The sequence below is a fragment of the Vibrio sp. 2134-1 genome, from assembly GCF_033339495.1.
Map to the genome: position 1 here is coordinate 57672 of NZ_JAWOUS010000009.1, position 115343 is coordinate 173014.

At 44.8% G+C, this 115343-nt stretch carries 104 protein-coding genes, 2 tRNA genes and 1 riboswitch (2 of these 107 cut by a window edge); of the genes, 70 read left to right on the forward strand and 36 right to left on the reverse strand.

Annotated elements, in window-relative coordinates; all coding sequences use genetic code 11:
* On the forward strand, nt 1–181 hold the 3' portion of the coding sequence (gene greA, locus R7R78_RS12040; protein WP_005380065.1) for a transcription elongation factor GreA. It extends 293 nt beyond the left edge of the window; the window shows 181 of its 474 coding nt (coding positions 294–474); the start codon falls outside the window, past its left edge; its stop codon occupies nt 179–181.
* A gap of 84 nt (nt 182–265) precedes the next feature.
* On the opposite strand, the gene yhbY is transcribed toward greA, so the two are convergent.
* Nucleotides 266–562 (reverse strand): ribosome assembly RNA-binding protein YhbY, encoded by a 297-nt coding sequence (gene yhbY, locus R7R78_RS12045; protein ID WP_005380066.1) that lies wholly within the window; start codon nt 560–562, stop codon nt 266–268.
* A gap of 138 nt (nt 563–700) precedes the next feature.
* On the opposite strand from yhbY, the gene rlmE reads away from it, so the two are divergent.
* From rlmE to R7R78_RS12130, 17 genes are all read left to right on the forward strand, one after another.
* Nucleotides 701–1330 carry a 23S rRNA (uridine(2552)-2'-O)-methyltransferase RlmE gene (gene rlmE / locus R7R78_RS12050; protein WP_005388985.1) on the forward strand — a complete coding sequence of 210 codons (630 nt, stop codon included), beginning with the start codon at nt 701–703 and terminating at the stop codon, nt 1328–1330.
* 108 nt (nt 1331–1438) lie between these two features.
* Nucleotides 1439–3412, forward strand: a complete 1974-nt coding sequence (gene ftsH, locus R7R78_RS12055) for an ATP-dependent zinc metalloprotease FtsH (protein WP_017635895.1) — start codon at nt 1439–1441, stop codon at nt 3410–3412.
* A gap of 52 nt (nt 3413–3464) precedes the next feature.
* Nucleotides 3465–4295: a dihydropteroate synthase gene (folP, locus tag R7R78_RS12060; protein ID WP_225473690.1), complete on the forward strand. Its 831-nt coding sequence runs from the start codon at nt 3465–3467 to the stop codon at nt 4293–4295.
* 19 nt (nt 4296–4314) lie between these two features.
* Nucleotides 4315–5655, forward strand: a complete 1341-nt coding sequence (gene glmM, locus R7R78_RS12065) for a phosphoglucosamine mutase (RefSeq protein ID WP_005388992.1) — start codon at nt 4315–4317, stop codon at nt 5653–5655.
* Nucleotides 5656–5875: 220 nt separating this feature from the next.
* On the forward strand, nt 5876–6214 hold the full coding sequence (gene secG / locus R7R78_RS12070; protein WP_005380080.1) for a preprotein translocase subunit SecG: 339 nt from the start codon (nt 5876–5878) through the stop codon (nt 6212–6214).
* A 16-nt stretch (nt 6215–6230) separates the two neighbouring features.
* Nucleotides 6231–6314 (forward strand) — tRNA-Leu (locus R7R78_RS12075).
* A gap of 56 nt (nt 6315–6370) precedes the next feature.
* Nucleotides 6371–6447: transfer RNA gene (locus R7R78_RS12080), tRNA-Met, on the forward strand.
* Between the two features lie 225 nt (nt 6448–6672).
* Nucleotides 6673–7128 carry a ribosome maturation factor RimP gene (gene rimP, locus R7R78_RS12085; RefSeq protein ID WP_005386424.1) on the forward strand — a complete coding sequence of 152 codons (456 nt, stop codon included), beginning with the start codon at nt 6673–6675 and terminating at the stop codon, nt 7126–7128.
* Between the two features lie 36 nt (nt 7129–7164).
* On the forward strand, nt 7165–8652 hold the full coding sequence (nusA, locus tag R7R78_RS12090) for a transcription termination factor NusA (RefSeq protein ID WP_005380084.1): 1488 nt from the start codon (nt 7165–7167) through the stop codon (nt 8650–8652).
* A 22-nt stretch (nt 8653–8674) separates the two neighbouring features.
* Nucleotides 8675–11386, forward strand: coding sequence for a translation initiation factor IF-2 (infB, locus tag R7R78_RS12095; RefSeq protein ID WP_005380086.1), 2712 nt, complete (start codon nt 8675–8677; stop codon nt 11384–11386).
* Between the two features lie 114 nt (nt 11387–11500).
* Nucleotides 11501–11896 (forward strand): 30S ribosome-binding factor RbfA, encoded by a 396-nt coding sequence (gene rbfA, locus R7R78_RS12100; protein WP_005380087.1) that lies wholly within the window; start codon nt 11501–11503, stop codon nt 11894–11896.
* On the forward strand, nt 11896–12849 hold the full coding sequence (gene truB, locus R7R78_RS12105) for a tRNA pseudouridine(55) synthase TruB (RefSeq protein WP_005380088.1): 954 nt from the start codon (nt 11896–11898) through the stop codon (nt 12847–12849). Before rbfA ends, truB begins: the two co-directional genes overlap by 1 nt.
* 141 nt (nt 12850–12990) lie before the next feature.
* Nucleotides 12991–13260 carry a 30S ribosomal protein S15 gene (rpsO, locus tag R7R78_RS12110; protein WP_005380094.1) on the forward strand — a complete coding sequence of 90 codons (270 nt, stop codon included), beginning with the start codon at nt 12991–12993 and terminating at the stop codon, nt 13258–13260.
* Between the two features lie 292 nt (nt 13261–13552).
* Nucleotides 13553–15688: a polyribonucleotide nucleotidyltransferase gene (gene pnp, locus R7R78_RS12115; RefSeq protein ID WP_005380098.1), complete on the forward strand. Its 2136-nt coding sequence runs from the start codon at nt 13553–13555 to the stop codon at nt 15686–15688.
* A 178-nt stretch (nt 15689–15866) separates the two neighbouring features.
* Nucleotides 15867–16787 carry a lipoprotein NlpI gene (gene nlpI / locus R7R78_RS12120; protein ID WP_005380101.1) on the forward strand — a complete coding sequence of 307 codons (921 nt, stop codon included), beginning with the start codon at nt 15867–15869 and terminating at the stop codon, nt 16785–16787.
* A gap of 99 nt (nt 16788–16886) precedes the next feature.
* A complete protein-coding gene (locus R7R78_RS12125; protein WP_005380103.1) occupies nt 16887–17309 on the forward strand; it encodes a MarR family winged helix-turn-helix transcriptional regulator in 423 nt (140 codons plus the stop codon).
* Nucleotides 17310–17432: 123 nt separating this feature from the next.
* Nucleotides 17433–18779 carry an MATE family efflux transporter gene (locus R7R78_RS12130; RefSeq protein WP_225473660.1) on the forward strand — a complete coding sequence of 449 codons (1347 nt, stop codon included), beginning with the start codon at nt 17433–17435 and terminating at the stop codon, nt 18777–18779.
* Between the two features lie 51 nt (nt 18780–18830).
* On the opposite strand, the gene R7R78_RS12135 is transcribed toward R7R78_RS12130, so the two are convergent.
* The 3 genes from R7R78_RS12135 to R7R78_RS12145 form a co-directional block, all read right to left on the reverse strand.
* A complete protein-coding gene (locus R7R78_RS12135; protein ID WP_064354271.1) occupies nt 18831–19709 on the reverse strand; it encodes a U32 family peptidase in 879 nt (292 codons plus the stop codon).
* A gap of 20 nt (nt 19710–19729) precedes the next feature.
* The gene (locus tag R7R78_RS12140) at nt 19730–20743 is read right to left on the reverse strand and encodes a ubiquinone anaerobic biosynthesis protein UbiU (protein ID WP_064376538.1); all 1014 of its coding nucleotides are present in this window, start codon (nt 20741–20743) and stop codon (nt 19730–19732) included.
* Between the two features lie 133 nt (nt 20744–20876).
* Nucleotides 20877–22916 (reverse strand): bifunctional diguanylate cyclase/phosphodiesterase, encoded by a 2040-nt coding sequence (locus R7R78_RS12145; protein WP_065274794.1) that lies wholly within the window; start codon nt 22914–22916, stop codon nt 20877–20879.
* Between the two features lie 363 nt (nt 22917–23279).
* Between R7R78_RS12145 and R7R78_RS12150 the strand changes: the two genes are divergently transcribed.
* Together R7R78_RS12150 and R7R78_RS12155 are read left to right on the forward strand one after the other, a co-directional pair.
* Nucleotides 23280–23807 (forward strand): ubiquinone anaerobic biosynthesis accessory factor UbiT, encoded by a 528-nt coding sequence (locus R7R78_RS12150; protein ID WP_005394645.1) that lies wholly within the window; start codon nt 23280–23282, stop codon nt 23805–23807.
* Nucleotides 23791–24294: a GNAT family N-acetyltransferase gene (locus tag R7R78_RS12155; protein ID WP_005380119.1), complete on the forward strand. Its 504-nt coding sequence runs from the start codon at nt 23791–23793 to the stop codon at nt 24292–24294. The genes R7R78_RS12150 and R7R78_RS12155 overlap by 17 nt, the downstream gene beginning before the upstream one ends.
* A 62-nt stretch (nt 24295–24356) precedes the next feature.
* Here R7R78_RS12155 and R7R78_RS12160 read toward each other — a convergent pair whose 3' ends face one another.
* Nucleotides 24357–24803 (reverse strand): hypothetical protein, encoded by a 447-nt coding sequence (locus R7R78_RS12160; RefSeq protein WP_176311148.1) that lies wholly within the window; start codon nt 24801–24803, stop codon nt 24357–24359.
* Nucleotides 24804–24962: 159 nt separating this feature from the next.
* Here R7R78_RS12160 and R7R78_RS12165 point away from each other — a divergent pair, with 159 nt between their 5' ends.
* From R7R78_RS12165 to R7R78_RS12190, 6 genes are all read left to right on the forward strand, one after another.
* Nucleotides 24963–25361 carry a DNA polymerase III subunit psi gene (locus tag R7R78_RS12165; protein WP_017635885.1) on the forward strand — a complete coding sequence of 133 codons (399 nt, stop codon included), beginning with the start codon at nt 24963–24965 and terminating at the stop codon, nt 25359–25361.
* 12 nt (nt 25362–25373) lie between these two features.
* On the forward strand, nt 25374–25829 hold the full coding sequence (gene rimI / locus R7R78_RS12170) for a ribosomal protein S18-alanine N-acetyltransferase (protein WP_158174144.1): 456 nt from the start codon (nt 25374–25376) through the stop codon (nt 25827–25829).
* A 285-nt stretch (nt 25830–26114) separates the two neighbouring features.
* A complete protein-coding gene (gene prfC / locus R7R78_RS12175; protein ID WP_005380123.1) occupies nt 26115–27704 on the forward strand; it encodes a peptide chain release factor 3 in 1590 nt (529 codons plus the stop codon).
* A 94-nt stretch (nt 27705–27798) separates the two neighbouring features.
* Nucleotides 27799–27996 carry a DUF5363 family protein gene (locus R7R78_RS12180; RefSeq protein ID WP_005380125.1) on the forward strand — a complete coding sequence of 66 codons (198 nt, stop codon included), beginning with the start codon at nt 27799–27801 and terminating at the stop codon, nt 27994–27996.
* Nucleotides 27983–28756, forward strand: coding sequence for a TatD family hydrolase (locus R7R78_RS12185; protein ID WP_005380129.1), 774 nt, complete (start codon nt 27983–27985; stop codon nt 28754–28756). Before R7R78_RS12180 ends, R7R78_RS12185 begins: the two co-directional genes overlap by 14 nt.
* A 204-nt stretch (nt 28757–28960) precedes the next feature.
* Complete coding sequence (locus R7R78_RS12190; protein ID WP_005380131.1) at nt 28961–30244, forward strand: NupC/NupG family nucleoside CNT transporter; 1284 nt, start codon at nt 28961–28963, stop codon at nt 30242–30244.
* 358 nt (nt 30245–30602) lie between these two features.
* Here the strand turns inward: R7R78_RS12190 and R7R78_RS12195 are convergent, their stop codons facing one another.
* On the reverse strand, nt 30603–30737 hold the full coding sequence (locus R7R78_RS12195) for a hypothetical protein (protein WP_005391675.1): 135 nt from the start codon (nt 30735–30737) through the stop codon (nt 30603–30605).
* Nucleotides 30738–30827: 90 nt separating this feature from the next.
* Here R7R78_RS12195 and deoC point away from each other — a divergent pair, with 90 nt between their 5' ends.
* The 4 genes from deoC to deoD all read left to right on the forward strand — a co-directional run bounded on the left by deoC (nt 30828) and on the right by deoD (nt 35182).
* The gene (deoC, locus tag R7R78_RS12200) at nt 30828–31604 is read left to right on the forward strand and encodes a deoxyribose-phosphate aldolase (protein ID WP_005380133.1); all 777 of its coding nucleotides are present in this window, start codon (nt 30828–30830) and stop codon (nt 31602–31604) included.
* Nucleotides 31605–31701: 97 nt separating this feature from the next.
* Nucleotides 31702–33030 carry a thymidine phosphorylase gene (deoA, locus tag R7R78_RS12205; protein WP_005380134.1) on the forward strand — a complete coding sequence of 443 codons (1329 nt, stop codon included), beginning with the start codon at nt 31702–31704 and terminating at the stop codon, nt 33028–33030.
* A gap of 68 nt (nt 33031–33098) precedes the next feature.
* Complete coding sequence (locus R7R78_RS12210) at nt 33099–34319, forward strand: phosphopentomutase (protein WP_005386434.1); 1221 nt, start codon at nt 33099–33101, stop codon at nt 34317–34319.
* A gap of 143 nt (nt 34320–34462) precedes the next feature.
* On the forward strand, nt 34463–35182 hold the full coding sequence (gene deoD, locus R7R78_RS12215; protein ID WP_005380140.1) for a purine-nucleoside phosphorylase: 720 nt from the start codon (nt 34463–34465) through the stop codon (nt 35180–35182).
* 95 nt (nt 35183–35277) lie between these two features.
* Here the strand turns inward: deoD and R7R78_RS12220 are convergent, their stop codons facing one another.
* A complete protein-coding gene (locus R7R78_RS12220; RefSeq protein WP_005391677.1) occupies nt 35278–35883 on the reverse strand; it encodes a YtjB family periplasmic protein in 606 nt (201 codons plus the stop codon).
* Nucleotides 35884–35974: 91 nt separating this feature from the next.
* Between R7R78_RS12220 and serB the strand changes: the two genes are divergently transcribed.
* Nucleotides 35975–36955: a phosphoserine phosphatase gene (gene serB / locus R7R78_RS12225; RefSeq protein WP_005386439.1), complete on the forward strand. Its 981-nt coding sequence runs from the start codon at nt 35975–35977 to the stop codon at nt 36953–36955.
* Between the two features lie 63 nt (nt 36956–37018).
* Here the strand turns inward: serB and R7R78_RS12230 are convergent, their stop codons facing one another.
* Nucleotides 37019–39367: a PilZ domain-containing protein gene (locus R7R78_RS12230; RefSeq protein ID WP_225473661.1), complete on the reverse strand. Its 2349-nt coding sequence runs from the start codon at nt 39365–39367 to the stop codon at nt 37019–37021.
* Between the two features lie 136 nt (nt 39368–39503).
* Here R7R78_RS12230 and radA point away from each other — a divergent pair, with 136 nt between their 5' ends.
* Nucleotides 39504–40883 (forward strand): DNA repair protein RadA, encoded by a 1380-nt coding sequence (radA, locus tag R7R78_RS12235; RefSeq protein ID WP_005386443.1) that lies wholly within the window; start codon nt 39504–39506, stop codon nt 40881–40883.
* Between the two features lie 215 nt (nt 40884–41098).
* The gene (gene fusA, locus R7R78_RS12240) at nt 41099–43189 is read left to right on the forward strand and encodes an elongation factor G (protein ID WP_005386444.1); all 2091 of its coding nucleotides are present in this window, start codon (nt 41099–41101) and stop codon (nt 43187–43189) included.
* A gap of 118 nt (nt 43190–43307) precedes the next feature.
* On the opposite strand, the gene R7R78_RS12245 is transcribed toward fusA, so the two are convergent.
* The gene (locus tag R7R78_RS12245) at nt 43308–44255 is read right to left on the reverse strand and encodes a LysR substrate-binding domain-containing protein (RefSeq protein ID WP_225473663.1); all 948 of its coding nucleotides are present in this window, start codon (nt 44253–44255) and stop codon (nt 43308–43310) included.
* A gap of 106 nt (nt 44256–44361) precedes the next feature.
* Here R7R78_RS12245 and R7R78_RS12250 point away from each other — a divergent pair, with 106 nt between their 5' ends.
* Nucleotides 44362–44562 (forward strand): DUF1127 domain-containing protein, encoded by a 201-nt coding sequence (locus R7R78_RS12250; RefSeq protein ID WP_225473692.1) that lies wholly within the window; start codon nt 44362–44364, stop codon nt 44560–44562.
* A gap of 68 nt (nt 44563–44630) precedes the next feature.
* Here R7R78_RS12250 and R7R78_RS12255 read toward each other — a convergent pair whose 3' ends face one another.
* Nucleotides 44631–46322: an AMP-binding protein gene (locus R7R78_RS12255; protein ID WP_025768211.1), complete on the reverse strand. Its 1692-nt coding sequence runs from the start codon at nt 46320–46322 to the stop codon at nt 44631–44633.
* Between the two features lie 148 nt (nt 46323–46470).
* Complete coding sequence (locus tag R7R78_RS12260; protein WP_151515083.1) at nt 46471–47196, reverse strand: helix-turn-helix domain-containing protein; 726 nt, start codon at nt 47194–47196, stop codon at nt 46471–46473.
* Between the two features lie 336 nt (nt 47197–47532).
* Between R7R78_RS12260 and R7R78_RS12265 the strand changes: the two genes are divergently transcribed.
* From R7R78_RS12265 to R7R78_RS12330, 14 genes are all read left to right on the forward strand, one after another.
* The gene (locus R7R78_RS12265) at nt 47533–47706 is read left to right on the forward strand and encodes a Flp family type IVb pilin (RefSeq protein ID WP_031781043.1); all 174 of its coding nucleotides are present in this window, start codon (nt 47533–47535) and stop codon (nt 47704–47706) included.
* On the forward strand, nt 47706–48194 hold the full coding sequence (locus R7R78_RS12270; RefSeq protein WP_031781044.1) for a prepilin peptidase: 489 nt from the start codon (nt 47706–47708) through the stop codon (nt 48192–48194). Before R7R78_RS12265 ends, R7R78_RS12270 begins: the two co-directional genes overlap by 1 nt.
* A 62-nt stretch (nt 48195–48256) precedes the next feature.
* Entirely contained in the window at nt 48257–49570 is a 1314-nt protein-coding gene (locus R7R78_RS12275; RefSeq protein ID WP_165401630.1) for an AAA family ATPase, read from the forward strand.
* Nucleotides 49571–49583: 13 nt separating this feature from the next.
* Entirely contained in the window at nt 49584–50339 is a 756-nt protein-coding gene (gene cpaB, locus R7R78_RS12280) for a Flp pilus assembly protein CpaB (RefSeq protein WP_005386448.1), read from the forward strand.
* 7 nt (nt 50340–50346) lie between these two features.
* Nucleotides 50347–51810 (forward strand): type II and III secretion system protein family protein, encoded by a 1464-nt coding sequence (locus R7R78_RS12285; protein ID WP_005386449.1) that lies wholly within the window; start codon nt 50347–50349, stop codon nt 51808–51810.
* A 13-nt stretch (nt 51811–51823) separates the two neighbouring features.
* Nucleotides 51824–52048: a hypothetical protein gene (locus R7R78_RS12290; protein ID WP_031781045.1), complete on the forward strand. Its 225-nt coding sequence runs from the start codon at nt 51824–51826 to the stop codon at nt 52046–52048.
* 25 nt (nt 52049–52073) lie between these two features.
* On the forward strand, nt 52074–53393 hold the full coding sequence (locus R7R78_RS12295) for a pilus assembly protein TadG-related protein (protein WP_137282334.1): 1320 nt from the start codon (nt 52074–52076) through the stop codon (nt 53391–53393).
* A gap of 1 nt (nt 53394) precedes the next feature.
* Entirely contained in the window at nt 53395–53859 is a 465-nt protein-coding gene (locus R7R78_RS12300; protein ID WP_031781046.1) for a TadE/TadG family type IV pilus assembly protein, read from the forward strand.
* Nucleotides 53856–54389 (forward strand): TadE/TadG family type IV pilus assembly protein, encoded by a 534-nt coding sequence (locus R7R78_RS12305; protein WP_005386454.1) that lies wholly within the window; start codon nt 53856–53858, stop codon nt 54387–54389. Before R7R78_RS12300 ends, R7R78_RS12305 begins: the two co-directional genes overlap by 4 nt.
* Nucleotides 54390–54393: 4 nt before the next feature.
* Nucleotides 54394–55602 carry an AAA family ATPase gene (locus R7R78_RS12310; protein ID WP_005386455.1) on the forward strand — a complete coding sequence of 403 codons (1209 nt, stop codon included), beginning with the start codon at nt 54394–54396 and terminating at the stop codon, nt 55600–55602.
* A gap of 12 nt (nt 55603–55614) precedes the next feature.
* Nucleotides 55615–57060 (forward strand): CpaF family protein, encoded by a 1446-nt coding sequence (locus R7R78_RS12315; RefSeq protein WP_005386456.1) that lies wholly within the window; start codon nt 55615–55617, stop codon nt 57058–57060.
* A gap of 9 nt (nt 57061–57069) precedes the next feature.
* Complete coding sequence (locus tag R7R78_RS12320; RefSeq protein ID WP_005386459.1) at nt 57070–58038, forward strand: type II secretion system F family protein; 969 nt, start codon at nt 57070–57072, stop codon at nt 58036–58038.
* A 2-nt stretch (nt 58039–58040) separates the two neighbouring features.
* Nucleotides 58041–58982, forward strand: coding sequence for a type II secretion system F family protein (locus R7R78_RS12325; RefSeq protein ID WP_005386462.1), 942 nt, complete (start codon nt 58041–58043; stop codon nt 58980–58982).
* Between the two features lie 20 nt (nt 58983–59002).
* Nucleotides 59003–60016, forward strand: coding sequence for a tetratricopeptide repeat protein (locus tag R7R78_RS12330; protein ID WP_005386465.1), 1014 nt, complete (start codon nt 59003–59005; stop codon nt 60014–60016).
* Nucleotides 60017–60115: 99 nt separating this feature from the next.
* Here R7R78_RS12330 and R7R78_RS12335 read toward each other — a convergent pair whose 3' ends face one another.
* Complete coding sequence (locus R7R78_RS12335) at nt 60116–61231, reverse strand: phosphatase PAP2 family protein (protein WP_213912240.1); 1116 nt, start codon at nt 61229–61231, stop codon at nt 60116–60118.
* Between the two features lie 113 nt (nt 61232–61344).
* Nucleotides 61345–62484 (reverse strand): chromate efflux transporter, encoded by a 1140-nt coding sequence (gene chrA / locus R7R78_RS12340; RefSeq protein ID WP_225473665.1) that lies wholly within the window; start codon nt 62482–62484, stop codon nt 61345–61347.
* 112 nt (nt 62485–62596) lie between these two features.
* Between chrA and R7R78_RS12345 the strand changes: the two genes are divergently transcribed.
* A complete protein-coding gene (locus tag R7R78_RS12345; protein ID WP_406707374.1) occupies nt 62597–63514 on the forward strand; it encodes a LysR family transcriptional regulator in 918 nt (305 codons plus the stop codon).
* Between the two features lie 171 nt (nt 63515–63685).
* Here R7R78_RS12345 and ebgR read toward each other — a convergent pair whose 3' ends face one another.
* Entirely contained in the window at nt 63686–64672 is a 987-nt protein-coding gene (ebgR, locus tag R7R78_RS12350) for a transcriptional regulator EbgR (RefSeq protein WP_149192403.1), read from the reverse strand.
* Between the two features lie 427 nt (nt 64673–65099).
* Here ebgR and R7R78_RS12355 point away from each other — a divergent pair, with 427 nt between their 5' ends.
* The gene (locus R7R78_RS12355) at nt 65100–65687 is read left to right on the forward strand and encodes an outer membrane beta-barrel protein (protein ID WP_005380175.1); all 588 of its coding nucleotides are present in this window, start codon (nt 65100–65102) and stop codon (nt 65685–65687) included.
* Between the two features lie 38 nt (nt 65688–65725).
* On the opposite strand, the gene R7R78_RS12360 is transcribed toward R7R78_RS12355, so the two are convergent.
* Nucleotides 65726–66277, reverse strand: coding sequence for a gamma-glutamylcyclotransferase family protein (locus tag R7R78_RS12360; RefSeq protein ID WP_154205079.1), 552 nt, complete (start codon nt 66275–66277; stop codon nt 65726–65728).
* Nucleotides 66278–66459: 182 nt separating this feature from the next.
* Between R7R78_RS12360 and R7R78_RS12365 the strand changes: the two genes are divergently transcribed.
* A complete protein-coding gene (locus tag R7R78_RS12365) occupies nt 66460–67644 on the forward strand; it encodes an NnrS family protein (RefSeq protein WP_104979655.1) in 1185 nt (394 codons plus the stop codon).
* 73 nt (nt 67645–67717) lie between these two features.
* Here R7R78_RS12365 and R7R78_RS12370 read toward each other — a convergent pair whose 3' ends face one another.
* The 5 genes from R7R78_RS12370 to R7R78_RS12390 form a co-directional block, all read right to left on the reverse strand.
* On the reverse strand, nt 67718–68671 hold the full coding sequence (locus R7R78_RS12370) for a CorA family divalent cation transporter (RefSeq protein WP_005380188.1): 954 nt from the start codon (nt 68669–68671) through the stop codon (nt 67718–67720).
* Nucleotides 68672–68946: 275 nt separating this feature from the next.
* Complete coding sequence (glpD, locus tag R7R78_RS12375; protein ID WP_017636005.1) at nt 68947–70506, reverse strand: glycerol-3-phosphate dehydrogenase; 1560 nt, start codon at nt 70504–70506, stop codon at nt 68947–68949.
* 176 nt (nt 70507–70682) lie between these two features.
* Nucleotides 70683–71474: a DeoR/GlpR family transcriptional regulator gene (locus tag R7R78_RS12380; RefSeq protein ID WP_005380192.1), complete on the reverse strand. Its 792-nt coding sequence runs from the start codon at nt 71472–71474 to the stop codon at nt 70683–70685.
* Between the two features lie 159 nt (nt 71475–71633).
* On the reverse strand, nt 71634–73151 hold the full coding sequence (gene glpK / locus R7R78_RS12385) for a glycerol kinase GlpK (protein ID WP_005380193.1): 1518 nt from the start codon (nt 73149–73151) through the stop codon (nt 71634–71636).
* A 58-nt stretch (nt 73152–73209) separates the two neighbouring features.
* Nucleotides 73210–74064: an MIP/aquaporin family protein gene (locus R7R78_RS12390; protein WP_005380195.1), complete on the reverse strand. Its 855-nt coding sequence runs from the start codon at nt 74062–74064 to the stop codon at nt 73210–73212.
* An 896-nt stretch (nt 74065–74960) separates the two neighbouring features.
* Between R7R78_RS12390 and glpT the strand changes: the two genes are divergently transcribed.
* Together glpT and glpQ are read left to right on the forward strand one after the other, a co-directional pair.
* Nucleotides 74961–76325, forward strand: a complete 1365-nt coding sequence (glpT, locus tag R7R78_RS12395) for a glycerol-3-phosphate transporter (RefSeq protein WP_005380199.1) — start codon at nt 74961–74963, stop codon at nt 76323–76325.
* A 56-nt stretch (nt 76326–76381) separates the two neighbouring features.
* Nucleotides 76382–77437: a glycerophosphodiester phosphodiesterase gene (gene glpQ, locus R7R78_RS12400; RefSeq protein ID WP_005380201.1), complete on the forward strand. Its 1056-nt coding sequence runs from the start codon at nt 76382–76384 to the stop codon at nt 77435–77437.
* A gap of 70 nt (nt 77438–77507) precedes the next feature.
* On the opposite strand, the gene dapD is transcribed toward glpQ, so the two are convergent.
* The 5 genes from dapD to R7R78_RS12425 all read right to left on the reverse strand — a co-directional run bounded on the left by dapD (nt 77508) and on the right by R7R78_RS12425 (nt 82409).
* Nucleotides 77508–78539, reverse strand: coding sequence for a 2,3,4,5-tetrahydropyridine-2,6-dicarboxylate N-succinyltransferase (gene dapD / locus R7R78_RS12405; RefSeq protein WP_149192400.1), 1032 nt, complete (start codon nt 78537–78539; stop codon nt 77508–77510).
* A gap of 324 nt (nt 78540–78863) precedes the next feature.
* Complete coding sequence (locus R7R78_RS12410) at nt 78864–79847, reverse strand: GGGtGRT protein (protein WP_038866039.1); 984 nt, start codon at nt 79845–79847, stop codon at nt 78864–78866.
* 23 nt (nt 79848–79870) lie between these two features.
* Nucleotides 79871–80563: an iron-sulfur cluster assembly scaffold protein gene (locus R7R78_RS12415; protein ID WP_005386501.1), complete on the reverse strand. Its 693-nt coding sequence runs from the start codon at nt 80561–80563 to the stop codon at nt 79871–79873.
* Between the two features lie 259 nt (nt 80564–80822).
* Nucleotides 80823–80898: riboswitch (Fluoride riboswitch) on the reverse strand.
* Between the two features lie 156 nt (nt 80899–81054).
* On the reverse strand, nt 81055–81354 hold the full coding sequence (locus tag R7R78_RS12420) for a YebG family protein (RefSeq protein WP_005386503.1): 300 nt from the start codon (nt 81352–81354) through the stop codon (nt 81055–81057).
* A gap of 128 nt (nt 81355–81482) precedes the next feature.
* On the reverse strand, nt 81483–82409 hold the full coding sequence (locus R7R78_RS12425) for a LysR substrate-binding domain-containing protein (protein ID WP_005386506.1): 927 nt from the start codon (nt 82407–82409) through the stop codon (nt 81483–81485).
* Between the two features lie 109 nt (nt 82410–82518).
* Between R7R78_RS12425 and R7R78_RS12430 the strand changes: the two genes are divergently transcribed.
* Nucleotides 82519–83493, forward strand: a complete 975-nt coding sequence (locus R7R78_RS12430) for a TDT family transporter (RefSeq protein WP_017636010.1) — start codon at nt 82519–82521, stop codon at nt 83491–83493.
* Nucleotides 83494–83568: 75 nt separating this feature from the next.
* On the opposite strand, the gene R7R78_RS12435 is transcribed toward R7R78_RS12430, so the two are convergent.
* Nucleotides 83569–85392 carry a DUF3413 domain-containing protein gene (locus R7R78_RS12435; RefSeq protein WP_137282329.1) on the reverse strand — a complete coding sequence of 608 codons (1824 nt, stop codon included), beginning with the start codon at nt 85390–85392 and terminating at the stop codon, nt 83569–83571.
* Nucleotides 85393–85644: 252 nt separating this feature from the next.
* Between R7R78_RS12435 and recC the strand changes: the two genes are divergently transcribed.
* The 5 genes from recC (at nt 85645) to R7R78_RS12460 (ending at nt 96214) form a co-directional block, all read left to right on the forward strand.
* Complete coding sequence (gene recC / locus R7R78_RS12440; RefSeq protein ID WP_225473667.1) at nt 85645–89136, forward strand: exodeoxyribonuclease V subunit gamma; 3492 nt, start codon at nt 85645–85647, stop codon at nt 89134–89136.
* A gap of 327 nt (nt 89137–89463) precedes the next feature.
* Nucleotides 89464–93138, forward strand: a complete 3675-nt coding sequence (gene recB / locus R7R78_RS12445; RefSeq protein WP_225473694.1) for an exodeoxyribonuclease V subunit beta — start codon at nt 89464–89466, stop codon at nt 93136–93138.
* Nucleotides 93138–95285: an exodeoxyribonuclease V subunit alpha gene (gene recD / locus R7R78_RS12450; RefSeq protein ID WP_225473668.1), complete on the forward strand. Its 2148-nt coding sequence runs from the start codon at nt 93138–93140 to the stop codon at nt 95283–95285. Before recB ends, recD begins: the two co-directional genes overlap by 1 nt.
* Before the next feature lie 156 nt (nt 95286–95441).
* A complete protein-coding gene (locus R7R78_RS12455; protein WP_225473672.1) occupies nt 95442–95816 on the forward strand; it encodes a hypothetical protein in 375 nt (124 codons plus the stop codon).
* Nucleotides 95817–95842: 26 nt separating this feature from the next.
* Entirely contained in the window at nt 95843–96214 is a 372-nt protein-coding gene (locus tag R7R78_RS12460) for a hypothetical protein (RefSeq protein WP_031780957.1), read from the forward strand.
* 48 nt (nt 96215–96262) lie between these two features.
* On the opposite strand, the gene R7R78_RS12465 is transcribed toward R7R78_RS12460, so the two are convergent.
* Nucleotides 96263–96451: a hypothetical protein gene (locus R7R78_RS12465; RefSeq protein ID WP_005380230.1), complete on the reverse strand. Its 189-nt coding sequence runs from the start codon at nt 96449–96451 to the stop codon at nt 96263–96265.
* A gap of 417 nt (nt 96452–96868) precedes the next feature.
* Nucleotides 96869–98206, reverse strand: a complete 1338-nt coding sequence (gene argA, locus R7R78_RS12470) for an amino-acid N-acetyltransferase (RefSeq protein ID WP_225473675.1) — start codon at nt 98204–98206, stop codon at nt 96869–96871.
* Between the two features lie 162 nt (nt 98207–98368).
* Here argA and R7R78_RS12475 point away from each other — a divergent pair, with 162 nt between their 5' ends.
* The 5 genes from R7R78_RS12475 (at nt 98369) to R7R78_RS12495 (ending at nt 102788) form a co-directional block, all read left to right on the forward strand.
* Nucleotides 98369–98824 carry a DUF2850 domain-containing protein gene (locus R7R78_RS12475; RefSeq protein ID WP_005380234.1) on the forward strand — a complete coding sequence of 152 codons (456 nt, stop codon included), beginning with the start codon at nt 98369–98371 and terminating at the stop codon, nt 98822–98824.
* Between the two features lie 273 nt (nt 98825–99097).
* On the forward strand, nt 99098–100201 hold the full coding sequence (gene mltA / locus R7R78_RS12480) for a murein transglycosylase A (RefSeq protein ID WP_225473676.1): 1104 nt from the start codon (nt 99098–99100) through the stop codon (nt 100199–100201).
* Between the two features lie 99 nt (nt 100202–100300).
* Nucleotides 100301–101110 carry a tRNA cyclic N6-threonylcarbamoyladenosine(37) synthase TcdA gene (gene tcdA / locus R7R78_RS12485; protein WP_005380241.1) on the forward strand — a complete coding sequence of 270 codons (810 nt, stop codon included), beginning with the start codon at nt 100301–100303 and terminating at the stop codon, nt 101108–101110.
* A 19-nt stretch (nt 101111–101129) separates the two neighbouring features.
* Nucleotides 101130–101558, forward strand: a complete 429-nt coding sequence (gene csdE, locus R7R78_RS12490; protein WP_225473677.1) for a cysteine desulfurase sulfur acceptor subunit CsdE — start codon at nt 101130–101132, stop codon at nt 101556–101558.
* Nucleotides 101559–101867: 309 nt separating this feature from the next.
* Complete coding sequence (locus tag R7R78_RS12495) at nt 101868–102788, forward strand: sensor domain-containing diguanylate cyclase (RefSeq protein ID WP_104975544.1); 921 nt, start codon at nt 101868–101870, stop codon at nt 102786–102788.
* 33 nt (nt 102789–102821) lie between these two features.
* Here the strand turns inward: R7R78_RS12495 and csdA are convergent, their stop codons facing one another.
* The 4 genes from csdA to R7R78_RS12515 form a co-directional block, all read right to left on the reverse strand.
* The gene (csdA, locus tag R7R78_RS12500) at nt 102822–104033 is read right to left on the reverse strand and encodes a cysteine desulfurase CsdA (protein ID WP_225473679.1); all 1212 of its coding nucleotides are present in this window, start codon (nt 104031–104033) and stop codon (nt 102822–102824) included.
* Complete coding sequence (locus tag R7R78_RS12505; protein ID WP_213968931.1) at nt 104033–104632, reverse strand: DJ-1 family glyoxalase III; 600 nt, start codon at nt 104630–104632, stop codon at nt 104033–104035. Before R7R78_RS12505 ends, csdA begins: the two co-directional genes overlap by 1 nt.
* Nucleotides 104629–105519: a 2-dehydropantoate 2-reductase gene (gene panE, locus R7R78_RS12510; protein ID WP_213968932.1), complete on the reverse strand. Its 891-nt coding sequence runs from the start codon at nt 105517–105519 to the stop codon at nt 104629–104631. The genes R7R78_RS12505 and panE overlap by 4 nt, the downstream gene beginning before the upstream one ends.
* Before the next feature lie 108 nt (nt 105520–105627).
* Nucleotides 105628–106425 carry an outer membrane protein OmpK gene (locus R7R78_RS12515; RefSeq protein ID WP_005385292.1) on the reverse strand — a complete coding sequence of 266 codons (798 nt, stop codon included), beginning with the start codon at nt 106423–106425 and terminating at the stop codon, nt 105628–105630.
* A 323-nt stretch (nt 106426–106748) separates the two neighbouring features.
* Here R7R78_RS12515 and R7R78_RS12520 point away from each other — a divergent pair, with 323 nt between their 5' ends.
* The 4 genes from R7R78_RS12520 to R7R78_RS12535 are packed head-to-tail and all read left to right on the forward strand — an operon-like array spanning nt 106749 to nt 109985.
* On the forward strand, nt 106749–107345 hold the full coding sequence (locus R7R78_RS12520) for an LON peptidase substrate-binding domain-containing protein (protein ID WP_225473681.1): 597 nt from the start codon (nt 106749–106751) through the stop codon (nt 107343–107345).
* On the forward strand, nt 107342–108700 hold the full coding sequence (locus R7R78_RS12525) for a DUF4397 domain-containing protein (RefSeq protein WP_225473683.1): 1359 nt from the start codon (nt 107342–107344) through the stop codon (nt 108698–108700). The genes R7R78_RS12520 and R7R78_RS12525 overlap by 4 nt, the downstream gene beginning before the upstream one ends.
* 44 nt (nt 108701–108744) lie before the next feature.
* Entirely contained in the window at nt 108745–109329 is a 585-nt protein-coding gene (locus R7R78_RS12530) for an RNA polymerase sigma factor (protein WP_017636022.1), read from the forward strand.
* Nucleotides 109326–109985 (forward strand): ChrR family anti-sigma-E factor, encoded by a 660-nt coding sequence (locus R7R78_RS12535; protein WP_213916421.1) that lies wholly within the window; start codon nt 109326–109328, stop codon nt 109983–109985. The genes R7R78_RS12530 and R7R78_RS12535 overlap by 4 nt, the downstream gene beginning before the upstream one ends.
* A gap of 63 nt (nt 109986–110048) precedes the next feature.
* Here the strand turns inward: R7R78_RS12535 and R7R78_RS12540 are convergent, their stop codons facing one another.
* The 4 genes from R7R78_RS12540 to R7R78_RS12555 form a co-directional block, all read right to left on the reverse strand.
* Nucleotides 110049–111401 (reverse strand): AmpG family muropeptide MFS transporter, encoded by a 1353-nt coding sequence (locus R7R78_RS12540; RefSeq protein WP_005380257.1) that lies wholly within the window; start codon nt 111399–111401, stop codon nt 110049–110051.
* A 71-nt stretch (nt 111402–111472) separates the two neighbouring features.
* The gene (locus tag R7R78_RS12545; RefSeq protein ID WP_225473685.1) at nt 111473–112018 is read right to left on the reverse strand and encodes a peptidylprolyl isomerase; all 546 of its coding nucleotides are present in this window, start codon (nt 112016–112018) and stop codon (nt 111473–111475) included.
* A complete protein-coding gene (locus R7R78_RS12550) occupies nt 112018–112587 on the reverse strand; it encodes a YajG family lipoprotein (protein ID WP_225473686.1) in 570 nt (189 codons plus the stop codon). Before R7R78_RS12550 ends, R7R78_RS12545 begins: the two co-directional genes overlap by 1 nt.
* Nucleotides 112588–112619: 32 nt before the next feature.
* Complete coding sequence (locus R7R78_RS12555) at nt 112620–113774, reverse strand: methyltransferase (RefSeq protein ID WP_047102624.1); 1155 nt, start codon at nt 113772–113774, stop codon at nt 112620–112622.
* Nucleotides 113775–114017: 243 nt separating this feature from the next.
* Between R7R78_RS12555 and bolA the strand changes: the two genes are divergently transcribed.
* On the forward strand, nt 114018–114326 hold the full coding sequence (gene bolA, locus R7R78_RS12560; RefSeq protein WP_005380262.1) for a transcriptional regulator BolA: 309 nt from the start codon (nt 114018–114020) through the stop codon (nt 114324–114326).
* A 473-nt stretch (nt 114327–114799) separates the two neighbouring features.
* Nucleotides 114800–115343: the 5' end (the start) of a Na(+)-translocating NADH-quinone reductase subunit A gene (locus R7R78_RS12565; protein WP_225473687.1), read on the forward strand. 797 nt of this gene lie beyond the right edge of the window; 544 of the gene's 1341 nt are visible here — the first part of the coding sequence; it begins with the start codon at nt 114800–114802; the stop codon falls past the right edge of the window.

The following is a 115343-nucleotide window of genomic DNA, read 5'->3' on the forward strand; positions in this document are numbered from 1 at the left end:
CGAAGAAGAAAAAACGTACCAAATCGTTGGTGATGACGAAGCCGATATCAAAGCAGGTCGCATTTCAGTGAGCTCACCTATTGCTCGTGGCCTGATTGGCAAGATGGAAGGCGATGAAGTTGCTATTCAAACTCCGGGTGGCGCGAAAGACTTCGAAATTGACCGAGTAGAATATATCTAGGTCGTTTGGAGTAGCATTACTGCCCTGATAAAACGCAAAAAGGTCGCCTCAGGCGACCTTTTTTCTTCAGCAACGTAAGTAGAGTTACTTACGAGGGATTTCGATTTTACGCTCTTCAGACTGGCGGTATAGCACTAGCACTTTACCAATAGTCTGAACTTTTTCAGCGCCCGTCTCACGTACGATAGCGTCGATGATTAGCTGTTTTGTTTCACGATCTTCCGAAGCAACTTTTACTTTGATAAGTTCGTGATGGTTAAGAGCGATTTCAATTTCTGCTAGCACGGCTTCTGTAAGTCCATTTGCGCCCATTAGCACAACAGGTTTTAAACTGTGAGCTAGGCCTTTAAGGTGCTGCTTTTGTTTGGTGCTTAGGTTCATTACGCGGCCAATTTTCTTTAAAATAAGGGTTGAAAAAAGCTATTTTAACGCCATCTATTGCTGAAGACTATAATTTATTGAGTAATAGGTAGCGCCTATTAAAACAATAGCTCCAATTTGTGCCTTGTTGGGATTAAAATGAGTAAACAAAAACATTCGGCTAGTTCTGGTCGTTGGTTGAAAGAACACTTTGATGATAAATACGCGAATGAAGCCCGAAAAAAAGGCTACCGCTCACGTGCTTATTTCAAGATCGATGAGATTCAAACGAAAGATAAATTGTTAAAGCCTGGAATGACAGTCGTCGACTTGGGGGCTGCGCCGGGCGGATGGTCTCAATATGCTGCTAAGATAGTAGGGGACAGTGGTCAGATCATCGCGTGTGACTTGCTTCCTATGGACCCGATTGCTGGCGTTAGCTTTTTACAAGGCGACTTTCGTGATGATGCAGTATTGGAGGCTTTGCTAGAAAGGATCCAACCTTCCATGGTAGACGTAGTAATGTCTGATATGGCGCCTAACATCGCGGGAAACAATTCTGTTGATCAACCTCGCGCTATGTATTTAGTTGAATTAGCTTTAGATATGTGTCGACAAGTTCTAGCGCCTAATGGTAGCTTTGTCGTAAAGGTTTTCCAAGGGGAAGGCTTCGATCAGTATGTGAAAGAAGTCCGAGACATGTTTAAAGCCGTAAAAATTAGAAAACCAGACTCATCGCGAGCTCGCTCTCGAGAGGTCTTCGTCGTAGCCACTGGTTACAAAGGTTAACCATTTTGCTCTCTTGAGAGCGTGTTAACACTATAGCTACAGTTAATGAACTGTAGTACCCTACCTTTAATTACAATTAGTTATCGAGAGGCTTACACCTTGAGTGACATGGCAAAAAATTTAATTCTGTGGCTTGTTATCGCCGTCGTATTGATGTCGGTATTCCAGAGCTTTGGCCCTGGAGAAAGCAATGGCAGAACCGTGGATTACACCACGTTTGTACAGGAAGTTGGCCAAGGCCAGATTCAAGAAGCAACTTTTAAAGACGGTGAAATTAGCTTTGTTCGTCGTGGCGGCGGTGCCAAAATGGTCACTTACATGCCAGTGTATGACCAAAAGCTTCTAGATGACCTAATTAACCAAAACGTGAAAGTACAAGGCACGCCTCCAGAAGAGCAAAGCTTGCTTGGTACTATCTTCATCTCTTGGTTCCCAATGATCTTACTAATTGGTGTATGGATTTTCTTCATGCGTCAAATGCAAGGCGGCGGTGGTAAAGGCGCCATGTCTTTTGGTAAGAGCAAAGCTCGAATGATGAGCGAAGAACAAATCAAGACAACTTTTGCTGACGTTGCAGGTTGTGACGAAGCAAAAGAAGACGTGAAAGAGCTGGTGGACTACCTACGCGATCCAAGCCGCTTCCAAAAGCTGGGCGGTAAGATTCCAACGGGTGTTCTAATGGTTGGTCCTCCTGGTACGGGTAAAACGCTTCTAGCGAAAGCCATTGCCGGTGAGGCGAAAGTACCATTCTTTACTATCTCTGGTTCTGATTTCGTAGAAATGTTCGTTGGTGTTGGTGCATCTCGTGTGCGTGACATGTTTGAACAAGCAAAGAAAGCCGCACCTTGTATCATCTTTATCGATGAGATCGATGCGGTAGGTCGTCAACGTGGCGCAGGTGTTGGTGGTGGTCATGATGAACGTGAACAAACACTAAACCAAATGCTCGTTGAGATGGATGGTTTCGAAGGTAACGAAGGTATTATCGTTATCGCTGCGACTAACCGTCCGGATGTGCTGGACCCTGCGTTACTGCGTCCTGGTCGTTTTGACCGCCAAGTGGTAGTTGGTCTTCCAGATGTACGTGGCCGTGAACAGATCCTAAAAGTTCACATGCGTAAGGTCCCTCTAGCGGGTGATGTAGAGCCTTCTCTCATCGCACGTGGTACTCCAGGCTTCTCTGGTGCTGACCTAGCAAACTTAGTTAACGAAGCAGCCCTGTTTGCTGCGCGCGGTAACAAGCGCAACGTTTCTATGGTTGAGTTTGAACTGGCGAAAGACAAAATCATGATGGGTGCTGAGCGCCGTTCAATGGTGATGTCTGAGGAAGTGAAAGAGTCAACCGCATACCACGAAGCGGGTCACGCGATTGTTGGTCGCTTGGTTCCTGAACACGATCCAGTGTACAAAGTGTCTATCATTCCACGTGGTCGTGCGTTGGGTGTAACAATGTACCTTCCAGAGCAGGACCGCGTGAGTATGTCTCGCCAACACCTAGAATCAATGATTTCTAGCTTGTACGGTGGTCGTTTAGCAGAAGAACTTATCTACGGTGCTGACAAAGTATCAACCGGTGCTTCTAATGATATCGAGCGCGCAACAGATATTGCTCGTAAGATGGTTACTCAATGGGGTTTCTCTGAAAAGCTTGGCCCTCTGCTGTATGCAGAAGATGAAGGCGAAGTGTTCTTAGGGCGTAGTGTAACTCAGACTAAACATGTGTCTGACGATACAGCGAAGTTGATTGATGACGAAGTTCGTCAGATCATTGACCGCAACTACGATCGTGCGAAGAAGATTCTTCAAGAGAACATGGATATCATGCATGCGATGAAAGATGCGCTGATGAAGTATGAAACCATTGATGCTCGCCAGATTGATGACTTAATGGAGCGCAAAGCTGAAATTCGTGAGCCTGCGGGCTGGAGTGATAACTCAGCAAGCAAACCAGAAGACAGCGACAAGCCTCAAGCAAAGCAAGAAGTTAAAGAAGAAGCAACGGAGACTGCGAAAGATGCAGAACAGCCTAGCTCTTCTGAAACAACTTCTAACGAAGCGCCTGAAAAGAAAGACTCTGAATAAAGAGTATCGATAATATTAAACCCCGAGTTATCTCGGGGTTTTTGTGTTTATGATGATGATTACAGCAAATAACAAATCTTTGGACCTTTCGCGTCCACATGTCATGGCCATTCTAAATGTGACACCGGATTCCTTTTCGGATGGCGGTAAATACAACTCAATTGAACTTGCTCTTGCTCAAGTTGATAAAATGATAAAGGCTGGTGTAAGTATTGTTGATGTTGGTGGTGAATCGACAAGACCTGGTGCACCGGATGTGTCTTTGGAAGAAGAGCTTAGGCGTGTTGTCCCAGTAATCAAAGCCATTCGTGAAAAGTATGATGTGTGGATTTCCGTTGACACCAGTAAAGCAGAAGTGATGCGTCAAGCAATTGATGCTGGGGCTGATTTGATCAATGACATCCGCTCGCTGCAAGAGCCTGGTGCTCTGGAAGTCGCAGCAGAAGCAAACCTTCCAATTTGTCTGATGCATATGAACGGTCAACCTAGGACCATGCAAGTTGACCCTCATTATGATGATTTAATGGGGGACGTGTCGGCTTTTCTAGAAGAACGTATCGCGGCGTGTGAAGCTGCAGGGATTGATAAATCTCAACTGATTCTCGATCCTGGGTTTGGCTTTGGCAAAACAATCGAACACAATTATCATATGCTTGCTCATCTTGAAAAGTTTCATGAATTCGGCCTGCCTATTTTGGCTGGCATGTCTCGTAAATCCATGATCTTCAAACTGTTAGACAAGCCAGCGGCAGAGTGTACGAACGCAAGTGTTGTTTGTGCTACGATTGCCGCGATGAAAGGCGCGCAGATCATTCGCGTGCATGACTTTGAAGAGACAATCGAAGCAATGAAAGTTGTTGAGATGACGAAAAACAATATTTAAAAATAATAAAGGAAAGTTTATGTCGAATGAAAGACGTTACTTTGGTACTGACGGTGTGCGCGGTAAAGTAGGACAATACCCAATCACTCCAGACTTCGTACTTAAGCTTGGCTGGGCTGCTGGTCGTGTACTAGCGAAACAAGGCACAAAGAAAGTTATCATAGGTAAAGATACACGTATTTCAGGTTATATGCTTGAATCTGCACTAGAGGCAGGCCTTGCAGCTGCGGGACTTAAAGCAACATTTACTGGTCCCATGCCAACTCCAGCTGTGGCCTATTTAACTCAGACTTTCCGTGCCGAGGCTGGTATTGTGATTTCTGCATCACATAACCCATATTACGACAACGGCATTAAATTCTTTTCTTCTGAGGGTACTAAGCTACCTGACGATATTGAATTGGCGATTGAAGCAGAGTTAGATAAAGAAATTGAATGTGTGGAGTCTGCTGAGCTTGGTAAAGCAACCCGCCTAAATGATGCAGCTGGTCGTTACATCGAATTCTGTAAGAGTACTTTCCCATCTGAGTTGAGCCTTGCGAACTTTAAGATCGTAGTAGACTGTGCGCACGGTGCAACGTACCACATCGCTCCAAATGTCTTCAAAGAACTTGGGGCAGAAGTTATCGCTATGGGCGTAGAGCCTAACGGCATCAACATTAATGAAAAAGTGGGCGCAACAGACGTACGAGCTCTTCAACAGCGTGTTGTTGAAGAGCAAGCGCATCTTGGTCTCGCGTTTGATGGTGATGGTGACCGTATCATTATGGTCGATCACTTGGGTAACAAAGTTGATGGTGACCAAATTGCTTATATCATCGCTCGTGATGCACTTCGTCGTGGTGAGCTAAAGGGTGGTGTTGTTGGTACACTAATGACTAACTTGGGTATGGAAAATGGTTTAAAGCAGCTAGGCATTCCGTTTGTACGTGCTGCTGTTGGTGACCGTTATGTCATGGAGCAACTGCTAGAAAAAGGTTGGAAAATTGGTGCTGAAAACTCAGGCCATGTGATCTTATTAGATAAAGTCACAACCGGCGATGCGATTGTTGCTGCACTTCAAGTACTTGCTTCTGTAATTGGCAGCGATATGTCTTTATATGAACTATCGCAAGGAATGACACTATATCCTCAGGTTTTAGAAAATGTCCGTTTCTCAGGAGAAAGTAACCCTCTTGAAGCTACAGCTGTATTAAATGCTGTCGCTGAAGTAGAGGCGACACTTGGTGATAAAGGGCGTGTATTGCTGCGTAAGTCTGGCACTGAGCCTTTGATCCGCGTTATGGTGGAAGGAGAAGATGGTGAACTAGTTCAACACTCAGCATTGAAAATCGCTGAGGCTGTTAAAGCAAGTTGTTAATCATTGCGTTAAAGCATGTCTTGAATGAAAAGGGCGTCTTTTGCCCTTTTTTTGAGCGCTTAACGCATTGGCATTGATTTTTTACTAATTTTCCCTTGTCAGCGTTACTGGCTTTCGCTAGTATTGCTCCGCCTCCCGTTAGGAGGTCGCTAGCCTTGTTCGTTATGATTTATTCTTTTGAACGGCGCTGGCTCAACAATTTGGAACATAGGTGGAAAAAATGTTTTCAGTTCTACTTGTGATTTACCTGTTGGCAGCGCTTGGTGTGATTGGCCTTGTGTTGATTCAACAAGGTAAAGGCGCAGATATGGGAGCCTCGTTCGGTGCTGGTGCTTCAAACACAGTGTTTGGTGCTGGCGGCTCAGGTAATTTCTTAACCCGAACAACTGCTATTTTAGCAACCGTATTCTTTATCGTTAGCTTGTTACTTGGTCGTATGTCTACGCACCAGACTGAATCACAATGGGTAGACCCAACGTTAGGTCAACCAGTTGTTGAACAAGTTAAGGATGCAGCGAGTGAAGTTCCTGCCCCTGCGGGTGATGAAATTCCTCAATAAGCTGTAAGGTTTTGATGCCGAGATGGTGAAATTGGTAGACACGCTAGCATGAGGTGCTAGTGCCTTAGGTGTGAGGGTTCGAGTCCCTCTCTCGGCACCATGTATTTACAAACTTGTAAATCACTTGTTTGCGAGTATAATGCTCAGCAAGTCGGACGCGGGGTGGAGCAGCTTGGTAGCTCGTCGGGCTCATAACCCGAAGGTCGTCGGTTCAAATCCGGCCCCCGCAACCAATCTCTTTCTTTAAAAGGAAATCGTAGATTGGCAAGTTTGCGTAGTGCTAACCACACTACGAGTTAAGAAAAGCAATTGTTGGCTATTCTTAACGTATCAGGGTCCAGCAGCATAAAACCCCGACTATCGGGGTTTTTTGTTATCTGAGCTTTTTGAAATAGCTCAGATACTGCTTGGTTTTTTGATTGGGCTCTGAGCCCTTTTTTTGTTTCTGGAGTGGTTAAATGACTGGTTTAGAAAGACAACTTACTGAAATGCTTGACGCGCCAGTAGCGGCATCAGGTTATGAGTTAGTTGGATTAGAATTCATTCGTGCAGGCGCGCACTCAACGTTACGTATCTACATTGACCATGAAAATGGTATTAACGTAGACGACTGTGCAGAAGTTAGCCACCAAGTTAGTGCAGTTTTAGACGTTGAAGATCCAATTTCTGTTGCTTACAGCCTAGAAGTGTCTTCTCCAGGTTTAGAAAGACCACTTTTTAAAGCAGCACATTACGAGCAATTTATTGGTCACGAGGTCAGCATCGTATTGAAAATGGCTGTAGCAAACCGTCGTAAGTGGAAAGGTATTATCCACGGTGTTGATGGCGAAACAGTGACAATTACTGTAGACGGTCAGCAAGAAGAGTTTGCTCTAAGTAACATTTCCAAAGCTAACCTGATCCCTAAATTTTAGTTCCCTAAAAAAGTTTAAGCTTAGAGGCTAAATACAATGAGTAAAGAAATTTTAGCGGTAGCAGAAGCGGTATCGAACGAAAAAGCGGTACCTCGTGAGCGTATCTTTGAGGCTCTTGAGATTGCTCTAGCAACTTCTACAAAGAAAAAATACGAAATCGAAATCGACGTACGTGTTGCCATTGACCGTAAAACCGGTGAATTTGTAACTTACCGCCGTTGGTTAGTTGTTGATGACGTTGAGAACCCTACAAAAGAGATCTCACTAGAAGCAGCGCAATACGAAGATGACTCAATCGAGCTTGGCGACTACGTAGAAGACGAAATCGAATCAGTAACGTTTGACCGTATTACGACTCAAACTGCTAAGCAAGTTATCGTTCAAAAAGTTCGTGAAGCTGAGCGCGCACAAATCGTTGAACAGTTCATCGACAATGAGGGTGATCTAATCACTGGTGTCGTGAAAAAAGTAAACCGTGACACAATCGTGCTTGATCTTGGTAATAACGCTGAAGCGGTAATCCTGCGTGATGACCAACTTCCTCGTGAAAACTTCCGTCCAGGCGACCGCGTACGTGGCCTTCTTTACAAAGTCGCGCCTGAAGCACGTGGTTTCCAATTGTTCATCACTCGTTCTAAGCCAGAAATGTTGGCAGAACTGTTCCGTGTTGAAGTGCCTGAAATCGCAGAAGATATTATCGAGCTGAAAGGCGCAGCACGTGATCCTGGTTCTCGTGCTAAGATCGCTGTCAAAACAAATGACAAACGTATCGACCCTGTAGGTGCGTGTGTTGGTATGCGTGGTGCACGTGTACAGGCTGTTTCTGGCGAACTTGGTGGTGAGCGTATCGATATCGTTCTTTGGGATGATAACCCAGCTCAATTCGTTATCAACGCAATGGCGCCAGCTGATGTTGCTTCTATCATCGTTGATGAGGATGCACACTCAATGGACATCGCAGTTGAAGCTGACAACCTAGCGCAAGCTATTGGTCGTAACGGTCAAAACGTGCGTCTAGCATCTCAACTAACCGGTTGGGAACTGAATGTTATGACAGTTGCTGATCTTCAGAAGAAACACGCTGAAGAATCACAAGCATCTATTGAAAACTTCATGAAGTACCTAGATATTGAAGAAGACTTCGCTCAACTTCTTGTTGAAGAAGGTTTCTCAACGCTAGAAGAAATCGCATACGTGCCAGTTAACGAGCTACTAGAAATCGATGGTTTGAATGAAGAACTAATCGAAGAGCTTCGTGGACGTGCAAAAGATGCACTAACGACGATCGCACTAGCACAAGAAGAGTCTTTTGAAGGTCTAGAACCAGCTGAGGACCTACTTGCACTTGAAGGTCTTGAGCGTGAGATGGCATTTAAATTGGCAGCGAAAGGTGTAGCGACACTGGAAGATCTTGCTGACCAAGGTATTGACGATTTAGAAGGTATCGAAGGCCTGACCGAAGAACGTGCAGGTGAGCTAATTATGGCCGCACGTAACATCTGTTGGTTCGGCGAAGAAGCATAATTTTCGGCAAGGAGGAAGCGGCATGACACAATTAACAGTTAAAGCACTGAGTGATGAGATTGGTACGCCAGTCGACCGCTTGATTGAACAACTTGCTGACGCTGGCATTAAAAAGGCGAGCTCTGACAATGTTACTGATGAAGAGAAGCAGAAGCTTCTCTCTCATTTAAAGAAAGAACACGGTGATAAATCAGGTGATTCAGAGCCGACTCGCCTTACGCTTCAGCGTAAAACTCGTAGTACACTTAGTGTGAACGCGGGTGGTGGTAAGAGTAAGAATGTTCAGGTTGAGGTGCGCAAAAAACGTACATACGTGAAGCGCAGCACAATTGAAGATGAAGCGAAACGTGAAGCTGAAGAAGCAGCACAACGTGAAGCAGAAGAAGCAGCAAAACGTGCAGCAGAAGAAGCTGCAAAACGTGAAGCTGAAGAAGCTGCAAAACGTGAAGCTGAAGAAGCTGCAAAACGTGAAGCGGAAGAAAAAGCGAAACGTGAAGCTGAAGAAAAAGCGAAGCGAGACGTAGATACGAATGCACAACGTAATGCTGAAGAAAAAGCAAAGCGTGATGCTGAAGAGAAAATTAAGCAAGAAGCAGCGCGAAAAGAGGCCGACGAGCTTAAACGTCGTCAGGAAGAAGAAGCTAAGCGTAAGGCTGAAGAGGAAAGTCAGCGCAAGCTTGAAGAAGCTCGCGAATTGGCTGAAAAGAATAAAGAGCGTTGGTCTGCTGCAGAAGAGAAAAAGGGTGATATGGAAGATACAGATTACCATGTAACGACTTCACAATACGCACGTGAAGCCGAAGATGAAGCAGATCGCAAAGTAGAAGGCGGTCGTCGTAAGAAGAAAAAAGCAGCTTCGGGTAAAGACGACCAAGCTCGCGGTGGCCGTAACAACCAACGTGGCGGTAGAGGTCGTAAGGGCAAACTTGCTAAGCCGACTTCAATGCAGCACGGGTTTGATAAGTCAGCAACGGTTGCTAAGCAAGACGTTGTAATTGGCGAAACGATCGTTCTATCAGAACTTGCTAACAAGATGTCGGTTAAAGCGACAGAAGTTATCAAAGTAATGATGAAGATGGGCGCTATGGCGACTATCAACCAAGTGATCGACCAAGAAACAGCACAACTTGTTGCTGAAGAAATGGGCCATAAAGTAGTTCTTCGTAAAGAGAACGAACTGGAAGAAGCGGTACTATCTGACCGTGACACTAACGCGGAAGCAGTTCCACGTGCTCCAGTTGTTACTATCATGGGTCACGTTGACCACGGTAAAACGTCAACACTTGACTACATCCGTCGCACACACGTTGCTTCTGGCGAAGCGGGTGGTATTACTCAGCACATTGGTGCGTACCACGTTGAAACAGACAACGGCATGATCACGTTCCTTGATACTCCTGGACACGCAGCGTTTACTGCAATGCGTGCTCGTGGTGCTCAAGCGACAGATATCGTTGTTCTTGTAGTTGCAGCAGACGATGGCGTAATGCCACAAACAGTAGAAGCGATTCAGCACGCGAAAGCGGCAGGCGTTCCTCTAATTGTTGCTGTGAACAAGATCGATAAAGAAGACGCGAACCCAGATAACGTTAAGAACGAGCTTGCTCAATACGACGTTATTCCTGAAGAGTGGGGCGGTGAGAACATGTTCGTTCACATCTCTGCTAAACAGGGTACAAACATCGATGGTCTTCTAGAAGCAATCCTTCTTCAGTCTGAAGTTCTTGAACTTACAGCTGTAGCTGAAGGCATGGCATCTGGTGTTGTTGTTGAATCTCGCCTAGATAAAGGTCGTGGTCCAGTTGCAACAGTACTTGTTCAATCAGGTACACTAAACAAAGGCGACATCGTTCTTTGTGGTCAAGAATACGGCCGTGTTCGTGCAATGCGTGATGAGCTAGGTAAAGAAATTACTTCGGCTGGCCCATCTATCCCTGTAGAGATCCTAGGTCTTTCAGGTGTACCATCTTCAGGTGATGAAGCAACAGTAGTTCGTGACGAGCGTAAAGCGCGTGAAGTAGCTAACTACCGTGCTGGTAAGTTCCGTGAAGTGAAACTTGCTCGTCAGCAGAAATCTAAACTAGAGAACATGTTCTCTAACATGACTGCAGGTGAAGTTGCTGAACTTAACGTTGTACTTAAAGCAGACGTTCAAGGTTCTGTAGAAGCAATCGCAGACTCACTAGTTAAGCTATCTACAGACGAAGTTAAAGTGAACATCGTTGGTTCTGGTGTTGGTGGTATTACGGAAACTGACGTAGTACTAGCGGAAGCTTCAAACGCAATCATCCTTGGCTTTAACGTTCGTGCAGATGCTTCTGCTCGTCGTGCTGTTGAAGCCGCAGCTGTTGACTTACGTTACTACTCAATCATTTACCAATTGATTGACGAAGTGAAACAAGCAATGGGCGGTATGCTTGCTCCAGAATTCAAGCAAGAGATCATTGGTCTTGCTGAAGTTCGTGACGTGTTTAAGTCACCGAAACTGGGCGCTATCGCTGGTTGTATGGTTACAGAAGGTGTGATCAAGCGTAACAACCCAATCCGTGTACTACGTGATAACGTTGTTATTTACGAAGGTGAACTAGAGTCACTACGTCGTTTCAAAGATGACGTTCAAGAAGTTAAGAATGGCTACGAATGTGGTATCGGCGTTAAGAACTACAATGATGTTCGCGTTGGTGACCAAATCGAAGTCTTCGAAATCGTTGAAATTAAACGTACTCTAGACTAATTGACTAAAATTACTAATATTGTCTTTGAAAGATAAGTAGTAATTGGTTGTTGAATACACCATGGGGGGCTGGCTTTGACCAACCCCCCATTCTTTCTATATAAGAGTAAAGATATGTCAAAAGAATTTAGCCGCACGCAGCGCGTTGCACAGCAGCTGCAAAAAGAACTAGCGATGATCCTTCAACGTGAAGTTCGTGACTCTCGCCTTGGCATGGTGACGATCTCAGACGTAGAAGTCTCTCGTGACCTAGCTTACGCAAAAGTATTTGTGACCTTCCTGTGTGTGGGTGAGCAAACACCTGAATCATGTCTAGCAGCGCTACGTGAGCACGAAGTGCACATTCGCATGATGTTAGGTAAGCGTATTCGTCTACGTTTAACGCCAGAAATCCGCTTCCACTATGACAATACGCTTGTTGAAGGTATGCGTATGTCTAACCTAGTGTCTGAAGTCGTTAGTTCAGACAAACAAAAGCAAAAAGATTCTGGTCGTGAGGACGAAGAATAATGGCTCGTCGTCGTAAAGGTCGTCCAATTAATGGCGTTATACTGTTGGACAAACCAACAGGTATCTCTTCCAATGATGCACTGCAAAAAGTAAAGCGAATCTACTTTGCTGAGAAAGCAGGCCACACTGGAGCCTTGGACCCATTAGCGACAGGCATGCTGCCAATTTGCTTGGGTGAAGCGACAAAATTTTCTCAGTTTCTTCTTGATTCTGATAAACGCTACCGTGTGATCGCAAAGCTGGGTGAACGTACCAATACGTCTGACTCGGATGGTGAAGTTGTAGAGACGCGTCCAGTCGATGTTACGTTAGACAAGCTAGAAGCGTGCATCGATCAGTTCCGTGGTGAATCTGATCAAGTGCCTTCCATGTTCTCTGCGTTGAAGTATCAAGGTAAACCCTTGTATGAATACGCTCGTAAAGGCATCGAAGTTCCGCGTGAATCTCGTAAGATCACGGTATATGAGATTGTTCTTCACCGTTTTGAAGGCGATGAAGTAGAGATGGAAGTGCACTGCTCTAAAGGTACCTATATTCGTACTATCGTTGATGATCTGGGCGAAATGTTAGGTTGTGGTGCGCACGTAACTATGCTTCGTCGTACTGGTGTTGCTAAATACCCTTACGAGAATATGGTAACACTTGAGCAACTAAATGAGTTGCTAGAGCAAGCTCACCGCGAGGAACGAGCGCCTCGAGAGCTACTGGACCCACTGCTTTTGCCAATGGATACAGCGGTAGAAGACTTACCAGAAGTCAACTTGGTGCCTGAACTGGCGAATATGGTCCAACATGGGCAGCCCGTTCAAGTATTTGGTGCTCCGACTGAGGGCTCACTTCGCCTTACTATGGGTGAAGAACGCTTGTTTATTGGCGTTGGCGAAATGAACGAAGATGGCAAAATCGCTCCTAAGCGATTGGTCGTGTTCCGAGATGACGTTGCATCCAAGTAAATGATTGAAAATACCGACCTGAGTGTCGGTATTTTTATATTGCACGAGATAGGAAATTTCCCTATAATCCGCGCTTCGCGTAGCGGCTGAATCAGAGATTGGCTGCTACAACTTTAAACCTACTCTTATTAGGAGAGAATTATGTCTCTGAATGCAGAAACTAAAGCAGCAATCGTTGCAGAATACGCACAAGGCGAAGGCGACACTGGTTCACCAGAAGTTCAAGTAGCTCTACTTACAGCTTCTATCAACCACCTACAAGGTCACTTCAAAGCGCACAAAGGCGATCACCACAGCCGTCGTGGTCTTCTACGCATGGTTTCTCGTCGTCGTAAGCTTCTAGATTACCTAAAAGGTAAAAACCTAGCTCGCTACCAAGACCTAATCAAACGTCTAGGCCTACGTCGCTAATCAGCGACTGCATAGCAGTTTGTCTAAAAAGGGGCTTTATGCCCCTTTTTTGTTGCCTAAATTTAGCCAAATTAGACTTATGCCGTTATAATACTGGCGGCTAAACCTTGTAAGAGGTTTTCTCAAAAGCTCATAGCATTACAGTCAACCACGTCGACCAAAAGGTCGCGACTATTCAAAAGGAATTTCCGAGTTTCTTTTTACTAGTCGCGATTCGTAATGCCTTGAGTGTCAATTAACACATCTAAGATTTCTTTAAGCACTAAAGGAAGATTAGAAACAAGGAATAACAATGTTCGAAAAACCAGTTGTTAAAACGTTCCAGTACGGCAACCACACAGTTACTTTAGAAACTGGCGTTATTGCACGTCAAGCTACAGCAGCAGTTATGGTCACAATGGATGATACGTCTGTATTCGTATCTGTTGTAGGTAAAAAAGAAGCCGTTGCAGGTCAAGACTTCTTCCCACTAACGGTTAACTACCAAGAGCGTACTTACGCTGCGGGTAAAATCCCAGGCGGCTTCTTCAAACGTGAAGGTCGTCCTTCTGAAGGCGAAACGCTAACAGCTCGTCTAATCGACCGTCCAATCCGTCCGCTATTCCCAGACGCGTTTAAAAACGAAGTTCAGGTTATCGCGACAGTAATGTCTGTAAACCCAGATGTTCAGCCAGATATCGTTACAATGATCGGTACTTCTGCTGCTCTTGCTATCTCTGGCATTCCATTCAACGGCCCTATCGGTGCGGCGCGTGTTGGTCATATCGATGGTCAGCTTGTACTTAACCCTAGCCAAACTGAACTAGAAACTTCTAAGCTTGACCTTGTTGTTGCAGGTACAGAGTCAGCAGTACTGATGGTTGAGTCAGAAGCGGACAACCTAACTGAAGAAGAAATGCTAGCGGCGGTTGTTTATGGTCATGACCAACAACAAGTTGCTATTCAAGCTATCAACGAATTCAAAGCAGAAGTTGCAACTCCTGCTTGGGATTGGGTTGCTCCTGAAGAGAACACAGCGCTTAAAAATAAGATTGCTGATCTAGCAGAAGCTAAACTTGTTGAAGCTTACCAAATTACTGAGAAAATGGCTCGTTACGACCGCATCCATGAGATCGCTGCGGAAGTAAATGAAGTTCTTCTTGCTGAAGATCCTGAAGCAGATACAAAAGAAATCCACACTATCTTCCATGATCTAGAGAAGACAGTAGTACGTAGCCGTATTATTGCAGGTAACCCTCGTATCGATGGCCGTGAAAAAGACATGGTTCGTGCACTAGATGTACGTACTGGTGTTCTTCCTCGTACTCACGGTAGCGCGCTATTCACTCGTGGTGAAACTCAGGCGATCGTTACGGCAACGCTAGGTACTCAGCGTGATGCTCAAATCATCGATGAGCTAACTGGTGAGCGTAAAGATCACTTCCTACTGCACTACAACTTCCCTCCATACTGTGTAGGTGAAACTGGTTTTGTAGGTTCTCCTAAGCGTCGTGAAATCGGCCACGGTAAACTGGCGAAGCGTGGTATTGCTGCAGTAATGCCTTCTGTTGATGAGTTCCCATACACAGTACGTGTTGTATCGGAAATCACTGAATCTAACGGTTCATCTTCAATGGCTTCAGTATGTGGTACTTCTCTTGCGCTTATGGACGCAGGTGTACCAATCAAAGCATCTGTTGCTGGTATCGCAATGGGTCTTGTTAAAGAAGGTGACGATTTCGTTGTACTTTCTGACATCCTTGGCGATGAAGACCATCTAGGTGACATGGACTTTAAAGTAGCAGGTACTAACACTGGTATCACTGCACTTCAAATGGACATCAAGATCGAAGGCATCACTAAAGAAATCATGCAAATTGCGCTTAACCAAGCTCAAGGCGCACGTAAGCACATCCTATCTGTAATGGATGAAGCTATCTCTGGTGCTCGTGAAGACATCTCTGAATTTGCTCCGCGTATTCACACGATGAAGATCAGCGCTGAGAAGATCAAAGACGTTATCGGTAAAGGTGGTGCAGTTATCCGTGCTCTAACAGAAGAGACTGGTACAACTATCGAAATCGAAGACGACGGTACTATCAAGATTGCGGCAACTGAAGGCACTGCTGCGAAAGAAGCTATCCGCCGTATCGAAGAGATCACTGCTGAAGTGGAAGTGGGCCGTATCTACACAGGTAAAGTTGCACGTCTAGCTGACTTCGGTGCATTCGTAACGGTTCTTCCAGGCAAAGATGGTCTTGTACACATTTCTCAAATCGCAGAAAAACGCGTAGAGAAAGTGTCTGACTACCTAGCTGAAGGTCAAGAAGTTCAAGTTAAAGTTCTTGAAATCGACCGCCAAGGCCGTGTACGTCTAAGCATGAAAGAAGCGGTAGAAAAGCCAGCTGAAGAAGCTGCTGCTGAAGCACCGGCTGCTAAAGACGAGTAAGACAAAATGAGACTTTCAGCCTTTTATTAGATTAAGGGCCTGAAAGCATGTTATAAAAGGGGAGCATTTTCGCTCCCCTTTTTTGGTTTGTTTCGATGTATTAACCTCAAACGAGGTTATCGCCTATATTGCATTAAGAGAAACAAATCTTGAGCGGTCCAAACAGGAGTATCAATTAGTGAAATGGTTTCAAACCGCAATTTTATGTGTTGCTATCGCGCTGACCGGTTGTGCAAATACTTCTCAACAATCAGCACAAAAGTGGTTATATCCACCGATGGCGGTGCCACTTCAGCCTAGTGTTCAACAAGAAGTACAAATCGCGCGTCTCTCGCAGTTGCTACAACGTCCCGACCTTAGTGATGAAGTGCGCGCTAAAATGCATTATGAGCGCGGTAGCTACTACGACAGCGTTGGTTTGCGTGATCTTGCCCGTTTGGACTTTAACCAGTCTTTGCAGTTGAATCCTGCTCAGCCGGACATCTTCAATCTTTTGGGAGTATACTTTACCCAAGTAGGAGAGTTTGATGCGGCATATGAAGCGTTTGACTCGACCATAGAGTTGGCTCCTGATAATACCTATGCTGAGCGCAACCGTGCGATTGCACTGTATTATGGTGGCCGAATCGATCTCGCTTTAGAAGATATGACCAAGCATTATCAAGAAATGCCAACGGATCCTTTTCGTTCATTATGGCTGTACATCATCGAAGCTGAGCAAAATCCAGAGCAAGCAAAAGCCAATCTTCAACAGCGTTATTTACGAGATCGTAGTGAAGAGTGGGGATGGGTTCTTGTTGCCATCATGCTACGAGACGTCTCGGACGAAGACGCGCTTAAAGCAATTATGGATGGAACGAGAGAGAACTATCGCCTAGCTGAACGATTGACGGAAACGTATTTCTACCTTGGAAAGCGTAATCAGCTTGAAGGTGATATCGCAAGTGCCATCTCACTTTATAAGCTCGCGATTTCGTTCAACGTTTACGATTATGTTGAGCATCGCTATTCTTTCTTGGAGTTGGCGCAAATTTACGATCAATTACAGCAAGATAGATTGGCCAAGTTAAAGGCTGCCAAGAAGCTGGAAATTGAATGATTTAGAGCCGCTCGATGAGAGCGGCTTTTTTTATGATTGAACTTGATGAGTGACTCATTTAAAATAGTTAGTCTTGCTAACTAAGTGGTGGTGGCTTTTATGGCATTAGAAGAAAGCTTGATTGATTTAGAGCGTTTTTGCGCCAAAGCTTGGCGTGTCTATGCCAAAGAAGATCCATTATCACATCTAAGCTTTAATGAGTTCGATTATTTACGTGTGATTCAGGTTTACCCTGAGGGTGTGCGAATAACCGATCTTGCAGAAGAGCTGCAAGTGACTAAGCCTTCCGCATCGACAATGGTTGTGCGTTTGGAAAAAAAGGGTTTGGTGAAACGCATCGCATGTAATGAGGATGCTCGTGCTAAGCGTGTGTTGCTTACGGAAGAAGTCGCAGAAAAAATGTCTTTGGAGCAGGTAGTGTACAAAGATATCTCTGACCAAATGATGCAACAATTAAATCAGCAAGAAGCTGAACAGTTACAAGCTTTATTGAATAAAGCATTGAGTAATAAGTCATTTTAAACTAAAGCAAAGGCCTCAGCTGTATGGTTTAGTTTTTGTTGTTTCATCTTTTTTTATTTAATTTAACCATTTAGTTAGCCTTGCTAATTAAATGGTTAGCTTTGCTAACTACTGGTGACAGTCATGCAAAACTCAATTTATAGACAGTTTTGGAAATATACGATTCCAACCGTCGCAGCAATGCTCGTGAACGGTTTGTATCAAATAGTTGATGGCATTTTTATTGGCCGTTATGTTGGCGCTGACGGATTAGCTGGGATCAATGTTGCGTGGCCTATTATCGGTTCGATCCTCGGTATAGGAATGATGATTGGGGTGGGGACTGGCGCGCTGACTTCGATCAAGCAAGGAGAGAACGATCATGAAGGCGCTAAGCGAATCCTAACGACCGGATTGACGTTGTTAGCGGCATTGATGCCGATCGTTGCTACAATATTGTTCTTGTTCTCGGATGAATTTATTCGCTGGCAAGGTGCGGAAGGGCGAGTGTTTGAACTTGCGCTGCAATATTTGCATATTCTGATTGTCGCGTGCGTATTCACGTTGGGTTCTATCGCAGTTCCGTTTTTATTACGCAATGACGACAGCCCGAACTTAGCAACGATTTTGATGGTCATCGGTGCCGTTATTAACATTGTATTAGACTACGTATTTATTGCTTGGTTGGAGTGGGAGTTAACCGGAGCCGCTATTGCCACTGCACTTGCACAATTAGTGGTCACTGTGCTCGGTATTGGTTACTTCTTTACTTCAAAAGCAACATTACGCCTTCGTATCCGCGACTTCAAAGTTCAGGTTGATGCTGCACCAAAGATTATCATGATAGGTACATCAAGTTTCTTTATGTACGCCTACGGCTCTGTGATGGTGGCACTGCACAACGCGTTATTTGCTCAATACGGAAGTGCAATGTTGATCGGAGCGTACGCGATTTTGGGGTACATCGTGACGGTTTACTATCTGATAGCCGAAGGAATTGCGAATGGTATGCAGCCTTTAGTGAGCTTCAACCACGGTGCACGTAATCAGGATAACATTAGAAAGTTATTAAAGGTCGCGATGGGGACATCTGTGCTTGGCGGGGTGGCGTTCGTTGTTTTGATGAACCTTTTCCCGTACGAACTGGTTTCGGTGTTTAATAATGCAGACCAACAGTTGATTGATAGCACGGTGATCGGGATTCGTTTACACATGTTTGCGTTGTTCTTAGATGGTTTTTTAGTTGTGGCGGCCGCGTACTATCAATCAGTAAACAAAGGCAGCAAAGCCATGTTTGTAACACTAGGCAACATGCTGGTCCAGTTGCCATTCTTATTCATTATGCCGAAACTTTTCGGCGTGACAGGCATTTGGTTAGCTTTCCCATTGTCTAACATTGCATTGAGTTTGGTCGTGATCAGTATGTTGTGGCGAGATGTGAAAAAGCTGCTTAATGAGAGTTCTGTCGAACCAAGGGTGCAAGCCTGCTAACAAAAGCTAACAGATAAAAGCGAGGCTAGGCCTCGCTTTTATCTTTAAGGATTAAATGGTTTTTACTTCTAAGCCCGCTAGTTGATGCCAATAGCCATTGCATTGGCGGCTTTCGAGCTTTTCAGGATTATCGCCGTATTCGTTTGAGCGAAAACGCTCTAACTCTGAAAAAGTGTCGATACCAAGAGGGCTTAACCGGACCACATCAACCAGCCCTTTCATACTTGGTAAGTCATTGATGAGGTTGTAGCAATACCCTGACTGTGTTTGAATGCCGTTAAGGTTAAAGACTTCTTGCCCTTCTTGGCTGCTGACCTGGATACCCGTAGGGTATTTGATACAGCAGGTTTCGCAATCGTCTTTCGCTCGGTTTTCAGCTCGGGCTGTGAAACAGCGAGCGGAATACGCTAAAGGCAAATAACCGTGGCTAAATACCTCAACTTCAAACTTGTTACGAATACCAAGCTCGTCACACTGAACTAAAGTATCGTTTAACCATTCGCGAGAGAGTTCGACAGGCATGCACCAACGCATCATACCTTGCTTCAAAAATAAGTTGAGCGTGTGTGCGTTATAAGTATTGATTGCAGGGCCAACGACGAAAGGCACTTTATGCTCTGATGCCAATTGAACAGCAGATACGTCATTTGCTTCAATCGCGAAGTCACCGTTGTCGATGTACTTCCTCATTATGTTTACTTCACTCGGAGCTTCTAGTAGTGCCATTGTTGATAGCACCACTTGCTTGCCAGATGCAGACAGCTCTTTTGCGATTTCAAGCCAATGCGAAGGCTTCATTTCTCGACGTTTTGAACATACGGTTTCCCCAAGATAGATGATGTCCGCGGAGCTTGATTTCGCTTGTTCATAAAACGCTTCGATGTCTTGTTTTGGCCAGAAGTACAACAGCGGGCCAAGCGCGTATTTCATTGAATTATCCATCTTAACCTCTACTGCCATTTGCGGTGATAAGCACCAAGTGTGGTCTGCGTACCTTCAGACACGTTTGCCAATGCGGCATCCCAAGCCGCTTCGACTTGGTAAGCTTCTGGGTTTGCTTGGTAACGGTCAATCGCGGCTCGCCATGTTCGAGTGACTTGTTCTACGTAAGCAGGGCTACGTTGGCGACCTTCAATTTTTACAGACGCCACATTTGCAGCAAATAGTTCTGGCAGCATAGAGAGGGTGTTCAAACTGGTTGGTTCTTCCAGTGCGTGGTAGCGTTTTTTCTCGCCTTCGATTTCTGCTTCGAAACGACCTTTACACAAGGTAGGGTAGCCCGCATTTTCACCGGCGCTGTAGCGATCGATCAAAATGTCGTTAAGGCGGGATTCCAGACCATTTTCTGTTTCTTGCCAGCGAACGTACTTAGCTGGAGAGCATGCTCCCACAGTGTTTGGAGACTCGCCTGTCATGTATGACGATAGGTAGCAGCGACCTTCAGACATGATGCAAAGGCTACCAAAAGCAAAGACTTCTAACTCGACATCGCTAGTGATGTTGCGTGAGAGCTGTTTGACCTGATGAATCGATAAAACGCGGGGTAGCACTACCCGTTTTACGTTGAAGTTTTGTTTGTAAAAATCAATGGCTGCGACGTTGGTCGCTGATGCTTGCACTGAAAGGTGTAGTTCCAGATGGGGATATTTGCGAGCCGCGTACTCCAGCACTGCAATGTCTGCAACAATCAGCGCGTCTACACCCAGTGCCGCTGCATTGTCTACTGCGTTCGTCCAGCGCTCGAAGCCATTGGGATGAGCGAAGGTATTCAACGCGACATGAATTTTTTTATTGCGGTCATGAACGTATTGCACCGCTTTTTCTAATTTCTTGCCGTTAAAGTTGAGGCCAGCAAAGTGACGGGCGTTGGTATCATCTTTGAAACCAATGTAGACGGCATCGGCACCGCAATCAATCGCAGTTTTTAACGCAGGCAGGTTACCCGCGGGACACAAGAGTTCCATATGCTCACAATCATTGAGAATAAAAAGGTGTCCGCATTTTATGAAGAATTATGAATAGCGAAATTGACCTAAGTTAGGTTTAGCTCAATAAAGTCGATATTTACCCCTTGCGAGTAAGGGTATCGGGTCGGGGTTAGTTCTTGTGACGACGATTCTGTACAAACAGCTCTTCAATTTCATGTTTTGGCTGCGGGCGATAAAAATGGAATCCTTGAATCGCATTACATTGAAGGTTAGAGAGCAGGGTCGCTTGCTGGTGGGTTTCCACCCCCTCGGCAACGACAGTTAAGTCGAGCGACTTACCTAGGTTAATGATGTTTTCAATCACAGTGACTTGTTTCGGTAGTGTGTCGATATCATTAATAAAAGCGCGGTCGATTTTTAGCTCGTCAATAGGGAAACGCGCTAAGTAGGAAAGAGAAGAGTAGCCGGTACCAAAGTCATCGATAGAGAGAGCGAAGCCAAGCTTTTTAATCGCATTCAACATTTGCAGTGTATGTTCGCTATCACTCATCACGGCACTTTCGGTTAGCTCGAAGGTAATGCAGCTTGGATCAAGCTCGGTAGTGCGAAGCAGCTTTTCCATAAAGTCGATCAGCTGTGGGTTGCCAAATTGCTCGGGAGAGAGGTTGATGGCGACACGGCCTGGCAGTATGCTTTGTTGCTTCCAACGTTTTACCGTATTGAAAACATCACGCATCACGACACGTCCAAGGTGTTCGATTAACCCAGCGCGCTCGGCGACAGGAATGAATGAGCCAGGACTAATGTACCCTTCGACTGGATGCTTCCAACGAACGAGCGCTTCTGCGCCGTTGATACTGAAGTCTCGCGCGTTAACCTTAGGTTGATACCACACTTCCAAACCGTTCTGCTGCAATGCTTTTTGCAGTTCGATTTCAAGCCACAAACGCATACGCGCTTCTTTGTTCATTTGATCGTTAAATTTGATCAGACGATTTCTACCACGATCTTTGGCTTCATACATCGCAGTATCGGCATTTTGGAGTAGGATTCGCGCATCTTGTCCGTCTTCAGGGTATCGAACGCTACCAATTGAACAGGCAAGGCGTTTGCTGAAGTGGTGTAAATCGAAAGGCTGGTTGATCAACGAGATAATGCGATCGGACAAAATTTCAGCCATGCGGGTATTTTCTGGCTCCGGCAGAATGACACCAAACTCATCGCCACCCAAATGACCAATAATCGCTTGGTTTGGCAGTAACCGTTTAAGACGGGCCGATACCTCTTGAATCACTTTATCGCCAATATGGTGACCAAGTGAGTCATTAATGTTTTTGAAGTTATCGATATCCAAATAGAACACCAGAAGCGGTGTTTGCTTTTTGATCAGCTGTTCCAAACGTTTGGTGAAGCCAAAGCGGTTGTAGAGTTTGGTGAGCGAGTCAATGTGTATGTCTTCATTCGATGCAGAAGACAGGTTTTTGGGCGCATCATCAGCATCTTGGATTAGGATAATTTGAGATTCGCTACCTAATATCGCCGTGGAATCCGCGTGTAGCTGAACTTTCCGTTCAAAGCCGCATCTTGCGCTGGTTAAGCAGACAAAAGGTTTGTCAGAAATTAATGTACTCAATCGATGACTAAATACCTTTTTACTGTTTTCATCGATGAATAAACGACTTAGCTCTTCGCCCAACAATTCATGAGGAGAGTTAAGTCCGAGAAGGCGCGCTGATGCGGGGTTCGCAGAGATGACAATATCATCTTCGATAAGCAGTAAGCCGTCTGGTAGCAGTTGTGTTAACTTCGCAAACTTACTTTCGGACTCTTCTAAGGAGCGAACGAGTATCTGCTTTTCTGAAGTATCGACAGCGTGAAAAACAACAAAGCGAATGTCGTTACCTTCAAAAACTGGCGAAAGACTAAAGTGAAGACTGGTTTCAAGGTCGGTTTCATCGAGCGTGATTTCGGCTTCGACATGTGCCCCTTTGAACGCGCGCTGATAGTATGGTGCAAGCTTCTTATAAAACTGTTCACCCAGCACTTGGCAATCGTTTAAGCCGACGATTTCCTCATGACTTAAACCTGCGATATCGCAGTAACGGTCACTTACCATTCGATAATTGTGTTTTTTATCAAGAATGGCAAAGAAGAAAGGGCTATTTGAGGTTAGCGTGGCAAACCAATGTTTTAATTGCTGGGAAGGCATTAGGGTATTACCGATCTCCAATGAGCCAGATTATTCGTCCGTGTATAAAAAGCGACACCCTGATAAGCCTGCGGCGGTCTACCACCAAGCTAAAGTGTTACTTGCCATTAAAGGGCTCGCGGTTTTAGCTGTGCAGTCGACAATCACATGGATACGCTCAGATAACTATAACTTTGAAAATACGGTTGTAAAAGTGTTTATCCACCTGTTCGCATCAATAATACACGTAAGTTCAAAAAAAGAAGCGTCAGTGAGCAATAAACCACCAATCTAAAATAAGCACTTTATTGATACATAACAGTAATCTCATCGCCACGATTGCTTAATATAAGCAACCTAATGACAAAGTAACGGATAATGAACGTGTTAAACAAGATTCGCAGTCAACTAGTAAAGAACGCAGCTAATATTTTGCGTTCTCCAGTCCAGTTATTACCACAGCCAATTCAGCAAAAAGCGTTGCTGGAAGGGCTAAAAATGGTGTTTAAAGAAGCCTTGGAAGATGGTGACTTTGAGTTCCTTGAAGACAAGTGGTTAAAAGTTGCGATTAAAGACTTGAACTTAGCATGGTACATCAGCTATCAAGACGAAAAATTGGTGGTAGCTGAAAAACCAGTTCAGGAAGATGTGAGTTTTAGTGGTAATCTAAACGACCTAGTACTGATTGCTGGTCGTAAAGAAGACCCTGACACACTGTTCTTCCAACGTCGCCTTTCAATTGAAGGTGATACTGAGCTTGGCTTAGAAGTGAAAAACTTAATGGACAGTGTCGACTTAGAGCAGTTACCGAAAGCAATGCAAGTCGCTTTGAATCAATTGGCTGATTTTGTTCAGAAAGGAGTTCAAGCGCCTGCACAACCAACCGGAGTAGCGAATGCTTATTCGAACTGAAGCCCCAGCGGACATTCTTACCATTGACCGCTTATTGAAACACGCCTTCCCGACGGAAGCTGAAGCTGAGCTTGTGATGCGTTTGCGCGAAAACAGCAAATTCACGCTTTCCTTAGTCGCGTGTACAGATGAGGGAGAGGTGATAGGCCATGCTTTATTTAGCCCTGTGACCTTAAATGGTGAAGATTTGTCATGGCAAGGGCTAGCGCCATTAGCTGTTCATGAAGATTACCGTCGCCAAGGCATCGCTGCAGAGTTGATCAAAGAAGGTTTCGATTCACTGCGTGATTTTGGCTACCCAGTGTGTGTGGTGTTGGGCGATCCTGATTATTACGCGCGCCAGGGTTTTCAATCATGCGACGAGATGGGCTTTGAATGTGCTTGGGATGTCCCTAAAGGTGCATTTCGAGTCGCAGAGTTGGTCGAAGGTCAATGTGCTGGACGCTCCGGACGCATAGACTATGCGCCAGAGTTCTCTGAACTGTAAATGAAAGAAGCCCACGACTAAGTGGGCTTCTTTCTTATTCACTGAAAACTGAGATAGGGAGGTTAGGATGACGGGTTACTTTTCTTTTTGCCCCAGACCTCTATTTTCGCTTTTTTACTTACCCCTAGCAGGCTGAGTTTTGTGCTTCCCCAGCTACTGTAAGTCATTTCAATCTGTTTTAGCTTGGCTTCTTTTGTACCTGGAAGGCTCCAGGCACGAGTCGACAATCCGCTTGTTAGTACGCCCATAGAGGAAAGCTTTTTCTCACTACCATCTGTCATGACGACTTTTAAACCATTAATGTCTACCGTTCCTTGCACACATTTTAGTTTTATTTTACTGAAGCTTCGGTTTCGGAATAGACTATTTGGTGTCACGGTATCTGTTTCTGTATGAAAGTTAACGGTTTTCGTTGCAATCAGCTCCCACTCATCGCTGTTATTAGCAAAAACACTCATGCTGGTGGCGGCTACCAGTGTGCAAAGCAGTAGCGTATTTAAGAATTTCATAATGTACCTCATATGTCATACCCAATGTGTGGCCGTTGGCAAAACGCTATGTTAAGGAATATCCAAATCATCTCATTGTGTTCAGGTGTTCCTTGAAGTCCTTTAGGTATAATCGCGATAATTTGATAGGATTGCCCTCGTTCAAATAGGTGACGGAAAATGTCAATTAACGAGAAACAGTATTTACGTGAAATGGGGATCAGCACATGGGAGCTGGTACACCCTGAAAGACTGGAAGGCTATCAATCGCCATTATTGGATTTGCAAAGTTCATGTAAACTCCTATTGGTATCGCCAATATGTCCAGAAAACGAGACGGCATTGATGTTTGAGCGCGTATTAAAAAGCATTAAGCTCACGCTTGATGATGCGCTACACCTAGAGCCTGAGCGCTTATCCATGCTGGGTGAACATCAGCTAGAGTGGGTGTGGTTTGCAGGCTGTGAGGCTGATAAAAGCATCAAGGCAAAGCACCTGACCTCGCCACTATTACAAGATATTGATGGTAATAACGAACAGCGCCGCGCATTGTGGCAACAAATCTGTTCGTACTCTTAACGGAGCTAATGCGTGACAATTGAAATTACGCCGATGTGTGCAGATCACCTCGACCAAGTTTGGCAAATCGAGCAGCAAGCACATTCTCACCCTTGGGCCGAATCTTTGGTTCGTGACTTATCCAGTCGCGGTGCTTGCCATCATGTGATGCTGGAAGGCTCTCAAGTGGTTGGTTACTTCTATGGACAGAATATTGTTGGAGAAGTGACACTATTAAATATTGCAGTAGCGCCTTCTCAACAGGGCAGAGGGCTAGGGCAAAAATTGCTGGACGCGTTTATTGAACACTGTGAACAAGCCAAAGCAGAGAGTGCTTGGTTAGAAGTGCGTGAAAGTAATCACCCAGCTATCCATATTTATGAGCAAGCAGGTTTTAATGAAGTGGACCGTCGTTACAACTATTACCCAGCTAAATCGGGAAATGGTAAGGAAGACGCCATTATCATGAGTTACTTATTTTTGAGTTAGTTTTAGGCCGTTACTAATTACCTCATCAACACTTATGCTTTAAATGCGTATCCGGATTCGAGGCTTTTGAATATGTAATAATAATTTTTTGAATTTTTACATCTCTTTGTGCGGAGCTGGCTTTCCCTTGTTAGTTGCAGGTAAAGGCTGGTGAGCCGAGTAAATTCAGTTCATGTCTTTCCAGTTTGCTAGCACAGCGATAATAAGCGAGAATACCGCACAATATCGAATAGTAGATATGCTTGCCTATTTTGTGAGCATGAAAGTAATTTAGAAGATTAACTAATGTCAAATCCCCTTTTTTTAGGCGAAGTGTCTAAGCGCAGAACGTTCGCTATTATTTCTCACCCGGATGCGGGTAAAACCACCATTACTGAAAAAGTCCTTTTATTCGGAAACGCGATCCAAAAAGCAGGTACGGTTAAAGGTCGTGGTAACGCACAGCATGCAAAATCAGACTGGATGGAAATGGAAAAAGAACGTGGTATCTCGGTAACCACTTCTGTAATGCAGTTCCCTTACAATGACTGTCTGGTAAACCTACTTGATACGCCTGGACACGAAGACTTCTCGGAAGATACATACCGTACGTTAACGGCAGTAGACTCGTGTTTGATGGTTATCGATGCGGCGAAAGGTGTCGAGGATCGTACACGTAAGCTGATGGAAGTAACGCGTCTGCGTGACACGCCAATCGTAACCTTCATGAACAAACTTGACCGTGACGTTCGTGATCCAATGGAAGTATTGGACGAGGTAGAAAACGAGTTGGGCATGATGTGTGCGCCAATTACATGGCCAATCGGCTGTGGTAAAGAATTTAAAGGTGTGTACCACATTCACCGTGATGAAACGATTTTATACGAATCAGGTCACGGTCATGAGATTCAAGAAGTTCGAATCATCAAAGGTCTCGACAACCCAGAGCTTGATGAAAAAGTTGGTGCAGGCCTTGCGGAAAGTGTTCGAGAAGAGCTTGAGCTTGTCATGGGTGCTTGCCCTGAGTTTGATTTGGAAATGTTCTTAACCGGTGATCTTACGCCAGTTTACTTCGGTACTGCATTAGGTAACTTTGGTGTGGATCATATGCTAGACGGTCTAACTGAATGGGCTCCAGCGCCGAAAACTCGTCAAGCGGTTGAACGTGAAGTTGAAGCGACTGAAGAGAAGTTCTCTGGTTTCGTATTTAAGATCCAAGCGAACATGGACCCAAAACACCGCGACCGTATCGCATTCATGCGTATTGTATCGGGCACTTACACGCAAGGTATGAAGATGAACCACGTTCGTCTTGGCAAGCAAGTGAGTATCTCTGATGCAGTAACCTTTATGGCTGGTGACCGTGCACGTGCAGAACACGCTTACGCCGGTGACATCATTGGTCTACACAACCACGGCACTATTCAGATTGGTGATACCTTTACTCAAGGTGAATCACTGAAGTTCTCTGGTATTCCGAACTTCGCTCCGGAACTATTCCGTCGTATTCGCCTGAAAGATCCATTAAAGCAGAAGCAGCTTCTCAAAGGTTTGGTTCAGCTATCAGAAGAAGGTGCGGTACAGGTATTCCGTCCTCTACAGAACAACGATCTGATCGTTGGTGCCGTTGGTGTACTTCAGTTCGATGTTGTTGTGGCTCGTTTGAAATCTGAGTATAACGTTGAAGCGATTTATGAAGGCATTAACGTTGCAACTGCTCGTTGGGTTGAGTGTGGTGATGCGAAGAAACTGGATGAGTTCCAACGCAAGAATCAAGCGAACTTAGCATTGGATGGTGGTGATAACCTAACGTATATCGCTCCAACAATGGTTAACTTAAACTTGGCGAAAGAGCGTTTCCCTGACGTTGATTTCCGTGCGACGCGTGAGCACTAATTTGCGCGGTTAGGGTAAGCCTTAACGCAAACTAGATTTTAAAACGCCCTTGGCTATAAACTTAGCCAAGGGCGTTTTTATATAAGGATAAGATATGAATTGGTTTAAACGTGGGCTAAAGCGTTACGACAACTGGTGTAAAGAGATGGGGTTAACTCCCGATCAGAAACGCAGTTGTGTCCCATATCGAAAAGACCCAGCCCATCAAACTGAAGAGAAGAGTGAAGCCCAACCATCCTCTGATTTTCTGCCCGCAGATACAGATAAAAAGCGTCAAGATGAAGCTCTTTGATACGCACTGCCACTTTGATTTTGATGTGTTTCAAGATGACTTTGCACATCAACTTGAGCTTGCTCAAACGCAAGGCGTCGCAAGAATTTTGATTCCTTCCGTCGGTCCGCAAAACTGGGCTCGTATTCAAACTTTGGCAGAGCAACATGCCAATTTGTATTATGCGCTCGGCTTTCATCCGTATTTTCTTGAAGATAACGTTGAGCAGCACCTTACAGAGCTAGAAGGCTATCTAAATCAAAAAGGGCAGCAGTGCGTGGCAATAGGAGAGTGTGGTTTAGATTTTGCCATTGATGTTGATCCACAGTTGCAAGAAAAGATACTTGAAGTTCAATTTGAGCTGGCTAGACGCTTCGAACTCCCAGTTATTTTACATAGCCGAAAAGCGCACAATCGCCTCATTCAAATGGTGAAAGCGGCGAATCTCCCTAGAGGTGGTGTGCTACACGCTTTTTCTGGGAGTTATCAGCAAGCCATGGAGTGGGTCAAATTAGGTTTTTTTATCGGTGTAGGAGGAACGATTACCTACCCAAGAGCCAAGAAAACACGCGACGCAATTCAAAAATTACCACTCGAAAACCTAGTAATCGAAACAGACGCACCAGATATGCCTATACTTGGATATCAAGGGGAGTCAAATCACCCAGCCAAACTCATTCACGTCTTTAATGAGCTCGTAGAGTTGCATAACGGCCGAAAGCAATCGATTGCCTCTCAACTGTGGAAAAATAGCAATTTTGCTTTCTCGATATGTGAATAAAATCTAAAGATGTGGTTTGAAATCGAAAACGTTTTCCTGCTTATTGTGAATTAACTCACAAAGCTGGTTGAATCAATCATGAATCTTATAGGAAAGTGTGAGGCTGGCATTACTTTAATTGATTCTGCATGAGTATAATTGTCCCCGCTTTATAGCTCCATTTTGTAACACGCCAATAAATAACTTATAAGGAAGTCATAAACTATGAGCCTGTTTATGAGCCTAATCGGTATGGTAGTGCTTCTTGCGATTGCAGTGGCATTTTCTAACAACCGAAAAGCTATCAACTTTAGAACTGTGGGTGGCGCATTCGCTATCCAATTCGCATTAGGTGCATTTGTTCTGTATGTACCTTGGGGCCGTGATCTACTAAACGGTTTCTCTTCAGGTGTTTCTAACGTTATCAACTACGGTAACGATGGTTCATCATTCCTGTTCGGTGGTCTTGTTTCTGACAAGATGTTCGAAGTATTCGGCGGCGGCGGTTTCATCTTCGCATTCCGTGTTCTTCCTACACTGATCTTCTTCTCTGCACTGATTTCAGTTCTTTACTACATTGGCGTTATGCAATGGGTTATCAAGATTCTTGGTGGCGCACTACAAAAAGCGCTAGGCACTTCGCGTGCGGAATCAATGTCAGCAGCAGCTAACATTTTCGTAGGTCAAACTGAGGCACCTCTAGTTGTTCGTCCATTCGTTCCAAAAATGACTCAATCAGAGCTATTCGCGGTAATGTGTGGTGGTCTAGCTTCTGTTGCTGGTGGTGTACTAGCTGGTTACGCATCTATGGGTGTTCCACTAGAGTACCTAGTTGCGGCATCATTCATGGCAGCACCAGGTGGTCTACTGTTCGCTAAAATCCTTCACCCTGAGACTGACCAGCCTCACGAAAGTATCGAAGAAGCGATGGACGGCGGTGACGACAAACCAGTTAACGTAATCGACGCAGCTGCGGGCGGTGCGGCTTCTGGTCTACAACTTGCGCTTAACGTAGGTGCAATGCTAATCGCATTCGTTGGTCTAATCGCGCTAATCAACGGTATGCTAGGTGGCATCGGTGGTTGGTTCGGCATGCCAGAACTAACACTAGAGCTAATCCTAGGTTACGCGTTCTCTCCACTAGCATTCCTAATCGGTGTTCCATGGGCAGAAGCTGTAACAGCTGGTTCATTCATCGGTCAGAAAATCGTAGTGAACGAATTCGTTGCTTACTTGAACTTCACACCATACCTAGGTGAAAACGCTCAAGTAATCGCGGCAACTGGTGAAGTAATGTCTGAGAAGACAACAGCTATCATCTCATTCGCACTATGTGGTTTCGCGAACCTTTCTTCTATCGCGATTCTACTTGGTGGTTTAGGTAGCCTTGCACCAAACCGTCGTAGTGACATCGCTCGCATGGGTGTTAAAGCAGTTCTTGCAGGTACGTTGTCTAACCTTATGGCAGCGACAATTGCAGGCTTCTGCTTAAGCCTTGCAGCACTATAATTAGAATCGGTTCTTAATATATAGACGCCGTTTTACATCATGCCCTGTAGCAAGAGATTGCTGCGGGGCATTTTTCGTTTTTCGGGCTCCAAAATTTCATCGGGTGTTTGCCTTAGTCGAGGTATTACGCAGTCAATGGAATAGGGGCTAGGAAATTTTGAGATACAAACCGTTTGCGCTCTATTTGGTGCTACAGTTTTGCGGTGAAACTCTATAATGTATTAATCACAGGATAGTGGTTAAGCTTGATTCTTAATCACGTAATGAATATTACATAATCGATGGGCAAATGAATTGCCCTGCAATATCAGATCTAATAGGCGTTTTGCTTTGTGATGTGATATTAAAGACACCGCAATCATAGATTGTTGTGCCATAGGCCAAACTGGTACTGTGCGGTGACAAGGATAGCAATTGGCATATGATAAATTTTCGCTGTATATGCCGAGTCTTCAGGGAACCAAGTCCGTTCATTAATAGACTGTTTAGCCATTTACTCACATTGTCTCGACTTGTTGATTATAGTTAAAGACGTGATGTAAGGCTGAGTAGTGAATTTTTTGAATATTGATCGGAGATAGAAATGAGCGATTTAAAAGCAGCAGCGCTACGTGCACTTAAACTTATGGACCTAACTACGTTGAATGATGATGACACTGATGCAAAAGTGATCTCACTATGTCATGACGCGAAAACAGCAGTAGGCAACACAGCTGCAATTTGTATTTACCCTCGCTTTATTCCTATTGCTAAGAAGACACTTCGTGAGCAAGGTACGCCAGAGGTTCGTATTGCAACAGTAACGAACTTCCCACATGGTAACGACGACATTGAAATCGCAGTTGCTGAAACAAAAGCGGCGGTTGCTTACGGTGCAGACGAAGTTGACGTAGTTTTTCCTTACCGCGCGCTAATGGCGGGTGATGAGAAAGTAGGCTTCGAACTAGTTAAGCAATGTAAAGAAGCTTGTGGTGACATTCTTCTTAAAGTGATCATCGAAACAGGTGAACTAAAAGAAGAAGCACTAATCAAGAAAGCATCTCAAATCTGTATTGAAGCAGGTGCTGACTTCATTAAAACTTCAACTGGTAAAGTGCCAGTAAACGCAACACCAGAATACGCTCGCATGATGCTTGAAGTTATTCGCGACATGGGTGTTGCAGAAACTGTTGGTTTCAAACCAGCAGGTGGTGTGCGCACTGCTGAAGACGCAGCAGCATACCTAGCAATGGCTGACGAAATCCTAGGTGACAACTGGGTTGATGCTCGTCACTACCGTTTTGGTGCGTCTAGCCTGCTAACCAACCTACTAAATACATTAGAAGTATCGGACGACGTCGCTGATCCAACAGCGTACTAATTCCAATAATGCGTCTGAACGGTAGCACCTAAACGGGTGCTACCAAACCTCTTCTATCCTACTACAACCATGGCTCAAAAGAGCTTGGGAGGCACTAATGTATTTACCACAAGAAATCATTCGTAAAAAACGTGACGGCGAAGTCCTAACCGCCGACGAAATCAACTTCTTTATTCAAGGCGTAGCGAACAACACGGTATCTGAAGGTCAGATTGCGGCGTTTGCTATGACGATTTTCTTTAATGAAATGACCATGGATGAGCGCATCGCCTTAACGTGTGCAATGCGTGATTCGGGCATGGTTATCGACTGGAGCCACATGAACTTCGGTGGTCCAATTGTCGACAAACACTCAACCGGTGGTGTGGGTGACGTAACTTCTTTAATGCTTGGCCCAATGGTGGCAGCGTGTGGCGGTTTCGTACCTATGATCTCTGGCCGCGGTCTTGGTCATACAGGCGGTACGCTGGATAAACTTGAATCTATCCCTGGTTACAACATTACGCCGAGCAACGATGTTTTTGGTCAAGTAACCAAAGACGCTGGTGTGGCGATCATCGGTCAAACTGGTGACCTTGCTCCTGCGGATAAGCGTGTTTACGCGACTCGTGATATTACCGCAACGGTAGACAATATCTCCCTGATTACGGCGTCGATCCTTTCTAAGAAACTGGCGGCGGGTCTGGAATCGCTAGTGATGGACGTAAAAGTGGGTTCAGGTGCATTTATGCCAACTTACGAAGCGTCTGAAGAGCTAGCAAAATCAATCGTTGCGGTAGCAAACGGTGCTGGCACTAAGACTACGGCAATTCTTACGGACATGAACCAAGTATTGGCGTCTTCAGCGGGTAACGCAGTGGAAGTTCGTGAAGCGGTTCGTTTCTTAACGGGTGAATACCGTAACCCTCGTCTACTTGAAGTGACCATGGCTTCATGTGCTGAAATGTTAGTACTTGGCAAGCTTGCTGAGAACACAGAAGACGCACGCGCAAAACTGATGGAAGTGCTGGATAACGGCAAAGCGGCTGAGTGCTTCGGCAAGATGGTTGCCGGCTTAGGCGGCCCAGCAGACTTCGTAGAAAACTACGACAACTACTTAGAAAAAGCAGAAATCATCAAGCCAGTTTACGCAACAGAAACGGGCATTGTCTCTGCAATGGATACACGTGCTATCGGCATGGCTGTGGTTGCTATGGGTGGTGGTCGTCGAGTTGCTACTGATGAAATCGACTACGCAGTTGGTTTCGACGAGTTCATCCGCCTAGGTGAGGTCGCAGACAGTGATAAACCTCTTGCGGTCATCCACGCTCGCACTGAAGAGCAATGGGAAGAAGCGGCAAAAGCACTGCGCAGTGCAATCAAAGTAGGTGGTGAATACACACCAACTCCAGAGGTTTACCGCCAAATTCGTGCAGAAGATATCTAATAGAACAAGTAATTACACAAGGCCTACTCAACCATAATAAAAAGCCGAGTGGGCCTAAGGAACGAGCAATGAAAAGAGCATTTATTTTAGTACTAGACTCATTCGGTATCGGTGCAACTGCCGATGCTAAAGAATTTGGTGATGTAGGTTCAGACACACTAGGTCACATCGCTGACCAATGTGAAAAAGGCTTAGCAGATAACGACAATCGCCAAGGTGCACTTCGCCTTCCAAATCTATCGAAACTTGGTTTGGCAATGGCGCATAAAGAATCGACAGGTCGCTTCGCACCTGGACTAGACGCAGACGCTGAAATTATTGGTGCATACGGTCATGCAGCAGAGCTTTCTTCAGGTAAAGACACGCCGTCTGGTCACTGGGAAATCGCAGGTGTTCCTGTTCTGTTTGACTGGGGTTACTTCACTGACAAAGCAAACAGCTTCCCGAAAGAATTGACTGACCGCATTCTTGAGCGTGCAGGTCTTGACGGTTTCCTGGGTAACTGCCACGCATCTGGTACTCAAGTTCTTGACGATCTTGGTGAAGAGCACATGAAGACTGGCAAACCAATCTTCTACACTTCTGCTGACTCTGTATTCCAAATCGCATGTCACGAAGAGACTTTCGGTCTAGACCGTCTACTAGAGCTTTGCCAAATCGCACGTGAAGAGCTAGAAGATTACAACATTGGTCGTGTTATCGCGCGTCCATTTGTTGGTGCTGGTAAAGGTCAATTTGAGCGTACCGGTAACCGTCGTGACCTTTCTGTTGAGCCACCATCAGCAACGGTTCTACAGAAACTTGTTGAAGAGAAGCAAGGCAACGTGGTTTCTATTGGTAAGATTGCTGATATCTACGCAAACTGCGGTATCACTAAGAAAGTGAAAGCGACAGGTATCCCTGCATTGTTCGAAGCAACGCTAGAGCAAATCAAAGAAGCGGGCGACAACACGATCGTATTCACTAACTTTGTAGACTTCGACTCAGCTTACGGTCACCGTCGTGACGTAGCGGGTTACGCAGCGGCACTTGAGTACTTCGATGGTCGTATCAACGAAGTGCTAGAGATTATGGAAGAAGACGATGTGCTTATCCTAACGGCAGACCACGGCTGTGACCCAACATGGCCAGGCACTGACCATACTCGTGAGCACATCCCAGTATTGGTTTATGGTCAAAAAGTACCAGCTGGTTCTCTTGGCCGCCGCGAAACATTCGCAGATATCGGTCAAACATTGGCAAGTTACTTCGGTACTTCTCCAATGGATTACGGTAAGAACTTCCTATAATTAGTTAGGTTTTTGAAAACTAGGAGCTTGATTGCTCCTAGTTTTATGTTTGCAGTATGTAAATGCTGCTTGTCGGAAATGATAATACTCTGGCTTATATCGCCTTAAGCGCGGAGCGCTAGAGAAAGGTTAAGGAAAAGAAAATGGCAACTCCACATATCAATGCTGAAATGGGTGCATTTGCAGACGTCGTACTGATGCCTGGCGATCCACTACGTGCCAAATACATCGCAGAGACTTTCCTTGAAGATGTCGTTCAAGTGTGTGACGTTCGTAATATGTTTGGTTACACAGGCACATACAAAGGCCGTAAGATCTCGGTAATGGGCCACGGTATGGGTATCCCATCATGCTCGATTTACGCAACTGAACTAATCAAAGACTTCGGCGTGAAGAAAATCATCCGTGTTGGCAGCTGTGGCGCAGTGAATGAAGACATCAAAGTGCGTGATGTTGTGATCGGCATGGGTGCATGTACTGACTCTAAAGTGAACCGTATCCGCTTTAAAGGTCATGACTTCGCGGCAATCGCAGACTACAACATGGTTCGTGCGGCAGAAGACGCTGCAAAAGCTCGCGGTATTGACGTTAAAGTTGGTAACCTATTCTCAGCAGAGCTTTTCTACACGCCAGATCCAGAAATGTTCGATGTAATGGACAAGTACGGCATTGTTGGTGTTGAAATGGAAGCTGCTGGTATTTACGGTGTTGCGGCAGAATACGGTGCAAAAGCTCTGACAATCTGTACGGTTTCTGATCATATCAAGACTGGCGAACAGACTACATCTGACGAGCGTCAAACGACATTCAACGACATGATGCTAATTGCACTAGATTCAGTATTGCTTGGTGACGAAGAGTAAGCGACGAAGAGTCATTCTATTTTTCGCTCTCAAGAGCTAAAAAAACAGCCCGCACATTGCGGGCTGTTTTTATATGAGTTGTTAGCGCTACCTAGTTACTTGGTTAGCAGCAGGTTTGGCGCTTTTTTACGACGTATCGGTTGTCGACGTAAAATCAAGATGAACAACATGCCACAGACAAAGCTCATTAAGACCATCATGTACATATAACGATCGCTCTTGCGATAGTGGTGGTCAGAAATAGCCGTCACCCGGCCCGTCTCAAAAGTCACGCGAACAAAACCGATAAGCGCACCATCTGCAAAAACTGGTTCAACCAACTGCTGGCGACCAATGGAAGCTGTTGCCAAAGGCGTATCCAGGCCAAGAACTTCGCGTACCGATAATGCCTCTTCACTAGACGCTAAACGTACACCCTGTGCATCGTAGATTGTTGCATCAAACACTAAACGGTCTTGTGCTAGTTGGTTTGTTAGCTGAAGTAATCGTTCTTGATCTTTAGTTAAAATCATCTCACTGGCAGAAAGAGACGCCTGTGAAATCAAAACTTTGGTGAGTGTTTCAAGCTGTTGTGCTTGAATTTTCTCATTACCCTTACTGATCACAACACTGTTTTTTATTGTGATAAACAACATCACACACAGTAGGATTAGTGCCAGAATTCTTAGGGCATTCCTTACTGAGAACAAAGATTCACTCATGCTCTTTACTCATCCATTTAAAATAAAACAAAGACTTGCCTTTTTAGTTTGTTGAGGTAACGTTTTAGCAAAGTCATAAGGGATTATATACATGGACGCGTCAAAAAGCTTGCCTATCAGAAAACATACGACACTTTTAAAACGATTACCCGAGACTCGATTTGCCTCCCAATTAGATAAAGCAAAAGCAAACTGGATCGTATTTGCTGAGTACCTTTCGCCAAGTCACTTCGAAGACATTGATTTCTTCACCGGCTTTTACAACCCGATACTAGAAACGTGGAAAGTTGGCCAATATGAAGTAGCCCTGATGGCCGGAGAATTAACTCCTCAACATGAAACGATCTTACAAAGTCTCAACCTAGATTACGCCTCGCTTAATGAAGTGCCCGATCTATCAACCCAAGGGTTGATTGTATTTGATATGGATTCAACGGCGATCCAGATAGAGTGTATTGATGAAATCGCGAAACTGGCAGGAGTAGGGGATGAGGTCGCTGAAGTCACTGAACGTGCCATGCAAGGTGAGTTGGATTTTGAGCAAAGTTTACGTCAGCGAGTTGGTAAGCTCAAAGGTGCCGATGAATCAATTCTTGAACAAGTTCGTTCCCAGTTACCATTCATGCCGGACTTTGAAGCGCTAATTGCGACGTTGAAAGCCTTGGGCTGGAAAACAGCGATTGCTTCCGGTGGTTTTACTTACTTCTCTGATTACATCAAAGATAAAGTCGACCTAGATTTTGCTCGTTCCAATCAATTAGAAATTATTGACGGCAAACTCACGGGTAACGTACTTGGCGATGTGGTAACGGCGCAGATGAAGTCTGACATTCTAGTGGAATTGGCGGATGAATATGAAATTGAGCAGCACAACACGGTTGCTGTCGGTGATGGCGCTAATGATCTTGTGATGATGTCGGTGGCTGGATTAGGGATTGCGTATCACGCAAAACCAAAAGTGGAAGCTCAAGCGCAATCTGCGATTCGCTTTGCAGGGTTGGGCGGTGTGCTCTGTATTTTATCTGGCGCATTGGTGAAGCAGCAAAAGGTCAGCTGGAAAGCTAAACCTTAACCACCCATTCAAAAACACCGCCAGAAAGGCGGTGTTTTTTTTCAATTTGGTATGACTTTGAATTTACTCGGTTAACTCCAATCTAATTACAACCTCTTCAGTAATGTCTTCAAATTCACTGTAACCAACGAGCGCCGTCAACTCTTTTTCTAACTTGCTTGCTTGATGTACACCAAATTGGGTTAAGTCACTTAAATCTTGTTGCAGTAATGATGTCATCGGATCGAAAATTGGCGCAGTAGAAAGGCGAAGCACGTAAAAGTCACCCATCATTCGCGCTTTCTTTATAAATTGAATCCGCTCTTTTACGCTGTTGAACTCTTGATGAAGCTTTGACTCAATACCTGTAATTTTATTGCCTACTTTTACGGCGCTTATGTAGATATCCTGATGTCTGGCTTGAGCACCTTCTACACGTTTTATTGGCTCTGCGATTAATGTGCTTGTCCGGCCTTTAAAGATAGGTTCAAGTGACAACAGTTGGTCATGCCCAAGACGGGCAAAAAGCTCAATGTGTTTAGGTAGCGGCAAGTTCACCCCGATAACGGGGGTTTTTATTGAAGATGACGTACTTTTACTGATAAAAATGGGCGTGCTCAGCGTACGCGAGAGCAACATGCAGTGCAGCCTTTCAAGTAGAGCATTACTTGGTAGCGTCTCTTTTTGCGGGATTAGCTTGTCTTGATTGTGCTCGATAATGCTGTTGAAAAAAGCGATTACCTTCATGGTTTGGCTGCTTTCATCAATAACTAGCTGCACGCTACAACCGTCTGGGCTTACACGAATTACTCGGTATGGCACCGACATTAACGGCAATTTTTTATCGTAGAGTTGTAATTCTCGAAAGTTGATTCTTACCTCTTGCCCAGAACGTAACATTGTGGGCTCACTTAGCCTAATTCCGAGTCCTCGTTTGGAAAGGTCAACAGTACTGCCGCCTGTTTTAGTCTGTCCTGAGTACAACTCTAAAGGTGTTTTAAAACGATAACGAGGCTCTTTTCGACGAGACTTTGCATCAAAATAAATGCCCTTTGGATTGCCGATAACTCTTCTCGGATGGCGAAACGCGTTTAATGTATTAGCGGGTAAGCGCGGCTTTTCAGTTAGCAGGTAATCCTGCCCTGACTTTTCGTCAGCAATTTCTTGCAAAATACCAATATGAGTCAGTGATTGAGACGTTTCTGCCAACTCTGGAGAGAATGCTGCTAGGTCTTCCTGTTCTTGCTCTGATAGTTCAAAGATTGAAATTCTAAAGGCGCGCCAACTCTCTCGTTTGCCACCTAAATGCCAAAATAGCTGGCGCTGTTCGCGAGTTGCTTCTGGGCGAAACATCGAATAGAAATAGGTTCGATTCTCGTGCTCGTGAGTAAATGAATAAAGGACATTGGTTGTTCCTTTAACACCAGGCTTAATGAGTGACGCGATGCGTTGCTCGTTGAATAAGGAACCAAACATTTGCTGGTTTCTCTCATCGTGCCAGTATTGCCAAAGCTTTTGATTGTTTGGCGTTAACATTGCTAATTTTAGGTCACTACCATCAAAGAATAGAGGCAAGCTGCTAGTGTGCTTTAGTGCGATGTGCTCATAACCGCGAGTTCGAGCTCGAATAATCTTGTCTTGATTGTCGTGACGAGCCCTTTTAGCAGCACTGTTGAGCGCTTCATCTATCACTCTGGTGACGACATTGGTATCAGTTAAGCGTATGGTTCTGAGGTATCGAACTGAGTCATTTTCGTAACAGTCATCAACCGCGAGTATGCGGTATGCAAGCGGTTTCTCTATACCTGCAACGTTAGATTTGCTGGCAAATTCAGTAAACGTGACCTGAATAATTTCCCCAAGGTTATATTTAAATGCGCTCGGGACTTTGAACTTTGCGCCAGAGCTAGATAAATCAATGCTTAATCCATGAAGAAGCTGTCCTTTAGAACGGCAAATTTCAACTTGAGATTGGACTTTCAAGCGTTTTTCTTGGCGCTTTAAATCGTAGCCTAGGTGAACGGGTTCTGCTAAGAACGGGCTTTTAGGATCCGTTAACGATTGCGTTTTTTGCTGAGTAAGGCGCTTGCTCATTACGCGAAAGTTATTTCGCGTGTTGACCAATGCTTCCCACATTCCTTCCGTGTAGCAGCCAAACTTTTTGATGTTTTTATGGTAAGCGTTGAAAGCAACATCATCCAACCAATGTGGAATACCATCCAAAATATACTCGCGACATTCGCCTTGAACGCGACCTCGCAAATCAATGCTTTTTTTGCATGGAGCCATTAAGCGGTTAAGTTCCATTTTAACCAAAATTTTGGCCGAAGGCGGCTCTTCCTCGGTCAGTTGGCCAAGGACAAAGTCAAAGTCATTCGTACCGTAAACGGGAATGAGTCGTTCTGCGAGCGAGAGAATTTCAGATTGCTGCATTATTTCTGTTAGAGTATGTCGTTACTTTAAATTGTATCGGCTAAGCGAAGTAATACTTAAGTATATCAATAGTTCATTTCAGTTCAGGTCTGACTTGGCTGTGCTTAGTCACATTTGTAGAAAAAATTGAGGCATCATGGCGAAAGCAAAACGAGCGTATGTTTGTAATGATTGTGGCGCGGACTTTCCCCGTTGGCAGGGGCAGTGTAACGCATGTGGTGCATGGAATACGATAACAGAAGTACGTATCGCTGCATCGCCAACCGTTGCTCGCAATGAACGCTTAAGCGGCTACGCTGGTTCCGCAACAGAAGCTACGGTTCAAACGCTATCCGAAATTGATCTGCAAGAAGTACCTCGCTTCACCAGTGGGTTTAAAGAGCTTGACCGCGTGTTGGGTGGTGGTGTTGTGCCAGGTGCCGCAATTTTGATTGGCGGTAACCCTGGCGCAGGTAAATCAACCCTTCTGTTGCAAACCATGTGTAGTTTATCTGCGCAAATGCCAACGCTTTACGTAACCGGTGAAGAGTCATTACAGCAGGTGGCAATGCGTGCTTCCCGATTGGGCTTGCCGAAAGATCATTTAAAAATGCTATCGGAAACGAACGTCGACAAAATTTGCCAAATCGCCGAAAAAGAGCAGCCTCGTATAATGGTAATAGACTCGATTCAGGTGATGCACGTTTCTGATGTTCAATCGTCGCCTGGCAGTGTTGCTCAGGTACGTGAATCTGCGACGGCTCTGACACGATACGCAAAACAGAATAATGTTGCGGTATTTATTGTTGGTCACGTAACAAAAGATGGTACCCTTGCGGGCCCCAAAGTTCTTGAACACATTATCGACTGTTCGGTACTACTCGATGGTGGAACGGATAGCCGATTCCGCACTTTGCGTAGTCATAAAAACCGTTTTGGCGCTGTGAATGAGCTTGGTGTATTTGCAATGACAGGCCAAGGATTGAAGGAAGTGAGTAACCCATCAGCGATCTTCCTTTCTCGTGGTGAAGAAGAAACATCAGGCTCTTCCGTCATGGTGGTTTGGGAAGGTACGCGCCCTCTGCTAGTAGAGATTCAAGCGCTGGTGGATTACTCGCAGTTAGCCAACCCTCGTCGTGTTGCGGTCGGCTTGGAGCAGAACCGCCTATCACTTTTGCTCGCTGTGTTGCATAAGCATGGTGGCTTACAAATGGCAGACCAAGATGTCTTTGTTAATGTGGTTGGCGGTGTTAAGGTGACGGAGACGAGCGCTGATCTTGCTTTAGTTATGGCGCTTTTATCGAGTTTTCGTGACCGTCCACTCCCTAAAGATGTGGTGATTTTTGGTGAGGTAGGGCTTGCGGGCGAAATCCGTCCAGTGCCAAGTGGGCAAGAGCGTTTGAATGAAGCGTTCAAACATGGTTTCAAGAAAGCCATTGTGCCAGCAGCCAACATGCCGAAAGGTGGCATCCCTGGCATGCAAATTCACGGCGTTAAGAAATTGTCGGAAGCTATAGAGGCTTTTGACGAGCTGTAATGCTCATAAGAATGGTATTTGTGCAATCACAAACTGTTCTATCCGTCCTCAATAAAATGCGAATAAAGTACATAAATTGCTGTGTTTGACTATGCTTTGGGGACGGAAATTTCACGTTAAAATTTTTTTTCTTCCATCCGCACGCAAGGGTATCAGTATTGACAGAATGTGATATACTCTGCGCGCACTTTATACCTTATTAACAGAGTAAGACAATGACTGATTTATCAAAATACAGAAACATTGGTATTTTTGCTCACGTAGACGCGGGTAAAACTACCTCTACAGAGCGTATCCTAAAGCTAACTGGTAAGATCCATAAGATCGGTGACACTCACGACGGTTCAACTACTACTGACTTCATGGAGCAGGAAGCTGAGCGTGGTATCACAATCCAGTCTGCAGCAACAACTTGTTTCTGGAACGATCACCGTCTAAACATCATCGATACTCCTGGACACGTTGACTTCACTATCGAAGTTTACCGTTCTCTAAAAGTACTTGACGGTGGTATCGGTGTATTCTGTGGTTCTGGTGGTGTTGAGCCTCAGTCAGAAACTAACTGGCGTTACGCTGACGAATCACACGTATCACGTCTGATCTTCGTTAACAAACTAGACCGTATGGGCGCAGATTTCTACAAAGTTGTAGATCAAGTACAGAACGTACTAGGTGCTACACCTCTAGTTATGACTCTACCTATCGGTATCGAAGAAGATTTCGTAGGTGTTGTAGACGTACTAAGCCAACAAGCTTACGTATGGGATGAGTCTGGCCAACCAGAGAACTACGAAGTTCAAGATATTCCAGCAGACATGGTAGAGAAAGCTGCTGAATACCGTGAAATGCTAATCGAAACTGCTCTAGAGCAAGACGAAGATCTAATGATGGCTTACCTAGAAGAAGGCGAAGAGCCATCTCTAGAAGACATCAAACGTTGTATCCGTAAAGGTACTCGTGATCTAGCATTCTTCCCAACTTACTGTGGTTCAGCGTACAAGAACAAAGGTATCCAACTTATTCTTGACGCGGTAATTGATTACCTACCATCTCCAACAGAAGTTGATCCACAGCCTCTAACTGATTCAGAGACTGGTGAGCCAACTGGTGAAGTTGCGACTGTATCTGCAGACGAGCCACTACGTGCTCTTGCATTTAAGATTATGGATGACCGCTTCGGTGCTCTAACCTTTATCCGCATCTACTCTGGTAAGATGAAGAAAGGTGACACAATCCTTAACTCTGCAACTGGTAAAACAGAGCGTATCGGCCGTATGGTTGAGATGCACGCGGACGAGCGTAACGAGATCGATTCAGCACAAGCTGGTGACATCATCGCTGTAGTTGGTATGAAGAACGTTCAAACTGGTCACACTCTATGTGATCCTAAGCACGAATGTACTCTTGAGCCAATGATCTTCCCAGATCCAGTAATCTCTATCGCAGTTAAACCTAAAGATAAAGGCGGTTCTGAGAAGATGGGTATCGCGATCGGTAAAATGGTTGCAGAAGATCCATCATTCCAAGTTGAGACTGATGAAGATTCAGGCGAAACTATCCTGAAAGGTATGGGTGAACTTCACCTAGACATCAAGGTAGATATCCTTAAGCGTACTTACGGCGTTGAGCTAGAAGTTGGTGCTCCACAGGTTGCTTACCGTGAAACTATCACTCAAGCAATCGAAGATAGCTACACGCACAAGAAACAGTCTGGTGGTTCTGGTCAGTTCGGTAAGATCGACTACCGCATCAAACCAGGTGAGCCAAACTCTGGCTTCACGTTCAAATCTACAGTTGTTGGTGGTAACGTACCTAAAGAATTCTGGCCTGCAGTTGAGAAAGGCTTTGCGTCAATGATGGAGCACGGTGTTCTAGCTGGCTTCCCTACTCTAGACGTTGAAGTTGAACTATTCGACGGTGGTTTCCACGCAGTTGACTCTTCAGCTATCGCTTACGAAATCGCAGCGAAAGGTGCATTCCGTCAGTCTATGCCTAAAGCTGGCGCGCAACTTCTTGAGCCAATCATGAAAGTTGACGTGTTCACTCCAGAAGATCACGTTGGTGACGTAATCGGTGACCTTAACCGTCGTCGTGGTATGATCAAAGACCAACAAGCAGCGTCTACTGGCGTACGTATCAAGGGTGATGTACCTCTATCAGAAATGTTTGGTTACATCGGTACTCTACGTACTATGACTTCTGGTCGTGGTCAGTTCTCTATGGAGTTCTCACACTACGCACCATGTCCAACAAACGTTGCAGAGCAAGTAATTGCTGACGTTAAAGAGCGTAACGCTAAGAAGTAATTCTTAAGTTAACTCTATAACTTGAAAGCCCCGCTTAGTGCGGGGCTTTTTGTATCTAGCAGTCTTATACGCAGAGCGTGTTTGTTTTATTCCTATTTAGCGTTTGTTTTGACGATTGTTATGATGCCGTTCTAGTGCTGTTGCCTTTTAGGTCAATGGTCCTAAAGTCTGGTACCACTGACTTTTCAAATATTTCTATTTCTTCCTTCAACCATTGCGCAAACAATTGAGCTTTAGGTCTTTTTAAGTAGCCTTTTGGCGCGCACAAGTAATACGCAAAATTGGGCTTGATGGCGACATCTCCAATTCGGACCAATTTGCCAGAACGAAAATATTGATGAGCTAAACTGTGTTTTACTAATGCCACGCCTTGAAGTGATAGTGCAGCCTCAAGCACGAGATGTGATCCACTGTATTTTAGAGTAGGCTTTGCTGCGCAGTGACCCAAGGTTGCTAACCACATATTCCAATCAAGATCAGGCCAAACATCTTCAATTAGCTCAGCTTTGCTTAAATCCTCGATGTTATAGATCCCATGCTCTTTCTGATACACCGGATGACAAGCTGGATAAAAAGCTTCGTCCATCAGCCATTGTGATTCTAAATTGGGATATTTTCCTAAACCGTAACGAACACATAAATCTATCTGGCTATCTTGAAAAGACACCAAATCATTGGTTGGTTCTAATAGCAAGGCGATATCAGGGTGACGCTGGCGAAAAGCCGTAATCTTCGGGACCAACCAATGATGAGCGAAAGAGGGGAGTGTTGATATCGAAAGGTGGTTCGGGTTTGGATCTTGATTGACTAATCTAACCCCTTGCTGCAAATGAGCAAACCCTCTTTCTGCCTGAGTAAACAGTAGCTCTCCCTCAGGTGTGAGCACGATTTTTCTGTGCTGACGAACAAATAGGTCCGTGCCTAAGAACTCTTCTAAATGACGAATTTGCTGACTAATGGCCGCTGGCGTAACAAACAGTTCTTTTGCTGCCGTTTTAAAGCTTCCTTCCTTTGCTGCAACGAAAAAGTAATACAAGCCCTGTAAGGGAGGCATTCGATCTTTCACATTAGTTTTCCTTAACTCTATGGCAGATTCTATCGTTTGAGGATATCAGCGTAGTCGCTGATTATTAAGTGGTCAACATTGTATAGGGATCTTTGAAATGGAAAACATGACACACACTTGTGAGCGTACTATACCTACTGCCCATCAGAGCGGGTTACAGTTAATTTATTCTAAACTGGCGGCTTGGAGAAGGAACTATAAGACACGTCGTCACTTGAGAGAGTTACCAAAGTACCTTTGGGACGATATTGGGTTAGGTGAAAGGGAGATTAGTTGTGAAGTGAGTAAGCCATTCTGGAGAGAGTAGTTTATGAGTTTGATTCAAGCTCAAAGTTAAGTTGCACTCCCCAATGGTGTTGAGGAGTGCAAGCAAAATTACAAGTCTTCTTCCCACACGACCAATTCATCTTTTGGCCAATTGTGGCCTATCTCATGATACTTTTGTTCGAGCACATGACGTTTAATTTTAAGCGTTGGCGTCAGTACGCCATTTTCTATACTCCAAGGTTCTTTAATCATTAACACACCTTTGATTTGCTCATGAGAGGCGAGTTCTTGATTCATCCTGGCAATAACTTTACGTGTGGTACGTGCGTATCGCTCTCGATCAAAGTTAGGGAAGTCATGTGGCACAACCAAAAGAATCGGAGCGGGTAGCCCTAAACCGATGAGACACATCATCTCTACGCGACTGTACTCGAAAAGCTTTTTCTCGATAGGAACCGGAGAGACAAATTTACCTTTGGCGGTTTTGAAGTTATCTTTTTTACGGCCTTGAATCGTTAGATAACCATCTGAGTCGATAGCGCCGATATCGCCTGTGTGTAGCCAGCCCTCTGAATCAAAAGACTCTTGGGTGGCAATGTCATTTTTGTAGTAGCCAGAAAATAGCCCTTTGCCACGCACCATGATTTCATCATCAGCTGCGATTTTTAACTCAATGCCTGGTCCTGCATTACCGACACTACCGATTTTGTCAGCTCTAAATGGGTAGTTGAGCGTGCTGTAGGCAAATGATTCCGTCATCCCCCAAGCCTCTGTGATATCAAGGCCCACTGAGTGGTACCATTCCAACAGCGCTGGCGAGACAGGTGCAGAGCCACAGCCTAATACTCGAGCCTGATCTAAACCTAGACCATCTGCTAGCTTTTTCTTGATCAAAGAATTGACGAATGGGATTTTCAACAGAATATTGAGCTTCTTCTGTGGAAGTTTGTCTTGAATACGTTGCTGGAATAGCGTCCATAATCGTGGGACGGAGATAAACAGAGTTGGTCGGTGCATCTTCACATCTTCGATAAAAGTGTCCAGTGACTCTGGAAATGCTGTTGGCACGCCACCCATAATCGATGAACCGAAGATATAAACACGCTCTGTAATATGAGCGAGCGGTAAATAAGAGAACAATCGGTCGTTTTCTTGGATACCAATATGATTGATCAGTTGCTGAACAGACCAACTGAATGCGCCGTAAGTTAGCATCGCGCCTTTCGGTAACCCTGATGTGCCTGAGGTATACACCAACGACATTAGCTTGTCATCGTAATGCTGCGGACGCTCTTTACTTGGCACTGCATCAGCAATGAGCGCTTGGTATTCGTGCTTACACTTTGGTGCCGTGTCATAAGGTAGAGCGATGCTAATGAGTTCAGGCATAGCATCAATGACTTGCTGAGTTGCTTTGGGATCATCGAGTTTTCCGCCAATGATCGCTTTACTTTCACTATGAGTCACACAGTATTCGATGGTGTCTGCACCGGCGGTAGGAAAGATTGGCACACTGACATAGTCACCAAGCATCATAGCAAGATCGCAAATAAACCATTCTGCACAGTTTTTAGATACTAACGCAACTTTGTCGCCAGGCTTTACACCAAGCGAGCGTAGTGCGCTGACAAGTTTTAAGGCTTGATCTGCAACATCAGAGAATGTGTACTCAACAAACTGTCGGTTAATAATTTGTTTTAGGTAGACCTCATTTGGACGCTCTTGAGCCCATTTGAGGATCATTTCATTTGGTGGTGGGAGAGCGCAACCAGCAGCGCTATTTAGATTCGGCTGATTCATTTTAAGTGACTCCATGTCTTCTCATTGTATTTATAATTGTTAACGCATTGTTAACTTTAGCATGTTAAATCGCGACACGGGAATGCATTTTGATGAAATATGTGGGGAAGATAGCGTTAGTTGTCCTGACAGTTGCTACAAATAAAGCCTAAAACTGCTGTCGATAATTTGCTGGAGACAGACCTGTTTTTTTCTTAAAAATTCGAGAAAAGTAAGAAACGTCTCGATACCCGCACTGATAAGCAATGTAAGCAATTTTCATCGATTCATTTTCAATTAGCATTTTCTTAGCTAATGAAATGCGTTTCGCCGTGACATAATCACGAAAGCACATACCCACTTTACGGTGGAAAACTTTGGAAAAGTAGTTCGGCGAGTAATGACAAAGAGCGGCTGCTTCCTCTTCTCTTAGGTCCTTATGAACGTTATTGGCGATGTAATGGACTACGTCTGAAAAGTTTGACTTGCCGCTTCGAGAGAAAAGTTTATCTACCGAGATTTGTTCTTCGTCTACTTTACTATGCAAAAAGTATTTCAATTTTATTTGTGAAAGCCAGATAGGAAGAGTGAGCTCGTTCAACTTATAATATTCCGCACAAATATGCTTGGGCGGCAAGTGGGGAACCGTATCTTTTGGAGATACGACGATTAGTTTTTTGTCGAGGTTTTTACAGAGCGTTATAACACCTTTCAAGTGCTCTTGATGATCACAGGTTATGTAGTAAAAGAAATAGCTATGTTCTTTATCGCTGAGGACTGAGATATCTTTACTGCAGTCCATAATGTCAAAGCACCCATCAAACTCACAACGAAATTGTTCCGGCAGCGAGCAAAGGGTCTCTCCTATCCAGTAAGCTTTGGTCTGTTTATCCATATGAATCCTGCTCAGTACGTACTACACCAATGTTAGTATGCATTGAGGTCAGTCGAGCCTCATTCCTTGAGCTTCAGACCTCACCCTTTCGTTTATTAAGCTTAGGCTTATATAGTCATACTGCAAGTGTGAAATGTGTCACATAGCTTACAGTGATGTGTCTTATTTATGATACATTTCGCCTCTGAAGCGCAGACAGGCAAGAAAGTACTAACCTTTGGCAAAAAAGTCCTAACCCCCCTAATTCTTGATGACTAATGTTTAAGCATGATTCGGGTGTATATGATACCTGCGTCATGGACAAGCGAGATTTGGTTAAATAAAGGGGATAATCTTATGGATAACTTTCGCAATCTAATCAAGGACTTCATGGAAGACGAAGAGGGGCTAACACTTTTGGAGTACATCCTAGGTGCGGCACTAATTGTTACTGCATTCTTGACTTCAGGCTTCTGGACAACCTTGTCTAACAAGTTCACTTCAGTAGCTGGTCGTATTAGCTCTTCGTAATGGTTAGCGAGTTAATTATTTGGTCATTACTTATTGCGATTGGAGTTTCAGACGCACAGAAACACAGAATACCGAATAAAGCGGTGCTTATGCTTTTGGTTGCAGTAACTGCAAACGTAATTTACAACCCAGCCACAACTGGTTTGGATCATTTATATGGTGGGTTGGTTGCGTTTGCGGTGTGTTTCGCGCTGTATCTTTTCAAAGTAATGGCTGGAGGAGACGTTAAGTTACTCGCCGTCATAGGGGCATGGTTGGGATTGAGTAACCTTGGGGAAGCGTCTACCGGGATAATACTCGCTGGAGGCATTGTCGGCATTTTTTATCTAATGCTACATGTGTCATCGACTAGTGTTGCTCTATCACATCAGATTAAAGGGTATTGCTTAGAAAAAGTAACACCAGGTTTTAGGTCCAGTAAGCCGTTGGTCATTCCATTCGCGCCGATAATCGTAATTGGATTAGCTTATTTTTCCTATACCCACTAAATAAAAATAATAAATGGCATGCAGCATCAGTTGGCTAAGCAACTTCAAGGAGGGGAAGTGTGATGGGCTCTGTGTATTGGGAAAAACTCGTGCCACAAATAAATCCACCAAAAGTACCTTCATCGGTAGAAGGTCTTGGCATACCGGCTTCAGTCGTTGAAAACTTAGTGTTGAAACACCTGTCAGCTTATCCGAAATGTGATTTGATCGAGTTAACACAGCGGTTATGTGTGGTTTCAAATATTGTTGAACTTGCTTTGGCGCAGTTGAGGAAACGAAGCTGGGTTGAGGTATATCAGCCTACATCTGAGAAGCTAAACCATTCGTACTCGAACATTCGTTATAGTCTAACGGAGTTAGGACTTGCGGAAGCAGACATTGCATATAGAAAAGATCCGTATATCGGTCCTGTTCCAGTTTCTTTGGAAGAGTATTGGACCGTTGTTGAAGGACAAGATCTACGCAAAAACCCTGTTACCCGTATCGATGTAGAGCGTGCATTATCTGATGTTTTTGGCTCGGATCACTTAGTTCCTGTTCTCGGACCTGCTATCAACTCTGGACGAGCTTTGTTGCTTTACGGCCACGCGGGTACTGGTAAAAGTTACGTTGCATCAAGAGTGCTCAATGCAATGAACACTTCGGTGTTTATTCCTTACGCCGTATATGCCGATGGCAACATCATCAAAGTGTTCTCAGAGCATCATCACCGTCGTTTAGACAACTCCCATTCTCAGGTTTTCGTTAAGTTGGAAACCCATTACGACAAACGCTGGGTTCTTTGTGAAAGACCAAACATTCAAGTGGGCGGTGAGCTGACATTGGAGATGCTTGAGGTAAACCACAGCGAGCATAATCGTGTATGGATTGCGCCACTTCAAATGATGGCTAACAACGGAATCTTAGTGATTGATGATCTCGGTCGTCAGTCAATGCCTGTTGATGCCTTGCTAAATAGATGGATCGTTCCAATGGAATACTTATTTGACCATCTGGCGCTGCCAAATGGTCAACAAGTAACGGTGCCATTTATGCTTACTTTGGCATTCTCATCCAATTTTGCACCAAGCAAAATTGCTGACCCTGCTTTTTTACGCCGTCTGGGGTACAAAATTGAGTTTAAGCCACTTGGTGATGATGACTATAAAGCGCTTTGGTTATCGCTGTCCAAAGACTTGCAACTCGCGTTGTCGCCTGAATTTTTTGACACATTAAATCAATTGCACCGTGAAAATAAAATGCCTAATTATCCATGCTTACCTAAAGATCTTTTGGGCATTAGCAGAGACGTTCTCGTTTTTGAAGGAAAACGAAAAGTCGTCTCATCAGACATTTTAACTCGTGCCTGGGGACTGTATTTCACAGTGGATGAATAGGGAGATCTAAATTATGAGTCGGACTCAAGTCATCATGCTATTGCTACTCTCCATTGTTTTCGGCCTTGCTGCCGTGTTGATAGCTAAACAATGGATGGATGGCAGAAACCAACCAACAGTCGAGTTAGAAGAGGTCGAAAGGCATCCCGTTTTAGTTGCCGCCATGGAGCTAGAACCAGGAACTATTCTCTCTGAGAAACATTTGTCTACTAAGCTCATGGAAGTGGACTGGATAGATGATGAAACATTGAAAGTAAAAGAACAGGCATTGGGAAGAATCGTTGCCAATACTATTTACGCGGGTGAACTTGTTAACCCTCATCGCCTTGCCCTACCTGGTGAAGGCGCAACACTTGCTGCATTAATTCCAGAAAACAAGCGAGCAATCACTATTCGCGTAAATGACGTTATCGGTGTGGCAGGTTTTTTGTTACCAGGCAACAAGGTCGATGTCCTGAATACAGTGAGTTATGGACAAGGTAAAAACGCCACAACAAAAACAGTGCTTAAAAATATCAATGTTCTTGCGGTGGACCAAACAGCCAAAACGAATGATAACAAACCCGTGATTGTACGCGCTGTGACTTTAGAAGTAACACCGAAAGAGGCAGAAAAGCTCTTATCGGCGAACAGCAAAGGCGATATACAGCTTGCTCTGCGCAACCCTCATGAAGTGGATAAACCTGTTGTAGCAAGAAAATACACGCCACGACCTAGTGTGACCATTATTAAGGGATCTCAGGCATCCAGTGTCCGAGTCAGCAATTAGGTGAATTATGAAAACAATAATATTACTTGTTAGCCAGTTACTTTTCGTCAGCTTGTCTGTTAACGCAGCTACGGCGCAGTCAGGAAAAGTCGTAACCGTTGCACATCACCAATCAACTCAATTGATGATATCAGGCCAAGCAAAGAAAGTGACGTTAGGGGATCCAGAAGTCTTGGATATTTTAGTGCTCAGATCGAACGAGCTGTTTCTTATTGGTAAGAAGTTAGGTACCACGAATGTGTCGGTGTGGGATCGCAGAGGCCGGTTAATTGAGCAGTTTAACGTGGAAGTCACGCATGATCTAAATACGCTTAAGTCGAAGCTTTATCAGTTCTTGCCGGATGAAAATATCGAAGTGCACAGTGCGCAAGAAAAAGTGGTACTTAGAGGCTTGGTCAGCAGTCAGCAAAACATGGACACTGCGGTCAAAATTGCTGAAACCTTTGCTTTGGGTGAAGCGGCAGATGAAGAAGATGATAGCTCTAAAGATGATGAAAGTATGGTCATCAATCTACTTTCTATTGGTGGTGCTCAGCAGGTGACGCTAGAAGTTACCGTTGCCGAAGTACAGCGCACACTTGTAAGACGCTTCGACTCAAACTTCCACTTTTTCCAAAGAAGTGGGGATTTTACTTGGGGTGGTACGACTGCTGGTGGCGGTATTGATGGCATTGGACCGATTTTGAACGTCCCAACAGTCGAAGATTTCGGTTTTCTCGGATCGTTTATCGACAGTAATACCTTGTTTACCTTTGCGCTTGATGTGGCGAAGCAAAATGGCGTAGCGAAAGTGCTGGCAGAGCCTAGCCTTACCGCATTAAGTGGTACGCAAGCCGAGTTTGTCGCTGGTGGTGAATTCCCAATTCCAGTACCAAATGAAGATGGCATTACCATCGACTACAAAGAGTACGGTGTTCAACTCGACTTTGTTCCGTTTATTTTGAGCGATAAGAGAATCAATCTCAAACTGAACGTCAATGTGAGTGAAATTTCCAATTCTGGTGTGTTGACGTTTAATCCAAACGAAGTGAATGCCACTTTCTTTATTCCACCAATCACAAAACGAAGTGCTGGTACAACGATTGAGCTAGCAGATGGTCAAACCATTGGTATTGCGGGGCTATTGAGTGAAAACGCGCGTAACGTTGCGAATGGTATACCTGGTGCGAGTGATCTACCTGTGTTAGGCCGCTTGTTTAAGAGTGAAGAATTTACCTCTGGGGAAACAGAACTAGTCATTCTGGTTACTCCTCGATTAGCAACCCCAATTGATCGACGTCGAATCACTCTACCAACAGATGGTTTTGTTGCTCCAAACGATGTGGAGTTCTATTTGCTTGGTAAAGGTGCTGAGTTGGATTTCGATAGGTACCAGCTAAACGACATTAGTGAAGAAGATACTAACAACAATTTTATTCAATACGGTTCGTCAGAAGGTGGCTCTGAGGGCAAGTTTGGGCACAGTCTATAAGTGGGAGAACAAGATGAAAAGCATAATGATAATGACCATTTGTTTCACATCATTCGGCTTGTTTGGCTGTGCGAATGACCCCGAGCTTGGTATCTCGGTTAGCCAGCTGCGCGCTGAACAAACTCTGAATCCAGAAGCCTGGTATGAGAATTTGGGCTACTTACCGGAAGGTAGTGGTGAGCGCACACAAGTTAGCTTAGAGGTATATAACAACAATGGGGTAGCCAAAGATGATTAAGTGATACGTTCACTTAGGAGGGGCTATGCGAAGGAATATGCATATAGCGCCAAGGAGAGCTCAGAAAGGGATTACCTTGGTATTAATTAGTTTAGTTTTATTATTTTTACTTGGTGTTGCAGCCTTTGGTATTGATTTGAATCACCAAGTACTCAATAAAACAAGACTACAAAACGCGGTCGACTCCGCTGCATTAGCGGCTGCGGTTGTCGTCGATGAAAGGACCGACGCGGCAGATTTGGCTGAGCGGCTTAGTTTAGCGACGCAGGCGGCGAATGATGCTCTGACTCATTCTGCTGCGTCTGATGGTAACCAAGAATTAGTTTACACGGGGGAAAACATAGATGTAACTTTCTCAAATTCGAACGCTAAAGGCTCATTTGTTGAAGCTGGAGAGTTCTCTTTGGGCAGTGACAGCGACATCTATGTTCGTGTTGCCGTTAGTAATGTTCTGTTGACACAGTATTTAAGTGGCATGTTTGGGCTCGACAAAGGGGTGTCAGCGAGTGCTGTTGCAGGACCAAGTGCGCCAAGCATTACTACATGTAACGTGTCGCCTATTGCTATGTGTGGCGATGTAGGCTCAGCTGATCTGGCGTGGGGATACATTCCTTCTTCAAACCCAAACTACAATGGTGCACAAGATCGAGATGCTGACACTATTCATGTATTGAAACCATCAGGGCACACGGATGGTGGCATTGGTTCGGGTAACTATCACCTTTTAGACTTTGGTTCCGGTAAAAATACAGTAAGAGAAATGCTGGCAGGGGATACTGAGGAGTGCATAACAGTCGGTGATTTAGTCACAACAGAGACTGGTAAAGGTACGGGACCAGTAGCGCAAGGTCTAAATACGAGATTTGATGGGGGTAAGCCAGATGAAGGCATTACTTCAGATAAGTACATCGAAGAGTCCAACGTAACATACGACAATTACCAACAACAATATCAGGATGCGGAAGATCCGGCCGTTGATAACGATGCGTTTTATTATGCCGATTATGTCGAAGGGTTAGCCGCTTGTACGGGGGGGCCTGGCGCGTGCAAGTCGCAATATTACCGAGCGGATGGGAAAACCGATCGAAGGGTATTACGAGTGCCGATCGTTCGTTGTGATGAAGCTCCAAAAAAAGGCGGCAAGATGGATTTAGAAGTACTGGGCCTAGGATGCTTTTTTGTTACTCAGGAAGTGCAAAACAAGGGGAATGAATCGGAAATATTCGGTCAGTTTCTAGAGGATTGTACGGTAAAAAATGCGTCGTCTGGGGTAGATCCGGATGAAGATGGAGTTGGGCCATACAAAATCGTTCTATACAAAGACCCGTCAAGTGGAGGGTCTTAATATGATGTACTCCAATAGAAAGCATCAGATGAAAAAGATGGCTAACCAGAAAGGACTGGCAATTATAGAGTTTATTCTTGCATTGCCAGTGCTACTGATGCTGACCGTATTAGTTATCGACGTGAGCCGAGCTTTTATTCAATACACAGAGGTCAACAAAGCGTTGCAAAATGGCGCACGGTATGCCGTGGTTGATACTTATGGCACGTTAGATTTTGAAGGTATAGCTGAAGAATCTGATATTAAAAATGTGGTGATCTATGGCACGCCGAGTGGCGTTGGTACGCCGGTAATCGACTATATTGAAGCTGCTGACATTATTGTGACTCAACCAACGGACACCAATAAGGTTGTCACCATATCGGCTACTTATAATTATGAGCCTATTTTCTCAACCTTACCTTTTACCGGAACCTCTTTGGCTTTCAGTATTGGCTCTTCTGCGTCAATGAGGACTAGCCCATGAAACAATGGATAAGGAAACAGAAAGGACTGACCCAAGTTGAGTTTTCGTTAATTGCACTTGCGGTAATGTTAGTACTGTTCATGATTATTGAGTTTGCAATCTACTTTTATTCAGTGCAAATGGTCAACGAAATTACCAGGCGAGCGGCACGACTTGCCACGGTTTGTTTTATTTCTGAACGTGATGAAATACCTAATCATCAAGCTTTGGAGAGTCTATATCCTTCAGGTTTTACCGCTAATAATTTACAAATCGAATATTTAGACGATACAGGTGCAACTGTTGATGTGTCGGATTTTTTGAGTACTCCACCTGCAGCATCTACAGTGTTAGATGCTCAGTTTTCAAAAATAAAATATGTTCAAGCAAGAGCAGTTGATTATGAATTTAAGTTTTTTGTGTTAGCTGCGCTTATTAGTGCAGTAGGAAAAACGCCTGCTTTTGAAACTGTATTGCCGGCAGAAAGCTTAGGTGTATTAAAGCCTGAAGCTGATAACCCAGCTGTTTATTCGGATTGTTCCGCGGAGTAGCTTTATGTTGAAACCAGTCAAAATGGATAATGAAACACATAAAAGTTTAAAAACTAACTTGATTATTTGGATAGTTTATTCTACATCAAATTTTAAAATTCACATTGCTGATGAACTATCAAGGTGTGTAAATCTAAATATTGATTGGATAGAGCTAGATACCTTTAACTTGGACTTTGTGAAAAATAAGCAAGTTCCTGATCTCATTTATATTGAAACCGGTGAAAGCTGGGCTCAGAAAGTGGCTCATGTTTATTCTAGTGACAGCAGTTTACAGCATAATCATACTGCTTTGATTGTATTTGGCGACGAGAACGATACTGCATCCCTTAAAATGGCATTAAGGCTTGGGGCAACAGATTATTTGTCTCGTTCGGTTGATTTTGGCGAGCTATATCCTTTATTAAAATCTACCGCGGATGAAAAGATTGCCAATAAGAAAATGGGCGATCTAACATTGTTTATTAATACAAAAGGTGGCTCTGGAGCAACCACTTTGGCTATTAATACAGCAATAGAATTATCAAGCTATGCTAAGAGTAAAGTGTTGCTCGTTGACTTGGATATGCAGTTTAGTGATGCCGCTGATTATTTAAACTGTAAGCCTAAATACAATATTAATGATGTGATTGATTCTGTTAATGATTTAGATGAATTATCACTAGAAGGATTAGTCTACCAGCATCCTTCAGGTTTGAATTATTTGTGTTTTAACCAAAATGATCCAAAAGGTAATTACAAGCATGCGGTTCAAGTTAGTAAATTATTACCTATTTTGAGGCAGTTTTACTCACATATTATTGTGGATTTATCTCATGGCGTTGAGCACGTTTATCAACAAATTGTTTCTCCGGCAACACATGTTTTTTTGATTCTGCAACAGAATGTTACCTCGGTGAAGCATGCTGTTAGTTATATACGTTCTTTAGAATTAGACTATGGTTTAAGTAGTCATCAGGTTGAACTAATTGTTAATCGTTTTGAAAAGAAATCGACAATATCGTTGAAAGACATTGAAAATGCGGTTAGTGGACATGCAATACACTTAGTACCTAATAACTTTGCTATTGCTATCGAGAGCGCTAATTTGGGCAACCCAATTGTTCAATCTAAGAAAAATAGTGCGCTGAAAGCGTCTTTGGCTGAAATATCGCACTTATTAGAAAGTCCGACCAAAGAGAATCAAAGTTGGATAAAAAAACTATTTTCTTAGTAAGGGGGAGTTATGTTTTTCAAACGGAAAGGCGTCGGGAGTTCTTTCAATTCCGTAGATGAAACAAAAGAATCCAAAGTTGTGAATGTCGAGTTGGCAAAATCTGATGAAGACTCGTCAGATGAGCAAAAGTCTTTGTCGCCGGTAGAAGCCAAGATGAAAGCGATCGAGGAGCAGAAAAAGCAATTAGAACAAGATCTCTCGATAAAACACTACTACCACAAGAAACTACTGGATACCTTGGATCTCGGGCTTCTATCGCACTTGCAAGAAGATCGCGCGAAAGAGGAGTTGCGCGAAGCGGTTGTTCAGCTCATTGCGGAAGATCAAACACACCCATTGAGTTCAGAAGCGCGAAACCGCGTAATACATCAAATTGAAGATGAAGTGTTCGGCCTAGGGCCTCTTGAGCCACTTCTTGAAGATCAAACAATCTCAGATATCTTAGTAAATGGCCCGAAAAATATTTTCGTCGAACGTTTTGGTAAGTTGGAGAAAACACCGCACACCTTTTTAGACGAACGCCATTTGCGCAATATTATCGACCGTATTGTAAGCCAAGTGGGTCGAAGGATCGATGAGGCTTCACCCATGGTGGATGCTCGACTCAAAGATGGCTCACGTTTTAATGCGATTATACCTCCTCTTGCTATTGATGGGCCTTCAGTTTCTATTCGACGTTTTGCTGTTGAACGTTTGAATATGGATAACCTATTAGAACTTGGATCGTTGTCTCCTGAAATGGCGAAGTTTCTTAATGCGGCGGTTGTGGGGGAAATGAATATCCTGATTTCTGGAGGTACAGGTTCTGGTAAAACAACCACGCTAAATATTTTGTCGAGCTTTATTCCTAGCGACCAACGCATTGTAACCATTGAGGACTCAGCAGAGTTACAACTCCAACAGCCACATATTATCCGTTTGGAAACACGTCCTTCCAATATCGAGGGTAAGGGTGAAATTTCTCAGCGTGATTTAGTAAAAAACTCACTACGTATGCGTCCCGATCGGATAGTTGTTGGTGAGGTTCGTGGCTCAGAAGCGGTGGATATGCTATCCGCAATGAACACGGGTCATGATGGGTCTTTGGCTACTATCCACGCGAATACACCAAGAGATGCGTTGAGCCGGATTGAGAATATGTTCTCGATGGCAGGGTGGAATGTGTCGACAAAAAACTTGAGAGCGCAGATCGCGTCGGCCATCAATATTGTTGTGCAAATGGATCGTCAGGAAGACGGTAAACGTCGCATGGTTAGCGTACAAGAAATCAATGGCATGGAAGGTGACGTTATTACCATGTCGGAGATCTTCACCTTCCAAAGAAGAGGGGTCGATCAAGAAGGCAATGTGTTAGGTGATTACATGGCTACAGGGATTGTACCAAGCTGCCATGACCAATTAGTAAAACGAGGCTTAGACGTACCATTTGAAATATTCAATGAAAAAGCCCGTTAGGAGATTGCTATGGATAGTCAATTCCCCCTTTTTCTTGTACTGCTGTTTTTGTCCGTATTCTTTATTAGCCAAGCGTTAATTCTGCCTTCTGCGGGTAAAAAGGTTAAGCATAAGCAATTAATCAAGCGGATACACGAAAGCCATAAACATATTGATCAAGAGAGTATTTCTTTATTAAGGGAAAACTCGCTCAAGAATCTATCGCCATTAGAGCGATGGCTTGTGAGGTTTAGCCTGTTCGATAGCTTTAAGAAGAAGTTGGAACTGGCTGGGATACACATGGGGTTCAGTCGGTTTATTTTCCTCACATTCCTCGGAGGGACTGCGGTTGGTCTATTTCTGTTCTTGTTCGGGCAAGTTTGGTACCTCTGTGCTGGCGTTGCGTTTGCTTGCTGGGTGTCTGTTTACTTCTACATACAGAAAAGGATTGCTGATCGTTTAATGAAATTTGAAGAGCAACTGCCAGAGGCTCTCGATATCATCAAGCGAGTTTTGCAGGCAGGGCAGCCAATTACGCAGGGGTTTGGAGAAGTAGGCAGAGAGGTTAGTGCACCGCTTGGTCCTGAGTTCATGAATACCTTTAACTTACTCAACTATGGTTATGACCTCCGCTTGGCGATTATGCAAATGTCGGAGAGAACTCCTACCGTATCTATGCTTGCTTTCTCCAGTGCTGTGTTACTGCAAAAGGAAACGGGTGGTAACTTAGTCGAAAACATTGAGAAGCTCTCCCATATCCTACGTGCTCGTTTCAAACTCGCTCGAAAAATAAAAACCATTTCGGCGGAATCTCGAATGTCGGCATGGGTATTAGTATTAGCGCCTTTTGGTTTGTACGTCATCATTTCCCTTGTTCGACCTGAGTATATTGAGTTACTCCACACGCATCCAATGGGGATCAAAATGGTCATTGGTGGGATGGTAGCGTTGTTTATCGGCACGCTTTGGATTCGTAAAATCGTCAATATTGAGGTGTAGCCATGGAAAGTATTCAAGGATGGTTAAACGATTTTGCTGTCGGCCAAGAAACACTGCTTATGGGGTTGATCCTCATCACTACAGTGTTGGTTGTGATGACGTTAGGCTCGATAATTATCGGGGTTAACTCGCCAATTAAACGAAAGTTAGCCGAATTGTCTGGTGATAAGAAAGAAGTCTCTCATCACAACAAGAAAATGTCAGACACCTTGGAGTCGTTAGCGCCTTTAACTTCCCCAACCAGTGAAAAAGAGCGTCAAACGACACGCAATAAACTGATGCATGCTGGGTTTCATGAAAGCAATGCATTATCGATGTTTTATGCCATTAAATCGGTCACGACAATCTTAGGTGTGATGGTGGCGGCACTGGTGTATTTCTCGGTTCCGGAATCTAAATACCTGTACACGTATATGGCGTTATCCGTATTTATTGGGCTTTTATTTCCTGATTTTATTTTGCGTCGAATGGTGAACAAGCGTCAGCAAGCGATTCGTGCAGGTGTGCCCGACATGCTTGATTTGCTGGTGGTTTGTACCGAATCAGGGCTTGGCTTTAATGCAGCGTTGCGTCGGGTTGCTGATGAACTGGTTATCTCTCACCCAGAGCTTGCTGATGAAATCGATACGGTGTGCAACAAAATTAAAGCGGGCAAACCAATGCCAGAAGCGCTGAGGGAGCTAGTATTAAGGACAGGGTTAGAAGAATTAATGGGGCTGGTAAGTATGCTTAGCCATGCCTCTCGAATAGGGGGGAGTTTAGTCAACTCCTTGCGTGAATATACCGAAGACTACAGGGATAAGCGTCAACAAGCAGCAGAAGAAATTGCTGCAAAAATCCCAGTCAAAATGATGTTTCCAATGGTGCTATTTATTTGGCCTTGCTTTTTTATAGTGGCTATCGGACCTGCGTTAATTTCATTGGCTGAGGCATTTTCTAATTAAAAAGCAAAATAGGGATCGTTATGTGGATTAAGAAATACGTCATCATCTCGTTGTTGGTGCTTACCGCATGTTCAACAACTGAACAGTCATCAGATTTCGATTCAACGCTGTACTCAGGTAAGCCCGTTGAGTCTCTCACTAATGATGAACCTCCCAAAACAGAGGAAGAGGCAATCTCACGAGGGGATATTGCATTAAGCAACAAAAATGTCGACTTAGCCTTGTATGAATATATTCGCTCGCTCTCTTTCCCTAATGCGGTCCATAAAGATAAAACCTTGTACACCGTGGGGCGCATCCATTTAGCTAGGGAGAATTCAGAACTCGCCGATAAATCATTTCGAGCATCTTTGGCTGAGAACCCCGATCATATTGGCTCCCTGACTGAGCTTGGTACTTTATACACGAAGCGTGGAGAAAAGGACGTCGGGAAAAGCTACTACATACGCGCTTTGAATGCTGACCAAATTCGCATGGATGGCGATCCTACCATCACTAAAGACAACATTACTGCAGAGAGCGTTGCAACATATCGCTATGATGATAAATCACCAGTCTCTGCTTACTCCGGTCTAGGTGTGCTTTACGACATTCGTGGCGACCACGATATTGCGCAGGCGTTAATTCGAAAAGCGTTGGATATTGACTCAAGAAACGTAAACGCTTTGGTCAGCCTTGGCTACTCCTACTACATGGAAAAAGCTTACTCAAAAGCGGCGCACTTTACTCAAGCCGCACTAAGTATCAAGCCAGGAGATGAGAGAGGAATCAATAATTTAGGTCTCATTGCTTTAGCTAAAGATCAGCCACGACAAGCTCTGAGTATTTTTAGTCGACACATGACAGAACCCGAAGCGCTCAACAATGTTGGCTATTTCTTGATCCTTCAAGGCAAACCAGGAGAGGCGATTCCTTATTTACAACAGGCTATTGATAAGAACCCTGCCTACTATGAACTGGCAAATAAAAACCTAGAACGAGCATTGGCAATGGTGAGAGAGCGAGGGGATACCTCTACCGCGCTTCTCCAATAAATTTGAAGACCCTTTTAAAAGAAAGCCACTCTGCAAGATAGAGTGGCTTTTTCATTTATGGGGAGTAGTCCGTTGCAAAGGTGTTTGTTCAATTAGCCGTCATTCGCTTCTTTCAGGGTAAGAAGCATAGCGCCGTAAAGCCCAACCAACTATCTTCCATAACATCACCGTCAAGAGTGTTGCGAGGTAGCCATCAATCGCATAATGCCAGGCTAAATGTACCGAACCGATTTGAATGATGACTGCGAAAGCGTAAGCAAAGTAGCCGATGGTTTTGTTGAGTCTATAAATTGATAGCGCCATCAAAACAGCAATGGAAACGTGCAAACTCGGCATTGCCGAAATGCCAGAGCCAATACCATTGGCATTCGCGATGTACTCATCCCAAAGATATTGCTGTGTAGGCAATGCCCACAATTGCCCAGCGTCTACATTGGTAAGATATTGGCTTTGGACTTCGAGCGTTTTCATCAGAGGAACAAACTGTTCATCTCCAGTGATAAGCTCCACATAACATGGGCCTGCTGAAGAAAGCAACGTGGCGAAGAAGACACCAAGAATCATCCAAGACAATGCGAACGTGAGTAAAAACTGTTGCCTTACCAACGGGTATTTTTTGTAGATAAGGAAAAAGATGAGTATGCCCCACATACAAAAAAACCATGCGTTGTAGGCTACATTTAGCCCTAATGAGGCCCAAGCATTGGAGAATAATGCATGGGTCAACTCCCACGGAGCAAACCCGAAGTGTAGCAACGAATCAATATTCGCAAAGGTCAGATCCCACTTGAATGGATTGATGATTGGAATCAGCGATTTCAAAAACGTGTGATTAGAGAAAATCAGGTTGAGTGCCATCATCGAAACAAACACTGATACAGGTCGGTACAGCGGAAAAATAAGATGCTTCAGTTTTCGTATGAAGCGCTTTGCTGGCTGTTTTTCTTTGCGCAGTATGAGATAGAAATAATAGTAGATACACCAGCTTAAACCTGTGACATACAAAGCTTGTATGAGTGTTTCAAGGTAAGTGGTAAAAGAGTAATCGATAGGGAAATCGAGATACAAAGAACAAAGATAAATGACAGCAGTCGATATAAAGCAATAGGTGTAGAAAATCTTATCGTTCAATAACTCATTCTTTACTGATGTGAGTAAAGCCGATGCTTTTTGCTGCCAGCTAAGGTTGAGCTCGTAATTGTTGTCTTGTTCCATTGATGATCCGTCATCTCTATCCTTCCAATATCATTAAGCTTAGTTGAGAAAACGGGCACTCGTATTTGAGTACCCGTGGTTTATCTGGATTCAATAGTTGGCGTATCAGCAGGCTACATCATGCCCGTGACAAGGCCTGCCGCCACAAAAAACACGATCATCCACAGAACCGAAAGGTTGAGCTTTTTGTGTAGATAAAAACCTGCAACCACTAACGCCATGTCGATGGGAGCAACAACTGCGCTGCTAAATACTGGCTGGTAAAGTGCCGCGAGTAGTAACCCTACTACCGAGGCATTTACACCGTTGATGGCGCCGGAGACCAGCGGTTTTCCTGCCAGTGCTTGCCAGTTCTTAAGAACGCCAAGTAGTAAAAGAAACCCTGGGAGGAATACGCCAAGCGTTGCGAACAGCGCACCTAAAATTGGCGTATCCGAAAGCTCATAACCGATAAAAGTCGCAAAGGTGAACATTGGCCCTGGTACAGCTTGTGCAGCGGCGTAGCCTGTTAAAAATGCATCTTGGCTGAGCTGGTCGCCAACAATGTTTTGCAGAAGCGGCAGAACCACATGACCGCCACCAAACACTAAGCTACCAGCTTGGAAAAAATCACTAAACAGCCCAAGTAAAGGTAACGTATGAGCCACTAACGGTAAGCCGAGTAAAAGCATCGCAAATAGAGCCAATGGCGCGATAGACGGTTTAAACGACTCGGCTGATGGCGCGGAGTCTTTCTTCAGATACCGCATTCCGACAAAACCTGCTGCGATCAACACGAACATTTGCGTCATGATGCTTGGTGCCACCAGCAACGCAATCGCAGTCGCGATGCACAAACCCGCGGTCAGTTTGCTTTGGCAGAAGTTTTTGTACATGCCCCAAGTCGCATCCGCCACGACGACGACTGCGAGCAGTTTTAGGCCGTGAACGATGTTTTGGAACACTGCGGTGTCGGTGATTTGGCTGCTCACCATCGCCAGCGCCAACATGATGACCACTGAAGGAAGCGTGAATCCGACAAATGCTGCGCATGCGCCACCTAAACCGCCACGTTTATAGCCTAAAGCAAAGCCAACTTGGCTTGAGCCCGGTCCCGGCAAAAACTGACTGAGCGCGACAATTTGCGCGTACTCGCTGTCATCAAGCCATTTCAGTTTCTCAACAAATGTTTGGCGAAAATAACCAATATGAGCCGCCGGGCCGCCGAAGCTGAACCAACCCAGCCAGAAAAAAGTTTTGAATATGGTGAACATGTCGAGCCTGTTTATCTAAAAAGCATTGTTGCTAATTTATCGAATGCTCTAAAATGACTCAAATTGATGATTTTAATTTCATCTATGAATGAAATGGGATGAGGATGTTGGAGTGAAAGAGGACATTCAGTGGCGCAACATTGACTTGAACTTATTGGTGACGTTTTCCTACTTGTATCGCTATCGAAGCGTTAGCGTCGCGGCAGAGAAAAGTTACGTTAGCCAGTCGGCGATGAGTCATAGTTTGTCTCGTTTAAGGTTGTTGTTTGACGCCCCGCTTTTTGAGCGAAAAGGGCACAAGATGGAGCCCACCGAGCACGCTCACCACATCGCGCCAACTGTGCATCACTTGTTGGATTCTATCGCCAAAGACTTGCTCACTAAGTCTGCCTTCCAACCTGAAAATTACGCGGGTGTATGTCGCATTGGATTAACGGATTATGCCGAGTTTATTTTTGCTCCTCGGCTTTATGACGAAATACGCCAGCGCGCACCAGAGGCCCAGATCAGTTTTATTAACGTCAATCGTAGCAACTACGTGGCATTAACTGAGCACGAAAAGATCGATGTCATTATTGGCAGCATGCCAGTGTTGGATGACAACTTTGAGAGCTTGTACTTGTACACGGAAAAACACGTGTGTATGTGTGATAAACAGGCATTGAAAGGGGAAACACAGCTGTCTCTGGAAGCGTTCGCGAACATAGAGCAAGCTCTGGTAAGTCCCGATGGGAGCTTAAAGACACAAGTAGACCAAAAGCTTGCAGAACATGGCTTGAGCCGCAAAGTCACCGTGGCGTCGCGCAACTTTCTCACTATTCGGCATCTATTGAAAAAGCGCGATCTCATTGCCATCGTGCCAGAAAAAATGGCATTGGCGGAGGGCTTTTCGGACGATCTCGTTACCGTTAAGCCGCCGATCGCCGTTGCGGATTTTGATATTGCTATGCTGTGGCATTCCAGCCGAAACAATGAAGACAAAGGCATTTGGCTACGCGAGTTGGTTTCTTCGACCATCACCTCTAAATGATAAACATTTGGGGCACTCATGGTGCTTAGAGTGATTTGTTGTTGAACTTCTTACTACCCGCTGAGTTATCGGCGTTACACCGAAACAGTACTGATTGTGCAAAATGAATGTCTTGGGTTAGGGGGGGGATGTTCCAGGTTTAATTCATAAAAGAGATTAATGGAAAAGGTATCATTGAGTTGTACCACGTAGTTTAAGCTCTGTTTGCACGTATACATGAAGAGGGAGTAAGCGTCCATCTCGGTATTTTTCCACCAGTAAGTTCACTCCCTGAGTTCCCATCAACTCAGAGTGAATACGAATTGTAGACAACGGCGGAAAGGTAAAGCGAGCAGTAGGAATATCATTCATACTAATCAACGTAATATCCTCTGGTATCTTTAAGCCAAATTCATGGATTGCACGTACTATGCCAATCGCGATGGAGTCTGAATCAATGAATACTGCTTTCGGGAAGTCACCTTTGGCTAGCATCTCTTTCGCTAAGTTATAACCGGACAAACTAGAGCAGGCACAATAGTGTATATCTTGTTCTGCAACCACGCCTTTTAGATAGCCATAGTCCAAAAACACATTTTCACGAGTGTCAGCTGCGTCGTGCTTGTCTTGACCGCCAATATAACCGATGCGGCGGTAGCCTCGTTGTACAAAGAAATCAACTACTTGCCTACTGACTCGAATAAGGTCGACATCAACGCAATCATAAGGGCAGGTTGGATCTGAAAAGTTTATGTAGCAGATGCTATCGGCTAGACGTTTAGGTAATTTATCTACTACCTTTTGGTCGACATTTCCGACTAAAAGGACACCTGTTATCTTTTTCGTTTCAACATCAATTTCACTGTTATAGCAATTGGTTAGCGTAATACCTAATTTGTCGCATTGCGTTTCAATCCCATGACGAATTGATAAGTAGTAAGGGTCATTCACCTCTGTTTCTTGTTTGTAGTTATATAAGGCTAAAAAGTGATGTTTTTGCTTAACTTCTTTGATGCCTTTCTTCGAGCTACTGGTGCGGTACTCCAGTTTTTCTGCAATTTCCAAAATGCGGTATTTGGTTTCTTCTTTAACGCTCAACGTTGGGTCGTTGTTCAAAACCCGCGATACGGTTGCAAGTGAGACGCCCGCTTCAATGGCGATATCTTTTAGCTTTGCCATGTAAATTTCCCGTCGGCACTGCTCACTGCCCAAGTGTGAGCTCAATAATCTGACTATTTTAAACAGCTACTTAGAGATGCACAAACCTTTAGTAAGACAGTCCTAAACACTTTAAATCAGCATATCAAGCCAACTTGTTTTCATGAAATACACTCTATTGAGTAATAAATAAAGCCGTAAACGTAAGGATTATATTGCTGTAAAAATACTGAAAAACGCGACTGGTTTGGAAACTTGCTACTTGTGGTAACTCTAGTACTTAATAGGACTCGAGCTGTTTAGAGTTTAATCAAGCAAACGTTTTATTGTTCATGTTTATGTTTTGTGTCTCATTTTATAAACAAATCAATAGGAAAGTATTCAACTCTATTTATAATCTCCGCGCTTTTAAAAGCTGTCTAACAGTATGAAAAATTAGGAAATTATAATGAAAAAAGTATTGCCATTATTGGCTTTAGGTGCAGTGGTTGCTTCAGCATCAGTTCAAGCAAAAGGTAACTGGTATGTTGGTGCTGATTTGGTAAATTCAGATCTTAAAGTTAAAAGCTTGTCAAAAGATTTTTCTGCGACAGGTCTTAGCTTTGCTGTAGGTAAAGAGCTTCAATATTCAGAAAACTTCAAACTAGCTTTTGAAGGTGAGTACATATACTTTGGCGACTTTGAAGAAACATTTTCTTACATGGGGTGGCCGGTTAAATTTAGTGTTGATGCTTCTGCGTTCAATTTCAATGCGAAGCCTAAATACCAATTTGCAGGTACAGGCTTCTATGTTGGTGCGATTGCTGGCCTTGGTGTAATGAGTGTTTCTTATGAAGTGAAATCATCTAGCACTGTTACCGATGATGGTCGTGATGTAGGCTTTAACTACGGTGTTGAGGCTGGTTATGAGTTCGCTTCAGGTTTGGTTGTATCTGGTGGCTACCGTGCTTCTTCGGTAAGTATTGATGCCGAAAACGGTGGCAGCGAAGATTTTGATTTTGACAGCCTGTACGTTGGTGTTGATTACAAGTTTTAAGCTCGCGTAAGCAAAACATAGATACTAAAAAGGAGCCGTTAGGCTCCTTTTTTGATCAGATTATCAATCAACTCATAATGGTGATCTTGTACGCCTGCAAGGTTGCCATATTTGGGTTGATGGCGGTCATTTTCTTTCGCGTGTTGCCAGCCAATGGTGTGACGCACAAAATGCTCTGCAAACGCGTGGGAAACTTCCAAGCAACCTGCCAGCACGGTATCAACATAACTTTGCATGATTGGGCTCTTTGCGCATGGTGGTAGTGGCTCGTCTTTTACGTAAACCCAAATGTCATGTTCTTGGTTAAAACTCGCATCTGTTTCGATTTGATCTGGCTGAAGTTGAATACGATGATAGCCGCGCTCACGGCGGTCGAATTCTGCGAGCGCTTCTTCATTTACTTCGAGTAAAACGCCATTAACCTGTCCATCGCCTTGGTTCACCACTAATGGAGAGAGGCTGTAGCTGTCGTCAATCTTCCCCCAGTAGCGAACCAACCCATGTGCTATGACGGGAATGGCTTCTCCCGTTTGTCCGGTTAATTTACGTGACGCAGAATTAATCAAACTGCCATAGCCAAATATGTACATTGTCGTTGCATCCCTTAACTGATAGTTGTGCCTCTCATGTTTATACCTAACCCGCATCTGAAGCACAACTTTACCTCTTAAGTATAATCTTAATTATAAACATGTATTTTTTATACATGTTTATGGTAGCATCAATATGTAGTTGAGTTAACCAGCATCGAGAGACGCTTGAGGGCAAGATAATGCTGAATATCACCGATAAAAAAGTAGAAGAAAAAATCCCCGCATGGCTGCGATTAGGCTTTCGGCCGTTTTTTCTGTTTGGGTCGATTTACGCCATTGTTGCGATTGCGTTGTGGGTGTGGATGTTCCAAGGCGGACAGCCAAACGCATTAGCCGTGCCTGCATTGTGGTGGCACGTACATGAAATGTTGTTCGGTTTTTCGATGGCCATTGTAGTTGGCTTTGTACTGACCGCGGTACAAAACTGGACTGGCATTAATGGTACCAAGCATTACATGCTTCTGGCTTTATTTGGCTTGTGGTTAGTGCCCCGCATATTGCTTTGGACACAAGCACCGTTATGGTTAACCAGCAGTATCGAAGCGGTATTTTTACTGTTTGTCGCCTATGAGGTGGGCATTCGTGTGTATCGAGCCAAAGGTTGGCGTAATTTGTTTTTCGTTCCACTGTTTCTTTTAGCCATCTTTGCGAACTTTGCAAGCTACGCAACGATAAAAGGTATGCCGCCCTTTAGCTCTTCAGCGGTGTGGCAAGCAATGCTGTGGTGGTTTACCTTGCTGTTGTCAGTGATGGGCGGACGTGTAATTCCATTTTTTACTGCGCGTCGATTTAATTTCGAAAAAGCGCAACCATTGGCTTGGTTAGAGTGGTTCGCGAACTTGCCATTGGTAATGCTATTTGTGCTGAGCTTTTTCCCTGTGACGTTTGCAGAACTAGGTAGTCGTTTGATGCTATTTGCAGGTGTTGCTCAGTTGGTGCGTTTTGTTCGCTGGAAACCTTGGTTAACCCTGAACGAGCCTTTAGTATGGTCGCTGCATGCTGCGTATTTGTGTTTACCACTAAGCTTAATTTTGCGAGGCGTCTGGGGAGATGCATTTGCCAGCCATAACCTCATTCACCTGTTTGCGATAGGTGCGTTAGGCGGTTTGATTTTAGCGATGATTACACGGGTGACGATGGGACATACTGGTCGCATGATCTACAAAGGGCCAAACATGAGCCTTGCGTTTGCAGCGATTACCGCGGCAGCTTTGGTTCGCAGTTTCGCCGTGATCTTTGATCCAGCGAACATGATACTGTGGATTGATATCAGCGGTGGATTATGGATTGTTGCGTTTGGGCTATTTGTGTGGCGCTTTGGTGTGATGCTTGTGACCCCTCGTGTGGATGGTCACCCCGGATAAGATTCTAATGTGAGTAGAGAAAAGAGGAGCCGCGTGCTCCTCTTTTGGTTTTTGTTCTTTATAGGTTTAGTGTTTATTCGTCTTCGTCGTCCGCTTTATTCGTGAGCCCCAAGCGTTTAAATAGCCACCACTCTAGACCAAAAATGACAATTAAGGCGATGCAGAACCAGGTGAATGCCATGGTGGAATCCACGCCTGGCATTCCACCAACATTGATACCGAGTAAACCTGTTAAGAAGCTGGTTGGTAGAAAAATCGTTGCTACCAAAGTAAACAGGTAACTGTTTTTATTGGTTTTTTCATCACGATGATGTTTGATCTCTTCTTGGAAAAGCGCCACTTCTCCAAGATAAAACTCAAGTGTTTCATTTATGCGCGTAATATTATTGTGTGCGAAGCGATATTGATGAGGTCTCAAAGCAATCAATTCTGATTCTGACTCCACAAGATCACGGATAGCGTACTGCTGAGGGCGAATAAAACGCTTGATAGAAATCAGTGCTTTTTGAGTCGCCATATGTTTGTACGTCGACTCATCATTCACGTCGAACTGGTTTAGTGTTTCTTCAATCGTATCAAGGTAAATGTCTATTTTACTGTTTAATCCTTCAATGATCTGATGAAGTAAACTGGCAAGACTTTTTGGGCCTTTGTGTTCCGCTAATGCTTGGCGAATCTCCATGATCGCGCGTGATGGAATTTTACGAGTTGAAATGAGTGCGCCTTGAAAGTAGAGAATTCGAATACTAAGCATATCTTCTGGTGATGCATTGCCGTTCATATTGACGCCTCGTAAAATCAACATGAAGTTCTCGTCATCCAAAGGATGGAAAGATGGTCGGCTTTCGTCGGCTAATAGATGATCAACCGTAGCTCGAGGTACTTGGTTCTGCTCCAGCCAACCACGAATATCAGGATGCAGCCGTTCGCAATGGTACCAATGCTTAGCTTGAATTTGCTCTGCCGTGGTGGATTGTTGAGTTGCTTCTGGGGTTGAGAAGTCCCAATGTTCAATCATAAAACCCATTTTCTTTTCCTTGTTTGAGCCGATACCAAAATAACCTCAAGATACTTCTTTCGCGAGAATTGCATTGCCATACAGAGGCAATACTCTGAGTACGGTACTCTGAAGTCATTGATGCATTATTTTTCAAATGAGTATGATTGTATTTAACGCCAAATGTCTATGAATAGTTGTTCTTATTTGCAATCGAGTGGAGCGCACCAAGGTGTTGTGCTTAAACAACAAAACAAAAAGCCTGCAACTAAGCAGGCTTTATTGTGGGGGAGGGAGGGGAGCTGTTAGCCAACTTGAGAAAGATTAACCACTTTCTGTTGTAGCTTTTTCTTTAAATAGTCCGTTAAGGCCTGTTTTTCTTCCTCGTTCATGTAAAGACCAAGCTTAGTACGGCGCCATAAAATGTCTTCATCGGTCATTGCCATTTCATGGTTCATTAAGTAATCGATCTCACGTTGGTAAACACCACCTGCTTGTGCCGAGAACGTTTGTCCTAAGTCAGCTTCACTTGTTGTGCCTTCCATTAAGTTCCAGGTTTGGGTACCAAACTGTGTGACATAACGAAGAATCAATGCTTCTGGCGCCCAAGTGTATTTAGCGTGAATTTGTTTAGCTAATTGTTCACGACTACAGCTGAAGTTACCACCAGGAAGGGTTTGGTTGGCCGTCCAGTCTTTACCCATTTCAGGTAGGAACGGAGCAAGTTTCTTCATTGCTGCTTCACCTAACTTACGGTAGGTCGTTAACTTACCACCAAAAACAGAAAGCAGAGGTGCATGGTCGTATTCCGCATCGAGCTCTAGCGTGTAGTCTCGTGTGATTGCTTGCGGAGAGTCAGATTCATCGTCACATAAAGGACGAACACCGCTGTATGTCCAAACTACATCTTCGCGAGTCAACTGGTGGACAAAGTGTTGGTTTACGATATCAATGAGGTAATCGACTTCGTCATCTGAGATCGACACTTCACGTGGGTCACCTTTGTATTCCACATCTGTTGTACCAATGATTGAGAACTTATCTAAGTAAGGAATCATAAATACGATGCGATTGTCTTTGTTTTGAAGGATGTAGGCTTGCGGTTCGTTGTGGATACGAGGAACAACGATGTGCGAGCCTTTGATTAAGCGAATGTTACGAGGAGAGGCTTGCTCTAATCCATCATCAAAGAACTGTTTTACCCAAGGCCCCGCAGCATTGACTAACGCTTTCGCTTTACGTTCGAAACGTTGGTCTGTCATCACATCGTGAATAGTAACGTGCCAGATACCACCTTCACGGTGTGCTTTTTCCACGCGGCAGTAGTTACGTACTTCAGCATGGTTTTCGCGAGCCGCAAGAACGTTCAGTAATACTAAACGTGCATCATCAACCCAACAGTCAGAGTATTCGAAACCCGTTTTCATTTCTGGTTTTAGCAAGCCAGATTTCGCAAGGTTGACGGTTTTACTGCCTTGCAGCGTCGTACGTTTACCCAAGTTATCGTAAAGGAAAAGGCCACAACGAATCATCCAAGCTGGGCGTAGGAATGGGCGATGCGGTAAACGGAAACGCATTGGTAATGCGACGTGTGGTGCTTTACGAAGAATAACCTCACGCTCTGCGAGCGCTTCCGAAACTAAACGAAACTCGTAGTGTTCAAGGTAGCGTAAACCGCCGTGTATCAGTTTAGAACTTGCTGAAGAAGTCGCAGATGCGAAGTCATTTGCTTCGTATAAGCCAACACTCAAACCTCGGCCAGCTGCGTCTGCTGCAATACCAGCTCCGTTAATGCCGCCACCGATTACGATCAAGTCTAAGGTAGTGGATGAGCTAGTAGTGGAAGCATTATTTTGTATACTCATAAATTTGACCTCTTGGTGAGCGAACGAGCATTTTAGAACATAATGTAATCCTAGCTCAGGTTTCGTTTGTGATCATCTATTATTTTCGTTTGTGAGCGTTTTGTGTGATTTAGACACAAAAAAACCTCTGTCTAATTAAGACAGAGGTCATTTGAGGGGGAATTATACGATTGACGTTACTCGTTTTCGGAGTTTGATTCGTTAGCTTCAACCACTTCAAGTGGGATAGAAGCTTCCTTCAAAATTGACAAGATTTCTTCTGGTGGCTGCTTATTGGTAAAGATCATGTTGAGCTGTGCAATATTGCCTAGTTTCACCATAGCATTGCGCCCGAACTTGGTGTGGTCTACGGCAAGAAATACACTACGGCTATTGTCAATGATCGCTTGTTTTACCCGGACTTCGTGGTAATCAAAGTCTAATAGCGAGCCATCGAAGTCGATACCGCTAATGCCGAGAATACCAAAGTCGAGACGGAACTGTTTAACGAAATCGAGGGTAGCCTCGCCAACAATACCGCCGTCTCTGCTGCGGACTTCTCCACCCGCTAAGATGACTTTGATTTCAGGGTTAGGGAAAAGAATGGTCGCAACATTGATGTTGTTGGTGACAACACGCAACTGTTTATGGTTTTTATTGAGCGCTCGCGCAACTGCTTCTGGTGTGGTGCCAATATCGATGAATAGTGTGGCACCATCTGGAATGTGTTTGACTACCTCGTCTGCAATGACATCTTTTTCATTGAAGTTGAGCGCTTTACGCGTGTTGTAAGATGTGTTTTCAGAACTGAGAGGAATAGTGGCTCCACCGTGATAACGACGAATTTTGTTGTCATCGGCGAGTTCATTGAGATCGCGTCGGATGGTTTGTGGGCTGACATTGAATCTTTCTACCAACTCATCCGTGCTGACATAGCCTTGTTTTTTCACCAGCTCAACAATCTGCTGGTGTCGAGGTATTTGCTTCACTTACCACTCCCTTGTGCATTGGTAACGGCCAATGCTTCAAATTCGAAGCTCTATTGTGCTCGAATTTGCTCGTTGTGAGAAGTAAGCGAGTTCAGGAATCGGGGATAAAGCGCAAAAAGAGCGCACAAATGGCGCTCTTTTTTTCTTATGGAGATGAGATTAATCTTCTTCGTCGTGAAGTTCAGACCAGGTTTGTGCACATTTCACTGCACGTTTCCAGCCCTTGTAACGACGATTGCGTTTTTCTTCATCATCGTGTGGCTCAAAGGTGCGATCAAGTACCGCTTTATTCTGCAACTCATCAATGCTATCCCAGTAACCAACTGCAAGGCCGGCAAGGTAGGCTGCACCAAGAGCGGTAACCTCAGTTACTTGAGGGCGGTGTACTTCTGTGTTCAATACATCGGATTGGAATTGCATTAGGAAGTTGTTCGCTACTGCACCACCATCGACGCGAAGGTTCGCAAGCTTAATGCCTGAGTCAGCTTGCATCGCATCCAGTACGTCACGAGTTTGATAAGCGATGCCTTCCAATGTTGCACGGATGATATGGTTTGAATTCACACCGCGAGTAAGGCCGACAATCGTGCCACGTGCGTAGGCATCCCAGTATGGAGCGCCTAAACCAGTAAATGCTGGCACGACATAAACGCCGTTTGATGTATCCACTTTTGTCGCGAAGTATTCAGAGTCTTCTGCACCGTTTAGGATTTTCAATTCATCGCGTAGCCATTGGATAGAAGCTCCACCCATGAATACGGCGCCTTCAAGTGCATAAGCTGGTTCGCCTGCAGGACCACAAGCCAAAGTAGTTAGAAGGCCATGTGTCGAAGTGACTTTTTCTTGGCCAGTATTCATTAGCAAGAAACAACCCGTACCGTAAGTGTTTTTCGCTTGACCCGCTTCAACACACATTTGGCCGTAAAGCGCTGCTTGTTGGTCACCTGCGATTCCAGAAATAGGAATACGAGTACCGCCTTTACCACCGATGTTGGTTTTACCGTAAATTTCCGATGAGCGCTTCACTTCTGGCATCATAGATGCTGGGATGCCAAGCTCATCTAACATTTTTTGATCCCAACATAGATCGTTGATGTTAAACAGCATGGTACGCGATGCGTTAGTGTAGTCGGTTACGTGAACGCGACCTTGAGTCATCTTCCAAACTAACCAAGTATCGACAGTACCAAACAACAGCTTACCTGCTTCTGCGTCTTCTCGTGCGCCTTCAACATTGTCCAGAATCCATTTAACTTTGGTACCTGAGAAGTAAGGGTCAAGCACCAAACCAGTGTTGTCACGTACATAGTTTTCGAGACCGCGTGCTTTTAAATCTTCACAGATATCAGCAGTACGGCGACATTGCCATACGATCGCATTGTAAACGGGTTTACCTGTTTCTTTGTTCCAGACGATGGTCGTCTCACGCTGGTTAGTAATACCGATAGCCGCTAATTGGTCGCTACGGATGCCAGACTTAGCTAGAGCTTCTACTAAGGTAGAGCTTTGTGTTGCCCAAATTTCCATTGGATCATGTTCAACCCAACCAGCTTCTGGATAAATCTGAGTAAATTCGCGTTGCGCGACGCTTACGATGTTCGCATCATGATCAAGAATCACTGCGCGAGAGCTTGTTGTACCTTGGTCTAGGGCAACAATGTATTTTTGCTCAGTCATGGTAAGAATCCTTTTGTTTCGTTATTTATATTTTAGTAAATGTTCGAGTTACGTCAGTTTAAGCTCTAGCTTCTTCTGTTTCTTCTTCCGTCTCACATTGGTTTGGAATCGTGCAACCGTGACCTTGTTGTGGAAGGTAAGCGGCAATAGCTTTTGGATACAACCAACCTCCAAAACATGCACCTGCAATCGGAGCAAGTAAAGGCACGATAAAGTAAGGAATGTCTTTAGCACCTGTCAGAGCGTAATCCCAGCCTGCGAAGTAAGCGAACAGCTTCGGTCCAAAGTCACGAGCAGGGTTCATAGCAAAGCCTGTTAGTGGGCCAAGTGAACCACCGATGACGGCAATCAAAATACCGATCAATAGAGGGTTCATTGCGCCACGTGCCGCGCCGTTATTTTCATCGCCCAGAGCCAGAATCGCAAACATCAGCACAGCAGTGATAACGAATTCCACAGCAAAAGCACCAAAGAAAGAGAGGGAGGCATGCGGATAGGTTGAGAAGATACCAGCAGTTGCTAGTGCATCTTGGCTGCTGCGAACGAAGTTATGAGCGATTTCGTAGTCGGTGAAAAGGTTGCTGTATAAGCTGTATACCAATGCAGCAGAACAGAATGCCCCAAGCATTTGAGCGATAATGTATGGCACCACTTTCGCCTTATCAAAACCATGGAACATAGCAAGTGCGATGGTAACGGCAGGGTTGATGTGTGCACCAGAGACGCCAGCCGTACAGTAAATAGCGATGGCGACACCGAAGCCCCATACAATACTGATTTCCCATTGTCCAAATGATGCGCCTGTTAGAACTAAGGCTGCAACACAGCCTACGCCGAAGAAAATAAGTAGTCCTGTACCGATAAACTCGGCCAAACATTCTCCAAGCAGAGAGGGGTGTTTGTTCGTTGTCATGTTAAAAGTCCTTTGATCATTTTTGCCTGTCTAGCACGATACTATTGTGCATATATAAACGTTTGCGAAAACAAACGAGCGTTAAAAATGAGCGTTTGAGCATAAATTTGTTAATCAAAGTCTTCGTTTTTGTTAAATGGCGCATCTTTTAACCGGAAAAGAACACAACGAAAATAATTTATTTGTCACGAGGCCAGTGTTGAGAGCGCTCAAATTACCGATGTGAAAAAGAATGCACAACTGGTAAGAGGAGTTTTGTGAAGCTGCTACGTGCTTGGAGACTTATTGCACAGAACTTGTGTAGCAATTAACCCTAAAGGAGTAGCGGAATGTCAAATGTATCAAGGGATAGCAGTGATATAAAAAATACGCTGTCATGTTTGGACTTTTAGAAAAAATCGTCATCCCATTGGTACCAATAGGATGAGTTGATAAGAGAATAAACGCTGTTAATGTCTTGTGTTTGTGAATCATTGCTTCGGCTTGTATTCAAATAAAAATTGTTTTTTTTATTTCGTTTGATGCTAAACGTGATCGTTTTTCAGCTTTTTAGTTATTAGTTGGTTCGGAGCGAGTAGGGCAGGCGTAAATCGCCCTTTTTACGGTTAGTTTATGTTCTAATTCGAGCCTTTGTTTCAAAGGTTTCGAATTAGAATGCTCAAGTGAGAGGTTTGAACATCAGTTTCATATTAACGAATCTTGAGTAAAGTTGAACGATGATCTAATTAATGCTCATATAATTTACTGTATTTACTTATATTTAATCCATGTGCAACATTTGTCACAGAAATAAAATCCTAACTCCATACAATTCATGAACTTTCGAACGAAGATTTATTTTGTTTCGTTCGCTCCTTTTGTGTTTTTACCATCGCATACAAAATAATGAGGTTCCTATGTTTGGAATATTCAAACCTAAGGCGCACATTGATCGTCTGTCCCCTGGCAGCATCGATAGCACCTACTCTCGCCTCCGTTGGCAACTCTTTATCGGTATCTTTGTTGGCTACGCCGGTTACTATCTAGTTCGTAAAAACTTCAGTTTGGCGATGCCTTATCTTATCGAGCAAGGCTTTAGCCGCGGAGACTTAGGTGTCGCCTTGGCAGCTGTTTCCATTGCATATGGTCTCTCTAAGTTTCTAATGGGCAGCGTTTCAGACCGCTCCAACCCTCGCTATTTCCTTAGTGGCGGCCTATTGATGTCTGCATTAGTGATGTTTTGCTTTGGCTTTATGCCATGGGCGACTGGTAGCGTCACTGCGATGTTCATTTTGCTTTTCTTGAACGGTTGGTTCCAAGGGATGGGGTGGCCTGCTTGTGGCCGAACCATGGTGCACTGGTGGTCACGTAAAGAGCGTGGTGAGATCGTTTCGGTTTGGAACGTGGCGCACAACGTGGGTGGCGGCTTGATTGGTCCACTATTTATTCTTGGCCTGTGGGCATTTAATGATGATTGGCGCACTGCATTTTATGTTCCTGCATTTTTCGCCACGTTGGTTGCTGTGTTTGTTTGGATGACGGTTCGCGATACCCCTCAGTCTTGTGGTCTGCCTCCGATTGAAGAGTACAAAGACGATTACCCAGATGACTATGACAAGTCCCATGAACAAGAAATGACAGCGAAGGAAATCTTCTTCAAATACGTCTTCAACAACAAACTTCTTTGGTCGATTGCAATTGCAAACGCATTTGTTTACCTAATTCGTTACGGCGTACTGGACTGGGCACCTGTTTACCTAAAAGAAGCGAAGGATTTCTCGGTAGATAAATCGTCATGGGCTTATTTCTTATACGAATGGGCTGGCATTCCAGGAACACTATTGTGTGGTTGGATCTCTGACAAATTGTTCAAAGGTCGTCGTGCACCTGCTGGTATCTTATTTATGGTGCTAGTGACAGTTGCAGTGATGGTTTATTGGTTTAACCCTGCGGGCAACCCAACAGTAGATATGATGGCGCTTATTGCAATTGGCTTCCTAATCTATGGTCCGGTTATGCTGATCGGTTTGTACGCACTTGAACTCGCTCCGAAGAAAGCCGCAGGTACTGCCGCTGGTCTTACTGGTTTGTTTGGATACCTGGGTGGGGCAGTTGCCGCAAACGCGATTTTGGGCTACACCGTAGACCACTTTGGCTGGGATGGTGGCTTTATCATCTTAGTGGGTTCTTGTATTACTTCTATCGTGTGTTTGATGTACGCCTTCTTAGGTGAACGTGCGCACCACGAGCAAAAAGAGCGCGAGAAGGAAGCGCTAGCGTAATATTTATTTAAAGAGGCAGTGGAATACTGCCTCTTCGCTTTATCAAGGAAATAACAATGAAAACAAAGTCAGTATGTCTTACTTTTTTAGCACTTAGCCTCTCTGCTGGTGCGATTGCGAAGCCGCTTGTCATTGCGCACCGTGGCGCATCGGGCTACTTGCCTGAGCACACGCTAGAAGCCAAAGCACTTGCTTACGCAATGAAACCTGACTACATAGAGCAAGATGTGGTAATGACGAAAGACGACCAGTTGGTCGTGTTGCATGACCATTATCTCGATCGCGTAACGGATGTTGCGGAGCGTTTTCCTGATCGTGCACGTAAAGATGGTCGTTATTACGCGATTGATTTCACTCTGGCGGAAATCAAATCCTTGCGAGTTACCGAAGGGTTCAACATCGATGAGAAAGGCAACAAAGTAGCGGGCTATCCAACCCGATTCCCTATGTGGAAATCTGACTTCACCGTGCCGACGTTTGCTGAAGAGATTGAGCTGATCCAAGGCTTAAACAAAACGCTGGGTTATGACATCGGTATTTACCCAGAAATTAAAGCGCCTTGGTTCCATCGTCATGAAGGTAAGGACATTTCTAAAGCAGTACTTAAAGTCTTGAAGCAGTACGGTTACGGCTCTCAAGACGACAAAGTCTACCTTCAGTGTTTTGATGCGAATGAACTTCAACGCATCAACAGTGAACTCATGCCTGCAATGGACATGGACTTAAAGCTCGTTCAGCTTATGGCTTACACGGACTGGAACGAAACTATGGTGTACAAAGGCGACAAGGCAACACCATACAGTTATGACTGGATGTTCGAAGCCGACGGAATGAAGAAAGTAGCGAGTTACGCGGAAGGAATTGGACCTTGGAAGCCGATGCTGGTGGATGATAAGTCAACCAAAGACAATATCATCATCAAGCCGTTGATGAAGGCTGCAAAAGACGCTGGCTTGCAAGTGCATCCATACACGTTCCGCGCCGATCCAGGACGCATTCCAGCGTACACTGACAGCTTTGAAGGCATGATGGATGTGTACTACAACCAAGTAAAAGTGGATGGTTTGTTTACTGATTTCCCAGATAAAGCGGTCAGCTTTTTAAATCAGTAATCACGCATTTTTCTTTAAGCTAAAAAATCCCCCAACAGTTTCCTGCTGGGGGATTTTTCTTAACTATTTATTAGTTGTTTTTATGCAGTTCGCTGTTCAGTTCAACCGCGCTCTTGTTAGCAAGACACTCGATTTGACCTGTTACAGAGTTACGACGGAACAGTAGGTCAGAAACACCTGCAAGATCGCGTGCTTTCACTACTTCTACTTCTTGGCCAGCAGAATCTAGCATGCGTACTTTAGAACCAGCAGTTACGTACAGACCTGATTCGATAGTACAACGGTCACCCATTGGGAAGCCAAGACCTGCGTTCGCGCCTAGTAGAGAGTTTTCACCGATAGAAACTACAACTTTACCGCCGCCAGATAGTGTGCCCATGATAGATGCGCCGCCGCCGATGTCAGAGCCGTTACCAACCACTACGCCAGCAGAGATACGACCTTCAACCATGCTCACGCCAGTTGTACCTGCGTTGAAGTTGATGAAGCCTTCGTGCATTACCGTTGTGCCTTCGCCAACGTGTGCGCCAAGACGTACGCGAGAAGTGTCAGCGATACGAACGCCAGTTGGTACCACGTAGTCCACCATTTTAGGGAACTTGTCTACGCAATCTACGCTTAGTGCACGACCCGCTAGGCGAGCTTCGATTTGACGCTCTGCTAGTTCAGGTAGATCGATTGGACCTTCGTTAGTCCATGCGATGTTGTGTAGTAGACCGAAGATACCGTCTAGTACCGTGCCGTGCGGTTGAACTAGGCGGTTAGAGATAAGTTGAAGTTTTAGGAAGCCTTCAGCAACGCTTTGTGGCTGCTCGTCAGTTGCAAGGATAACCAGTACAAGTGGTTGTGCTGATTCTGCTGATTTTGCTGCGAAAGATGCGTTTGCAGCATCGCCGTTTGCTTCAAATGCTGCTGCCAGTTCTGCGCTTTGTGCTGCAGAGATCTCGATAGCTTGGTTGCCTTGCTCGTAACCTGCTACTGCGGCTAGTGCGTTAACAAGCGCTTCGCTTGGGTTAAGAACTGGGTTTGGGAAAAACGCTTCGATGATTTTGCCGTCGCGGTTTTTAGTTGCCGTACCAAAGGCTAGAGAGAAGAAAGCCATAGTTGATCTCCATGTGTTGAGTCTTGTGTCTCGTCTGTTCACTGACAAGAAATAATTAAGTTGTCAGTCATCATAATGAGAGTGCTAGGGAGTTTAAAGAGGGGAAATAGATAAAGTCTGTAGATGGATACCTTTTGTCTTTTTAGAGATATGTTTGTCTGATGAGAAATGTGTCGCAAAAGCCTTATCAGACCGGTTTGGGGTAAAGACAAAGTGAAGTTGGAGAAGGGGGCATAGCAAAAAATAAGGGGAGGGCCGAAGTCACTCCCCCTACACTGGGTTTGTTGGATTTACTGGCTTTGGGTAGTAAAGCGATAAATCGACTTAGAGGTTTAGCTCGCCGACCTCTACTGCAAGTGCAACCGTTGCCCCTACCATTGGGTTGTTACCCATGCCGATGAAGCCCATCATTGCAACGTGCGCTGGTACAGAAGAGCTACCCGCGAACTGAGCATCAGCGTGCATGCGACCCATTGTGTCGGTCATGCCGTAAGATGCAGGACCTGCCGCCACGTTATCTGGGTGTAGAGTACGACCAGTACCACCACCTGATGCCACAGAGAAGTAAGGCATGCCTTCACGGTTACGTTCCGCTTTGTAGATACCTGCTACAGGGTGTTGGAAGCGAGTCGGGTTGGTTGAGTTACCTGTGATGCTCACATCCACTTGTTCTTTATGCATGATAGCCACGCCTTCACGCACATCGTCTGCACCGTAGCAAAGGATCTCACCACGTGGACCTTGCGAGAATCGACGACGTTCTACTTCCACTAACTCACCAGTTTGGTAGTTGTATTGAGTGCGTACGTAAGTGAAACCATTGATGCGTGAGATGAGGTAAGCGGCGTCTTTACCCAAACCGTTCAGGATCACTTTCAACGGATTTTTGCGTGATTTGTTGACGTTCAATGCGATTTTGATTGCGCCTTCTGCCGCTGCGAATGACTCATGGCCCGCAAGGAAAGCGAAACAGCCACTTTCTTCATTCAATAGACGAGCCGCCAATGCACCGTGACCGATACCCACTCGGCGTTGTTCTGCTACGCTGCCTGGTTTTGTGCAGGCTTGAAGGCCTTCACCGATGATGTTTGCCGCTTCTTCTGCTGTTTTTGCTCCGCGGAAAATCGCCAAAGCAGTGCCTAGCGTGTAGGCATCGGCAGCGCTTTCAAACGCGATAGGTTGAGTGTCCATCACTAGTGCTTTAGGGTCGATACCACGATCCATACAGTATTGGTAAGCCTCTTCCAGAGAAGAAAGTTGCATTTCGTCTAATGTGCGACGTACAGATTCAGTAATTGGAGTGTTCATAATCTCTTTCCTCTTGGTGGCAATTATTGTTGGCGTGGGTTGATGGTCGTTACGGCTTCGTCAAAACGACCGTAAGTCCCCGTTGCTTTGTCTGCGGCTTCTGCAGCAGATACGCCTTCGTTGATGGCTTTCATCATCTTGCCGAGGTTGAGATATTGGTAACCAATCACTTCTTTGTTTTCGTCTAGCGCGAGTTTTGTTACGTAGCCTTCAGCCAACTCCATGTAACGCACGCCTTTTGCTTTAGTTGAGTAACTAGTACCCACTTGGCTACGTTGAGTTTGACCAAGGTCTTCCAGTGCCGCACCAATTTCCAAGCCGCCTTCAGAGAAAGCAGATTGAGTACGACCGTAAACAAATTGAAGGAAGATTTCGCGCATCGCGACGTTAATAGCATCACATACCAAGTCGGTATTCAGTGCTTCAAGAATGGTTTTGCCAGTTAGGATTTCTGCGGCCATCGCGGCTGATTGAGTCATGCCTGAACAGCCGATCGTTTCGATCAAAGCTTCTTCGATGATGCCGTTTTTGACGTTAAGAGTCAGTTTTGCTGCACCTTGTTGAGGAGCACAAGCACCAACGCCGTGGCTAAGACCAGAAATCGCGATAACGTCTTTTGGATTGATCATTGCGCCTTCAACAGGGATCGGTGCAGATGCATGAAGATCGCCGCGTTGAATCGGGCACATTGATTGGATTTCGTGTGAGTATTGCATAGTGTTTTCCCAGTGTACGATATCCAGCCTATTTGTCAGACTCAACGGCGTTGACTGCTCTTATTCGCTCCATCAAATAGAAAACTATGTTCAGGAGGTTCATGCGTTTGTCGCCTTGTTGAGTTAACAACTATTTTGGATATCTTTTTAATTTTTGAGAAAACAGGAGCGGGGTTGGAGAAGAGTTGAATTGCTCACTACAGAACTCTCGCTTTCACAACATAAGCGAAAGCACTTCCAACAGGGCTGACCTGTTTTCGTTTCTGTAGGAGTCATTAGCTTTAACAGCGGTTCGAATCTTTCGATTCCGGTGGAACCCCATCACCGAACCCATTTAGACTAGATCTAAGTCACACTAATCTGCAACATGAAATTTAGAGCAATTTGGGATATTAAATCGGTTCTTTATATTCTCAGAGATATATGGAGATAAACGGAAGGAATAAAAAAACGCCGCATAATGCGACGTTTTTTCTAAACAAATGAGAGGCTTATGCAGCGTCTTCTTGCTCGCTATCTTCTTCAACAGCTTCAAGCTTCTTTGCTTTTTTTGGTGCAGGTTTACGTTTTGCACCCAGAGCGTAAAGCACTTCTTCTTTGTTTTGCGCAAGGTACATTGCAAGATCTTCTTGCTTACCTTCGTCTTCTAGAAGTTCACTTTTACCCAGCAGTGAGAATAACTCGTCTGCCATATCCAGCATTTTGTCGTATGCGTCAGCTTCCGCTTTAGAGGTAAAAGTCATTTTCTCTTCTCCATTGCGTTCTACCACGTACTTGACGATTACAGCCATGGTTGGTCCCCTAATTTGGTGTATTGATACTGGCTTTTTATACAGTTTTTGACCAATCAAGTCTAGCGACAAGCCTCAGAATGAGAGACACGTACAACTAACTGACTAGCATTTAAACTATCTTGGTTTCACTTTGCGGGTTTGTCCGTCAAAGGAAGGTTTGTTGGTCGCTCCCAATCTTGGCAAAATTCGATAAACGTTTTGAGCAATGGGCTTTGATATTTCTCTTTATGAACCAGTAACCAGAAGCGACGTTTCATATCTAAAGGCATGTCGAGCAGTTTTACGCGGCCGTCGCGAATAGCAGGTTCTGCAGACAAGCGTGACAAGCAGCCTAAGCCCAGCCCAGCAGATACTGAGTTGATCAACGCTTCGGTGGTATTGAGCTGAAAAGCTTCATGCCAATGTTCCAAGCGCGGTGCGACAACGCGCATAAAAAATTCGCGTGAACCAGATCCTGCCTCTCGCAATATCCATTCACTGTTTTCTAGCTCGGTTAAGTTTACTGGCCCTTCGTGCGCGGCTGGGTAATCGGGCGCGCAAATCACGCACATTTCATCTTCGCTAAACTGGGTAGACTGCAATTCAGGGTGAAGTGTTTTGCCTTCAATGAGGGCTATGTCTAACTCGTAATCGGTCAGCATGTCGCAGATTTGTGCGGAGTTAGAAATGAACAGGCTTTGAGAACGATGGTTCGTTTGCTGACGAAATTCGCTAAGCAAATAGGGCGCGACTTGGTTACCAATGGTGTCGCTGGCACCAATGCGAAGTTGGCCCGATAGCGCTTGGTCACCATCGAAAATGCTCTCGATGTCCTTGGCTCGGTTGAGTAATTCGTCCGCCAGTGGCAGCAGTTTTTGACCTTCTTGGTTCAAAATTAGTCGGTTATTAACACGATCAAACAAGTGATGGCCGATCTGCTTTTCTAATTCTGAGAGTGCCATGCTCACAGCGGCTTTCGATAAAAAGAGACTATCAGAAGCCGCTGTGAGCGTTTTGTGCTGCGTGATCGTCGTAAACACTTTCAGTTGTTTAAGAGAAATGTGACTTGCCATACCCTGCCGTTAAGTAATTCTGAACGTTTGTTTTAAATAATTAGATATATCGGAACGAAGTGCAAGCGTATTATACGCCCCATCAAAAGTGAGTCTGGTTGAGGTCATCATGATTCAAAGAACAAAAGCAAAAGTAATGGGAGCACCAACTCCAATGGCGGGTTTGGCTCTTGGTATTGCAAGCTTGGGCTGGAGTTGGGAGAACTTCGCCGAATTACATGGCTACGGACAGTGGATTAGTGCGGGTATCGCGAGCATATTATTGGCTATATTGGCAACCAAGTTTTTGCTACATAATCATCTGTTGAGACAAGATCTTGCTCATCCGGTTGTGGGCAGCGTGGTTCCGACATTTGCGATGGGCACTATGGTGGTATCGAACTCTCTCGGCCATTTTTACCCATTAGCTGGCGATGCGCTTTGGCTGATTGCGGTGGTTTTGCACATCGTGTTCTTGGTGAGCTTTGTTTACCATCGCGCCAAAGATTTTGAATTGCACCACATGGTTCCTAGTTGGTTTGTACCGCCAGTGGGTATCATCGTTGCGGATGTGTCTTTCTCTGGCAACCCTATGTTAGCACCAGTGGCACAAGGTGCATTGATGTTTGGTATGGTGGCGTACGCGATCATGTTGCCGATGATGATTTACCGTTTCATGTTTACCCATGAAATTCCGGATGCAGCAAAACCAACCATGGCAATTATGGCGGCGCCAGCAAGTCTATCATTGGCAGGGTACTTAACGGTCACTGCGACACCATCACCAGTGATCATCGCTATGCTATTTGGTATCGCGGTATTGATGACAGCCATCATATATCTCGCGTTCTTTAAATTGCTTAGACTGCCATTTAGCCCAGGCTATGCAGCGTTTACCTTCCCGATGGTGATCGGTGCGACGGCGCTGTTTAAAATGGCGAATTGGATGGAGTTGCAAGGATTGGCTGCGCACTATGTTCAACAAGTGCGAGGCTTAGCTGGTCTTGAGTTGATTGTGGCAACATTTGTTGTCTCTTATGTGGCTTTACAATACATCAACAACTTATTGATTCAGCCACGCTTGATGCACGCTCATCACGCTTAAATAGCAGATAGGAAAAAGCCTCTTGGTCTTACAACCAAGAGGCTTTTTTATTTCAATCGGCGTCGATGTTGGACACTAGCCTTTTTTGTAAAATCGCGACATCTCATCCAGAGAATGACGAATGATATCGACAGGAATTTTCTGTTCTTTCTCGACTTTTAACTGGCGATTCAGTTGCTGAGAGTGCCCGCCAGGGTTGACCACAAGCATCAGTTCTTTGCCGACCAATGCATAGTTGTAGTAGCTGCCTGCAATATACCAATCGCGAGAGGCAGAGCTATCAAACAAGTTATGACCAACGCTGTATGAACTCGTTGTGCCTTGAACGTCAAACAGCGTATTCATCATGGTTGGCACGACGTCAAAATGGGTCGTGCGGTAATCAACTTGCTCTGGCTGACGATTTGGCATGTACACGTAAAGAGGCACATGTACTTGAACGTCACTGTAGTTACCCGTGTGGCCCCAATAGTTCATCTTATGGTCGTTAAACTCTTCACCATGATCTGATGAAATCACCACAATGGTGTTGTCTAAGTCGACATTTTTCAGCACATCACCAATCAAGCTGTCGATGTAGTACAACGAGTTCTTGTATCGATTGTGGTAAAGCGAAGCGTCAAAATCGTTGTTGAGCAAAATGTGGTCAACGCGTTCCCAGTATGGTTTGAATTTCGCAAATTCAGGTTCAGGAAACACCGTGCCGTGGGCGGCATCGTAGAACAGAAAACCAAAGTACGGCTTGTCGCTGTCCTGCTTTTGGAACTCGATGAACTTGTCTGTTATCTGCTGATCGCGCTCGACAGCTGTTTCTCCAGTTTGTTTCAGGGTCAAGTCCGACACTTTTTTGAATACCGTGCGAGAAAGTGGCGGGCTGGTGAGCGGTGCTGAGCCAAAAATGCCCATGCGGTAGCCTTCTGCTTGCAGCGTATCCATAAACACAGGAGAGCGTTGACTTGCGTAAAAGCTTTCCCAGTAGGTCGCTGGCAAGCTGTAAAACAGGCTGAAAATACCCGCTTGAGTTGAGTTGCCGCCGCTCATATGTTGTGTGAAATTCACCGTTTTTTCGGCGAACTTGCTGACATTTGGCATGACTTCCGGCGTCGCATCACTGTAGCGCCACGCGTCAACCAAGATAAACAAAACATTGGGCTGTTTCTCTTTGCTTTGCACTTGAATCGGCGCAAGCGGGTAGTTGAGTGAGCTACGTTCAATGTTGGTTAACTCTACGCGGTTCTTCGATGCAATGTTCTCATCCACTAGGTCGTGTTTGTAAATAAATTTACGAGCCGTCAGCGGGTAGTAAAGTGGCCAGTTATTCGAAAACTGACTGACTTCATCGTCGTAAAGTGCGTTTTTGTACGCATGAATCATCTGCGTGCTAAGCAATACAGCAAACCAGACGCTGATCAAAACGAACTTAGCTCGGCTTTGTGCCAGTTGATTACTTACCCAAACGGTACAAGCGAGCCCGATCACCAGAACGGCAATTTCACTGATGAAGATTAGCCAACTCATCCACGAAATATCGAAGACATCATCACCACCTTCGAAAAACATACGGATTAATAGAGCGTTGATGTGAAGTTTGTATTGTTGAAAAACGAGAATATCGACTTTAAACATAATCAATAGACAGATCGCGATAGCGATCACGATGCCTTTGAATACTCGAGTCGGTAGAAAAGATAGCAATAAACTCAACAACATAAATGGAAGAGCGATCAAGCCCAGCCAGCCATATTGAGTCGAAACCAAATAGTAACCTTGCAACAAGGTTAGCGGTTCATTCTGATTGTTAGACAACACAAAAGGATAACAAGCGATCGACAGGTACACTGCAAAGCAAGCAAAAAAAGCAATCAGCCAAGCGCTGTTGGAAGACAGTTTGCGAAACATACTTTTTGTTTGTTTATAAATTATGGGTAGAGGGAGTATAAAACAGTGTTTTTTATTATGGAATAGTTGCGACGAATGTCACATTTTGTATGGAAGTGTCAGACTTGATTGACATGTGAAAATTCAGAAGATTCATACTCTATTTGAGTGATATATAACCTTTTGTTTTTTCCGAACGCGAGATCACTGCGGGTTTAAATGGGGCTGTGCTAAGCTAGCTAACAGTTTCAATCGGCGCTCGGTATTCCCAATTTGTTTACTGTTTATCACTCCAACCAAGTTGACGTTCTTAAATCACTCCTTGTCGAACTGATTCGAATCAGTCCGCTGGAAAACCCGTTCGAAAAAGAACAAATTCTGGTTCAAAGTCCAGGCATGTCCCAGTGGCTAAAAATGGAATTGGCCAAAGAGTTTGGTGTTGCCGCGAACATTGATTTTCCGCTCCCTGCGACTTTCATTTGGGAAATGTTTACGCAGGTATTGCCAGACGTGCCAAAACGCAGTGCGTTTAACAAAGAAGCGATGACGTGGAAGTTGATGCATTTGCTTCCGGGGCTTCTCAACCAAGAGGTGTTTTCGCCGTTAGCGCAGTACCTCAAAGATGACATTGACCACTCTAAGCTGTATCAGCTGGCTGAGAAAATTGCCGATATTTTCGATGGTTACTTGGTGTATCGTCCGGAATGGATCGCAAGTTGGGAAGCTGGGCAGAGTGTGCCAGAGCTGGAAGATGAGCATCCGTGGCAGCCGATCTTATGGCAAGCGTTGTATGATCACACTGTGTCATTAGGACAGTCTCCATATCACCGTGCCAACCTTTATGAGCACTTTATCGACACGTTAGAGAGTTTTAACGGCAATTTTGACCATTTACCCAAGCGTTTGTTTGTTTTTGGCATTTCTTCGTTGCCGCCTCGCTATATGGATGCGCTAAAAGCAATTGGTGAACACATCGACGTGCATCTGATGTTCACCAACCCGTGTCGTTATTACTGGGGTGAAGTTCGAGATCGCAAATATCTGGCTCGTTTGGCGGCGAAACATCGTCAGCACGTTGTGTGGCAGGACGATCACTCGGAAGTGCAAGGTGAAACTGAGCAACTGAAAGGATCACTGGAAGATAATGTGATCGATGAGCTGCACACCGATGTGGTCGGAAACAGTCTGTTGGCATCCATGGGTAAACTCGGGCGCGACAATATGTATCTGTTGTCTCAGCTGGAATCTCATGAAATCGAAGCCTTTGTTGATGTTGAGCGCGACAGTCTGCTCCATCAATTGCAAGCGGATATTCTCAATCTTGAAGAACATCAAGATGATCAACAGATTGAAAACAGTCATCACAAACAAGTGGTTAGCTTGGGTGATAAATCACTGAGCCTACACGCTTGTCACAGCCCGATGCGCGAAGTTGAAGTGCTGCATGATCAACTGTTGGCGATGTTCGATGCTGACCCAACGTTAAAACCGCGCGATATTATCGTGATGGTCGCGGACATCAACGCTTACAGCCCTGCGATTCAGGCGGTCTTTGGTAACGCGCCGGGTGAGCGTTTTATTCCATATTCGATTTCTGACCGAACCGCCGATCAAGAGAGCCCAATTCTGGCTGCATTTATGCAGTTGGTGAACTTACCCAATACGCGCTGTTTGGCATCAGAACTACTCGAACTTCTGGAAACTCCAGCGATATTAAAGCGTTTTGAACTCAGCGAAGATGATTTCTTACAAGCCAAACAATGGGTTGAGGAATCGGGAATTCGCTGGGGGTTGGATGCCAATACCGGACGCGAATTTGAACTGCCGGAAACTCGTCAAAACACATGGCAATTTGGTATTCAACGCATGTTGCTTGGCTACGCGATGCCAGAATCCGCTGGTTTGTTTGAAACCGAGCAAGGCAGTTTGTCTCCGTACAACGAAGTGCAAGGCATGGGCGCAGAGCTGGCGGGCAAGTTGGCACACTTTATCCAACAAATTAGCACTTATCGAAGCAAACTTTCTCATGTTCAGACTATTGATGGTTGGCGAGAGACTTTAGTTTTACTGCTGGATGACTTCTTCTCAGTTGAGTTAGAAGGCGAAATGGCGCTCAAATCCATTCGCGATACCCTGAGCCAACTGAAAGAACAGCTAGCTGATGCGGCATTTGATGATGCGTTATCGCCGTCGATCATCAGCCAATACCTTCAAAATAAATTATCTGGAACACGAGTTAGCCAGCGCTTCCTGGCTGGTCAAGTGAACTTTTGTACCCTGATGCCGATGCGATCTATTCCGTTTAGAACCGTATGTCTGCTGGGGATGAATGACGGCGTGTACCCGCGTTCTATGCCGCCAGAAGGCTTTGACTTGATGACGGGAAGAACCAAGCCGGGCGACCGTTCGCGCCGAGATGATGACCGTTACCTATTCCTCGAAGCAATGCTATCGGCACAGCAAACGCTCTACATCAGTTATGTTGGCCGTTCAATCCAAGACAACACCGAGCGAGTGCCTTCGGTTCTGGTTTCTGAGCTGATGGAATACTGCCACCAAAACTATTGTTTAAGTGGTGATGAAGCGTTGCCCGTTGATGAGTCTGGCGACAACTTATTAAATGCGTTGGTGAATACCCACGCCATGGTGCCGTTTAGCCCAAGTGCGTTCCAAGGCACGCACGCCAGCTACGCGAAAGAGTGGATTCCAGCGGCATTGACTCAAAGTAGTCAATCGCAAGGCTATGTTCGTCGTGATTTTAATCGTGCATTAGACGACTATCTGTTAGGAGCGACGTTCCCACTTGAGCTCGACTTAGTCGAGTTGCAACGTTTCTGGCGCTTACCGGTGCAGTATTTTTTCAATCGTCGCTTAAAAGTAATCTTTGAGCCGCCACTGCCGGTGATGGAAGACGACGAACCCTTTGTTTTAGGTGGTTTGGAAAGCTATCAAATGCGTGATGAGCTGTTAGAAACCTTGCTTGAAACGACATTGATGCAGCCTGAGAAAAAAACAGAGGTGCTTAAACACTTTATGAGTCAACAGCGCGCGCAAGGCAAACTGCCGGTGGGGGCGTTTGGTGATATCGAGTTTGAAACCAACCGAGTTCAGGCGGAAGAGCTGGTGGACAAACTGGCGTTTTTATCTGGTGCGCCTCAAGACGATTTGGAAATCGACCTGACGTTTGACTCCTTATTTGAGCGAAATGAAGGCGAAGAGAAAAACGTTCGCCTGACTGGTTGGCTAACTCAATGCTACCAATCCGGTTTGATTCGCTATCGAAGCGGTAAGATTCGCTCGCAGGATTACCTTGCAGCGTGGATCGATCACCTTGCCATGTCGGCGTCGGGTCATGCTAAGAAAACCCACATCATTGGTTACGATCGTAAAGAAGGCGCGCTGCATTTGATCTACCCAGAAATTGCCGATGTGCATTATGCCAAACATCTACTGACTGAATTAGTTCGCTTATTCTTCGAAGGCATGACTAAGCCTTTGCCTTATTTCCCGAAAACGGCGTTGGCTTGTGTTGAAGCGGGCTTTAGCCGTGGTCAGTGGGTCGATGACGAAGAGAAATCTTTGAAGAAAATGGCTGACGCATTCAATGATGGTTTCATGAGCCCGGGCGAAGGCAATAATGCGTACATCTCTCGAATTTGGCCTGCTTGGAATGATGAGTTGGCCTCAGAAGTTCGTGTGCTGACAGCATTAGTACTGCAAGGTGCGCGCTTAGCGGTTCAAGACGCTGATGATGTAAAAGCGTGATAAAGAAAGTTGGATAAAGAGAAGGAAGAGTAGGGTGGCCGCCAGAAAATCATTATTTTTTGTAGGGCGTTCGCTGTACGGCCACAAGGTCAGAGGGACCATGATACTTTTGTTTAATTCATTTGAGTTGTGCCGCCAAAAAGGTTTGGCTTATCTCGTGGGGCGCATACTAACGGTACGTCTTATGGATAACCGTGAGAAAGATCTCACAAAGCTCTAAATTATCCAACTTGTTAAACATATTAATAGAATTTTTAACTATAGATCACATTTATTAGGTGATACGTCCTAGTAAATAATCCGGAGAGATTCAGCGTTATGGATCAAATGTCAGGTGCAGAGTGTCCTCTACATACGTTAGACCGCACAGAGCAACCTCAACCAACGCCACTAGAACCGATGACGTTTCCTCTGCATGGCGCGAGGTTAATCGAGGCATCAGCAGGTACAGGTAAAACCTTCACTATTGCAGGTTTATATCTGCGCCTTTTGCTTGGTCACGGCTGCGAGGAAACTCGACATCGCGTACCGCTTACAGTCGACCAAATTCTGGTCGTAACCTTTACCGAAGCGGCAACTGCGGAATTACGCGATCGTATCAGGGCAAGGATCCATGACGCGCGAATCGCGTTTGCGCGTGGACAGAGTTCCGATCCGGTGATCCAACCTTTGCTTAATGAGTTTGACGATCACAAGCAAGCCGCAGAAATTTTATTGCAGGCAGAGCGTCAGATGGACGAGGCGGCGGTCTACACCATTCACGGTTTTTGCCAACGTATGCTAACGCAAAATGCGTTTGAATCTGGCAGCCGATTTAATAACGAGTTTGTGACCGATGAAAGTCACCTAAAAGCGCAAGTTGTAGCCGATTACTGGCGCCGCAATTTCTACCCGTTGCCATTTACCTTGGCTGGAGAAATTCGCCAGCTATGGGGCTCTCCATCTGCGTTATTGTCTGACATCAGCAATTACTTAACTGGTGCGCCGTTAAGCCTTTCTGTTCCGGCAATGAAAGGCAGTTTGGCTGATCTTCATACTGAAAATCTGAAAAAAATTGATGAATTAAAAGCACAGTGGCGAGAAAGCCAAGATGACTTCTTAACGCTAATTTCAGATTCAGATATTAACAAACGTAGCTATACCAAAAAGTCTCTGCCGACGTGGTTGGAGGTGGTAAACACTTGGGCGGCAACGGAAACTACAGGTTACGATTATCCAGACAAGCTGGAGAAATTCGCGCAAAACGTCTTGTTGGAAAAAACACCGAAAGGCAGTGCGCCGCAGCATGCGGTATTTGAAGCCATTGAAACATTTCTTGCCAATCCAATCAGCTTAAAAGCGCCACTGCTTGCGCATGCGATTGAGCATTCTCGAGTGATGCTGGCCAACGCGAAAAATCAAAAACAGTGGCTCTCTTTCGATGATTTGCTGACGCAACTTTCTGCTTCTATCGATACGGACGAAAGCGAGCTTTTAGCGGCGCGTATTCGTACTTTGTATCCTGTCGCAATGATTGACGAGTTTCAAGATACCGACCCGCTTCAATACAGTATTTTCAGCCGTATTTATCTGAACAACCCGGAATGTGGTTTGTTTATGATCGGTGACCCCAAGCAGGCGATTTATGGCTTTCGTGGCGCAGACATTTTCACCTATATCAAAGCGCGTAACCAAGTAAGTGCCCACTACACGTTAGGAACCAACTGGCGTTCTAGCGCAGATATGGTGCAGGCGGTGAACCAAGTGTTTGCCTTGCCCGATAGTCCATTTATCTATGATTCGGATATTCCGTTCTTACCCGTTAAGTACAGTCCCAATGCCGAAAAACGCATTTGGACTATGGGTGGCCAAAAGCAACCGGCGCTGACTTATTGGTTGCAAGAAGCGGACGATAAACCGCTACCAAAAGGCGAGTATTTGACTCGAATGGCAGAGGCGACCGCAAGCCAAATCCAAACCATTTTGACGCAGGCTCAACAGGGGCAAGCGTGTCTGGTGAATGGCGAAAAACAGAAAGCGGTTCAAGCGGGCGATATCGCGGTGTTGGTTCGAACAGGTAGTGAAGGTCGAATGGTCAAACAAGCCCTGGCAGACCAAGGCATTGCCAGCGTGTACCTGTCTAACCGAGACAGTGTGTTTACCAGTTCAGTGGCGCAGGATTTACAGCGTTTGCTGCAAGCGGTGCTGACTCCAGAAAATGATCGTGCGCTGCGTGCAAGTCTTGCCTCTGAGCTGTTTGCCCTCGATGCAGCAAGTTTGGATGCGCTTAATAACGATGAAGTCGTGTGGGAAAACGCTGTTAACGAATTCAAAGAATATCGCAAACTTTGGGTTCAACGTGGTGTGCTGCCGATGTTGCGCGCGGTGATCAGCAAACGCCATATTGCTGAGCGATTACTAGAAGAGGGTGCAAGCTCACAGGGTGAAAATGGTGAGCGAGTACTTACCGATTTAATGCACATCGGTGAACTGCTTCAACAAGCCAGTAATGAATTGGATAGCGACCACGGTCTGCTGCGTTGGCTCGCTCAGTCTATCAGTGATGCGGAAAACGGTTTGGGTGGCAGTGATGACCAAATCCAACGTTTAGAATCGGAACGTAACTTAGTGCAGATCGTAACTATTCACAAATCAAAAGGCTTGGAGTATGACCTCGTATTTCTGCCGTTTGTGTTCAGCTATCGAGAAGCCAGTGAAGCCAAATATTACGATGCAGCCAATGACTGCACGGTACTGGATATCACTGGCAACGATGCGTCCATGAAGCAAGCGGACAAAGAGCGTTTGGCGGAAGACTTACGCTTGATATACGTGGCACTAACGCGTGCTGTTTATGCGTGTTTTATCGGTGCCTCACCGTTGCGCAATGGCCGTTCGACCAAAGAGCCAACTGGTGTACACCGCAGTGCGATTGGCTATTTGATTCAAAATGGTCAAGAAGGTGGCATTAACGATTTGCACCAAGGTTTAACAAAGCAACAAGACGAGCTTGATTGTGTCGTTGTGGCCGATCCGCCGCAGCAACTCGAAGAGAAGTACGTAGCGCCACAAGAAGAAATATACGATCTTAGCGCGAAAGAACTGCAAAACCCTATCGACAGAAACTGGCGCATCACCAGTTATTCTGGCTTGGTCAAGCAAGGCTCTCATCACGCCGAGCATGATGCCACGATTGAGATTACAGGTTTTGATATCGACTCATCTGAAGAACAAGACGAAGCGGATTTGGTGGAGCCAGAGCGTTCTATTTTTACCTTCCCTCGCGGTGCGCGTCCGGGGACGTTCCTGCACAGCCTGTTTGAGGAAATTGAATTTACTCAGCCAGCCGCGACGGAAGAGAATACACAAATCATCCTTGGCTTGATGGAAAGCGAACAGCTCGATGAAGAGTGGTTGCCCATTTTACAGCAATTGATTGATACCGTACTCGCAACGCCGTTGGATGGTAAGTCTTTGCTGCTGAATCAAAAAGCACCGTCGCAACGTTTGGTGGAGATGGAATTTTTGCTGCCGATTGAAGTTTTGTCTGCACCGGCGTTAAACCGAGTCATTCAACGTCACGATCCGTTGTCGGCGAAAGCGGGGGATTTAGGTTTCCAAACCGTGCAAGGTATGCTCAAAGGTTTTATCGACTTGGTGTTTGAACATCAAGGTAAATACTACGTGCTTGACTGGAAATCGAATCATCTGGGCGACGATGTGACGAGCTACCATGGTGAGGCTCTGAAATCGGCGATGGCGGATCACCGCTACGATTTGCAGTATCAGATTTATGCGTTAGCACTGCATCGTTTCCTAAGCAGCCGATTGGCGAATTATCAATATGATCATCACTTCGGTGGCGTGTATTACTTGTTCTTGCGCGGCATGGATGGGCAGAGTGACCACGGCATTTTTGCCGCGAAACCAACCTTAGACTTCTTACAAGAGATGGATCGTTTGATTGATGGTCAAGCACTTGAAACGCGCTCAACTCAAGCCGGGCAGATGGAGCTACTTTAATGACGACAAATCACAATCTTCATTCTGACCAAGATAGTCTATTGGTAGTGCTGGAACGCTTGGCGCACAAAGGTGCTATTCGTCAGCTCGACTACCAATTCGCCTGTTTTATTGACTCTCAAACGCATGATGAACAGTCGGATAGCCAAGCACTGGCGTTTATCGCGGGTGTTGTCAGTAGTGAGCTCGGCAAAGGACATATCTGTCTGTCTCTGTTCGATGCACAAGGGCAATCTACGGATTTAGCCAGTAAGCTAGGGCTGTTTGGTGAGTCGGCATTGGCGCTCAATACACAGTTGCAAGGCATAGACTGGATTCAAGTATTACAAAATTCCAACTTGGTCGGCGCGCAAGGAGAAGCCTTGCCGCTGATGTTCGATGGCGAGCGTCTGTATCTGCACCGCTATTGGCATTATGAAGTGACACTGGCGGAAAAGCTCAATCAGTTGGGCGCCGCAGTTAACTTGCAACCACAAGAGTTTGTGCGATTATCGGAGTTGCTCAACCATTTGTTTGCACGCCAATACCATTTTCTGTTTAACGCGTTAGGCAAAGCAGTAGAAGCGGGAAGCAGCAACCAAGTGTTGCGCCAGCAATTGGTATGTGATCACCTTGATGTGGTCGCAAGCGAATCGTTGGATTGGCACGCGATTGATTCCGTGCTTAGCAATGCGCGCAAGGTTCAAGATTTGCAAACACTGGATGAACTCGTGCCACTCTCAGCTTGTGTGAACTGGCAAAAAGTCGCGGCGGCGGTTGCGTTAACTCGTCGATTTGCTGTGATTTCTGGTGGCCCTGGTACGGGTAAAACGACGACAGTAACCAAATTGCTTGCTGCTTTGATTGAACAGGCGACGCAAGAGAAAAATCTAACCATCAAGCTGGTGGCCCCGACGGGGAAAGCGGCGGCGCGATTAACCGAGTCCATTGGTAAAGCGGTGCAAGAACTGCCAGTTTCTCCGGAGCTAAAAGCCAAAATTCCGACTGAATCGAGCACTTTACATCGGTTGCTGGGCGCGATTCCTAATAGTGCAGAATTTCGTCACAGCAAGCAAAATCCACTGCATTTGGATATTTTAGTTATCGACGAAGCGTCGATGGTCGATTTGCCAATGATGTACAAAGTAGTCGATGCCTTACCGAAACATGCGCGGCTGATTTTGTTAGGTGATAAAGACCAACTTGCCTCAGTTGAAGCAGGGGCTGTGTTGGGTGATATCTGTTCGTTCCATGCATTGGGTTATGGCAAAGAGCAGGCGTCAGCCATCGCAAAACTGACGGGGTTCGGTACTTTAGCTCATACGGGTAACAGTGCATCTAGCATTGCCGATAGTTTATGTATGCTGCAAAAGAGCTACCGATTTGATGCTCGCTCAGGCATTGGTCAGTTGGCAAAAGCGGTTAACTCAGGTTCTGCTGCGAGCGTAGATAACGTCTGGGCGCGTGACTTTTCCGATATCGAACATTTCGCACTAAGTAGTCAACATTATAACCAAATGATGCAGACGTTGGTGCAGGAATACGGTCGTTACCTCAAACGCATTGGACAACAGGAAACTGATCCTAAAACCGGAGAGCCAGAGTCGCTAACGCACAAAGCCAAAGCGGTGTTAGATACCTTCAACCAATGCCGGTTGCTGTGCGCGATCCGTGAAGGTGACTTCGGTGTGGCTGGGCTAAACCAACGTATCGAGAAAGCGCTCGCAGCGCGCAAGTTCATTCAAGTTCAGGATGAAATTTGGTATCACGGCAGACCCGTCATGGTTACGCGTAATGATCACGGTTTAGGTTTGTATAACGGTGATATTGGTATTTGCATGCGAGATGACACTGAAGAAGAACCGCGTTTGAAAGTCTTTTTTGAGTTACCTGACGGCAGTGTGAAATCGGTCTTACCGAGCCGAGTACCTGAACATGAAACGGCTTACGCCATGACCATCCATAAATCGCAAGGCAGTGAATTTGATTACACCCTGATGATTTTGCCACCAGACTTTAGCCCGATATTAACCCGTGAGTTGATTTACACAGGCATTACCCGCGCGAAAAAGCGTTTAGCTCTTTATGCCGAACTCAATGTCCTGAAGCGAGGCATTAAGGTGAAAACGACTCGTGCGAGTGGGTTAGTAAAGCGGCTTACGAATTAAATTTTACTTGTGATTGTGACATTTTCGAAGATGATTCTTTGTGGCGGGTCTTATATTTGCCATTTCGTTTTCATGCAAAATGGATTGTTATTGAGTAAGGCTCTTTCTTAGCGATATATTTCTCCTTTCTCATTCACATATCAAAGGCAGCTGAATATGGGATTGCTCGACTCGTCTTTTCTAACCTTCTTTATCGCCGGAGGAGGCACGTTTTTATGGTTCGTTATTATCGGAGCAATTTTTATATTTTTTATACCACTAAAGGTGAAGCGGTTTGCTTTTAATCCGAAACATTATTCAGAAGTAGAGTTAGCTTTAGTCTCGGGTTTTCACTTTGGTGCTTTAGTACATGGTGTAGGCTTAGTTGCGGCGGTCGCTTTACCAACTTTAGCGAGGAGAAGGGGCTTTGCTGATATTCATCAAGTTTGCTCCGGTCTATTCATCGGAATTTGCCGTATTTATATAAGCGTTTTATTGCTTCTAGCTATGATCACTTTAAGCTCAATGGTGGTTTGGATGTCTATTACTTGAGAGCTGGAATAGAAGGTCGGTGAAGTTTGCAGTTATTAGAAGTTTCTTTTATTACATTTTTTGTTGCAGGTGCTTTGTTAGTTTTTTGGTACCTGATAGTAGGTATTTTGCTTATTGTTATCACGCCGCAAAAAGTAAAGCACTATGCGTATACTAGTGAGCACTATACAGATATTGAGCTTGCTTTAGTTTCTGGATTTCACTTTGGGGCCTTAATACATGGATTAGCTCTTGTTGCCGCAGTTGCATTTCCTAAGTTGGCCAAAAAAAGAAAGCTAACAGATATTCGTAGAGTTTGCCCAAAGTGGTTCATAAGTATTGGGCTAGTGTACTGGACTATTTTAATCTTTATCGTAGTCACTATTTTTGCATCTTTGTTAGCTATGATTTTGTTTTGAATTGATTACGTACGTAAAAGAAGACCGAGCTTATGGCTCGGTCTTCTTTTATGCATGTTTTGCAAACGCATTGGTAAAAGACACGCTGCGTATTTTGTATTGCTGTTGATAAGCAAGAATAAAATCTCGGATAGCGTCATTTACGGGGAAAACACAGTGGACGTCTAGGCCTTCTAAAAACTGATTGTCAGCCATATCCCAGAAGCTTTGAAGCGAATTACAAATGATTGTTCTCATAACAGTGCTCGTCTCGGCTTATTTAAAGTCAGATTAACAACTGTCCTTGGTGTGCAATACGGAGCTAACTAGTTTTTCAATTGCCCAGTATTTTAGGGTGAAGGCTACATTACATCACCTAGATCCATTCGTATTGGTTAAAAACCAATCACTAGCGAGCAGAGTATAGCCAACCAAATGTATATTTAAAAGATAAAATTGGAACAAAAATCAAGCAATGGTTTGCGCATATCTAAGTTGGGTTTACATGATGACCCGCTAGTCCGGAGTAGGGGTTATGTGTGGCCTTACTCCTAAACAAACTCGTTCCTAAACAAGCTCGATGTGCAGGGTTGAGCGTGAATGAACTGAATCCTGCCCTTTGAGGTTAGTTGGTATAGTGGAACGTTAAGTTTCGCTCCCTGATTTAAGGTTAAGCTATAAATCTAACGCTAAGATTTTGGACTTACGCTGGAAGTTATATAACCCTTGTTTGGCTCCAGGCAAATAGTCGACACTGACTTCGTAAAAACCTTGCTCTCTAAACCAATGCAAACTGTGTGTCGTGAGGACAAAAATCTGATCAATGGTTTCGGATTTAGAACGATGTTTCATGTAGTTGAGCAGTAACAAACCTCGGTTTCCATCACGATAGTCAGGGTGAATCGCTACGCAAGCCATCTCAGCTTTACGCTCTTCTGGGTATGGGTAAAGGGCAGCACAGCCAATAATCAAGCCGTCTTTTTCGATGATGGTAAATTTTCCAATCTCTTGCTCTAGCTGCTCTCGAGAGCGCCTAACCAGTACACCTTGTTCTTCTAACGGGCGAATGAGGTCTAAGATACCGCCAATATCGTCAATATTAGCTTGCCTCACTTGTTCAGCACTCGCCATAACAACTTGGGTTCCGATGCCGTCGAAAGAGAACAACTCCTGAATTAAGGCGCCATCTACTTTATAACTGATCAAGTGGCTACGAGGTACTCCGGCACGGCAAGCGGCAATAGAGCCTTTAAGAAAGCGCAGTGTTCCTGTGTTGTAATCTAGATCAGGAGACGTATTTTCAGAGAGCGTTTTGATGACATGCTCCGCCTCAATTGGCAGTAATTCGGCGACAGCATTGCCGTTGTCATCAATGACACCTTGTTCGGAGCAAAAACCAATCAGCTTATCCGCACCCAGCTTTATCGCCAGTTGTGTCGCGACTTCCTCAGAAAGTAAGTTAAAACACTCGCCAGTCACAGAGCTAGCAATGGGGCCAAGTAGCACAATAGAGCCTTGGTCGAGCGTGCGATTAATCGCGTCGGTGTCAATGCGGCGAATGCGTCCACTATGGCAATAGTCCACACCATCATCAACGCCGAGTGGCTGAGCAATGATGTAGTTTCCGCTAACGACATTGAGCTGGGTGCCTGCCATCGGGGTGTTGTTGAGGCTCATTGATAGGCGCGCAGTAATCGCAAGTTGAAGTTGTCCGGCAGCTTGCATAACAACAGATAAAGCCGATTCATCCGTAATGCGGATATTTTTGTGGTAAGGCGTAGTGAGGTCTTGTTTTTCTAGCAGCTGATTAATTTGAGGACGTGCACCATACACCACCACGACTTTGATTCCGAGGCTGTGCATGAGTGCGATATCATTAATAATATTGCCAAAATTTTTGTGTGCGACGGCTTCTCCGCCCAGCATGATCACCATGGTTTTTCCGCGGTGAGCATGGACATAAGGTGTTGATTGACGGAATCCTTTTACGAGAGCAGTACTACGAATTTTCACTACAGCCATTCCCTTGTTTAATTATGTTAAAATAATGCCTTTTTATTCACTTGGTGGCAAGGTGAAATTTTGGAATAAAGCACAAACATATTGAGGTAGGTTCTTGGTCCCGTTAAAAGGGAAGGTTACAATGGGTGCGTCTTTCCTCAATACGTGAACCTCATGTCTTCTGCTGTTAATAAGAATGCTGCGATCACTGCTTCAAATCTGTCAAAAACGTCATCTAAATCAATGCTTCGTAAGTGGCTAGAGCGTTCTCTCATGCTTATAGCGATAGTTGGAACCGTTGTCGTGTGCATGCTGTATAGTGATTTGATTACTCGAACCATTAATCCGCCCATTCCCAAATCGACAATTTATGGTCGCTGGGTTGAGCAAGATGTTGCGCCTTATGCTCGTGAAGAATTTGTGTTGAGTGAACGCGGTGTTACCGTAAATGGTTCTACAGTGGCGACCAGTTTTGAATTCGATGGGGATTCGTTTTCGTATCGAGTGGGTTCAAATGAGCGGCACTTCAATTTTGTGGGTAAGCAGCATGCAGAAATGAAGCTGGATGCCAATGCACATTATCTACCTGTATTCCGTTTAGAGGGACGTGCAAGGATAGCGGTAAGATAGTCGTTTTTATTATTGTCTTTTAAGCAGAGCTCTCTTGCGTCTGTGAGCCATATGGATGATCACAATTTCATCTCTCAATCAGTAAATTTTACTTCCAAACATAATCCGGACAATTCCGTAATTCTTCCGCTGTTATCATGTTGCATTAACTGAATGAATTTACAACGAGTAAACGGATTGGCTTAGCGTTGAAACATTTTGTCGTTGCTTTTCAATTGCACCGTAAGCATTTGTTTGCCATCCTTTTGCTATTCTCTTTTACGGAAAAGACACGTGTTAAAAAAACTCCTTCCTATTATCTCTTTGAGCCTACTCTTTGGCTGTGCTCAACAAAATGATCGTGCTCAGCAATATCTTGATGGTGAGTTTCCTCAGATCCTCAATAAAGTGGACGTAGTTGAGTCTAACAAACCACGCGATTTTACTGAATTTAACAAGCAAGCAGAGCAAGTGGTGATAAAGTCACCATCCATGGCGAAGATTTACCAACCGCTATATCAACGATTAAGTGAGTGGGCGCAACAAAGCGGAGACACCAGCGCGTTGAGTGCGTTTGGCATTCAAGCCGCGCAATTGGGTGGTGGTGATAAAAAAGGTAATGTGCTGTTTACCGGATACTTTTCTCCCGTGATGGAACTGCGTCATACACCAAACGACATTTTTAAGTACCCAGTTTATGGCAAGCCAAACTGCTCATCAGATTGTCCGACTCGCGCGGAGATCTACAACGGGGCATTAGATGGCCAAGGTTTAGTGCTAGGTTATGCGCCTAACCGTATTGACCCGTTTATGATGGAAGTGCAGGGCAGTGGCTATGTGCATTTTGAAGATGATGATACGTTGGAGTACTTCGCGTACGCAGGGAAAAATAATAAAGCTTACGTTAGTATTGGCCGCATTTTGATTGAACGTGGTGAAGTGCCGCGTGAAAAAATGTCTCTCAAAGCGATTAAAGAGTGGGTAATGGACAACGACGACGCAACAGTACGCGAGTTGTTGGAGCAAAACCCTTCTTACGTTTTCTTTGCGCCAAAATCGGAAGCGCCAGTAACGGGGTCGGCTGGTATTCCTTTGTTGCCAATGGCCGCGGTCGCGGGTGACCGTTCTATCTTACCAATGGGCACACCAATCTTGGCGGAAGTACCATTGCTGAATGCGGATGGTACGTGGAGCGGTGCTCATCAACTGCGAATGCTGATCGTTTTAGACACTGGTGGTGCGGTAAAACAGAACCATTTGGATCTGTATCATGGCATTGGTGCGAGAGCAGGAACGGAAGCAGGGCACTACAAGCATTTTGGTCGAGTGTGGAAACTTGGGCTGGAAAACTCACCAACTCAAGCGCCTTGGGCTTTGCCGCCAGAAAAGCTACAATAGCGACCCAAGAAAGAGGAACCGCCTCTTATCTAGACATTTCATCAAAGAGTGCGTATAAATCGCACTCTTTGTTTTTCTATCGATCATCTGGACTTCAATATGCGTGAACTCGATACCCCAGCATCTGACAGCTACAATCAACGCTTTGGCGGCACTCGTCGTCTTTATGGCAACAGTGAAGTGGACATTCTTCGCGCTGCACACGTTTGTGTTATTGGTATTGGTGGCGTGGGTTCATGGGCGGTCGAAGCGCTGGCCCGTACTGGGATCGGTGAGTTGACTCTGATTGATATGGATGATGTTTGTGTCACGAACATTAACCGCCAAATTCATGCGATGACGGGCACCGTTGGCCAAAGCAAGATTGAAGTGATGGCCGAGCGTGTCAAATTGATCAACCCAGAGTGTAAAGTCAATCTGATTGATGATTTCATCACGCCAGACAATCAACATGAGTACTTAAGCAAAGAGTTTGATTACGTGCTAGATGCGATTGACAGCGTAAAAGCGAAGGCGTCTTTGTTGGCGTATTGCCGCAGCAACAAGATCAAAGTGATCACCACGGGTGGTGCTGGTGGTCAGGTTGACCCAACGCAGATTATGGTCGCTGATTTAACGAAAACGATCCAAGATCCTCTAGCGAAGAAAATCAAAGACACCCTGCGTCGTCATCATAACTTCCCTAAGAATCCGGCTCGTAAGTTTGGTATTGATTGCGTGTTTTCAACCGAGCAGCTGAAGTACCCTCAAGCAGACGGTTCAGTGTGTGGTGTGAAGTCGACAGCGGAAGGCCCAAAACGTATGGATTGTGCTAGCGGTTTTGGTGCGGCGACTGTTGTAACTGCAACGTTTGGCTTTGTCGCGGTATCGCGAATCGTTGAGAAGTTGATTTCAAAATATAAGAAGTAAACTAGAAGAAGAGCGCATCATGACAGATTTTCCCGTTTCTCCATTTGGTACAGATATCACCAGCGAAGACATTGTAGCGACTATGCAGCAATTTCAAGGCTGGGAAGATCGCTACCGTCAGGTTATTCAGTGGGGTAAAAAGCTGCCAAAAATGCCAGAAGAGCTGAAATCAGAACAAGTTACCGTTTCGGGTTGTGAAAGCTTGGTGTGGTTAGTGAGCAAAGAGCAAGATGGCGTTTGGCATTTTTGTGCGGACTCCGATGCGCGTATCGTCCGTGGATTGATTGCCTTGGTAATGGCAGCTTATGACGGTAAAACGGCCGATCAAATTCAAGCGTTTGATATTGATGCTTATTTTGATCAACTGGGGCTTGTCTCCCATTTAAGCCCGTCACGTGGTAATGGCTTGAAAGCTATTGTAGAGCAGATTAAGCAAACCGCCGTGTAACGAGTCATTTTCCCAATTCTTAAAAAACGCCGAATAACCTAGCTGTTTGGCGTTTTTTGTATCTGAGTTGAGACATTTTTTGCATATGGATAAAAAGTATGCAAATAGTCGACTATTTTAGTGTTAATTAACCTTTCTATTGATCCTGGTTCATTATATTGCCCACTTGGTTTTTATAAACTCAATTGTATTTAAAATTTGTCTATATTAGATAGTAGACATATGCCTCATTCGCTCCTGTTCCCCAATGCTGACACGCATTTGGAGGCGATTGGGATATTTAGGTACAAACGCTAGGAACCTCCCTATATGCAATTCACCTTGGAACATGCGCAAGACGTGTTATCCGGAATGCCAGACCCCACTTTTATTCTGAGTGAAGATGGTATCTATATTGATGTTTTTGGAGGAACAGATAAAAAAGCCTATCACGATGGAAGCAATTTGATAGGTAAGACACTTCACAGCGTACTTGAAAAAGATAAAGCCGACTGGTTTATCGAGCAGATCAGTCGATCACTGAAACAAGACAGTATTGTGACGATCGAGTACAAGATGTGCGCCGACAGCATTCAGGGAATAGATGCTAACAGTGGGCCAAGAGGCGACCTATACTACGAAGGCAAGATCTGCCCACTCGCTATAAAATACCGAGGTCGTCGCGTTGTCCTTATTCTTACACGCAACATCTCCAATCGCCACCGAGTTGAAACCCTTCTTCGCCATCAAAGCCAAATTGATGCTCTTACCAACATCTACAATCGACGTGTCTTTTTCGAAAAGCTCACAGAAGAGGTCATTAAAGCTCAAGAGCCGAACTATCACTCCGCGTTGTTATTGTTTGATTTGGACTTTTTTAAAGTCATCAATGATAAACGTGGTCATGATGCGGGGGATTATGTCTTAGAGACCTTAGCTGATTTGGTTTCTCACTTACTCGTCAAAGACGAAATTTTTGCAAGAGTCGGAGGGGAGGAGTTTGCGATTATTTTGCCAGAAACTTCTCTGTCGGCGGCGAAAGAGGTAGGAGAGGAAGTACGTTCCCACATTCAAAATTGTCAGTTCGAATTTGAAAAGATTGAAATTCCGGTCACGGTGAGTGTAGGCGTGGTGGAAATAGGCAGAAATGAAACCACCAAACGTTTGTATGCGCATGCAGATAAAGCGCTTTATGCTGCGAAAAGAAATGGCAGAAATTGCGTGGCGACTCTGGATAGGCAGATGGAGTAACCTTGTTGGTTACTCCAAATCAAACCGTTGGCGTTATAGCATGTCGACGGCTTTTTCTACGGCGGCGATGAGTCTATCCACATCTTCAGCCGTGTTATAAATACCAAAAGAGACGCGTACCGTGCCTTTCACATTTAGCGCATCCATCAATGGGTGAGCGCAGTGGTGTCCTGCTCGTACCGCAATGCCTTGTTGATCGAGCAGCGTCGCAATATCTTGGTGATGAACGCCGTCCATGACGAACGTCAGTACAGAGGCATTCGGTTGATAGCCTAGAATATGAATGTCATCCAAAGCGCTTAGTGCTTGGTAGGCCTTATCCTGAAGCGCATGGAGATGATCCTCTACTTCGTGATGGTCAAAACCTTGGTACCACTCAATGGCTTTCGCTAGAGCAATTGCGCCCGCAACGTTTGGTGTGCCCGCTTCAAATTTACCAGGAAGTGCAGAAAACGTCGTTTTCTCGAAAGAAACACGTTCAACCATTTTACCGCCGCCGTGCCATGGTGGCATGGCTTCCAAAAGTTTAAGCTTGCCGTATAAAACCCCAATGCCTGCTGGTGCATAAAGTTTGTGACCTGAGAAAACGTAGAAATCGATATCTGATGTCGATAAATCAAGTTGCTCATGTACGATGCCTTGCGCGCCATCAACTACAACAACCGCGCCAACGTTGTGCGCCAGTTCAGTGATTTTTTCGATAGGTTGGCGTGTGCCTGTTACGTTGGTTATTTGTGCGCAAGTAACAATTTTACAGCGGTCAGACAGAAGCGCCTCAAATGCACTGATGTCGAACTGACAATCTGATGTCATCGGAACTTTAATGACTTTAGCACCCGTTTGCTCTGCCACGATTTGCCAGGGCACGATGTTAGCGTGGTGCTCCATCTCGCTAATCAAGATCTCATCACCTGGTTGTAACGTGCTACGGGCGTAGGTTTGAGCAATTAAGTTCAGTGCTTCGGTTGCGCCCCGTGTCCAAATGATCTCTTTAGAGCTGTTTGCACCAATAAAGCTTGCCACTCGTTCTCGTGCCGCTTCAAATTGGCTGGTGGCATTAGCCGTTAAACTATGGCTGCCACGGTGAACATTGGCATTTTGCGCACTGTAGTAATGACTGATGACATCAATCACACATTGCGGTTTTTGCGTTGTCGCTGCGCTATCTAGATACACTAAGGGCGTATCATTGACGGATTGGTTTATAGCAGGAAATTGCTCACGTACAGCATTTACGTCAAACATTATTCTTCACCAAGCTTGTGGTAGTGCAGAGTAGGCAGAGGGATCATTGGTTCAGCAACTGACCATGCGTGTTTTTTACCTGAGAGTTGAATGATTACTTCCATCGCGAACTCTAAAGCTGTACCCGGACCTTGACTAGTGATCAGGTTGTGGTTGATATCAAAGGTCACGCGTTTGCTGCGCCACTTCTCTTCCGGGATATATGACTGAAAGCTCGGGTGACAGGTCATCAGTGATTGTGGGAAAAGATCATGGTGTTGCAATACCAACGCCGGTGATGCGCAGATAGCAGCAACCAATTTTCCCTCGTAGATGTGCTGCTTAAGGATTTCTATCATCACCGTACTATCACGGAAAATTTCTGCACCACCAACACCACCAGACAGTGCTATGGCATCAAACTCATCATCAGCGATATCGACTAGCTTACAATCTGCCGTTAATGTGACTCCGCGAGAAGCTTTCATCGTCAATGATCCATCAAAAGCAGCACTCGCTACCGTAACGTCATAACCCGCGCGAACCATCATGTCGATAACGGTGACGGCTTCCATTTCTTCGGTGCCTGGAGCGATTGGCACTAAGATTTTCTTACTCATTGTTCTGTCCAGCTTTGTTCTATTTGTTTGATGCGTTGGTAAAGTTTTAAATTCTCAGGCGTATTGATGCGATGTTTCTCGGCAGTCTTTAACAAGTATCCGGTTATAAAATCAATTTCCGTTCGACGCTGATGGAATACGTCTTGTCTCATTGAAGAATAGTTCTCAGCTGTGGCGTTCACCACTTGCATTACCGTATCGAAAAGAGAGCGAAACTCGATAGCAATACCTTCTTTACTCATTACTTCAACCAGTTCTTGAGTGATGCTTTCAAGTTGTATCTTAAACTCGGGCTGCGCAAGCTCACCATTCTTACACTGGTGAATCGCAGTCAGTGGGTTAATCGCGCAGTTAATTGCTAACTTAGTCCATAACGCAGATTGGATGTGTGGATTCCAAATGGCCTCTGGAAGGGCATGATGCATAACATCTTGCAGAAAAGCGCACTGCATTCCTTTGTCATTATAACCACCCACTTGCGTTGTTCCGTGACCGGTATGCAGTACGTGTTGGTTATCTGGTTTGTATGCGCCGTGCGTCGTTGTGGCGAGCACGATAGGATTGTTTGGCAGAGCCTTCTCCACGCCAGAGGCGGTACCCATACCATTGTGCATCAGCATGATAATCGTGTCTGCGTTGATATGAGGCAGTAAAGGCTGAATGGCGTCTTCCATTTGCCAAGCTTTTACCGTGATCAAAATGAGATCTGCTTTATTTACGGAGGAAATATCTTGATTACTGAATACGATTGCGGGTGTGTCATCCAACTGAAGTGATTGTTGGCTTTCAGAACTTCTTCCCCACAATGAAACATTGTGCCCGGCAAGCTTAAATTTTGTTGCCCAGAGTGAGCCCACCGCACCTGGACCGAGGATAAGGATATTCACCAAACGCTCTCATTAAAAAGGTTTGCTGCAAGGATAATGAGGGAAAAAAGGAAAGCAAATAAAAATGGCGCCGAAAGGCGCCATTTTTGAGCAAACTTAGTGGTTCAATTAGAACTTGTAAGTTACAGCAAGGTAGTGGCCAAAGCCAGTTGACTTGAACCCATCAGTATCTTTGATACCGTACACGTCTTTGTAACCTTTTAGACCGTAACCCACTGCGAAGCGGTCTGAGTGCCAGTAGATACCGTTGAACATTGCACCACCGTTTGACGCGGTTGAACCAAACTTGTTACCAGCATCATCATCCATACCGAATTGGTAATCGATGTAGCCTTGGTAAGAAATGAATGAACCGTTCTCGAAGAAGTAGAATGGTTTGAACCAGTTAGTCGAGATTTGGAAACCGTTCCAATCCTTTTTGTTGCCGTCGTAAGTGCCGTATAGGTTAACACCAACTTTACCAAACCAAGGAACCATTACGTCAGAACCTAGACCGATTTTTTGAGAGTTAACACCAGAGTTACCACCCCACTCGATTAGAGTTGCAACGTATAGCTCTTGAACTGGACCGAAAGATAGGTCTTTACCAGTTACCGCATCTAGAGACATACGTGGAGCGAATTTCATAAAGATCTTCTCTGCGCCAGCTTTGTCGCTACCTGGATCAGAAGTTAGGTTGAATACATCAACGTAGCCGTAAAGGTCGAAGATACCAGAGCGGCCGCCGAATTCCATTTCTAGGTAGTCGTGTGAAGACTCACCTGGAAGTTCGTCAAATGCACCCATTAGGTTAAATTGCATCCACTTGTAATCGTTTTTGTGAATATCGCCGTCAGAGTAATCTGCCGCCATAACTGGAGCTGAAGTAGCCGCTAGAAGGCTAAGAGCTAAAAGTGATTTACGCATAAGGGGACTCTCTATGTTTGTAATGATTCAGAACACGCAATCTGTGCTGCGCTTTCCAATTGGCGGGAATAATAGCGATAAAAATCCCAAATGAAAGTGATAAAGGGTGCAAAATGAAACGTTTTTGGTGAGTTGCATCACGAAATTATCTTTATTTACGGAACTTTTTGTTTGTTGCATTTTATTGCAATAAATGTGTGATTTGGATCGTTTGCGTGAGCGATTTTATGACTTTTTAAGCCAGTCGATTAACCAACATAAATCGTTAGTGATCGGAGTGATAAGGGATTCGTATGTATCCGTGAATCAAAGAGGACGTTTGAATGAAAGAAGTCATGTTATTCCCACTCACTTCAGTTGTACTCCCTGAAGGTAAAATGAATCTGCGCATTTTTGAGCCACGATATAAGCGAATGGTAAAGGAATGCAGCCTACAAAATGTGGGCTTTGGAGTTTGCCTAGTAGGAAGTGAAGGTGACCCTAAAGACGTGGGTAACGTTTCATCTATCGGAACTTTGGTCAGGATCGTTGATTTTGAAACACTCAGTGATGGCCTTCTTGGTATTACAGTTGCTGGTGAGCAACGCTTTGTTGTCAAACGCGTCCGTGCAGATGCGGATGGCTTACGTCATGCAGAGGTTGAATGGTTAGACAATTGGCAACATCCAGACAACTCACCAGATTTCTTCTTTTTAAGCCAGCAGTTATCCCATGTTTATGAAGAGTTTCCTCAACTTGGAAGCCTCTACCAGCATCGTTTTTACGATGACTCTGCTTGGGTTACTCAGCGTTGGCTTGAGTTACTACCCCTAGACTGCAATCTGTTCGAACAGCTAGTCGGCGCAGAGGACTGTATTCCTGCGTTGCAATTTCTGACAGAAGCCATAGAAGCCCCGACTAACAAAGAGGCAAGGATATGAAAGGATTTAATAAAGCTGCGCTAACTATTGTTGCGACATTAGGACTGGCGGCGTGTGGCTCCGACAGTGACACTATCGAGTATTCCAATTTACAAGCAGTGCACGCGTCTTCTGATGCGCCGCTTGCAAATGTGTGGATCAACGATAAACCATCATTAACGAATGTTGATTATGGTGTGGGATCTGGCTACGTTAAATTGCGAGAGGGGATGAATTCGATTCAGGTCGATGTTCAGCTCCCAGGTAATGAAACCGCGACCGTAATACCTAAAACAGAACTAGACCTTGATTCCGACCTCAATTATAACGTGTTCGTTGTTGGCGATGCCGATGGTTCGCCAAACCCAGTTGAGCCCTTAGTTGTGACTCGCAGCTCCGATTCAATGGCTGATGCCAATAGTCTAGATGTTCAAGTTGTTCATGCAGCTTCAGGCGTTCCTGCTGTTGATCTTTATGTCACTGAGCCAGGTGCTGCTCTTGCTAGCGCGACTCCAATAACTAACCTTGCTTACAAAGCTTCTACCGACGTATTGAACATCCCAGCTGGTGAGTATCAAGTTCGACTTGCCGTAGGAGACAGCGTTGCTTTTGACTCGGGCACAGTATCTCTTGCGGCTAATTCCAACTTGACGATTGCCGCTATCGGCACAGGAGATTCGAATAGCACGTCACCTGTCAAACTCTTGGTGTTGGACGGTTCGGGCTCTTCTATAATTGAAGATATGGGCAGCCAAGCTGAAGTAAGAGTCGGACACCTTGTCGATGGAGCGCCTGTCGTCGATGTTAACGTTAACGGGGCGGCCTTCGCTCCTCTTGCCGACTTAGCGTTCAAAGAGATTCGTGGTTATTTGGAGCTCGATGCTGGCGCTTACGATATTGACGTTTACGTGGATGGCACAACAACCAATCCTATTATCGATGTTGACGGATTAATGGTTGCGAGCGGAAAGGATTACAGTGTTTACGCAGTCGGTGTTGTTAGCCCAGCGATTGATATCGAACCTCTGGTTGTTGAAGACATGAGACGTGCAGTGGCAACTAGCGCGACGCTGAATGTGACACACGCGGCGGCTAATCCTATAGCGGAAATGGTGGATATTTACCTCACTACGAGTGCAGGAATAGATGGAAGTGATCCAACCATCGCTAATTTTGCGTATAAAAATAGCGTACAAGGATTATATGTCGCTGAAGGTACATATTATGTAACGGTAACAGTGGCTGGTAACCCAAGTATTGTTGCGGTTGACTCAGCACCAGTCAATGTAATGAACGGTGTTGTGTACCAAGTCGTTGCCATTGATGATGGGAACAACGGTGGTTTCAACTTGTTGGTCGATGACGTGACCGATTAGGACGAATGGGAGGAGGAAACTCCTCCCACAAATTAAGGCCGATTATGATGAGTGATAGCCCGAAAAAACTGGGGCGCAGTGATTGGAACGATTACATGGATAAAGTGAAGGATCGAGACAAAGATGCGTTCGCTTTTGTATTCCGTTTTTACGCACCCAAGCTGAAGCAATTCGCTTACAAACATGTTGGTAATGAGCAAGTTGCTATGGAGATGGTGCAAGAGACCATGGCGACAGTTTGGCAGAAAGCGCACCTCTATGATGGTGAAAAGAGCGCGTTATCGACTTGGATATATACCATAATCCGAAACCTTTGTTTTGATCTGCTGAGAAAACAGAAAGGTAAGGAATTACACATTCATTCTGATGACATTTGGCCGTCAGAGTATTATCCACCTGATCTTGTTGATCACTATTCACCAGAACAAGATATGTTGAAAGAACAGGTGGTTAAGTTTTTAGATATATTACCGAAAAACCAGAGAGATGTTTTACAAGCGGTATATCTTGAAGAGTTACCTCATCAACAGGTCGCGGAATTATTTGATATACCCCTCGGTACCGTAAAATCCAGGCTGAGGCTTGCAGTAGAAAAGCTAAGGCATTCAATGCATACGGAGCAACTATGAACAAACACCCAGATAACAGCTTGTTAGAAGCATACGCTTCGGGAAGCATTGATGCAGTTTCTGGTCTTGTGGTCGCAACTCATTTAGAAACATGCACCAAGTGCCGAGCTTATGTGAACCAAGTCGAAGCAAGTCAAGCGAACATCGTAAGTGACATACCTTCTGAGTATGTTTCTGAATTTGACGACATGTTTAATGACATCATCAATGCGGAGCCAGCGACTGATAATATCGTGATCCGCGACTCTGCTGCTGTTAATGTGGCAGGAAAAAGTTTCGCTCTTCCTAAAACTCTAGCGCGTTTCTCTGACCTCGTAGGGTCATGGAGAAGTTACGGAGGCAAGGTTTTCAGTGCTCAGATTGACCTAGGGGAAGACGCTCGTGTCAGCTTAATGTACATCGGGGAAGATGTGCAAATTCCTCAACATACGCACAAAGGCCTGGAGTCTACATTGATCCTACATGGTGGATTTAGTGACGAGGATGGCCAATATGAAGAAGGCGATTTGATGATTAGAGACGCATCAGTGAAGCACAGCCCTTACACTAAGTCCGGAGAAGACTGCTTGTGTTTAACCGTATTGACTGAGCCGATGATCTTTACTCAAGGCGTGGCACGTATATTTAATATGTTTGGTAAAGGGTTATACCCATAGACCTCTTATCTTATATCTCGCAAAACAAAAACCACCGAATTCGGTGGTTTTTTATATGTTTCGTTAATGCTTGTGACGTGCTTTTTCCAATAGAGCATCAAAGTAATGTCGTAGCGAGTACAACATAATCAAGCTTGGCACGACCATGACAGCGGTAAGCACGAAGAATGTGCTCCAATCATTGAGATAATCCACTAGCTCGCCACTGAAAGAAGCAAGAGTCGTCCGTCCGAAGTTTCCTAGAGAGGCAAGCAACGCATACTGAGTTGCCGAAAATGCTTGCCCGGTTAGAATCGTCAAAAATGAAACAAAAGCGACAGTTGAGAAAGCAGTCGTAAAGTTATCGACAATAATCGTGGCTAAGTACAAGTGCTCGTTTGGGCCTACCGAAGCAATCCAAGCAAACATCAAGTTACTGGCAGACATCGCAATACCGCCGATCATTAATCCACGTACAATACCAAACCTAACGTTGAACATGCTTCCGACAAAAGTAAAGAAGATGGTGGCTCCCCAACCGATCAGTTTGGAGTAATAGCCAATTTGTTCATTGCTAAAACCAATATCTTTATAGAACGCGATCGACATCCTGCCCAAAAACGCTTCGCCAATTTTAAATAGGAAAACGAACAGCAACAGAGTAATCGCGACACGGACGCCATTGCGATTAAAGAAATCAAGGAAAGGTTCTACAACAGTCACGGTAAACCAAGCTACGACTTTTGAACCAACCACTTCTTTGTGGCGTTGTTCAGCGGCAGACTGAAGTTGTTCGCGTTGAGTCTTCGGTTCACCGACTAAAATCGTAAAGACCATTAGAATGCCGACTATCACCGCCATCCCGTAGTACACACCATTCCAACCGACACTGTCAGCATTAACAAACGCTAAATAACCCGGTAGTGAATAACCTGTCCACCAGCCAATGACCGCCATTGCAGAAGCTTGAGGCAGTTTAGACTCTTCTGACTTTGGGAAAGTATCAATACGAAAAGCATCAATTGCGATGTCTTGTGTCGCTGAAGCCGTTGCAATGCACAAGGCGAGTAGTGACGCAAACACCAAGTTTTCCGCTGGATTAACGCCGGCAATAAATAGGGTAGCGACGAGTACGATACTTTGGCAAAAGAAAATCCAGCTACGTCTTTGCCCCAGCAGTCTAAAGAGGACTGGCAGCTTCACGCGGTCAACCAGAGGTGCCCACAGAAAGTTGATCGCATAGACCGCAAAAACGCTACCAAAATAGCCAATTGCGGAGAGGGTCAAGCCGGCATCTTTTAGCCAACCTGACATGTTTGAACCGATAAGAACCCACGGAAAGCCGCTAGAGCAGCCCAGCATGAAAACCCACATGAGTCGTTTATCGAGGTAACTTTTTACCGTTTCCAACCAAGTGATGGAAGGTAATGAAGACATAAATCAATCCAATAAAATGAAGCCGTTGAAAGAGAAAGCCCTTCGATTATTCAAAGGGCTTATCGTTTTGGCTATTTAAGTAGTGTAGCTTTGGTGATGACGATTTGCGTATCTGGTACATCACGCATTCGGCCTACTGTCGTGGTCGGCTGCTGAGCCATTTTCTGGATAACGTCGAACCCCTCAGTAACCTCACCAAATACAGCATAACCTGGTGGTCGAGCGCCATAGTTGAGAAAGTCATTGTCGACTAAGTTGACGAAAAACTGACGAGTTGCAGAGTTTGGTGCATTAGTTCGTGCCATGGCGATGGTAGCACGGTCATTGTTTAGACCATTATTTCCTTCGTTTTTGATTGGCGCGTATGTTTTCACCATCTGCATATCTTGGTTAAAGCCGCCACCTTGCGCCATAAAGCCTGGGATAATACGATGAAAAATAGTACCTTCGTAGCTCCCATCTTCTACATATTTCAGAAAATTAGCGACAGTGATAGGTGCTTTCTCTTCGTTTAACTCAACCGTAAATGAACCAAGGGTCGTTTCAAACGCTACTTTTGGCCCAGCCCAAACGCTGCAGCTGAGTAATGCTAAAGACAGAATCGCTTTGCGTAACATTAGAAACGCTCCTGCATGTATTGACGAAGCTCAGGGTCATTGGCAATCTCTTTAAGCGTCAATGTCACCACATCATTCAATGTCTCTTCAATATCGGCATCAGAAGCACTCAATGTGCCAGATCGCTTTGCTGTACCTGTATAAGTTTTGACTAGCTTGCCCTCAGGTGTCTCTGCTGTGATTTCCAGCACAACTTTAGCATCCATCTCATTTTCCATCACCGAATGCTTCACGTTGACCAACGCTTCTTGAACGCTCAATTCAATCGCGTTGTTGCTGTTTAGATCCGCATGGAAACCTTGAGATGAGAATTGCTTCTCTAATGCTTCTTCTAACGCAATACGTAAATTCTGTTTAGCATGAAGAGGAAAAATGTTCGAACGGCCGTTATCCACCAACGCCACGTACTGCGCTGCACGTACATCTTTGCTGGTCAAACTGTAAGTCTTGCCTTGAACAATTGGATTGGTGCTCAATGTGCTTTCTGGCATCAGGTTCAGCTGAGGTTGTTGAGGGGCTGAACACGCAGCAAGCAACGCAACCGAAGCCGCAAGTACCAATTTTCTCATTTTATTATTCCTTTTAACTATTTTGCTAAAGCTTATTTTGCGCTTAATTTAGCAGGATTTTTTGTAGCCTGTAAAATCACAAACTTATTGTTGGAAGCGATAAGTTTCACATTTTTATCGCCAAACAGACGTTTGAGTTTTGCGTCGTACCCGAGGTGACGATTTCCGATAACCAGTAAACGGCCATTTTCACTTAATACTTGTTTAGCATCGCAGAACATTTGCCAAGCAATATGATCGGTGATTGCCTGTTGTTGATGAAACGGTGGATTACACATAACCATAGAGCTGCTGCTGTGTTTAAAACCGTCCAAGCAATTGTTCGCTATGCACTGTATGTCTCTATTTTCACCAAGGTTGTCGCGTAGGTTCTGTTTTGCTGATTCAAGCGCCATAAAACTTTCATCAACACATGTTAGCTGAGCATTTGGATTCAACTGACCAAATTTAACAGACAGAACACCATTGCCGCAGCCAAGGTCGATGACATTGTCTATCGAAGGGTCTTGAGGCAGGTGCTGCAGCATAAAGCGTGCACCTAAATCTAAACTTTCTCCTGAATAGACATTTGGCATGTTCTTGAGTTCGATATCTTCGCCATCAACGCGCCAAGTCGTGAAAGGCATTACTTCAATCGGAGGCTCAACTGTTGCTTGAGAAAACACCAATCTGTGCTTTTTCCAGGCCAAAGATGTTTTTGTTTCGCCTAAGTATTTTTCAAACAGTTTTAGCGTCGAAGTGTGAATGTCTTTCGCTTTATTGACTGCAATGACGGGGCAGGAAGCCGGTAGCGCCTTTCTTAATTGGCTTAGTATCCACACTAGATGGCGGTTACTTTTGGGCAGTTGCAGCAAGACGAGATCAATATTGGCAGGAACGAGGTCCATCGTGGTGGCAAACGCTACTTTATTGCACTGGTTTTGCTCGAGATTTTGCTGTGCACCTTTATGTGAGATGAATGAATCACTCATTAGCGTTACATGGTGCTTTTCCGAAAACCAGCAGGAGAGGGCACCAAAGCTGTCATTAATCACGAGGATGTTTTGATTGTCTGGCAAAGCAAGCTCTTCAACATGATTAATAAGATACTCATCACCGGCATCCCACGCTTGTAGCGTTTCGTTACTTCGTTTTGGGAAACGATGAAGTGTTAAGCTTCGCTCGTGAAGGTTCAGTTCGGTTTTCATAGCTAAATGTAAGTTGATTTAGAAATTAAGTGTTATTGTCGCAAATGATGACGTGTCGAGATACAAAAAGCTGTCAAATTTTACGAGTTCAGTGATGGCTGCTCTCTAGGCATGTTCATGGAGTCGAGCGCCTTGAGACAATATGTCTACAAAGTGCGTCAATAATGAGAGTGACGTTTGAGTGATGCATGTCTGCTTTACTTAGGTATATACTTATGGAATTCGCATCAATGAGGAACGAATATGATCCAAGAAATCATAGAGAAGAAACTACACAGTGAGCTGCAACCCAGCTATCTCAAAGTCATTAATGAGAGCTACATGCATAATGTGCCACCAGGCTCAGAGAGTCATTTCAAAGTGATTGTTGTGAGTGATTCGTTCGCGGGACAGCGTTTGATTGGGCGCCATCGTCAAGTTCATCAAATTTTGGCAGATGAACTGGATAACCACATTCATGCATTAGCTATTCATACATATACTGATGAAGAGTGGAAGCGTGAACAAGATGGCGCCCCTGATAGCCCGATGTGTATGGGTGGTGGTCACTAAAAACGCAAGATATAAAGGTGCAGAGAAAGGTGGCTTAAGGCCATCTTTTTTCGTTTTACATTCTTTAGGGACGTTAACGTGGCACAAATTCTGGTTAAAAAATGTGTTAACAGTGTTTCAACAAATGAATGGAAATTGCAGAATATTTCAGGCGATGAATATCACTTTTCCATAAGATATGTATGGAATATGGCATTTGTGCGATGGGTCAAAGTTATGACTATTCTTTGACCTTTTAGACCTGATTCTACCGAAATAACCCCTCTATTCTAATGATTGATCATGGCATCAAGTTCCTAAAAAATGCTAGACTACGGCACCTGATAAATCTCGCGTATTCCTTGTGACGAGATTTTTAATAGGATGTTGCGATTTTGATGTTTAAAACAACATCAAAACCGGACACTGATGTCGTGTCTAAAAGTTACGCAATCAAAAGAATCTTTTTCCCGATAAAAGTAGTGCAAGTGCGTATGATTACAATAAAGAAGGGCTTGGATCTTCCTATCGCAGGAACTCCATCCCAGGTGATTAATGATGGTAAGACCATCAAAAAAGTCGCCTTGCTTGGCGAAGAGTACGTTGGCATGCGACCTACCATGCATGTCCGCGTTGGTGATGAAGTGAAAAAAGCGCAAGTTCTTTTTGAAGATAAAAAGAACCCAGGCGTGAAATTTACTGCACCAGCAGCCGGTAAAGTGATCGAAGTTAACCGTGGCGCTAAACGTGTCCTTCAATCTGTAGTGATTGAAGTGGCAGGTGAAGAGCAGGTGACATTTGATAAGTTCGAAGCCGCTCAACTTTCAGGTCTAGATCGTGAAGTGATCAAGACTCAGTTGGTTGACTCTGGCTTATGGACCGCTTTACGTACTCGTCCGTTTAGCAAGGTTCCTGCAATCGAGTCTTCTACTAAGGCTATTTTCGTAACTGCAATGGATACTAATCCACTAGCAGCTAAGCCTGAGTTGATCATTAATGAGCAACAAGAAGCATTCATTGCTGGTCTAGACATTCTTT

Bases quoted from the DNA above. Each gene is read 5' to 3' on its own strand.
- truB (WP_005380088.1), top strand. From the start codon at position 11,896: ATGGCTCGTCGTCGTAAAGGTCGTCCAATTAATGGCGTTATACTGTTG.
- R7R78_RS12290 (WP_031781045.1), top strand. From the start codon at position 51,824: ATGAAAAGCATAATGATAATGACCATTTGTTTCACATCATTCGGCTTG.
- glpK (WP_005380193.1), bottom strand. From the start codon at position 73,151: ATGACTGAGCAAAAATACATTGTTGCCCTAGACCAAGGTACAACAAGC.
- csdA (WP_225473679.1), bottom strand. From the start codon at position 104,033: ATGTTTGACGTAAATGCTGTACGTGAGCAATTTCCTGCTATAAACCAA.
- R7R78_RS12330 (WP_005386465.1), top strand. From the start codon at position 59,003: ATGTGGATTAAGAAATACGTCATCATCTCGTTGTTGGTGCTTACCGCA.
- R7R78_RS12420 (WP_005386503.1), bottom strand. From the start codon at position 81,354: ATGGCTGTAATCGTCAAGTACGTGGTAGAACGCAATGGAGAAGAGAAA.
- pnp (WP_005380098.1), top strand. From the start codon at position 13,553: ATGTTCGAAAAACCAGTTGTTAAAACGTTCCAGTACGGCAACCACACA.
- nusA (WP_005380084.1), top strand. From the start codon at position 7,165: ATGAGTAAAGAAATTTTAGCGGTAGCAGAAGCGGTATCGAACGAAAAA.
- R7R78_RS12355 (WP_005380175.1), top strand. From the start codon at position 65,100: ATGAAAAAAGTATTGCCATTATTGGCTTTAGGTGCAGTGGTTGCTTCA.
- ftsH (WP_017635895.1), top strand. From the start codon at position 1,439: ATGGCAAAAAATTTAATTCTGTGGCTTGTTATCGCCGTCGTATTGATG.
- R7R78_RS12210 (WP_005386434.1), top strand. From the start codon at position 33,099: ATGAAAAGAGCATTTATTTTAGTACTAGACTCATTCGGTATCGGTGCA.
- rimP (WP_005386424.1), top strand. From the start codon at position 6,673: ATGACTGGTTTAGAAAGACAACTTACTGAAATGCTTGACGCGCCAGTA.
- R7R78_RS12465 (WP_005380230.1), bottom strand. From the start codon at position 96,451: ATGAGAACAATCATTTGTAATTCGCTTCAAAGCTTCTGGGATATGGCT.
- recB (WP_225473694.1), top strand. From the start codon at position 89,464: ATGTCAGGTGCAGAGTGTCCTCTACATACGTTAGACCGCACAGAGCAA.
- serB (WP_005386439.1), top strand. From the start codon at position 35,975: ATGGACGCGTCAAAAAGCTTGCCTATCAGAAAACATACGACACTTTTA.
- R7R78_RS12520 (WP_225473681.1), top strand. From the start codon at position 106,749: ATGAAAGAAGTCATGTTATTCCCACTCACTTCAGTTGTACTCCCTGAA.
- R7R78_RS12430 (WP_017636010.1), top strand. From the start codon at position 82,519: ATGATTCAAAGAACAAAAGCAAAAGTAATGGGAGCACCAACTCCAATG.
- R7R78_RS12155 (WP_005380119.1), top strand. From the start codon at position 23,791: ATGCTTATTCGAACTGAAGCCCCAGCGGACATTCTTACCATTGACCGC.
- cpaB (WP_005386448.1), top strand. From the start codon at position 49,584: ATGAGTCGGACTCAAGTCATCATGCTATTGCTACTCTCCATTGTTTTC.
- R7R78_RS12195 (WP_005391675.1), bottom strand. From the start codon at position 30,737: ATGGCTAAACAGTCTATTAATGAACGGACTTGGTTCCCTGAAGACTCG.
- R7R78_RS12505 (WP_213968931.1), bottom strand. From the start codon at position 104,632: ATGAGTAAGAAAATCTTAGTGCCAATCGCTCCAGGCACCGAAGAAATG.
- R7R78_RS12300 (WP_031781046.1), top strand. From the start codon at position 53,395: ATGATGTACTCCAATAGAAAGCATCAGATGAAAAAGATGGCTAACCAG.
- yhbY (WP_005380066.1), bottom strand. From the start codon at position 562: ATGAACCTAAGCACCAAACAAAAGCAGCACCTTAAAGGCCTAGCTCAC.
- ebgR (WP_149192403.1), bottom strand. From the start codon at position 64,672: ATGGCAAAGCTAAAAGATATCGCCATTGAAGCGGGCGTCTCACTTGCA.
- glpQ (WP_005380201.1), top strand. From the start codon at position 76,382: ATGAAAACAAAGTCAGTATGTCTTACTTTTTTAGCACTTAGCCTCTCT.
- R7R78_RS12140 (WP_064376538.1), bottom strand. From the start codon at position 20,743: ATGGAACTCTTGTGTCCCGCGGGTAACCTGCCTGCGTTAAAAACTGCG.
- R7R78_RS12545 (WP_225473685.1), bottom strand. From the start codon at position 112,018: ATGTTACGCAAAGCGATTCTGTCTTTAGCATTACTCAGCTGCAGCGTT.
- R7R78_RS12435 (WP_137282329.1), bottom strand. From the start codon at position 85,392: ATGTTTCGCAAACTGTCTTCCAACAGCGCTTGGCTGATTGCTTTTTTT.
- fusA (WP_005386444.1), top strand. From the start codon at position 41,099: ATGACTGATTTATCAAAATACAGAAACATTGGTATTTTTGCTCACGTA.
- R7R78_RS12315 (WP_005386456.1), top strand. From the start codon at position 55,615: ATGTTTTTCAAACGGAAAGGCGTCGGGAGTTCTTTCAATTCCGTAGAT.
- R7R78_RS12365 (WP_104979655.1), top strand. From the start codon at position 66,460: ATGCTGAATATCACCGATAAAAAAGTAGAAGAAAAAATCCCCGCATGG.
- infB (WP_005380086.1), top strand. From the start codon at position 8,675: ATGACACAATTAACAGTTAAAGCACTGAGTGATGAGATTGGTACGCCA.
- R7R78_RS12335 (WP_213912240.1), bottom strand. From the start codon at position 61,231: ATGGAACAAGACAACAATTACGAGCTCAACCTTAGCTGGCAGCAAAAA.
- prfC (WP_005380123.1), top strand. From the start codon at position 26,115: ATGTCAAATCCCCTTTTTTTAGGCGAAGTGTCTAAGCGCAGAACGTTC.
- R7R78_RS12455 (WP_225473672.1), top strand. From the start codon at position 95,442: ATGGGATTGCTCGACTCGTCTTTTCTAACCTTCTTTATCGCCGGAGGA.
- R7R78_RS12415 (WP_005386501.1), bottom strand. From the start codon at position 80,563: ATGCAATACTCACACGAAATCCAATCAATGTGCCCGATTCAACGCGGC.
- bolA (WP_005380262.1), top strand. From the start codon at position 114,018: ATGATCCAAGAAATCATAGAGAAGAAACTACACAGTGAGCTGCAACCC.
- R7R78_RS12310 (WP_005386455.1), top strand. From the start codon at position 54,394: ATGTTGAAACCAGTCAAAATGGATAATGAAACACATAAAAGTTTAAAA.
- R7R78_RS12255 (WP_025768211.1), bottom strand. From the start codon at position 46,322: ATGAATCAGCCGAATCTAAATAGCGCTGCTGGTTGCGCTCTCCCACCA.
- R7R78_RS12320 (WP_005386459.1), top strand. From the start codon at position 57,070: ATGGATAGTCAATTCCCCCTTTTTCTTGTACTGCTGTTTTTGTCCGTA.
- R7R78_RS12285 (WP_005386449.1), top strand. From the start codon at position 50,347: ATGAAAACAATAATATTACTTGTTAGCCAGTTACTTTTCGTCAGCTTG.
- R7R78_RS12135 (WP_064354271.1), bottom strand. From the start codon at position 19,709: ATGAAATACGCGCTTGGCCCGCTGTTGTACTTCTGGCCAAAACAAGAC.
- R7R78_RS12555 (WP_047102624.1), bottom strand. From the start codon at position 113,774: ATGAAAACCGAACTGAACCTTCACGAGCGAAGCTTAACACTTCATCGT.
- folP (WP_225473690.1), top strand. From the start codon at position 3,465: ATGATGATTACAGCAAATAACAAATCTTTGGACCTTTCGCGTCCACAT.
- R7R78_RS12165 (WP_017635885.1), top strand. From the start codon at position 24,963: ATGTCAATTAACGAGAAACAGTATTTACGTGAAATGGGGATCAGCACA.
- recD (WP_225473668.1), top strand. From the start codon at position 93,138: ATGACGACAAATCACAATCTTCATTCTGACCAAGATAGTCTATTGGTA.
- secG (WP_005380080.1), top strand. From the start codon at position 5,876: ATGTTTTCAGTTCTACTTGTGATTTACCTGTTGGCAGCGCTTGGTGTG.
- rlmE (WP_005388985.1), top strand. From the start codon at position 701: ATGAGTAAACAAAAACATTCGGCTAGTTCTGGTCGTTGGTTGAAAGAA.
- R7R78_RS12530 (WP_017636022.1), top strand. From the start codon at position 108,745: ATGATGAGTGATAGCCCGAAAAAACTGGGGCGCAGTGATTGGAACGAT.
- R7R78_RS12540 (WP_005380257.1), bottom strand. From the start codon at position 111,401: ATGTCTTCATTACCTTCCATCACTTGGTTGGAAACGGTAAAAAGTTAC.
- R7R78_RS12265 (WP_031781043.1), top strand. From the start codon at position 47,533: ATGGATAACTTTCGCAATCTAATCAAGGACTTCATGGAAGACGAAGAG.
- R7R78_RS12295 (WP_137282334.1), top strand. From the start codon at position 52,074: ATGCGAAGGAATATGCATATAGCGCCAAGGAGAGCTCAGAAAGGGATT.
- R7R78_RS12550 (WP_225473686.1), bottom strand. From the start codon at position 112,587: ATGAGAAAATTGGTACTTGCGGCTTCGGTTGCGTTGCTTGCTGCGTGT.
- glpD (WP_017636005.1), bottom strand. From the start codon at position 70,506: ATGAGTATACAAAATAATGCTTCCACTACTAGCTCATCCACTACCTTA.
- deoD (WP_005380140.1), top strand. From the start codon at position 34,463: ATGGCAACTCCACATATCAATGCTGAAATGGGTGCATTTGCAGACGTC.
- radA (WP_005386443.1), top strand. From the start codon at position 39,504: ATGGCGAAAGCAAAACGAGCGTATGTTTGTAATGATTGTGGCGCGGAC.
- deoC (WP_005380133.1), top strand. From the start codon at position 30,828: ATGAGCGATTTAAAAGCAGCAGCGCTACGTGCACTTAAACTTATGGAC.
- R7R78_RS12125 (WP_005380103.1), top strand. From the start codon at position 16,887: ATGGCATTAGAAGAAAGCTTGATTGATTTAGAGCGTTTTTGCGCCAAA.
- R7R78_RS12495 (WP_104975544.1), top strand. From the start codon at position 101,868: ATGCAATTCACCTTGGAACATGCGCAAGACGTGTTATCCGGAATGCCA.
- R7R78_RS12230 (WP_225473661.1), bottom strand. From the start codon at position 39,367: ATGCAGCAATCTGAAATTCTCTCGCTCGCAGAACGACTCATTCCCGTT.
- tcdA (WP_005380241.1), top strand. From the start codon at position 100,301: ATGCGTGAACTCGATACCCCAGCATCTGACAGCTACAATCAACGCTTT.
- R7R78_RS12190 (WP_005380131.1), top strand. From the start codon at position 28,961: ATGAGCCTGTTTATGAGCCTAATCGGTATGGTAGTGCTTCTTGCGATT.
- dapD (WP_149192400.1), bottom strand. From the start codon at position 78,539: ATGGCTTTCTTCTCTCTAGCCTTTGGTACGGCAACTAAAAACCGCGAC.
- R7R78_RS12390 (WP_005380195.1), bottom strand. From the start codon at position 74,064: ATGACAACGAACAAACACCCCTCTCTGCTTGGAGAATGTTTGGCCGAG.
- R7R78_RS12180 (WP_005380125.1), top strand. From the start codon at position 27,799: ATGAATTGGTTTAAACGTGGGCTAAAGCGTTACGACAACTGGTGTAAA.
- rbfA (WP_005380087.1), top strand. From the start codon at position 11,501: ATGTCAAAAGAATTTAGCCGCACGCAGCGCGTTGCACAGCAGCTGCAA.
- R7R78_RS12535 (WP_213916421.1), top strand. From the start codon at position 109,326: ATGAACAAACACCCAGATAACAGCTTGTTAGAAGCATACGCTTCGGGA.
- R7R78_RS12325 (WP_005386462.1), top strand. From the start codon at position 58,041: ATGGAAAGTATTCAAGGATGGTTAAACGATTTTGCTGTCGGCCAAGAA.
- R7R78_RS12130 (WP_225473660.1), top strand. From the start codon at position 17,433: ATGCAAAACTCAATTTATAGACAGTTTTGGAAATATACGATTCCAACC.
- R7R78_RS12305 (WP_005386454.1), top strand. From the start codon at position 53,856: ATGAAACAATGGATAAGGAAACAGAAAGGACTGACCCAAGTTGAGTTT.
- deoA (WP_005380134.1), top strand. From the start codon at position 31,702: ATGTATTTACCACAAGAAATCATTCGTAAAAAACGTGACGGCGAAGTC.
- chrA (WP_225473665.1), bottom strand. From the start codon at position 62,484: ATGTTCACCATATTCAAAACTTTTTTCTGGCTGGGTTGGTTCAGCTTC.
- R7R78_RS12515 (WP_005385292.1), bottom strand. From the start codon at position 106,425: ATGCGTAAATCACTTTTAGCTCTTAGCCTTCTAGCGGCTACTTCAGCT.
- R7R78_RS12370 (WP_005380188.1), bottom strand. From the start codon at position 68,671: ATGGGTTTTATGATTGAACATTGGGACTTCTCAACCCCAGAAGCAACT.
- R7R78_RS12250 (WP_225473692.1), top strand. From the start codon at position 44,362: ATGACACACACTTGTGAGCGTACTATACCTACTGCCCATCAGAGCGGG.
- R7R78_RS12360 (WP_154205079.1), bottom strand. From the start codon at position 66,277: ATGTACATATTTGGCTATGGCAGTTTGATTAATTCTGCGTCACGTAAA.
- rpsO (WP_005380094.1), top strand. From the start codon at position 12,991: ATGTCTCTGAATGCAGAAACTAAAGCAGCAATCGTTGCAGAATACGCA.
- csdE (WP_225473677.1), top strand. From the start codon at position 101,130: ATGACAGATTTTCCCGTTTCTCCATTTGGTACAGATATCACCAGCGAA.
- R7R78_RS12270 (WP_031781044.1), top strand. From the start codon at position 47,706: ATGGTTAGCGAGTTAATTATTTGGTCATTACTTATTGCGATTGGAGTT.
- R7R78_RS12275 (WP_165401630.1), top strand. From the start codon at position 48,257: ATGGGCTCTGTGTATTGGGAAAAACTCGTGCCACAAATAAATCCACCA.
- R7R78_RS12145 (WP_065274794.1), bottom strand. From the start codon at position 22,916: ATGCCTTCCCAGCAATTAAAACATTGGTTTGCCACGCTAACCTCAAAT.
- R7R78_RS12525 (WP_225473683.1), top strand. From the start codon at position 107,342: ATGAAAGGATTTAATAAAGCTGCGCTAACTATTGTTGCGACATTAGGA.
- glpT (WP_005380199.1), top strand. From the start codon at position 74,961: ATGTTTGGAATATTCAAACCTAAGGCGCACATTGATCGTCTGTCCCCT.
- R7R78_RS12160 (WP_176311148.1), bottom strand. From the start codon at position 24,803: ATGAAATTCTTAAATACGCTACTGCTTTGCACACTGGTAGCCGCCACC.
- R7R78_RS12410 (WP_038866039.1), bottom strand. From the start codon at position 79,847: ATGAACACTCCAATTACTGAATCTGTACGTCGCACATTAGACGAAATG.
- R7R78_RS12220 (WP_005391677.1), bottom strand. From the start codon at position 35,883: ATGAGTGAATCTTTGTTCTCAGTAAGGAATGCCCTAAGAATTCTGGCA.
- glmM (WP_005388992.1), top strand. From the start codon at position 4,315: ATGTCGAATGAAAGACGTTACTTTGGTACTGACGGTGTGCGCGGTAAA.
- R7R78_RS12185 (WP_005380129.1), top strand. From the start codon at position 27,983: ATGAAGCTCTTTGATACGCACTGCCACTTTGATTTTGATGTGTTTCAA.
- R7R78_RS12475 (WP_005380234.1), top strand. From the start codon at position 98,369: ATGTCTTCTGCTGTTAATAAGAATGCTGCGATCACTGCTTCAAATCTG.
- R7R78_RS12425 (WP_005386506.1), bottom strand. From the start codon at position 82,409: ATGGCAAGTCACATTTCTCTTAAACAACTGAAAGTGTTTACGACGATC.
- R7R78_RS12260 (WP_151515083.1), bottom strand. From the start codon at position 47,196: ATGGATAAACAGACCAAAGCTTACTGGATAGGAGAGACCCTTTGCTCG.